96 protein-coding genes and 2 tRNA genes (1 of these 98 cut by a window edge) are annotated in these 115,343 nt (G+C 68.7%); 53 read left to right on the forward strand and 45 right to left on the reverse strand.

Annotated elements, in window-relative coordinates:
• The 3 genes in view from H6717_09650 to H6717_09660 are tightly spaced (each overlapping or abutting the next) and all read right to left on the reverse strand, a layout consistent with a single transcriptional unit that may run on beyond the window.
• A protein-coding gene (locus H6717_09650; protein ID MCB9577275.1) for a hypothetical protein crosses the window boundary here: on the reverse strand, positions 1 to 527 show its 5' portion. Its footprint begins 46 nt before the window's first position; only the first 527 of its 573 coding nucleotides appear in the window; the start codon lies at positions 525 to 527; the stop codon falls past the left edge of the window.
• On the reverse strand, positions 524 to 1,117 hold the full coding sequence (locus H6717_09655) for a hypothetical protein (protein ID MCB9577276.1): 594 nt from the start codon (positions 1,115 to 1,117) through the stop codon (positions 524 to 526). Before H6717_09655 ends, H6717_09650 begins: the two co-directional genes overlap by 4 nt.
• The gene (locus H6717_09660; protein MCB9577277.1) at positions 1,114 to 1,752 is read right to left on the reverse strand and encodes an RNA polymerase sigma factor; all 639 of its coding nucleotides are present in this window, start codon (positions 1,750 to 1,752) and stop codon (positions 1,114 to 1,116) included. The genes H6717_09655 and H6717_09660 overlap by 4 nt, the downstream gene beginning before the upstream one ends.
• Before the next feature lie 187 nt (positions 1,753 to 1,939).
• On the opposite strand from H6717_09660, the gene H6717_09665 reads away from it, so the two are divergent.
• Together H6717_09665 and H6717_09670 are read left to right on the forward strand one after the other, a co-directional pair.
• Complete coding sequence (locus H6717_09665) at positions 1,940 to 2,815, forward strand: rhomboid family intramembrane serine protease (protein MCB9577278.1); 876 nt, start codon at positions 1,940 to 1,942, stop codon at positions 2,813 to 2,815.
• A 42-nt stretch (positions 2,816 to 2,857) separates the two neighbouring features.
• A complete protein-coding gene (locus H6717_09670) occupies positions 2,858 to 4,051 on the forward strand; it encodes a gliding motility protein (GenBank protein MCB9577279.1) in 1,194 nt (397 codons plus the stop codon).
• Here H6717_09670 and H6717_09675 read toward each other — a convergent pair.
• The gene (locus tag H6717_09675) at positions 4,044 to 5,669 is read right to left on the reverse strand and encodes a hypothetical protein (protein ID MCB9577280.1); all 1,626 of its coding nucleotides are present in this window, start codon (positions 5,667 to 5,669) and stop codon (positions 4,044 to 4,046) included. The genes H6717_09670 and H6717_09675 overlap by 8 nt on opposite strands.
• 108 nt (positions 5,670 to 5,777) lie before the next feature.
• On the opposite strand from H6717_09675, the gene H6717_09680 reads away from it, so the two are divergent.
• The 6 genes from H6717_09680 to H6717_09705 all read left to right on the forward strand — a co-directional run bounded on the left by H6717_09680 (position 5,778) and on the right by H6717_09705 (position 10,799).
• Positions 5,778 to 7,205 (forward strand): sigma-54-dependent Fis family transcriptional regulator, encoded by a 1,428-nt coding sequence (locus H6717_09680; protein ID MCB9577281.1) that lies wholly within the window; start codon positions 5,778 to 5,780, stop codon positions 7,203 to 7,205.
• A gap of 65 nt (positions 7,206 to 7,270) precedes the next feature.
• Positions 7,271 to 7,831 carry a prepilin-type N-terminal cleavage/methylation domain-containing protein gene (locus H6717_09685; protein ID MCB9577282.1) on the forward strand — a complete coding sequence of 187 codons (561 nt, stop codon included), beginning with the start codon at positions 7,271 to 7,273 and terminating at the stop codon, positions 7,829 to 7,831.
• Positions 7,832 to 7,986: 155 nt separating this feature from the next.
• The gene (locus H6717_09690; GenBank protein MCB9577283.1) at positions 7,987 to 8,550 is read left to right on the forward strand and encodes a type II secretion system protein; all 564 of its coding nucleotides are present in this window, start codon (positions 7,987 to 7,989) and stop codon (positions 8,548 to 8,550) included.
• A gap of 136 nt (positions 8,551 to 8,686) precedes the next feature.
• Complete coding sequence (locus tag H6717_09695; protein ID MCB9577284.1) at positions 8,687 to 9,292, forward strand: prepilin-type N-terminal cleavage/methylation domain-containing protein; 606 nt, start codon at positions 8,687 to 8,689, stop codon at positions 9,290 to 9,292.
• Positions 9,293 to 9,400: 108 nt separating this feature from the next.
• Positions 9,401 to 9,886 (forward strand): hypothetical protein, encoded by a 486-nt coding sequence (locus tag H6717_09700; protein ID MCB9577285.1) that lies wholly within the window; start codon positions 9,401 to 9,403, stop codon positions 9,884 to 9,886.
• Positions 9,873 to 10,799: a hypothetical protein gene (locus H6717_09705; GenBank protein MCB9577286.1), complete on the forward strand. Its 927-nt coding sequence runs from the start codon at positions 9,873 to 9,875 to the stop codon at positions 10,797 to 10,799. The genes H6717_09700 and H6717_09705 overlap by 14 nt, the downstream gene beginning before the upstream one ends.
• A 226-nt stretch (positions 10,800 to 11,025) precedes the next feature.
• Here H6717_09705 and H6717_09710 read toward each other — a convergent pair whose 3' ends face one another.
• Together H6717_09710 and H6717_09715 are read right to left on the reverse strand one after the other, a co-directional pair.
• Positions 11,026 to 13,770, reverse strand: coding sequence for a protein kinase (locus tag H6717_09710; GenBank protein ID MCB9577287.1), 2,745 nt, complete (start codon positions 13,768 to 13,770; stop codon positions 11,026 to 11,028).
• Positions 13,771 to 13,841: 71 nt separating this feature from the next.
• A complete protein-coding gene (locus tag H6717_09715; protein ID MCB9577288.1) occupies positions 13,842 to 16,502 on the reverse strand; it encodes a hypothetical protein in 2,661 nt (886 codons plus the stop codon).
• A gap of 201 nt (positions 16,503 to 16,703) precedes the next feature.
• Here H6717_09715 and H6717_09720 point away from each other — a divergent pair, with 201 nt between their 5' ends.
• Complete coding sequence (locus tag H6717_09720) at positions 16,704 to 17,039, forward strand: hypothetical protein (protein ID MCB9577289.1); 336 nt, start codon at positions 16,704 to 16,706, stop codon at positions 17,037 to 17,039.
• Here H6717_09720 and rimO read toward each other — a convergent pair.
• The gene (gene rimO / locus H6717_09725) at positions 17,036 to 18,442 is read right to left on the reverse strand and encodes a 30S ribosomal protein S12 methylthiotransferase RimO (protein MCB9577290.1); all 1,407 of its coding nucleotides are present in this window, start codon (positions 18,440 to 18,442) and stop codon (positions 17,036 to 17,038) included. The genes H6717_09720 and rimO overlap by 4 nt on opposite strands.
• Positions 18,443 to 18,591: 149 nt before the next feature.
• Here rimO and H6717_09730 point away from each other — a divergent pair, with 149 nt between their 5' ends.
• Positions 18,592 to 18,816 (forward strand): hypothetical protein, encoded by a 225-nt coding sequence (locus H6717_09730; protein ID MCB9577291.1) that lies wholly within the window; start codon positions 18,592 to 18,594, stop codon positions 18,814 to 18,816.
• A gap of 192 nt (positions 18,817 to 19,008) precedes the next feature.
• Here H6717_09730 and H6717_09735 read toward each other — a convergent pair whose 3' ends face one another.
• The 3 genes from H6717_09735 to H6717_09745 all read right to left on the reverse strand — a co-directional run bounded on the left by H6717_09735 (position 19,009) and on the right by H6717_09745 (position 21,126).
• Complete coding sequence (locus H6717_09735; protein MCB9577292.1) at positions 19,009 to 19,515, reverse strand: hypothetical protein; 507 nt, start codon at positions 19,513 to 19,515, stop codon at positions 19,009 to 19,011.
• Positions 19,516 to 19,566: 51 nt separating this feature from the next.
• On the reverse strand, positions 19,567 to 20,019 hold the full coding sequence (locus H6717_09740; protein MCB9577293.1) for a hypothetical protein: 453 nt from the start codon (positions 20,017 to 20,019) through the stop codon (positions 19,567 to 19,569).
• 312 nt (positions 20,020 to 20,331) lie between these two features.
• Positions 20,332 to 21,126: a GNAT family N-acetyltransferase gene (locus H6717_09745; GenBank protein ID MCB9577294.1), complete on the reverse strand. Its 795-nt coding sequence runs from the start codon at positions 21,124 to 21,126 to the stop codon at positions 20,332 to 20,334.
• Positions 21,127 to 21,195: 69 nt separating this feature from the next.
• Here H6717_09745 and H6717_09750 point away from each other — a divergent pair, with 69 nt between their 5' ends.
• A complete protein-coding gene (locus H6717_09750) occupies positions 21,196 to 23,124 on the forward strand; it encodes a WG repeat-containing protein (GenBank protein MCB9577295.1) in 1,929 nt (642 codons plus the stop codon).
• 583 nt (positions 23,125 to 23,707) lie between these two features.
• Here H6717_09750 and carA read toward each other — a convergent pair.
• The 10 genes from carA to H6717_09800 all read right to left on the reverse strand — a co-directional run bounded on the left by carA (position 23,708) and on the right by H6717_09800 (position 35,424).
• Positions 23,708 to 24,826: a glutamine-hydrolyzing carbamoyl-phosphate synthase small subunit gene (gene carA, locus H6717_09755; GenBank protein MCB9577296.1), complete on the reverse strand. Its 1,119-nt coding sequence runs from the start codon at positions 24,824 to 24,826 to the stop codon at positions 23,708 to 23,710.
• The gene (locus H6717_09760; GenBank protein MCB9577297.1) at positions 24,823 to 26,127 is read right to left on the reverse strand and encodes a dihydroorotase; all 1,305 of its coding nucleotides are present in this window, start codon (positions 26,125 to 26,127) and stop codon (positions 24,823 to 24,825) included. The genes carA and H6717_09760 overlap by 4 nt, the downstream gene beginning before the upstream one ends.
• Before the next feature lie 102 nt (positions 26,128 to 26,229).
• Positions 26,230 to 28,746: an SCP2 sterol-binding domain-containing protein gene (locus tag H6717_09765; GenBank protein ID MCB9577298.1), complete on the reverse strand. Its 2,517-nt coding sequence runs from the start codon at positions 28,744 to 28,746 to the stop codon at positions 26,230 to 26,232.
• On the reverse strand, positions 28,743 to 29,774 hold the full coding sequence (locus H6717_09770; protein MCB9577299.1) for a radical SAM protein: 1,032 nt from the start codon (positions 29,772 to 29,774) through the stop codon (positions 28,743 to 28,745). Before H6717_09770 ends, H6717_09765 begins: the two co-directional genes overlap by 4 nt.
• Complete coding sequence (locus tag H6717_09775; GenBank protein ID MCB9577300.1) at positions 29,771 to 30,361, reverse strand: TetR/AcrR family transcriptional regulator; 591 nt, start codon at positions 30,359 to 30,361, stop codon at positions 29,771 to 29,773. Before H6717_09775 ends, H6717_09770 begins: the two co-directional genes overlap by 4 nt.
• 94 nt (positions 30,362 to 30,455) lie before the next feature.
• Positions 30,456 to 31,832: a hypothetical protein gene (locus H6717_09780; GenBank protein ID MCB9577301.1), complete on the reverse strand. Its 1,377-nt coding sequence runs from the start codon at positions 31,830 to 31,832 to the stop codon at positions 30,456 to 30,458.
• Between the two features lie 67 nt (positions 31,833 to 31,899).
• Complete coding sequence (locus H6717_09785) at positions 31,900 to 33,393, reverse strand: GMC family oxidoreductase (GenBank protein MCB9577302.1); 1,494 nt, start codon at positions 33,391 to 33,393, stop codon at positions 31,900 to 31,902.
• On the reverse strand, positions 33,390 to 33,827 hold the full coding sequence (locus H6717_09790; protein MCB9577303.1) for a hypothetical protein: 438 nt from the start codon (positions 33,825 to 33,827) through the stop codon (positions 33,390 to 33,392). Before H6717_09790 ends, H6717_09785 begins: the two co-directional genes overlap by 4 nt.
• A gap of 14 nt (positions 33,828 to 33,841) precedes the next feature.
• Positions 33,842 to 34,756, reverse strand: coding sequence for a glutathione S-transferase family protein (locus H6717_09795; protein ID MCB9577304.1), 915 nt, complete (start codon positions 34,754 to 34,756; stop codon positions 33,842 to 33,844).
• 41 nt (positions 34,757 to 34,797) lie between these two features.
• Positions 34,798 to 35,424, reverse strand: coding sequence for a TetR/AcrR family transcriptional regulator (locus tag H6717_09800; protein ID MCB9577305.1), 627 nt, complete (start codon positions 35,422 to 35,424; stop codon positions 34,798 to 34,800).
• A gap of 66 nt (positions 35,425 to 35,490) precedes the next feature.
• Here H6717_09800 and H6717_09805 point away from each other — a divergent pair, with 66 nt between their 5' ends.
• Positions 35,491 to 37,155, forward strand: a complete 1,665-nt coding sequence (locus tag H6717_09805) for an NAD(P)/FAD-dependent oxidoreductase (protein ID MCB9577306.1) — start codon at positions 35,491 to 35,493, stop codon at positions 37,153 to 37,155.
• Here the strand turns inward: H6717_09805 and H6717_09810 are convergent.
• Positions 37,127 to 38,404, reverse strand: a complete 1,278-nt coding sequence (locus tag H6717_09810; GenBank protein ID MCB9577307.1) for an imidazolonepropionase — start codon at positions 38,402 to 38,404, stop codon at positions 37,127 to 37,129. The two genes, H6717_09805 and H6717_09810, sit on opposite strands and share 29 nt — an antisense overlap.
• 55 nt (positions 38,405 to 38,459) lie before the next feature.
• On the opposite strand from H6717_09810, the gene H6717_09815 reads away from it, so the two are divergent.
• From H6717_09815 to H6717_09825, 3 genes are all read left to right on the forward strand, one after another.
• A complete protein-coding gene (locus tag H6717_09815) occupies positions 38,460 to 39,332 on the forward strand; it encodes a hypothetical protein (protein ID MCB9577308.1) in 873 nt (290 codons plus the stop codon).
• Positions 39,333 to 39,478: 146 nt separating this feature from the next.
• Entirely contained in the window at positions 39,479 to 40,108 is a 630-nt protein-coding gene (locus H6717_09820; GenBank protein MCB9577309.1) for a hypothetical protein, read from the forward strand.
• A 44-nt stretch (positions 40,109 to 40,152) separates the two neighbouring features.
• Positions 40,153 to 40,605: a hypothetical protein gene (locus tag H6717_09825; GenBank protein ID MCB9577310.1), complete on the forward strand. Its 453-nt coding sequence runs from the start codon at positions 40,153 to 40,155 to the stop codon at positions 40,603 to 40,605.
• 103 nt (positions 40,606 to 40,708) lie between these two features.
• Here the strand turns inward: H6717_09825 and hutU are convergent, their stop codons facing one another.
• Positions 40,709 to 42,385 carry a urocanate hydratase gene (hutU, locus tag H6717_09830; GenBank protein MCB9577311.1) on the reverse strand — a complete coding sequence of 559 codons (1,677 nt, stop codon included), beginning with the start codon at positions 42,383 to 42,385 and terminating at the stop codon, positions 40,709 to 40,711.
• 185 nt (positions 42,386 to 42,570) lie between these two features.
• Between hutU and H6717_09835 the strand changes: the two genes are divergently transcribed.
• Genes H6717_09835 through H6717_09850 form a run of 4 tightly spaced genes read left to right on the forward strand, consistent with a single transcriptional unit; the run spans position 42,571 to position 51,117 of the window.
• On the forward strand, positions 42,571 to 47,910 hold the full coding sequence (locus tag H6717_09835; GenBank protein ID MCB9577312.1) for a tetratricopeptide repeat protein: 5,340 nt from the start codon (positions 42,571 to 42,573) through the stop codon (positions 47,908 to 47,910).
• A 3-nt stretch (positions 47,911 to 47,913) separates the two neighbouring features.
• Positions 47,914 to 49,881, forward strand: a complete 1,968-nt coding sequence (locus tag H6717_09840) for a S9 family peptidase (GenBank protein MCB9577313.1) — start codon at positions 47,914 to 47,916, stop codon at positions 49,879 to 49,881.
• A 40-nt stretch (positions 49,882 to 49,921) separates the two neighbouring features.
• Complete coding sequence (locus H6717_09845) at positions 49,922 to 50,218, forward strand: hypothetical protein (GenBank protein MCB9577314.1); 297 nt, start codon at positions 49,922 to 49,924, stop codon at positions 50,216 to 50,218.
• Between the two features lie 29 nt (positions 50,219 to 50,247).
• Positions 50,248 to 51,117, forward strand: a complete 870-nt coding sequence (locus H6717_09850) for a DMT family transporter (protein MCB9577315.1) — start codon at positions 50,248 to 50,250, stop codon at positions 51,115 to 51,117.
• A gap of 22 nt (positions 51,118 to 51,139) precedes the next feature.
• Here H6717_09850 and H6717_09855 read toward each other — a convergent pair whose 3' ends face one another.
• The 3 genes from H6717_09855 to H6717_09865 form a co-directional block, all read right to left on the reverse strand.
• On the reverse strand, positions 51,140 to 52,015 hold the full coding sequence (locus H6717_09855) for a serine/threonine protein kinase (GenBank protein MCB9577316.1): 876 nt from the start codon (positions 52,013 to 52,015) through the stop codon (positions 51,140 to 51,142).
• 444 nt (positions 52,016 to 52,459) lie between these two features.
• Entirely contained in the window at positions 52,460 to 53,494 is a 1,035-nt protein-coding gene (gene arsS / locus H6717_09860; protein ID MCB9577317.1) for an arsenosugar biosynthesis radical SAM protein ArsS, read from the reverse strand.
• 23 nt (positions 53,495 to 53,517) lie between these two features.
• A complete protein-coding gene (locus H6717_09865) occupies positions 53,518 to 53,853 on the reverse strand; it encodes a carboxymuconolactone decarboxylase family protein (GenBank protein ID MCB9577318.1) in 336 nt (111 codons plus the stop codon).
• Between the two features lie 360 nt (positions 53,854 to 54,213).
• Here H6717_09865 and H6717_09870 point away from each other — a divergent pair, with 360 nt between their 5' ends.
• From H6717_09870 to H6717_09880, 3 genes are all read left to right on the forward strand, one after another.
• Positions 54,214 to 54,741, forward strand: a complete 528-nt coding sequence (locus H6717_09870; GenBank protein MCB9577319.1) for a TM2 domain-containing protein — start codon at positions 54,214 to 54,216, stop codon at positions 54,739 to 54,741.
• 473 nt (positions 54,742 to 55,214) lie between these two features.
• Positions 55,215 to 55,751 (forward strand): transposase, encoded by a 537-nt coding sequence (locus tag H6717_09875; GenBank protein ID MCB9577320.1) that lies wholly within the window; start codon positions 55,215 to 55,217, stop codon positions 55,749 to 55,751.
• A gap of 223 nt (positions 55,752 to 55,974) precedes the next feature.
• A tRNA-Leu gene (locus H6717_09880) sits at positions 55,975 to 56,058 on the forward strand.
• A gap of 567 nt (positions 56,059 to 56,625) precedes the next feature.
• Here the strand turns inward: H6717_09880 and H6717_09885 are convergent.
• Together H6717_09885 and H6717_09890 are read right to left on the reverse strand one after the other, a co-directional pair.
• Positions 56,626 to 56,787, reverse strand: a complete 162-nt coding sequence (locus tag H6717_09885; protein MCB9577321.1) for a hypothetical protein — start codon at positions 56,785 to 56,787, stop codon at positions 56,626 to 56,628.
• A 1,071-nt stretch (positions 56,788 to 57,858) separates the two neighbouring features.
• Positions 57,859 to 58,323: a hypothetical protein gene (locus H6717_09890; GenBank protein ID MCB9577322.1), complete on the reverse strand. Its 465-nt coding sequence runs from the start codon at positions 58,321 to 58,323 to the stop codon at positions 57,859 to 57,861.
• A 74-nt stretch (positions 58,324 to 58,397) separates the two neighbouring features.
• On the opposite strand from H6717_09890, the gene H6717_09895 reads away from it, so the two are divergent.
• Positions 58,398 to 58,721: a hypothetical protein gene (locus H6717_09895; protein MCB9577323.1), complete on the forward strand. Its 324-nt coding sequence runs from the start codon at positions 58,398 to 58,400 to the stop codon at positions 58,719 to 58,721.
• Position 58,722: 1 nt separating this feature from the next.
• Here H6717_09895 and H6717_09900 read toward each other — a convergent pair whose 3' ends face one another.
• Entirely contained in the window at positions 58,723 to 59,544 is an 822-nt protein-coding gene (locus tag H6717_09900) for an SUMF1/EgtB/PvdO family nonheme iron enzyme (GenBank protein ID MCB9577324.1), read from the reverse strand.
• A gap of 92 nt (positions 59,545 to 59,636) precedes the next feature.
• Here H6717_09900 and H6717_09905 point away from each other — a divergent pair, with 92 nt between their 5' ends.
• Both H6717_09905 and H6717_09910 read left to right on the forward strand, forming a co-directional pair.
• Positions 59,637 to 60,179, forward strand: a complete 543-nt coding sequence (locus tag H6717_09905) for a hypothetical protein (protein ID MCB9577325.1) — start codon at positions 59,637 to 59,639, stop codon at positions 60,177 to 60,179.
• A gap of 35 nt (positions 60,180 to 60,214) precedes the next feature.
• On the forward strand, positions 60,215 to 61,195 hold the full coding sequence (locus tag H6717_09910) for a hypothetical protein (GenBank protein MCB9577326.1): 981 nt from the start codon (positions 60,215 to 60,217) through the stop codon (positions 61,193 to 61,195).
• Here the strand turns inward: H6717_09910 and H6717_09915 are convergent.
• Complete coding sequence (locus H6717_09915; protein MCB9577327.1) at positions 61,189 to 61,764, reverse strand: hypothetical protein; 576 nt, start codon at positions 61,762 to 61,764, stop codon at positions 61,189 to 61,191. The two genes, H6717_09910 and H6717_09915, sit on opposite strands and share 7 nt — an antisense overlap.
• Positions 61,765 to 61,877: 113 nt before the next feature.
• Here H6717_09915 and H6717_09920 point away from each other — a divergent pair, with 113 nt between their 5' ends.
• Genes H6717_09920 through H6717_09935 form a run of 4 tightly spaced genes read left to right on the forward strand, consistent with a single transcriptional unit; the run spans position 61,878 to position 69,821 of the window.
• Positions 61,878 to 62,504, forward strand: coding sequence for a TetR/AcrR family transcriptional regulator (locus H6717_09920; protein ID MCB9577328.1), 627 nt, complete (start codon positions 61,878 to 61,880; stop codon positions 62,502 to 62,504).
• A 39-nt stretch (positions 62,505 to 62,543) separates the two neighbouring features.
• Positions 62,544 to 64,412, forward strand: a complete 1,869-nt coding sequence (locus H6717_09925; protein MCB9577329.1) for a CocE/NonD family hydrolase — start codon at positions 62,544 to 62,546, stop codon at positions 64,410 to 64,412.
• Between the two features lie 35 nt (positions 64,413 to 64,447).
• Positions 64,448 to 65,356: a hypothetical protein gene (locus H6717_09930; GenBank protein MCB9577330.1), complete on the forward strand. Its 909-nt coding sequence runs from the start codon at positions 64,448 to 64,450 to the stop codon at positions 65,354 to 65,356.
• A 55-nt stretch (positions 65,357 to 65,411) separates the two neighbouring features.
• A complete protein-coding gene (locus tag H6717_09935; GenBank protein ID MCB9577331.1) occupies positions 65,412 to 69,821 on the forward strand; it encodes a DEAD/DEAH box helicase in 4,410 nt (1,469 codons plus the stop codon).
• Positions 69,822 to 69,863: 42 nt separating this feature from the next.
• On the opposite strand, the gene H6717_09940 is transcribed toward H6717_09935, so the two are convergent.
• Complete coding sequence (locus H6717_09940; protein ID MCB9577332.1) at positions 69,864 to 70,040, reverse strand: hypothetical protein; 177 nt, start codon at positions 70,038 to 70,040, stop codon at positions 69,864 to 69,866.
• A 390-nt stretch (positions 70,041 to 70,430) separates the two neighbouring features.
• Here H6717_09940 and H6717_09945 point away from each other — a divergent pair, with 390 nt between their 5' ends.
• The 3 genes from H6717_09945 (at position 70,431) to H6717_09955 (ending at position 76,441) form a co-directional block, all read left to right on the forward strand.
• Positions 70,431 to 74,207, forward strand: a complete 3,777-nt coding sequence (locus H6717_09945) for a thrombospondin type 3 repeat-containing protein (protein ID MCB9577333.1) — start codon at positions 70,431 to 70,433, stop codon at positions 74,205 to 74,207.
• On the forward strand, positions 74,204 to 75,583 hold the full coding sequence (locus H6717_09950; protein ID MCB9577334.1) for a hypothetical protein: 1,380 nt from the start codon (positions 74,204 to 74,206) through the stop codon (positions 75,581 to 75,583). Before H6717_09945 ends, H6717_09950 begins: the two co-directional genes overlap by 4 nt.
• Before the next feature lie 75 nt (positions 75,584 to 75,658).
• The gene (locus tag H6717_09955) at positions 75,659 to 76,441 is read left to right on the forward strand and encodes an Fpg/Nei family DNA glycosylase (protein MCB9577335.1); all 783 of its coding nucleotides are present in this window, start codon (positions 75,659 to 75,661) and stop codon (positions 76,439 to 76,441) included.
• Positions 76,442 to 76,507: 66 nt separating this feature from the next.
• Here H6717_09955 and H6717_09960 read toward each other — a convergent pair whose 3' ends face one another.
• Positions 76,508 to 77,194 carry a hypothetical protein gene (locus H6717_09960; protein ID MCB9577336.1) on the reverse strand — a complete coding sequence of 229 codons (687 nt, stop codon included), beginning with the start codon at positions 77,192 to 77,194 and terminating at the stop codon, positions 76,508 to 76,510.
• A 67-nt stretch (positions 77,195 to 77,261) separates the two neighbouring features.
• On the opposite strand from H6717_09960, the gene H6717_09965 reads away from it, so the two are divergent.
• Positions 77,262 to 77,645: a hypothetical protein gene (locus H6717_09965; protein ID MCB9577337.1), complete on the forward strand. Its 384-nt coding sequence runs from the start codon at positions 77,262 to 77,264 to the stop codon at positions 77,643 to 77,645.
• 51 nt (positions 77,646 to 77,696) lie between these two features.
• Here H6717_09965 and H6717_09970 read toward each other — a convergent pair whose 3' ends face one another.
• Both H6717_09970 and H6717_09975 read right to left on the reverse strand, forming a co-directional pair.
• A complete protein-coding gene (locus H6717_09970; GenBank protein MCB9577338.1) occupies positions 77,697 to 79,661 on the reverse strand; it encodes a hypothetical protein in 1,965 nt (654 codons plus the stop codon).
• Positions 79,662 to 79,769: 108 nt separating this feature from the next.
• Positions 79,770 to 80,819: a hypothetical protein gene (locus tag H6717_09975; GenBank protein MCB9577339.1), complete on the reverse strand. Its 1,050-nt coding sequence runs from the start codon at positions 80,817 to 80,819 to the stop codon at positions 79,770 to 79,772.
• Positions 80,820 to 81,006: 187 nt separating this feature from the next.
• Here H6717_09975 and H6717_09980 point away from each other — a divergent pair, with 187 nt between their 5' ends.
• Positions 81,007 to 81,939 carry a sigma-70 family RNA polymerase sigma factor gene (locus H6717_09980; GenBank protein ID MCB9577340.1) on the forward strand — a complete coding sequence of 311 codons (933 nt, stop codon included), beginning with the start codon at positions 81,007 to 81,009 and terminating at the stop codon, positions 81,937 to 81,939.
• Here H6717_09980 and H6717_09985 read toward each other — a convergent pair whose 3' ends face one another.
• Complete coding sequence (locus tag H6717_09985; protein MCB9577341.1) at positions 81,940 to 83,040, reverse strand: hypothetical protein; 1,101 nt, start codon at positions 83,038 to 83,040, stop codon at positions 81,940 to 81,942. It abuts the gene before it with no gap.
• Positions 83,041 to 83,212: 172 nt separating this feature from the next.
• Between H6717_09985 and H6717_09990 the strand changes: the two genes are divergently transcribed.
• The 5 genes from H6717_09990 (at position 83,213) to H6717_10010 (ending at position 88,575) form a co-directional block, all read left to right on the forward strand.
• Positions 83,213 to 84,511 carry a CBS domain-containing protein gene (locus tag H6717_09990; protein MCB9577342.1) on the forward strand — a complete coding sequence of 433 codons (1,299 nt, stop codon included), beginning with the start codon at positions 83,213 to 83,215 and terminating at the stop codon, positions 84,509 to 84,511.
• 223 nt (positions 84,512 to 84,734) lie between these two features.
• A complete protein-coding gene (locus H6717_09995; GenBank protein MCB9577343.1) occupies positions 84,735 to 85,607 on the forward strand; it encodes a hypothetical protein in 873 nt (290 codons plus the stop codon).
• Positions 85,604 to 86,095 (forward strand): hypothetical protein, encoded by a 492-nt coding sequence (locus H6717_10000; GenBank protein MCB9577344.1) that lies wholly within the window; start codon positions 85,604 to 85,606, stop codon positions 86,093 to 86,095. Before H6717_09995 ends, H6717_10000 begins: the two co-directional genes overlap by 4 nt.
• A 12-nt stretch (positions 86,096 to 86,107) precedes the next feature.
• Positions 86,108 to 87,922 carry an OPT/YSL family transporter gene (locus tag H6717_10005; GenBank protein MCB9577345.1) on the forward strand — a complete coding sequence of 605 codons (1,815 nt, stop codon included), beginning with the start codon at positions 86,108 to 86,110 and terminating at the stop codon, positions 87,920 to 87,922.
• Positions 87,919 to 88,575 carry a hypothetical protein gene (locus H6717_10010; GenBank protein ID MCB9577346.1) on the forward strand — a complete coding sequence of 219 codons (657 nt, stop codon included), beginning with the start codon at positions 87,919 to 87,921 and terminating at the stop codon, positions 88,573 to 88,575. Before H6717_10005 ends, H6717_10010 begins: the two co-directional genes overlap by 4 nt.
• A 32-nt stretch (positions 88,576 to 88,607) precedes the next feature.
• On the opposite strand, the gene H6717_10015 is transcribed toward H6717_10010, so the two are convergent.
• Positions 88,608 to 90,497, reverse strand: coding sequence for a PE-PGRS family protein (locus H6717_10015; GenBank protein ID MCB9577347.1), 1,890 nt, complete (start codon positions 90,495 to 90,497; stop codon positions 88,608 to 88,610).
• A gap of 152 nt (positions 90,498 to 90,649) precedes the next feature.
• Between H6717_10015 and H6717_10020 the strand changes: the two genes are divergently transcribed.
• Positions 90,650 to 91,771, forward strand: a complete 1,122-nt coding sequence (locus tag H6717_10020) for a VWA domain-containing protein (protein ID MCB9577348.1) — start codon at positions 90,650 to 90,652, stop codon at positions 91,769 to 91,771.
• Here H6717_10020 and H6717_10025 read toward each other — a convergent pair.
• Complete coding sequence (locus H6717_10025; GenBank protein MCB9577349.1) at positions 91,768 to 92,247, reverse strand: transposase; 480 nt, start codon at positions 92,245 to 92,247, stop codon at positions 91,768 to 91,770. The genes H6717_10020 and H6717_10025 overlap by 4 nt on opposite strands.
• A gap of 113 nt (positions 92,248 to 92,360) precedes the next feature.
• Positions 92,361 to 93,620, reverse strand: a complete 1,260-nt coding sequence (locus tag H6717_10030) for a D-alanyl-D-alanine carboxypeptidase family protein (protein MCB9577350.1) — start codon at positions 93,618 to 93,620, stop codon at positions 92,361 to 92,363.
• A gap of 120 nt (positions 93,621 to 93,740) precedes the next feature.
• Between H6717_10030 and H6717_10035 the strand changes: the two genes are divergently transcribed.
• The 5 genes from H6717_10035 to H6717_10055 all read left to right on the forward strand — a co-directional run bounded on the left by H6717_10035 (position 93,741) and on the right by H6717_10055 (position 99,222).
• Positions 93,741 to 95,348, forward strand: coding sequence for a gamma-glutamyltransferase family protein (locus tag H6717_10035; protein ID MCB9577351.1), 1,608 nt, complete (start codon positions 93,741 to 93,743; stop codon positions 95,346 to 95,348).
• 2 nt (positions 95,349 to 95,350) lie between these two features.
• Positions 95,351 to 95,830 (forward strand): hypothetical protein, encoded by a 480-nt coding sequence (locus tag H6717_10040; protein MCB9577352.1) that lies wholly within the window; start codon positions 95,351 to 95,353, stop codon positions 95,828 to 95,830.
• On the forward strand, positions 95,827 to 97,071 hold the full coding sequence (gene dinB, locus H6717_10045) for a DNA polymerase IV (protein MCB9577353.1): 1,245 nt from the start codon (positions 95,827 to 95,829) through the stop codon (positions 97,069 to 97,071). The genes H6717_10040 and dinB overlap by 4 nt, the downstream gene beginning before the upstream one ends.
• A 123-nt stretch (positions 97,072 to 97,194) precedes the next feature.
• The gene (locus H6717_10050) at positions 97,195 to 98,706 is read left to right on the forward strand and encodes a mechanosensitive ion channel family protein (protein MCB9577354.1); all 1,512 of its coding nucleotides are present in this window, start codon (positions 97,195 to 97,197) and stop codon (positions 98,704 to 98,706) included.
• 219 nt (positions 98,707 to 98,925) lie between these two features.
• Positions 98,926 to 99,222 (forward strand): hypothetical protein, encoded by a 297-nt coding sequence (locus H6717_10055; GenBank protein MCB9577355.1) that lies wholly within the window; start codon positions 98,926 to 98,928, stop codon positions 99,220 to 99,222.
• Position 99,223: 1 nt separating this feature from the next.
• Here H6717_10055 and H6717_10060 read toward each other — a convergent pair whose 3' ends face one another.
• The 3 genes from H6717_10060 to H6717_10070 are packed head-to-tail and all read right to left on the reverse strand — an operon-like array spanning position 99,224 to position 101,260.
• Positions 99,224 to 100,027 carry a TatD family hydrolase gene (locus H6717_10060; protein ID MCB9577356.1) on the reverse strand — a complete coding sequence of 268 codons (804 nt, stop codon included), beginning with the start codon at positions 100,025 to 100,027 and terminating at the stop codon, positions 99,224 to 99,226.
• Positions 100,028 to 100,040: 13 nt separating this feature from the next.
• The gene (locus H6717_10065; GenBank protein ID MCB9577357.1) at positions 100,041 to 100,325 is read right to left on the reverse strand and encodes a hypothetical protein; all 285 of its coding nucleotides are present in this window, start codon (positions 100,323 to 100,325) and stop codon (positions 100,041 to 100,043) included.
• The gene (locus tag H6717_10070; protein ID MCB9577358.1) at positions 100,322 to 101,260 is read right to left on the reverse strand and encodes a radical SAM protein; all 939 of its coding nucleotides are present in this window, start codon (positions 101,258 to 101,260) and stop codon (positions 100,322 to 100,324) included. The genes H6717_10065 and H6717_10070 overlap by 4 nt, the downstream gene beginning before the upstream one ends.
• A gap of 73 nt (positions 101,261 to 101,333) precedes the next feature.
• Here H6717_10070 and H6717_10075 point away from each other — a divergent pair, with 73 nt between their 5' ends.
• Together H6717_10075 and H6717_10080 are read left to right on the forward strand one after the other, a co-directional pair.
• Positions 101,334 to 102,095, forward strand: a complete 762-nt coding sequence (locus tag H6717_10075) for a hypothetical protein (protein MCB9577359.1) — start codon at positions 101,334 to 101,336, stop codon at positions 102,093 to 102,095.
• A complete protein-coding gene (locus H6717_10080) occupies positions 102,095 to 102,754 on the forward strand; it encodes a histidine phosphatase family protein (protein MCB9577360.1) in 660 nt (219 codons plus the stop codon). Before H6717_10075 ends, H6717_10080 begins: the two co-directional genes overlap by 1 nt.
• A 4-nt stretch (positions 102,755 to 102,758) precedes the next feature.
• On the opposite strand, the gene H6717_10085 is transcribed toward H6717_10080, so the two are convergent.
• On the reverse strand, positions 102,759 to 103,547 hold the full coding sequence (locus tag H6717_10085) for a hypothetical protein (GenBank protein ID MCB9577361.1): 789 nt from the start codon (positions 103,545 to 103,547) through the stop codon (positions 102,759 to 102,761).
• Positions 103,548 to 103,627: 80 nt separating this feature from the next.
• Between H6717_10085 and H6717_10090 the strand changes: the two genes are divergently transcribed.
• Genes H6717_10090 through H6717_10105 form a run of 4 tightly spaced genes read left to right on the forward strand, consistent with a single transcriptional unit; the run spans position 103,628 to position 107,817 of the window.
• Positions 103,628 to 104,989 (forward strand): DEAD/DEAH box helicase, encoded by a 1,362-nt coding sequence (locus H6717_10090; protein MCB9577362.1) that lies wholly within the window; start codon positions 103,628 to 103,630, stop codon positions 104,987 to 104,989.
• 3 nt (positions 104,990 to 104,992) lie between these two features.
• Complete coding sequence (locus tag H6717_10095) at positions 104,993 to 106,177, forward strand: DUF790 family protein (protein MCB9577363.1); 1,185 nt, start codon at positions 104,993 to 104,995, stop codon at positions 106,175 to 106,177.
• Between the two features lie 18 nt (positions 106,178 to 106,195).
• Positions 106,196 to 106,597 carry an adenosylmethionine decarboxylase gene (gene speD, locus H6717_10100; GenBank protein ID MCB9577364.1) on the forward strand — a complete coding sequence of 134 codons (402 nt, stop codon included), beginning with the start codon at positions 106,196 to 106,198 and terminating at the stop codon, positions 106,595 to 106,597.
• Positions 106,594 to 107,817, forward strand: a complete 1,224-nt coding sequence (locus tag H6717_10105) for a hypothetical protein (protein MCB9577365.1) — start codon at positions 106,594 to 106,596, stop codon at positions 107,815 to 107,817. The genes speD and H6717_10105 overlap by 4 nt, the downstream gene beginning before the upstream one ends.
• Before the next feature lie 52 nt (positions 107,818 to 107,869).
• Here H6717_10105 and H6717_10110 read toward each other — a convergent pair whose 3' ends face one another.
• Entirely contained in the window at positions 107,870 to 110,407 is a 2,538-nt protein-coding gene (locus H6717_10110) for a CehA/McbA family metallohydrolase (GenBank protein ID MCB9577366.1), read from the reverse strand.
• Between the two features lie 80 nt (positions 110,408 to 110,487).
• Between H6717_10110 and H6717_10115 the strand changes: the two genes are divergently transcribed.
• Both H6717_10115 and H6717_10120 read left to right on the forward strand, forming a co-directional pair.
• Positions 110,488 to 111,528 carry a hypothetical protein gene (locus H6717_10115; GenBank protein ID MCB9577367.1) on the forward strand — a complete coding sequence of 347 codons (1,041 nt, stop codon included), beginning with the start codon at positions 110,488 to 110,490 and terminating at the stop codon, positions 111,526 to 111,528.
• 67 nt (positions 111,529 to 111,595) lie between these two features.
• Positions 111,596 to 112,009 (forward strand): hypothetical protein, encoded by a 414-nt coding sequence (locus H6717_10120; protein MCB9577368.1) that lies wholly within the window; start codon positions 111,596 to 111,598, stop codon positions 112,007 to 112,009.
• Between the two features lie 82 nt (positions 112,010 to 112,091).
• Here H6717_10120 and H6717_10125 read toward each other — a convergent pair.
• The 3 genes from H6717_10125 to H6717_10135 all read right to left on the reverse strand — a co-directional run bounded on the left by H6717_10125 (position 112,092) and on the right by H6717_10135 (position 115,235).
• Positions 112,092 to 112,164, reverse strand: a tRNA-Phe gene (locus H6717_10125).
• Between the two features lie 93 nt (positions 112,165 to 112,257).
• On the reverse strand, positions 112,258 to 114,414 hold the full coding sequence (locus H6717_10130; protein MCB9577369.1) for a molybdopterin-dependent oxidoreductase: 2,157 nt from the start codon (positions 114,412 to 114,414) through the stop codon (positions 112,258 to 112,260).
• Positions 114,411 to 115,235 carry a Uma2 family endonuclease gene (locus tag H6717_10135; protein MCB9577370.1) on the reverse strand — a complete coding sequence of 275 codons (825 nt, stop codon included), beginning with the start codon at positions 115,233 to 115,235 and terminating at the stop codon, positions 114,411 to 114,413. Before H6717_10135 ends, H6717_10130 begins: the two co-directional genes overlap by 4 nt.
• Positions 115,236 to 115,343: the final 108 nt, after the last annotated feature.

Raw genomic sequence — 115,343 nt, forward strand, 5'->3', positions numbered from 1 at the left:
TGGATCTTCATGGACTCCTCGAAGGCATCCAGCGCGCGCTTCTTCGCGGCCTGGGCCTCGGAGGTCTTCTCTTCTTTTTCCAGAGCCTTTGCGCGGCGTTCTTCGACCAGGCCTCGAACCTCGAACAGATGCCCTCGGAAGTAGGTGGTTTCCGTGGCCAGCTCCAGGCCGTCGTCCACGTCCCGAGCGGCCTTGTCGAAGTTGCCGCGACGGCTCTCCAGATCCGCAAGGCGGGCCCGCGTGTCGCTCAGGACCTCTCGCACTTCGGGTGGGTTGCCGCTGGGTAGCGGTCCGGCCACCAGACCGCGCAGCACCTCCACGGCACGCCCGAGATCGTCCTTCTCTTCCGCGCCGTCCGCGATGTGATGCGCGGAGCGCGCGCGGGACAGGAACGCCAAGAGGGCGGGATCCACGGGTCGGCCCGCGTCGTCGGTTCCCGTGGGCAGGTCCTCGTTGCGGCTGCAGCCAGCGAGCGCCAACGTCAACGCCACGGCGATCAGCAGACACAGGGCGCGCAAGCGCGTCATCGCACCCCCCACAAGGCGTAGCGGTTGGAGCGAAGGTCCCGGGCGCGGGCGAGGGCGATGCGATCGATGCGGGCCGTGGTGTCGGCAGCGTCGAACTTCTCGTGGAACAGCGGCGCCGTGGAGCGTGACTGGGCCAGGTCTCGCGCGGCCCGCGCCACGCTTTGCGGCGAGTGTCCCGCAGAGACGAACAGCAGGATCGACGCCGCCAGGGCCAGGGCGGCTGCGGCGCTGCCGAAGACCACGTAGACCAGGTTGCTCTTCTCGGCCTTCGCAGCCAGCGCCCGCTGGGCGATGGCGTCCGCCGTGGGGTGGGGCAGGGGCGCAGGCGCCGCCGCGAGCGCCAGGGCTCGGGCAAGGTCCGCGTTCGGATGGCTGCCTTGGCCCTCCAACGCCTGGCGCAGCCGCTCGCTCTCCACCAGCTCCTCTTCCGTGGGCTCTGCCAGCGGATCTTCGAGGGCTTGCGCGATCAACGCTTCGTTCAGGGCGGCGTCCAGCGGCGCGGGGGACCACGCCGATCGCAGGGCGGAGGCCAGCTCTTCCTCCACCTCGGGAGCAAGCAGCTCGAGCAGATCGTCGTCGCGGGTGGTCATGTCCCGAGACCTCCGTCTGCGGCCAACAGCTTGCGCAGGGCGCTCATCGCCCGATGGAGTACCACGTCGAAGGTGGACACGCTGACGTCCAGCTCTTTCGCCGCCTCCTCGCGGGATCGCTCTTCGAGAACCCGCAGGCGGATTGCCAAGGCGTAGCGCGGGTTGATGCGTCCGAGGGCGACCTCCACCCGCTGGCGGGCGACGGCGAGGTCGTGGCGCTCGACGGCGTCCGCATCACGCTGTTCGGCGCCCGCGGCGTCGATCTCGCGCTGCACGTCATCCGGCTCGAACAGCACTTCGCGCTTGCGCTGGCGCAGCTGGTCGAGCGCCACGCGTAGCGCCACCACTCGAAGCCAGGGATACACGCCCACGTTCTGCCAAGTGAACTGATGGAAGCGCTCGACCACCTTCATGTAGGTGGTGGACAATGCCTCCTCCGCCGCCGCCGTGCTCCCCAGGCGGGGCAGCAGAACGCTGCGGTACAGCCGGGGACCGTGCTGTCGCAGAATGGCACCCAGGGCGTCGCGATCACCCGTTTGGGCGCGCTCGCACAGTTGGCGCTCCTCCGCCAGCTCGTCCGAGTCCTCGGCGTGCTGCACGGCGGCGACTGTACACAAGTCCCCTCGCCAGGGCATGAGCCCTCTGAGCCAGCCGCTGGAGAGCGGCAGGCCCAGCCCTTGGGGCAGGGTGGCGACGGAAGCGTCCATGCTCGAACAACGCGGCACCGTGGCCCCGCCTTACGCCTATTTGTTCAGCATGATTTCGTTGCCGGGCGGGATCGGGCTTGCGCTCGGGGCCCAGGGCTCGATGATAGCCCGCCCCATGGCCCACTCCTCTCGCGTTTGCCCCAAGTGCGGCGGCCTCAACGGGGCGGAGGAGCGCGTGTGCTACCGCTGCGGGCAGCGGCTGCCGGGCCCCCTCGCCAGCGGTCTGCTGGACACCTTCTACAGCGCGCTGGGGCGAGAGGCTCCGCTCACGCGCTTGTTCCTGGGCATGTGCGCGATCGAATTCGTGCTGATGGCGGTGACGGGGAAGTCCGCGTCGCTCCTGGGAGGCGTTCGCATCAGCGAGGGTTTGCGTTGGGGCGCGATGCCCTCGGACGTCACCAGTGCGCTCCTTGGCTTGCCACCGGTGAGCCACGCCGAGCCTTGGCGCTACCTCTCGGCAACCTTCGTGCATTTCGGTCTGCTGCACATCGTCTTCAATGGCATGGCGCTCTGGGATCTCGGTCGCGTGGTGGAGCAACGGTTGGGCTCCGGTCGCTTCGCCGTGATCTTTCTCGGGACCAGTATCGCCGGCTTCGTCGTGAGCGACTTCTGGTACGCGTTCCGACAGGAGCCCGCGTTCACTGGCGGTGCCAGCGCGGGGCTCTTCGGCCTGGTCGGTGTCCTCGTGGGCTACCTCTACGCCGCGCGCGATCCAGCGTGGAAGCAGTTCCTCACCCGGGTGGTGATCTACGCGGTGATCTTCGCCATCGCGTGGCCGGTCAACAACGCCGCTCACATCGGCGGGGCACTCACCGGGCTGCCCCTCGGCTACCTGTTCTACAAGGAGAAGCGCCCGTGGAAGCGGGCGCTCTGGTTCAACGCGCTGGCGGGAATTCTCGTGCTCGCGAGCTTCGCGTCCGTTGCGCTCTCGCTGCGTTCACCCTATTGGCAGCGGGCCAAGCAGGCCGAGATCCAGGCCGGCATCGAATAGCTCGCCTCTCGGCGCGGGTCCGGGTGCTATCCTCGGCGCCCCATGCCGGTGGTCAACCCGCTCGCTCGCGAGTTGGTGTTCAAAATCGTCTATTACGGGCCGGGGCTCGGCGGAAAAACCACGAGCCTGCAGCACGTCCACGCCACCGCTCGGCCGGAGCATCGCGGTCGCTTGGTGAGCTTGGCCACACCGGTGGACCGCACGCTGTACTTCGACTTCCTGCCCGTGCGCCTACCCGCGCTTCGAGGCATGAGCGTGCGTCTGCAGCTGTTCACGGTGCCCGGCCAGGTCTACTACAACGCCACCCGCAAGCTGGTGTTGACCGGCGCCGATGGCATCGTGCTGGTGGTGGACTCCCAGCGTGAGCGGCTGGATGCCAACCTCGAGAGCCTGGAAAACCTGATCGACAATCTGCGCGAGCACGGCCGCGCTTTGGATCAGGTGCCGCACGTGCTGCAGTACAACAAGCGCGACCTCCCCGGCGTGCTCCCCGCGGACGAGCTGGGCCGACGACTGAACCTGCTGTCCGCTCCGGCCTTCGAGTCCGTCGCCGTGCACGGCGCGGGGATCTACGAAGCCCTGGACGCCATCGCGCGGGCGGTGCTGCGCGACTTCGAGCGCCGCGTTCCCATTTCCGGAGAACGCGCTCCCGAGCTCGTGCTGCCCGAGGGGGGCCTGGCGGAGGTGCTCCGAGCCGAGACGAACCCGCCCGCGAACCCGCCCGCCGAGGCGGCGCCGCCCGCAGCCGAGATGGAACCGACCCCCGTGCCTCCGTCGGTACAGGAAGGTCCCCGCCGCCCGTCCACCTGGCCCAGTCTGAGGGTACCGCCCGTGGGCAACGCGCGGCCGGAGCCCGAGGTCGCTGTAGAAGTGGTGGAGCCGGCGCCGGTCGCGGCGGGCGCGCCGAGCTTCGCGCTGCTGTTTTCACCCGCCGAGCGGCCGCTGGTGGGGGCCGTGGAGCAGGCCCTCGGCCGTCGCGACGCGAACGAAGCGATCTTGGCCGTCGATCGGCTGGTGTCCCGTGTGCTTGCTGGCCTCGGCGCCATCGCGGGCGGGGAGGCACCCCGCGACCCGGCGCTGGCGGTGATGCTCTTGGGAGTGCCGGGCCCGCGCTACCTCGAGCTCCGAGCGCGGGTGCGCGATGCTCGCTCCGGCGCCCCCCTCGGGGACCGGGATGCGCTTGCCGCCTACGTCTTCGCGCTCGAGCTGGCGCAGGCGCGGGCGCGCTTCACTTAGGCGGCGGCGGCTCGGAACCCGTCGCGCTGCCGCTCACGTTGTTCTTCTTGGCGCCGATGGCCACAGTGCCGACCCAGGTGCCGTAGAAGCTGGTGGGGCGAGCATACTGGTCGACGTCGGCCAAGCCGGTGGCGCTCAGCACCAGCGTGGCGGCGGGGCTGCCGCTGTCTGCCGTCGCTTGCTTCACGCGTTCCCACTGCGCCGAGAGGGCCGCGCGGCAGAGCGTCTTGGTGCACACGCCGTCACACCCCGCGTAGCTCTGCCCGGGCTTTTCGCCGGCGGCGACCAGCGCTGCCGCGACGTCGTCGCAAGCGAGAAGATCTCCGAGCGCGCCGGGCACCGAGATCGCGGTCGGTGCCGCGTCCTTTGCCGGACCCAAGGCCATCGCCGTGAACAGCATGGAAGGGATGGTGTAGAGCTTGGTGCCGAGCAGCACGGTGTCGCCGGGATCGCTCTGCCAGCTGGCGTTGTTGGTGGTCGAGAAGCCGGCCGTTTCCGCATCCATCCCAGCGATGGTGGCAAGCTCGAAGGTCGCTTGCCCGGACCCCTTGCCAGCCGAGACCAGGCTGCCCTCGAAGGCCGCCCCCGTGAGGTTTTTGGCGCCGGCTTGCATGAATGCGGCGATCTTGTCGCGAATGATCGTGGGCGCGACGTTTGCGCCTCCCAGCGCCGCCGTGAGTGCGCCGTGCCAGTCCGCCGCCGTGCTCTGCGCGTCGAACGCCGTCGCATCCTGCGTGGTGGGGGTCACCAGCTGCATGTCTTCGAGCAGCGCGCTCACGTCGTCGCTGGCCCCTCCCAGGGCTGCCATCCCGGCCTCGCTCAAGGTGTTGGCGAAGGTCTGGTTCCAAGGCTCGGAGGAGGAATCGAGCGTCAGGCTGACGAGCAGATCCGTCTCGTCGACCTTCACCGGCACGTCGCTCACGGGGACCACCGTGGTGTTGATTTCCCCGGGCGTGAGCTTCGAGATCTCCTTGCAGCCGTAGATGTAGTAGCCGGAGCGCAGCCCAACGGCGAGCACTGGACCTATCGGAACCCCTTCGACCTGCGGGATCTGTCCGGCGACGGCGCCACTCTTCAAGTCGCCGTCCGGCGGGGGATTGCCGACCAGCTCGGCGCAGGTGCTTCCGGCACGCACGCTGGCCACCCAACCGGTGATCTCCCGCTTGCCGGAGTAGCTCGGCTCCACCTGCAGGGACGCGAAACCGCTCGCGCTGACGGAGACGCCGGCCTGTGCCGTTACGGAATCTCCCACCGAGGCTCGCAACGAGAACGTCGTCGGGACCGTTGGTGCCACCAGTTGGATCGTCGCCCGGCCGTCCTCGCCCGTGGTCGCCTCACTACGGTCCAGGGATGCGTCCTCGAACTGCCCGAGCAGCACGAAGTGCACCGGATAGCTCCTTGCGGGGCTGGCCACCACGGTGACCTCCCGGGCTTCTCCCGGGATCATCGTGAGCGTGGCGGGCGTCTCGAAGGTGAGGGAGCTCGGCAGATCGAGCTGGCTGCCACCGCCGCTGCCACCAGCCCCGGCCGCGCCGATGTCGTCGGCGCCGCTGCCGCAGCCGACCACGCACAGCGCGAGGCCGACAGCCCAGCATTTCCAGCTTCGATTTTCCAACATGGTCAAGCGCTTAAGAGACTGACACAAGGGTGAGCCGGGTCCGTCGACGATGCAAGCCGGATGGCGATCAACGCCAGATCGGGGCGCAAATGGTAGATAGCGGCAGAGATGGACTCCTTCGTTCCGGCGCCGCGAAAGATCCTCGTCGTGGACGACGAGCCGGGACTTCGGCAAATGCTGGAGATCCTGTTCAAGCGGCGCGGGTACGTGGTGACCAGCGCGCCGGGGTATCGGGCCGCAGCGGAATCCATCGCACGGAGTCCGCAGCCCTTCCCGGTGGTGCTGACGGATCTCGCGATGCCGGACGGCTCCGGGCTCGACGTGCTGGCCGCCGCCAAGCAACGGGACCCGGCCACGGAAGTGATCCTGATCACGGCACACTCCACGCTCACCAACGCGGTGGAGGCGATGCGGTCCGGCGCTTACGACTTCGTCACCAAACCCTTCGAGCCCGCCGAGCTCACGGCGCTGGTGGACAAGGCCCTCGAGAAGCAGGAGTTGGTGAACGAGAATCAGCGCCTCAAGGCGCGGTTCTCCGGCGAGCAGGAGGACTTGGTCGGCAAGAGCCCCGCCATGGTGCGCCTCCTCGAGCTGGTGGAGCGCATCGCCCCCACGCGCACCACGGTGCTGATCACGGGGCAGAGCGGCACCGGCAAGGAACGGATAGCGCGAGCGATCCACGCCCGTTCGGATCGCAAGGGCAAGCCCTTCTTGGTGGTGAACTGCGGTGCCTTGCCGGAAGCGCTGATGGAGAGCGAGCTCTTCGGCCACGAAAAGGGCGCCTTCACCGGTGCCCAGACTCGCCACGCGGGTCTCTTCCGTGAGGCCGACCGCGGCACGCTCCTGCTGGACGAAGTCGGCGAGCTCCCCGCCAGCCTGCAGGTGAAGCTCCTGCGGGTACTGCAGGAAAAGGCCGTCCGTGCCGTGGGCGCCACCCAAGAGACGCCCGTGGACGTCCGCGTGCTGGCTGCCACCAACCGTGACATCGAAGCGGACGTACAGTCCGGGGCTTTCCGTCAGGATCTCTACTACCGCTTGAACGTGATCCGAGTGGAGATCCCACCACTCAGGGAGCGTCGGGACGACGTGCGCGTGCTCACGGAGCGCTTCGTGCGGCGCTTCGCCGCGGAAATGGGCAAGGACGTCGTGGCGCTGACGCCCGACGCCCTGCGTGCTCTCGAGCGCTACGAGTTCCCGGGCAACGTCCGAGAGCTCGAGAACATCATCGAACGCGCAGTAGCGCTGGCGGGCTCCAGGGCCATCGGGCTGGGCGACCTCCCGATGGAGGTGAGTGGCTCGGCAGGGGGGCCCACCTCCGGGTTCCTGGAGTTGCCGCCGGAGGGCTGCCACCTCGACGAGCTATTGAACGAGGTGGAGCGTCGCATGCTGGTGGAGGCCCTCGAGCGCACGGGTGGCGTGCGCAAGGCGGCGGCAAAGCTCTTGGGCATCACGTTTCGATCCCTGCGTTATCGCTTGGCCAAGCACTCGCTGGACGGAGACGGCCCCGAGTCTGGAGACGACGAGGACGACGGCTGATTCGCCCCCGTCGACCCGGCGCGGTATGCTGCGTTGGTACGAACTCTGCTTCCATCCAGGCCGACATGCCTACCCGAAGTGCGCCCACACCCTCGCGAGCCCGCGGCTTCACCCTGGTGGAGCTGATGGCGGTGGTGATCATCGTCGGCGTGCTCGGCGCCATCGGGATCTACATGTTTCGCAAGCAGGTGTTCTCCAGCCGCAGCGTCGAGGTGATGGCGATGCTCAGCAGCATCCGCAGCGCCGAGGAGCGCTACCGCGCGGAAAATAGCGCGTATCTCGACGTTTCCAGCACGATCGACACCTATTACCCGATGGCGAATCCGGACAAGACGCTATACGCCTGGGACCAGCCCACCCACGTGGACTACCCGAAGTGGAAGCTCTTGGCGCCCACCACCTCGGGGCCCGTGCAGTTTGGATACGCGGTGAAAGCGGGCCCTCCGTTCACCGCCATGACGCTGCCCACCACCACTGGGAAGCCGACTTGGCCTGCGCCCGGCAAGCAGGACGAGCCCTGGTACGTGATCCAGGCCGCAGGCGACATGGACGCCAACGGTGTGATGTCGATGTACGTGGCGTCGAGCGTGAACGGCGAGATCTATCGCGAAAACGACGGTGAGTGACCGCTCCGGGTAGGAGCGTGTGCGCTCGGGTACGAGTTTTCGCCGTGAATTGTCACCGGCCGAGCGGGCGGTGACACTTTTTGTCAGTCACCCCGCAGCAAATTGCGCAGGAAACGCTCCCTGCGCTGGCACGAATGCTGCTTTTCCTTGCCGCGATGGCGACTGCGCGTAGTTTCGGCTCCGCTCGACGTGGGTACACCCTCGTCGAGATGATGGTCGTCGTCATCATCGCGGGCGTGCTTGTCACCCTCGCGGTGATTGGGGTTCGCAAGTACATCTTCACCGCCAAGACCGCCGAAGCGATCCACATGATCGGGGCGATCAGCTCGGCGGAAGAGTCCTACCGCGAAGAGACCGGTTCCTATCTGACGGCCTCCAGCAACATCAACAACTACTACCCGCAGACGGACCTCACGCCCAACAAGACCAAGTGGGCTTGGGCAAATCCGGCGCATACGGACTACGCCAAGTGGCGCTTGCTGGCCGTGAGCGCCAACGAGCCGGTGCAGTTCGGTTACGTCGCCGTCGCTGGTCTGCAGACCGACGCCATTCCCGCGCCGGGCACCGCAGCGAATTTCAGCAGCGTCGCGCCCACCGGTCCTTGGGTCTTGATCAAGGCTGCGGGCGATCAGAACGACAACGGGATCTACTCCTACTTCGTGACCGTTCGCGGAGATGGAGTCAGCTCCGCCATCCACATCGAGAACGAATCGGAGTAGCAGCCGAAGCAACATTCAGCCGGCCGGCGCAGCACGGTCGGGAAAAGCAAAGAAAGTCGACCGCGCGCGGGAACGGGTGGCCCGCCGCCACGGGAAAGCTCTGTCCACCCATCCCAGCGCAATCAAGGAGAACAGCATGAAAAAGTCACTCAAGCGCGGCTTCACCCTCGTAGAGCTCATGATCGTCGTGGCCATCGTCGGCGTGCTCGCGGCCCTCGCCATCTACGGCGTCCGCAAGTACATCGCCAACTCGAAGACGGCTGAAGCGCGCAACGCCCTCGGTCAGATGTCGAAGGATGCCGCTACCGCGTACGCGCGTGAAGGCATGGACACCTCGATCATGACGGCGGGGGACAGCACTGGCGTGGTGAACCGGCTGTGTCTGAACGGCACAGCCGTCCCCGTGGCTGTCGCGTCCATCAAAGGTCAGAAGTACCAGTCCAAGCCGCAGGAGTGGACCACGGATCAGCCGGCGACCGGCCCAGGCGGCAGCCACGAGGGCTTCGCCTGTTTGAAGTTCTCGATGAACGACCCGCAGTACTATCAATACACCTACACTGGCCCCGCGGATGTGGCCTCAGCGGGTGTTGTGGGCGCCAGCTTCTCCGCCATTGCGAATGGCGACCTGAACGGTGACGACATCCTGTCCACCTTCCAGATCGATGGCCAGGTCAAGACGGAAGGCGGTGGTACCGAGGTGTTCATCGCCCCCAACATGCAGGAGATCAACCCCGAGGAGTGATCCTCGTAGTCCTGGTGTGAGCCTCGCGCCCCTGCCCGCGTATGCGGAGCGGGGGCGCGGCCTTTTGTACCTTTTGCGTGACCGGCCGCCCTTGGCTACGCTCCGCCCGTGCGCTCTCTGACTCCCGTCGAAGCGGCCGTGGCCGTGGCCGTGCTCGCGTCCGTCGTGGCCACCGCGCTCCCTACCTTCGTTCGCAACTTGCATGCGTCCCGCTTGGTGGAGCCCATCGACGGACTCAATCGCGTGGCCACTCGAGCGACGGCGTTGGCGGCGGGGCGTCCCACGGAGGCCGCCTATCCGCCGGCTGCCCCGCTCACACCGGCGCAGGTGCCGGAGGGTGAGCGCGTGACCGATCCACCGGGCACCTGGGACAACCCCACCTGGCGGGAGCTCGAGCTCTCGTTCACGGTCCCGCATTCCTTCAGCTTCGCCTTCGACAGCGCCAACACTCCGCAAGAGGCGCACTTCGTGGCCAAGGCCCATGGGGATCTCGACGGCGACGGCCTGCTCAGCACCTTCGAGATCGGCGGGCACACCCGGCCAGGGGCCGAGCCCGTCACGACGCCCCTGGAGATGACGCGTGAAATCGAGTGAGCGCGGACCTCTCGTCGCTCAGCTCGGCGCCGTCGTCGTTGCCGGGATCGCCGCGCTGGTCATCGCCGCAGCGCGACCGGGCCTCGCGGATCGCTACCACGGTCTGTCCACCCAGAGCGACGTCTACACCCTGCCGGCCCCCGAGCAGAGCGTGGTCGCCAGCTTGGGCTTTCGCTCGGCGATGGCGGATCTGATCTACGCCCACGTGCTCGTCTCCTACGGACTGCACTTCCAGGAGCGCCGCCGCTTCGAGTTCGTCGGCAACTACCTCGACACCATCAACACGTTGGACCCGCGCTTTCGTGCGCCCTACCGCTTCGCCGATACGCTGCTCACGTTGCAGCCGGAGCCCACGCGTTGGCAGGACGTGGTCAAGGCCCGCGAGATCCTGGAGCGGGGCATGAAGGAATTTCCGACGGACGGTGAGCTGTGGACCACCGCGGGGCAGTTCCTCGCGTACTTGGCGCCGGCTCACACCAAAGATCTCGCCGTGAAGAAGGCGTGGCGCCTCGAGGGCGCGCGGCGCCTGGCCCACGCCTGCGAGCTCCTCGGCGACAACGAGAACCTGCCGTATCACTGCATCACCGCCGCCGGCATCTTCACCAAGGCCGGTCAGCGCGAGGCGTCGCTTCATTTCCTGGAGCGGGTGCTCGCCGTGAGCGACGACGAGAGCATTCGCAAGCTCGCCCTCGGCTACTTGCAGCGCGAGCTCGGCGAGCAGGAGCGAGAGCGGATCGAGCGACGCTTCCAGCGCTTTCACGACGCGTGGGGCAAGGACTTGCCCTTCGCGCGCAAGGACACCCTGCTCGTGATAGGTCCGGCCTTCGACCCCAGCGCGTGCGCGGGCCTCGACGCTTCCGCGGATCCCAAGTGCGCCTCTACCTGGCGGGCCTGGGGCAAAGACCAACGCTGAAGGCGCCAGCTCCGGTGGAATGTTGGTCCGGCGCGAAGCCCGTCGCGGCGCGCCGCCCGCTCGCGACGGGCTTCGCGCCGCGCCAACAAAATCAACGACGGCGCGAGGCGGCGGCGAGGCGGTGCGATCCGTAGATCGCAGGCGGCGGCGCGATCCGTAGATGATAGCGACGGCGCGGGGAGGCGAGGCGGCGCGATCCGTAGATCGCGCGTCGCGCCTCACTGCGTCAGGGGAAGCGCACGGCGGCGGTGGCCGTCCCGCCGGCGGGGACGCTCACGCTGCGCACCTTGCGACCGTGCTCGGCGTGGATGAACACCACGGTGTGGTTGCCCGCGCTCACGCTGATGCCGACCTTCGGCGTGGTGCCCAAGGGGCGGCCGTCCAAGATCACGTTGGAGACGGGAATCGAGTTGATGTTGAGCGTGCCCTGACCCGAGGGTGCGGCCGGCTTGGGCGTTTCTGCGGTGGGCTTGGGACCGGGGCCCGGGCCGGGCGCGGGACCGCCGGTTGCCACCTTGCCCGCGGGCTCCGGCGGCTTGGGCTTGCCCTTCTCGGTCATGTCGATGACGAAGGTCTCTTCGGCCTTGCCGTCCTCGAACACGATGTCCTTCTTGAAGTCGTCGTAGCCGCTCTTGGTGGCGACGATGCTCCAGGGCTTGTCCGTGGTGATGTCCACCTTGATGGGCAGCTTGGGGATGGGGCGCCGCTCGCCGCCGCTCACCAGGAGCACACGGGCGCCTTCCGCATCGCTTCCGAGCTTGATGGTCGCCAGGCCCTTGACCACCTTGAGCTTGGGCTCCAGCGTCTGCATCTGGTCGGCTTCGACGTTGACGCGCTTTTCCAACGCCTCGTAACGCTCGCCGCTCACCTTGATGACATGCTCCCCCGGAGTCATGTCCTTGATCTCCTGGGGCAGCGGGCCGATCTCTTTGCCGTCCACGGACAGCTTCACGGCGCCGCTGGTCTCGGCGGTCACGCGAATGCCGGTGCCTTCACTGGCGAGGAGGAGCGCGACGTTGACGACGGCGTCCTCACCGCTGGCCACTTTCACGGCTTGATCCGCGGTGGGCTGATAGCCCGCGGCAGTGACCTTCACCATGTGGGTGCCGGCCTTCACGTCCGTCACGCGGCACGGCGAGGTGTCGCACTTCTTGTTGCCGTCGACGAATACCTGCACGGTGTCCACCGGCTTGCTGCCGGGACCGGCGACGGTGACGACGAGGGTGCCCTGACGCGGAATGAGGAACACCGCGAGGGCCCCGATGAGGCCGACGGTGAGCAACGCAGCGACTGCGAGAAGGATCGTCTTACCGCTGCCGCCGCTGGGTTGCGCCGCGGGGTAGGCCTGCGCCGGCGGCTGCTGCTGCATGGGGGGCAGGCTTTGCTGCTGGGGCGGCAAGCTCTGTTGCCCAGGCATGCTGGGCGGCATCCCCGGCATGGCCGGCATGCTGGGCGGCACGGGGCCGCTCGGTCGGGGCCCGGACCACGGTGGATTCTGGCCGCTGGGTGGCGCAGTGCCACCGGAGCCGCTGAGCAGCGCCGCGGTGCCTGCGCCGATGCGCTGCGCGGGGGCGGGTGCACCCGCGGCAGGAGACGGCGGGCCGCTCCGCAGCAGCGCGCTCGCGGCGTCGTCCGGGCCGGACTTGTCGAAGATGGCCGTCTTCTCGTCTTCGTCGTCCCAGTCCATGTCCACCGGCGCGGCGGTGGCCGGCGGGGGCTTGGGTGGCAACGGCCCGGGGCGCCCGGATGCGGCCCGTGGCATGCTGGGCGGCGGCGGCAGGGGGCGGCTGGGGATGGGGGCGGGGCCCGACTTGCGGCTGGGAGGCGGCGGGCCAGGTAGGCTCGGTGGCCGAGAGGGCACCGGACGACTCACGGGAGGGGGCGGAGCCTGCAACCCGAGAAGGGTCTTCTTCACGGGCGGCGGTGCGCGCCGGTCGGACGTGGGCGCGGCCGGCGCAGAACCCTTCTTCGCCAACCCGTTGAACACGTCCAAGTCAGAACCGCCCTTTTCACTCATCCGGTTGCTCTCCTGGCCGGCAGCACGGCTTCTGGCCGCCTCCTCTGGAAACATTTGGCTCATCAGCGCGGCGACCCGAGCCGCGGTTCCCGGCGCGGCCAGCCTCGCCGCGCACTTGCGCAAATCCTCTTCGAATTCTGACGCAGTAGCGTACCTCTCAATTGGGTCCTTGGCGAGGGCCTTGAGGACCGCCCGCTCCAGGTCCGGAGGGACCCTGGGGTTCCTGCGGGAGGGCGGGGGAACCGCTGCGGAGCGAATTTTCTCCATCACCGCCAGCTCGTTCGGGCCGTCGAAGAGGCGCTGTGCCGTGAGCGCTTCCCAAACGCAAATGCCCAAGGCGAACACGTCCGCCCGGCGGTCCACGTTCTGGCCTTGGATCTGCTCCGGCGACATGTAGCCCGCCTTGCCCTTGATCATTCCGGCCTGGGTGCGGGTGATCTTGCCGGCCGCCTTGGCGATGCCAAAATCGATGATCTTCACCTCGCCCGCGAAGGAAATCAGGATGTTCTGCGGGCTCACGTCGCGGTGAACGATGGACAGCGGTCGATTCTGCGCGTCCGTGCGGTCGTGGGCGTAGGAGAGGGCGCGGCACATCTCCATCGCGATGTGCACGCTGACGTCGATGGGCAGCGGCTGGCTGCTGGACGCCGAGCGATCGATGAGCGCACGCAGCGGCCGCCCGTCGATGTACTCCAGCGCGATGTAGTGGCTACCGTTGACCTCGCCGATGTCCACGATGCGGGCGATGTTCGGGTGGGTGAGGTGGCTCGCGATGCGCGCCTCGTCGTGGAACAAAGCAATGAACTCGTCGTCTTCTGCGACGTTCGGCAGGATCCGCTTCAAGGCGACGATCTGGCCGCTGTCCCGGTGCCGAGCACGGAACACCTCGGCCATGCCGCCCACGCTGATCCGCTCGTAGAGCTCGAAGGGTCCGAAAGGTCTAGCTGGCTGCACCGGGTTCGGCCGCAATATCGCACATTTATCCGGCAGATGCCCCGCCTCCCGCACGGTCGCGGGAAAAAAGCTCAGGGCGCCGGTGTGGGTTCCGTTCCCGCCCCTTCCGAGGGCTCGGCGGGCTTGGGCTTTCGGAAGTACCGCACCCGCTTGGCCTGCAGGGGATACCACTCCTTGGGGTCGACGATGGGGGTCTGGTCGAAGATCCGAACCGCACCGGGGGCTCGATGCCGCACGAGCCGGATGGCGCCCTTGGGCTCCGCCACGGGGTGGCCGGACAGGTCCCGGTCGCCGCCGAGCGCCAAGCCCAGGGGCTCGGGGAGGATCAGCACCTGCTTGCAACCGAGCCGACCGAGGAGCTGATGCAGCAGCTCACCGTCCCGCCCGGGCTCCGGGGCGGTGGACACCAGCGCGTACAGCAGCATGCCGCGACCATCCACGCCCAGGGCGGCCACGGCCGTGGGCGCCGCGGCGGCCCCTCGGGCGAGGGCGATGGCGGTGCTGCTCGGTGCCTTGGCGGCGATGCTGGCGCGGCCACCATCGAGCCACAGGGTCAGAGGAGCCTCTGCCGCCGGGGGTGCGAAGGTCGCTACCAGCGGGCCCTTGCCGCCGACCTGCACCGTGTGGGGATCGAGCTCCAAGAGCCGCACCTTGGTCTCGTGGCGCTTGGCGTCCGGACGCACCCAGGTGGTGGCCACGGCGTAGGGCCAGCCGTGCTGCGGCAGGTTCTTCACCTGCCACGTCCCTTCTTTCGGCTCCGCCGGCTTCACCGCCGTGGGCACGTTGTCTCCCGGCAGCACGTGGCGCAGCGTGAGATAGAAGAAGTCCCGCGCTTCACGGTTGATGTAGCGGGGGAAGTTCATCAGCCCCATGTAGCGCAGCATGCGCCGACCGATGAAGCTGTAGCCCGGCATGTTCGTAACCTTGCCGCTCGCCTCCCATTGCGGGTCCAGCTCGTGGCCGACGTCCGGCAAAGTGCCGTCGAGCCCCGTGCGGTAGAACTCGAGGCCGGTGTGCCCGGGGTTCATGTCCAGGTGGATGCCGTACACGCAGCGCGCGCGCTGCATGGCAAAGGCCAGGTGATCGGCGTCGATGCTGGAGCCGTAGAAGTAGGCGGCGAAGTGCTCCTTGGTCATGCACACACCGCTGCGCACCGTGCGCGCTTCGTCGGTCCACCCCGGCGGCACGCCGCCCCACCAGTTCCGTTTGTAGGGGTTGATGGTTCCGTCCATCACCAGCGGCGTCATGTTCTGACGGAACGAGACGATGTCTTCCGGCACTTTCTCGTCGTCGGGCCAAGTGCCGAAGCCGTTGTCGCCGTTGGCGAGCTCCGCCACGGTGGCGGCATAGGGCTTGGGCGGCAGGTACATCACGCCGTCGGCCATCATGCCAAACTCGCCGTGGGTGGCCTGAAAACCGCCGTTGAAGCCGGCGAGCAGCCGTCCGATGACCTCCGGCTTGCGCGGCACGAGCCCGGGCCCCGTCTCCCCCGTGGCGCTCTTCGGTTCCACGGTGCCGCTCATGGTGTGCAGCGCCACTTGCCGCGGGTCCCACATCGTCACGAAGATCTGCGAGTAGGCGCGCTTGTGATCCGTGCGAATGAAGGAAGTGACGAAGGGCGCGGGCGCGCCGGGATTGGTGAGGATGAAAGGGTCCTTGTCGAGCGGCCGCCACTTGCCTTCGCCCTCCAGCGGCGGTGAGAGCATCGGCTCCATGGGTGCCGGCGGCCAGCCCGTCTCGGGATCCGTGAACTCCGCCAGCGGCGCGTTGACCAGATCGCCGAGCTCGTCTGCCACGCGGCTCGAGCCGTCGTCCCCGGTCACGGTGCCCACCACACGCTGCACCCAGTCGAGACCGGCGAAGGCGACGGCCTTCACCAGCTGCATGCGATCGGAGCCGAACCACGGCAGCGCGCGCACGCGATCCACCGCCCAGGTGACGACGTTACCGGGACGCGCGGGGTGATACTCCTGCTCGCGCAAGAAGTGCTGCCCTTCGATGGGGCCGTTTCCCTCGGTGGGGATGCGGATCTTGCGGCCGTCGGCGTCGATCAACAGGGCGGCGTCCGTGAAGGCCAGCACCGCGTGGTTGGCCGCGGGATCCAGCTTGAAAGAGCGCTTCGCGATGCCTGCGCGCTGCCCCGTCTCCTGCAGGTTGGTGATCGACTGCTGGAAGCGCGCCATGCGCGTCCAGCCGGGCCCCTTGGGCGCTGCTTCGCCGCGGAGATCCGCGAGGTGAATGCTGTACGTCTTGCCGCCCCCGGCGATCGTCCACGCCGCGTGCTCGCCGTGCACCGCGAGCTCGCGCTCGTCCACCGCCGAGGTGTCGCTGATGTCGTACAAGCCCGTGAGCTCGAGCAGCCGTCCCTCCGGCGACATGCGCACCGTCGCGAGGTAGATGTCCGCAGGCTCTCCCGGGGCATGCGCGCGGAGCAGCGCGCGCGGTTCGCGAAAGCGCGATCCGAGCACCCCGGGGGGACGGTCCACCCAGGTGATCTCCCGAGGGTCGGCTTCTAGATGCCGCGCGCCGAGGGCGTGCGCCAGGGCGCGGGACGCGTCTGGTTCCGCGGCGACCTCGGCGTTCCCACCAGACTCGCGGCGGACCAACAAAGCCAGCAGCAAAAGCAGGGGCAGGGGCCGAAGCAGCGCGAGCGTGCGCGACAAGCGCCGGGACACGGGGCGCGCAGTCTGCGCACTGTCGATCCGCTCGGCTCCTTGCACCACCTGCTGCATCGTCGTTCCGGTAACGCCGGCGCGGACAACCCTGTTCTCGCCGTGGCCGCGGTTACCACCTTCCGTTCGGGGCAGCCATGGAGCCGTGGGGTTGGGCGGCAACATGGTTGCTGAGCAGCGCCAACCATGTTGCCAATCTACAAGAAAAATCCGTAGAAACTCGGACTTTCACGAGGCACGGTGCGTGCTAGCCTTGCCCCAGTGACTCTCCTGCCGCGTCGTCTGGCTCTGTTCGGCTTGGCCGCCGTGCTGGTGGGCTGCGCCTCGCCGACGCTGCCCCTGCCGCCTCCCAGTCGCCCGGACGTGGAAGGGCCCGACTCCCAGGGCATGGTCACGCTGCGGGGCAACGTGCAGCCCGGGGCCAACGTGTACGGCGCCAACCTGCGCACGGGCGAGGGCGTCATCCAGCTCGGCACCGGCAACGACGGCGCGTACACCTTGGTGCTCGCAGCCCAAGTCGATGACGAGCTCGCGGTCTGGTACTCCGTCGGCACCAATCAGAGTGCGACGACGGTGTTCCGCGTACCAAAGCCCTAAACGGTGCGCAGCACGCGCCGGCCGTCACTGGCGCGATGCAAGATGGCGGCGGCTTTCGGAGGTGCGACGTCCTCGCCTTCGTCCAGCACTTCCCCCAAGAGATCGTAGTCCGTGGCCTGCTCCACGCGAACGCGGCGCATCTGTCCGGGCAGCACCTCGGCGCCGGAGAGGAACACCTGGCCGTCGATCTCCGGGGCTTGCCCCGCGTGGCGGCCGACCATCACGAGCTCGCTCTCTTCGCTCGGCCCTTCCACCAGCACCTCGAGCTCTCGACCGATGAGGGCACGGTTCTTCTTCTTGCTGATCTTGCGTTGCACGCTCATCAGCTTGCGCGCGCGGGCAGCGGCGACCTTCTTCTCCACCTTGCCTTCGAGCGAGAAGCTCGCGGAAGTGGGCTCGTCGGAATAGCGGAACACGCCCACGCGATCGAACTGGGCCCACTCGATGAACTCGAGTAGCTCGGCGTACTCCTGCTCCGTTTCCCCCGGGTGGCCCACGATGAACGCGGTGCGGAAGACCAGCTCCGGAATGCGCTTGCGCATGCGCTCCACCAGCTCCCGGAGGCGCGCGCCGCCGTGGCCGCGCTTCATGCGGCGCAGCATGCCATCCGCAGCGTGCTGCAGCGGCATGTCCACGTACGGCACCACCTGCGGGTGATCCGCCAGTAGCTCGATGATGCCGTCGGTGAGCTTCTCCGGATACAGGTAGAAGAGCCGCACCCAGCGCACACCGGCAACGTCCGCCACGCGCTCCACCAGCTCGGGCAAGTTGGCGGCGCCCAAGTCCCGGCCGTAGCTCACGGTGTCCTGGCTCACCAGGTTGATCTCCACCACGCCGCGGGACACGAGCTCTTCCGTCTCGCGCACCACGTCGCCGACGCTGCGGGAGCGCTGCTTGCCGCGCAGATCCGGGATCACGCAAAACGCGCAGCTGCGGTTGCAGCCCTCGGCGATCTTCACGTAGGCGCTGGCGCCCCGCGTGCTCACCGTGCGCGGATCCCCCGCGCCCACCACCCAATCGGCGGGGTTGCCCACCAGCATGCGTTCCGCCTGACCGGCGAGCACGCGCTCGAGCTTGAGCATGTCGCTCGAGCCGAGCAGGTGATCCACCTCCGGCAGGCCGTCGGCGAGCTCGTCCGGATGGCGCTGCGAAAGGCAGCCCGCCACCACGAGCTTCTCGCACGAGCCGCTCTTCTTGTGCTCCGCCAGCTCCAAGATGGTGTCGATGGACTCCTTCTTGGCGGCGTCGATGAAGCCGCAGGTGTTCACCACGATCACCTCGGCGGCTTCTGCGTCCTCCACGTGGCGAAAGCCGGCGCGCTCCGCCACACCCAACATGACCTCGCTGTCCACGCGGTTCTTGGGGCAGCCGAGGCTGACGAAGTGAATGGTCTTGTCGCTCATGAGCAGGGGCGGACCCCTATAGCGCAGAATCGTCCCGTTCGCCTGGATCCGGGGAATGTCGCTGCGCCGCGGAACCACGCGCTCGCTATCCGCCCCCGCCGGCTTGGGCTACCGTTGCCGGGTCTGGCCGCAAGAAAGGACAACCCAAGATGCGACTCAGCAAGCTCCACATCGCCACTCTCGTGCTCGTGACGCTTGGTCTCTTCGGCTGTGAGAACAAGGACTACAAGAAGTGCCTCGCCGACGCGGACAAGTACCAGAAGGACAAGGTGGAGTGCCTCGCGAAGACGGATGCCACCGAGAAAGAGGCGTGTCTGAGCAAAGTCGAGGTGCACAAGATGACGAAGGAAGACTGCGACAGCTCCTACAAATGAGCGGATGAGACGCAACCTTCGAGGGGCTTCGGGGAGGTAACAACGCACGCGGAGGGTGTTCCCTCGAGGCGACACCCGCGTGGCGTCTGGTGCGGCGTTTCTTCGCCAGCGCGTCTCCCCCCGCGCTGAAGGCGTATCTCACGGAGCGAGGAGCGGGCACTGCAACTGGAGCGGCAAGAGGAAGTGAGCTGGCTAGCCGCCGCCGAAGGACGCTTCATACGCTTCACGCAGGCGTCGGGAGCGGATTTCGCCGCGCGGTTGGCACATGGGACAGCCGCAGGGCCGACGCCCGTGCGAGTCCGGGAAGTACCGCCAACCCACGACCTGGCTCACGTGGCGGATCTTGTGCAAGGCTCGAGGCGCTATCTTTCGCGGCACGACGATCTGGAAACCGCGTGCGTCCTCCTGATCCATGATCACACGCACCGCCCGCGCCGCTGACATGGGCCGCGGCGCGCTGTTGTAGTGTCCCACCACGACGGGCTCGCGGTCCGGCACGCGGAAGTAGACGCCCACCATGGTGCGCACGCCCCGGCGCTTCAGCTCCCGGAGCCACTGGTGCGAGATGTAGTAGTCGCGCAGCACCGGCATGCAGAAGACGCCCCAGAGCCCGCCCCTACGGGCTCGGTGGGGTACGAGCCCTGCCCGCCGGATGCGCGTGCTCGCGCGTTCGTCCGCAATGTGAACGAGCATTACCATCGCGAGCCCAGAGTCCGGCCAAAGGCCGACGGGCGCAAGAGCGGTGCGACGTCAATCGTGCCAACTGCCCGGGGCGAGGCGGGCGCGGATGGCGAAGGCGCGGTCGAGATCGCGGCCATCCACGAACACGCGATGGCGGGTGCCGTTCGGTCCCCGCGAGTAGGGGATGGCGTCGACCTCGGTTGCGATGCCCTCTTGGGCCAGCGCTTCGCGGAGCAGCTCCGCCCGGCTCGCGGCGGCCACGAACGCGATCATGTGGCGCCGAAACGTCGGCGAGCCGGAGAGTAGCGCCCAGTAGGCATCACACGCGTCGGACTCCGCCCGGAAGCGCTGCCCCGCGTCGCGCACACCGCGTTCCGTGTAGAACAGCTCCCAGTGGTCGCCGGCGTCGAGGAGACAGTGGCAGTCGTTCTTCGAGCGCCAACCGTCGTCGCTACCGACCCAGTAGATGTCGCTGTCGAAGCGCTCTTCGCGAAGGCGACGGCGGAGCTCTTGGAGGGTCATGAGTCGGTCTCGTCGGTGTCGGGTTCGCGGGCACGGCGGCGGGCAATGACAAGAGCTACCCCGATGCCGGCAACGACGAGGCCCGCGGGCGACGCGACGCGGGTCACGCGCTGAACCGTCATCTGGCGATCGACTGCGGCAGCGAGGTCTCGTGCTCGAGTATCGGGCGGGCGAGCGCCATCGGCAACCGCGGTGAAGGTCCGCGTGAGCAAGAAGCCTTCGACCCCGACGCTGCCGCAAGCGGTCACACAGCCTACCGCGATGAGGATTGCCGGAAGCTTGGGCACTGTGTGCGACATCGTACGGCGCGCCTCAGCCGAGCTCGCCGCGGTAGAGGAGGGAACGGTGGGTGACGCTGGCGCCGGCGCGCAGCAGAGCGGCCTCGACGTCGGCGTCGTCGTCCACGCCGACGCGCATGGAGTCCTTTTGGCACGCGGTGCGGAGCCCCGCGAGGAGCGGGATCGCGAGGTCCGGGCGCAACACGGACAGCGGGTGCGTCCAGGCGAGCTTCGGCGCGTGGAGCGCGACGCCGAGCGGGGCCGCGTCGGGTTGCATCAAGGCGAACACGCGGCAATCCGGATTTTCCCGAGCGCGGGTGAGGCGCCGCGGGGAGAAGTGAAACAGCCGCTCCACCTCGGCGTCGCGCTCGGCGGGGAGCGGCCCGACGGACAGGGCGCTGACGTCGCCCGACGCGCGTTCGAGGGCGTCGAAGCTGACGCTCAGCGTCGTGGAGCGCCCCGCGCGCTCGAGGCCGAGTAGCGCATACAGCGCTTGGGCCGCGGCGTTGTCCGCCAGCACGTGGAGCATCCAACGTCGGATGCCGTGGGCGCGGATCTCTCCGGCCGCGTGGCGCATCAGCTTCAGGCCCACGCCGCGGCGCCGCGCCTCCGGAGCGACGGAGAGGTGGTGCACGTAGGCAAAGTCGTCGAACAGCTCGTAACGCAGGTAGCCGACGACGCGGTCCCCCTCCACCGCCATACGCGCCTGCCGGCAGTGCAGCCCATCCCACGATCGTTGCTCGGCGGCCGGCTCGCCCAGGCTGATCTCGCGATACAACCGCACGAAGTCGTCATAGTCCTCGGGCCGCGCGGCGCGCACGTGGGTCACGCCGAGAGCGAACCACGTGGGCCAGGACCACGTCGACCGAATTGACGACCTCGCTGTACACTCGGCCTCATGAAGAACGGGGTCTTCTTTCGGCTGACGCTGTCCTTGCCCAAGAAGGAGGTGGCCGCCTGGAAGAAGGCGATCGTCCGGGCCGAGCTCGCGCGCATCCCCGGGGACCACTCCCAGCACGAGGGCGGCGCCATCCTCGGGGGCGAGCTGAGCGTGGAAGGAGTGAAGACGTTGAAGGCGGCCCTCGAGGAGCTCGAGTCCGTTGGTATCGAGCTCGAGAAGAAGGACGTGGCGCACTGGGAGAAGGCGAGCACTGATGGCAAGCCGCACGTGCGCATCGAGACCAAGGGCGCCCTGAAGCGCGACGCGACCGTTGCCCAGCTCCTGAAGACCCTGCAGAAGCAGACCGACAGCGGTGAAGAGCACGTCGTGGTGGACAGCGACGGCAAGCAGGGCCGGATCGATCTGTGGGGCTACCTGGGTGGCTACGACGCGTACTCGACGCACTTCCTTCCGCTGTTCGCCCTGGGTTCGGCCGCTGTCGAACGTCAGGGCACCGGCCAGCTCGTGTTCATCGGAGACGCGGAGCTCCTGGACGAGTCGGTGTTGGTGCTGGGCCGCTTCTCGGCGGACGGCGTGGAGATCGTGGAGCACGCAGAACCCCAAGACGTCACGGACGACCAATTCGCCGAGCTCGAAGCGGCGCTCGGGGAAGGGGGCAGCGAGCGGATCCGGGCGGCATACGAAGAGTGGCTCCCGAAGTTCATCGAGAAGAAACGCCTGCGGCTGTTCGCGGGCTGTGCCGGCTGGCTTCGGCCGGACGGCAGCTGGGCCATCGAGCCATGCTTCCGCTCCGCCGGCCTCTTCTCGGAGGGCCTGGCGGTGGTGTCCGAGCGAGGGCCCTTCGACTACGGCTACATCGACGAGGGCGGAAAGCTCGTCATCCCGTACGGCTTCTTCAGTGCGGGCGCTCACAAGCAGGGCCGGGCCCTGGTGCGACCGAACACGGAGCGCATGAAGCACGGATTCATCGATCGCACGGGGGCCTGGGTCGTCCCGGCCAAGTATGCCCACGCGGAGGACTTCGCCGAAGGCCGCGCCCTCGTGGGAGACGGCAAGCTGCTCGGGTTCGTCGACCTCGACGGCAACGAGATCGTGGCGCCCAAGTATCGCCACGCTCTGGGCTTTGCGGATGGCCTCGCGCTGGTCGCCGATCACGGAAAGCACGAAGCAGGCGGCTTTGGCTTCATCGACCTGCAGGGCCAGGTGGCCATCCCGCTTCGACTCGAAAACGCCGGGCCGTTCCACGCGGGCTTCGCCCTCGCCTCCCGCAACGGCAACTGGGGCTTCTTGGCGCCGGACGGCAAGTTCCTATTTCCACCGCGCTTCTCCCAGTGCGGGTATCTCGTCGACGATCGCGCTCCGGCCATGCTCGACGGTCAGTGGGGCGTGGTGGACGGCAAGGGCAACGTCGTCATTCCCTTCGCGCGGGTGAACATCTCCGCGGTGGGCGATTGGTTCGTCGCCACGGACGGCCAGAGCTCTACCTTCTACGACAAGAAGAGCGGGGAGGAGCTGTTCCAAATCCCATACTCGATCCTGCGCGAGCCCGGGGACGGCTTCATCGCCGTCGCGAGCTCGTACTACGGCCCCTTCGGCTACATGGACCTCTCGGGCAAGATCGCCATCGAGCCACGCTTCCAGTTCGCCGCGCCCTTTGCCCAGGGCGCTGCCATCGTGGAGGACGAGAACGGCCAGTGGGGCATCATCGACGAGTCCGGCGCCATGACCGTGGCCTTCGACTTTCCGATGATCAACAGCGCCAGCGCGGGGCGCTTCTCGAAGCGCGGCATCACTTACGTGGAGAGTCTGAACCGCTTCGGTCTGGTCGACCGCAAAGGAACGCTGATCTTCCCCACCGAGTTGGAGATGATCCAAGGCTTCGGCAACGAGCTGATCTGGGCGAAGTACCGGCAAGACGTGGACTAGCCCCAGTGCTCACCTGAGTCGGTCCTCCCGCGCAAAGCGGCGGCTCAACGACGATCTATTTCTCGGGTGGCTTGTCGATTCGGCGCGGAATCAGCCCGCCTATCGCGGAACGAGCAGCGCCAGGGCGCGCCGCGACACGAAGCAGCACTGAGCGCCGTCACGCGCGTACACCTCGCGCCGGGCTGCACGGCCGGGCTCGCCCGGCTTCGTACCGCGGGAGCGGCGCGGGCGTGCTCGAGCTTCGCTTTCAGGCTCTCTCTCCGGCCCAGCTCGAGCTCGCCGATCAGGGGGATCGGTCGCGCCCAAATCGGTTGCTATGTAAACTTATTTTCCTGCGCCAAAGACCCCCGTGCGTCCCCCTTCTGCCCTTCTCGAGCCTGCCGAACCCTGTCGAATGCAACGATCAGGGGCTTCGGACGCGCCTAGATCAGTTGCTATGTAAACCGATTTCCGTGCACCCCAGACCCCATCAATTCCGCGGATCCACCCCGGCCAAGCCCACCCCTTGGTCCAGCGCGATGACGTCACGACAAGCCGGGCGCCACCTGGCGTCTGTTGTGGTCAACCCAGGTGAATAGTGGGTCTAGCCGAGCATCCGCTCGCGGAAGCGCTCGAAGAGATACAGCGCGTCGTGCGGGCCGGCGGCGGCTTCCGGGTGGTACTGCACGCTGAAGGCGTTCACGTCCGGCGCTTCCAGGCCTTCGCTGGTGCCGTCGTTCAAGTGCAGGTGCGTGGTGCGCGCCGCGCCGCCGATGCTGTCCACATCTACGACGAAGCCGTGGTTCTGCGACGTGATCTCGACGCGGCCGGTGGTCAGATCCTGCACCGGCTGGTTCAGGCCGCGGTGGCCGAACTTGAGCTTGTAGGTGCGTGCGCCGAGGGCGCGGGCCAAGAGCTGGTGCCCGAGGCAAATGCCGAAGATGGGCTTTTTGCCGAGCAGCGCGCGGATCGTTTCCACGGCGTAGTCGAGGGCGGCCGGATCGCCCGGTCCATTCGACAGGAACACGCCGTCCGGGGAGAGCGCCAAGATCTCCGCGGCGGGCGTGCGCGCCGGTACCGCGGTGACTCGACAACCAGAATCCACCAGACAGCGGAGGATGTTCTTCTTGGCCCCGAAGTCCAGGGCGACGACGTGGAGCTTGTCGCCCTCGGCGGCCATTGGCGTGGTCCAGGTGCCGCGGCTCTCGCTGAACTCGTAGGCTGCCTTGGGGGTGACGCGGGCGACGAGATCGAGCCCTTCCATCTTGGGGGCGCTCCGGGCGCGCTCGATCAACGCCTCGGGAGGCTCGCTGCCGATGCAGCCGCTCTGGGCGCCGTCGTCGCGGATTTTCCGGGTGAGGGCGCGGGTGTCGACGCCGCCGATGGCGACCACGCCGTGGCGCTCGAGGTGCTCGTCCAGCGTTTCCTTCGAGCGCCAGTTGGAGGTGGTCTCGCTCGGATCGCGCATCACGAAGCCGGCGACCTGCGGTGCGCCGTCCACGCTCTCGGGATCTTCGGCGTTCACGCCGGTGTTGCCGATGTGGGGCGCCGTCATGGTGACGATCTGCCCGCAGTAGCTCGGATCCGTGAGCACCTCTTGGTAGCCCGTCATACCGGTCGTGAACACGACCTCACCCGCGTTCGGACCGACGGCGCCGAAGGCGTAGCCTTCGAACACCGTTCCGTCGGCCAGGGCCAGCCACGCTTTCTTGCGTCCGCTCACGAAATCCCTCCGTCGAAGGCCAGCCTGCCGTCTGCCAGCGTCATCAGTACGCGGCCGCGGAGCTCGCGATCCAGAAATGGTGTGTTCTTGCTCTTGGAGCGCAGGCCGATCTGACTCGGCACCCAGCTGGCTTCGGGATCCACCAACGTGAGCTCCGCAACGGCGCCTTCTTTGAGCGCCGGCGGGGTGATCTGCGCGATGCGCGCGGGCCGCGTGGAGAGCGCGTCAATCAGGCGCGCCAGCGTGAGCCCGCTCTTGCCGGTGAGACCCAGCAAGAGTCCGAAGCACAGCTCGAGACCGATGAGCCCTGGCGAGGCTTCCGCCATCTCGCAGTCCTTCTCGAGGGTCGAGTGCGGCGCGTGGTCCGTGGCGATGGCATCGATGGTGCCGTCCGCCAGCGCGGCGCGCAGCGCCTCTACGTCGTGCTCCTCGCGCAGCGGCGGGTTCACCTTGCAGGCGGTGTCGTAGCCGAGGAGCGCAGCGTCCGTGAGCAGCAGATGGTGCGGCGTGACCTCCGCCGTGACCGGCAGGCCGCGGCTCTTCGCCTCCCGCAAGATGCGCACGGAACCCTCGGTAGAAGCGTGGGCCAGGTGGTAGCGGGCGCCCACGTACTCCGCGAGCAGCACGTCCCGCGCCACGATGATGTCCTCCGCCACTCGGGGCCAGCCGCGCAGGCCGAGGTTGGAGCTGACGGCCCCTTCGTGCATCTGCGCGCCTTCCGTGAGGGCGTGGTCCTCGGCGTGCTGGATCACGACCAGGTCGAAGGCACGGGCGTACTCCAGGGCGCGGCGCATGACCGCGCTGGAGGTGACGCACAGGCCGTCGTCACTCACGCCGATGGCGCCGGCCTCGCGAAGCTCCGCCATCTCCGTGAGCTCTTTGCCCTGCTGCCCCTTGGTGATGGCGCCGATGGGATGCAGCTTAGTGCCGCCGTGCTCCGCCGCCCGCCGCAGCATCATCTCCGTGACGGCGCGCGTGTCGTTCACCGGCTTGGTGTTGGGCATCACGCAGACGTGGGCGTAGCCCCCCGCCGCCGCGCCATCGAGCCCGCTGGCGATGTCTTCCTTGTACTCGTAGCCGGGCTCCCGCAGGTGCGCGTGCAGATCCACGAAGGCCGGCAACAGCCACTTGCCGCCGCCACTGACCACCCGCGCGCGCTCCGCCGTGCGCGCGTCCTTGCCGGCGCCGGCGCCGATGCGCGTGATGCGCCCCGCCTCGATCACCACGTCCACTTCTCTGTCGAGCCCGTGCTGGGGGTCGATGGCTCGGACGTTTTCGATCACCAGGAGGTCGACGTGCATGTCGGCGGCCCTGATACCACATCAAGCCCGACGGAGGGCAGGGGCTCCGCGGAGTCCTCGGGGTTACAGGAAAATGTTGGTCCGGCGCGAAGCCCGTCGCGGTCAGCCGAGCCCGCGGATCGCGCGGACCACCCGTGATGCGTCGGGGACGCTCAGCGTCTCCAAGGGCTTCGCGTAGGCGATGGGCACGTCGTCGGCGCCGATGCGCAATGGCGCGCGAGATAGCACGCCGTGGGTGGCGCCGGCGATGCGCGCCACGATCTCCGCACCGAAGCCGCCGCGGAGCGGGCTCTCTTCCAGAGTGACGAGGTGCCGGGTCTTCTCCACCGAGGCGAGGATCGTGTCCGTGTCCAGCGGGGCGATGTAGCGCGGATCGATGACTTCCACGTCGATGCCCTGGCGGGACAGCTCCTCCGCCGCTTCCAACGCGATCTGCACCATGTAGGACAGGGCCACCAGCGTGACATCGCGCCCCGGACGCACCACCCGGGCCGTGCCAATGGGCGCCAGATCTTCTCCCACGGGCACTCGGCCCTCCGCCAGGTACAGGAGCTTGTGCTCGAAGAGCAGCACGGGGTTTTGCGATCGGATCGCGCTCTTCAGCACCGCGCGGCAGTCCCGCGGCGTGCCCGGCGCTGCCACGATCAGCCCCGGGAAATTCATGAAGCTCGCTTCCAGACTCTGGGAGTGCTGCGCCGCCATGCCCAGGCCGGCGCCGCCGGGGGTGCGCACCACCATGGGCACGGAGTATTGGCCGCCGGACATGTAGCGGAGCTTCGCCGCCTGATTCACGAGCGGATCGGCGCACACGGTGAGGAAGTCCGAGAACAGGATCTCCGCCACGGGCCTCAGGCCGTTCATGGCCGCGCCCACGGCGCCGCCCACGATGGCGTTCTCGCTGATGGGCGTGTCGCGCACGCGGCGCTTCCCGAAGCGATCGAGCAGGCCGTTGGTCACCGCGAAGTAGCCGCCGAGGGAAACGTCTTCGCCCAGCAGCAGCACGCGCTCGTCGCGCTCCATCTCCTCCGCCAGGGCGCGGTTGATGGCCTCGGACGCGGTAATGGTGTGCTGCTCGCCGCCCACGGCCTCGCGGAAGGTTTCTGTTTCGGGCGAGTACACATCCGAGAAACGCGCGCTGGGCTCGGGATCCGGCGCGCCCTTTGCGGCGCCGAGGGCCGCGTCGATCACGCCGCGGGCCCACGCTTCGGTCTCCGCTGCGGCGCCTTCATCCAGCACACCCTCGCCGGCGAGCCGCTCTTGGAGCAGCCGGCACGGGTCGCCGTTTCGCATCTCGGACAGCTCCGCTTCGGTGCGGTAGCTCTGGGCGTCGCCCTCCATGTGCCCGTGGTAACGCTGCGTCACGCACTCGAGCAGGGCCGGGCCCTGCCCGGAGCGCGCACGCTCCACCAGCTCGACCGCCGCGGCATGGACGGCGTCGGCGTCGTTGCCGTCCACGCGCCGCCCCGGCATCCCATAGGAAATGGCACGGGAAGCGAGCTCCTCCACGTTGGTGGAGCCGGCCTGGGGCGTGAACTCGCCGTAGCCGTTGTTCTCCACCACGAACAGCACCGGCAGCTTCCACACGGACGCCAGGTTGAGCGCCTCGTGGAACATGCCCTGGTTGGTGGCGCCGTCTCCCATGAACGCCACGGCGACGCGCTTCTGTCCGTTCTGCGCAAACGCCAGGGCGGCGCCGGTGGCCAGGATCGGCGAGCTGCCCACGATGCCGTTGGCTCCGATGGCGCCCACGCTGGCGTCGGTCACGTGCATGCTGCCGCCCTTGCCGCCGCACAGCCCCGTGGCCTTGCCGAAGATCTCCGCCATCATGCGATCCGCGGGGGCGCCCTTGGCCAGCATGTGGCCGTGGCCGCGGTGGGTGGTGGCGATCACGTCGCTTTGCCGTAGCGCGAAGCACACACCCACGGCGACGGCTTCTTGTCCCGAGCTCAGGTGGATCGCCGCGGTGGGCAGCGCGCCGTCTTTCCATACGCCGGCGAGCCGCTCTTCGAACTCGCGGATGAGCGTCATGCGTCGCAGCATCTCCACGCGCAGGGCCACGGGCTCGCTGGGCAGCGGGTTCCACTCGGACTCCCGGCTCGCCGGGCAGGTGACGGGTGGTTTGCTGTCGATCGGCAGCGCATCGCGATCCACCCGTTGCCGATGGGGGAGCCGCTCCAGAATGCGGCGTAGAGAGAGGCGCGGGCGTTCGGCCTGCTCCGGCGCATCCGAGAGGCCGCGCTCCGCGAGCACCTGCTCGTAGATGGGAAACGCCGGCTTGATGGCGGGCAGGAGCTTGAGCGCTCGGCTCACGTCCCCGCGGGCGCGCACGCGACCCGTGGCGATGGCGCGCACGGCGTTCAGGCGCCCGAGCCAGAACTCGTGGGCGGTGTCGGACGATTGGATCAGCTCCACGTCCGCGCTGCCGCTGTCTTCCGTGGAGAACACCGCGCGCTCGTCGTGGAAGTCGAAGGTGAGCACGGAGCCGAGGTCCGGGTAGCGAAAGCGGACCACCAGCTTGGTGTCGTTCAGTGGCTCCGCCACCTGGGGCGCCGCCATGATGCGCTCGAACAAGCGCTGCATCACGTCTTCGAACTGGGCTCTGCTCTCGAACTTGCTCATGGCACCCTCAGCTGGATCCAAGACCGAACCGGCTCCAGATTGCCGCTGCACACCTCGGAGATTTCCACGCGGTGGATGGAGACGCACTTGTGGCAGCCTTCTCCCGCGGGGCCGGCCAGCTCCCGGAGCCGCGGGCTCTTCAAGATCTCTTCGAAGGGCGTTTGCTTCAGGTTACCCACGGGACGCGTGCCCCAGTGCATGCAGTCCACCACGTCTCCGTTGGCCTCCACCGGCAGCATGAACTTGGGCCAATGGCAGCGATAGACCGGCGGCCCCGCCATCATCATGTCCAGGTGCGTGTGGGAATTCAGGATCGGGTAGCCCTGGCGCTTGAGCTCGGCCACCGTGCGAAACGCATCCGAGAGCTGGGCGTCCGACGGCGCATAGGCGTCCAAGTGCGTGTCCCCGTCGGTGGCGGCCTCTTCCCGAAGGCCGTTGAACAGCACCAGCACGCCCAGCTCCTTGGCCAGCTCCGCGAGCCCCCGCACGGATTGTCGATCCACGTTGGCCTTCTGCAGCGTGCAGATGAACACCACGGTCTTGTCCGGCGCGCGCCGCTTGAGCTCCCGGGTGGCGCTCACGATCTTGTCGAACAGCCCGCGGATGCGCCGCAGCTCGTCGTGCTTGTCGGAGGGGTGGTCCAGCGAGATGCACACGCGGTCCACGTGCTCCACCACCGGGTCCATCTTCTTCTCCAGCAAGAAGCCGTTGGTGATCATGTTCGAGATCAGGCCCTCGCGGGCGGCGTGCGCCACGATCTCGTCGAAGTCGTGGTGCAAGAGCGGCTCGCCACCCCAGATGGAAAGGCCGATGAAACCCGCCCTGCGCGCGTCCGTGTACAGCTGCTGGATGGCCTCCGTGGAGAGCTGCTCCCGCCCGTCGTAAAACTCGGGATTCCACGCGCAAAACCCGCAGCGCGCGTTGCAGCGCGCGGTGAGCGCGTGCACCAGGTACACCGGGTGCTGCCAGCGAAAGCGTGCACCCAAGAGCTGCTTGGTGACTTCCAGGGCCGAGCTTATCGCGTTCATGGTGCGTTCCTTTCGAGCAGTGAAGAAAGCTCCGCCACGTGCGCACGCCGTGCCGCCAGGCTCTGCTTCGAGAATGGATCCCGCCCGAGAAACGCTCCCAGCACGGGCTCGTACAAGAAGTAGCCGGCGATCGCGCCGAACACGCTCACGGCATACTGATCCGCCACGCGGCGATCGCCGAAGTGCTCTTCCAAGAGCTGCCGCAGCGGACCCACGATGCGCTTGGAACGCTTGCGCACGTCCGCGCCGTGATCCAGCATCTCGCGCGCCAAGAGGCGCTGCAGCTGCCGCTCGTCCGTGAGGAAGTCGAAGTAGGCGAGCGCCAAGCGCTTGGGCAGCCCCTCGCGACCGCCCTCCGCCGCCGCGCTGCCCAGGCGCACGAACAAGCCCTGCTGCGCTTCGTCGATGACCGTGTCGTACAGGCCCTGCTTGCCGCCGAAGTAGTAGTTGATCATCGCGGCGGTCACGCCGGCCTGCTCGCCGATGGTGCGCACCGACGCCGCACCGAACCCCCGCTCCGCGAACTCCGCCCGCGCCGCATCCAGGATCCGCTGCCGAACGTCGAGATTCTCTGCCGGGCTGGCCATCTGTTAAACGAGTGTTTAACTCCCGGTCGAACGCAGGTCAAGCGCCCCACAATCCCGGACTTGATGGTTGTCGGGTCGGCGCGGAAACAGCCCGCTAACGCCGGCGCCGGCTCAGGGCGACGCCCAGCGCGGCGGCGGTGAGGGCCAGCGCGCCGAGCCCGCCGCCGCGGCTGCCCGCGGCGCGACAGTTGCAGTCGCCCGGATCCTCTTCGTCCGGTGGCGTGACGCCGCTGCCGCCGCCGCTGCCGCTGCCGCCAGTTCCGGCGTCGGCACCGGCGTCGGCGTCCGTGGTGCACTTGCCGATGGTGGTGCACACCGGTTGCCATTCGTCCGCGCACACGGCGCCGGTGGTGCTGCCGTTGCAGGTGAGGGGGCCGTCCACCTCGCTCAGGTGCATCAGCGGCTCGAAGGGATTGGCCGTGGAGATGTCGAAGCTCGCATCCTTGGCGAAGCCGAGCTCGAAGCCCTGCACGAACTCGGAGCCGCAGGCGTAGAGGCCCGTGCTCGTCCAGCGCAGGCAGTTGATGGGACCTTCCGCGATGCGGGTGAAGGAGAACGACGACGTGGCCGATTTCCACAGGCCCAGGGTGGCCGGGTCCGTGGCGGCGCCGCCCTTCGGATCGCCGTAGCCGACGAGCACCGTCTGGCCGTCCGGGGAGAGCGCGAAGCCGAGCATCACACCGACGCCGGAGAAGATCTCCGTGAAGGTGTCGCCGCCGTCCGCCGAGTGGAGCAGTGTGTTCGTGTCCGTGCCGGCGGTGCGCACGTAGAGGGAGTCCGGGTCGTTCGGCGCGATGGCAGCGATGAAGGGCGAGGCTTCCACGCCGGCGTTGGGGATCGACAGTTGCTCCCAGGTCTTGCCGCGATCCGAGCTGCGCATCAGCACCGCGGCGCCGCCGTCGCCCACGCCCGAGACATAGATGCGATCCGGGTTCGAGGGCGCGGGATCCAACGTGAGGCCGAGCACGGTGTCCGGCAGCGCCGTGCCCAGGGCGTGCCAGCTGGCGCCGCTGTCCGTCGTTTCCCACAGCGCCGTGGCGAACTTGCCGCCGCCGATGCCGTTGGAGGTGAGCGCGACGGCGTGACTCGCGTCCGCGGCCTCCACCGTGAGATCTACGACGTACTTGCCGTCGAGCTCCGTGGACGGCGACTTCCAGTCGCAGCCGCTGTCCGTGGAGGTGCGCAGGCCGTCGAAGATGCCGGCCACCAGGGTGCCGTCTTGTGTGATGCCCAGGGACGGATCCTCCGTGCCGCTGTAGCCGACGGACTTTTCGCAGATCCAGCTCCAGGTCTTGCCGCGATCGTGCGTGGAGACGATGCCGAACGTGGTGCGCAGCACCAAGTGGTTCGCGTCACTTTCGTCCTCGACGAGCTGCTGCGCCAGGGGGAAGCGGCCATTGGCCGACGCGGGCGCCGCGGCGCACAGGGTGGAGACGAGACAGGCGAGGGCCAATGAGGAGCGACGTATCACGGGCTTCAGGGTGCCCCGCGCGCCGCGCCGTCGCAACCCGACGGGCATCGCGCCGCACCAACATTCCCTAATTCGCGAGGCGCTCGGCGGCCCACCAGGCGATGGCGCTGATGGAGTGCTGCGGGTTCACCCCCATGTTCGTGGGGAACACGCTGGAGTCGATCACGTACAGGCCGGGCAGGTCGTGGGTTTGGAGATCCAGGTCGACGACGGACGACCACGCGCTTTGGCCCATCACCGCGGTGCCGAACAGGTGCGCGGCGATGCAGTGGAACAGACGCGGATCGTCGGGCAGATCGAAGGCGCGATCGAAGGCGTCGACGCTGTCGATGCGCGCCGGGAGGCCGTGGATACCGGGCAGTACTTCCCGGGCGCCGGCGGCGAACATCATCTCCGTGAGGCGGCGCAGGCCGAGCTTGAGCACGCGGATGTCCGCGTCCGTCATGTCGTAGCGGATCACCTTGCCGCCGAAGATGCCGGGACGCACGCTGCCGTGAGCGCGGGCGCGCACCTGCACGCCCCACACGGCGAGGTGACCGTAGTCGGAGAGCTCGCGCATCAGCTCGGGGCCGATGCCGGGGAGCCGCGCGGCGGCGAGCTCCAGTGGCATGGCGACGGTCTCGAACTTCATGCGCTCGTCCCAGAAGTGCGTGCTCTCGTAGCCTTGGGTGGCGCCGAACCACATGCGCACCGGGTCGTCGAACACGCCCACCACGGCGGTGCCCGGATGCGCTTGTAGTCGGCGGCCGAGCACGCCCGAGCCGCGACCGATGCCGTTCTGCGCGAGGAACAAGGGCGTCTGGATGGCGCTGGCGGCGAGCAGCACGCCGCGTCGGGCGTGCACCGTGAGGCGCGTGCCATCGGCAAAACGCCCTTCCACGCCGGAGGCGCGACCGCCCTTGCCGAGGACCCGGTCGGCGCGACAGCCGGCGTACACGCGCGCGCCGGCGTCCACGGCGCGCGGCACGTAGGAGACGTTCATGCTCTGGCGCTGGTTCGTGGGGCAGCCTTGGTTGCAGTGAGCGCTGCCGCGACAGCCTTGGACGTTGCGCCGGATGTGATTGCCGTCGATGCCCAGGCGCTCCGTGGCGGTGCGCATCAACTGGTTGTTCCGGCCGAGCACGGATTCCGGCGCCCGCGCCACGTGCAGCTCGGCGTCCAACTGGTCCCAGATGCGAGACAGCTTCGCGTAGCGAAGGTCCGGGCTGACGCCGTGCTCCTTCTGCCACAGATCGAAGATGGCTTCGGGCATGCGGTGGATGATGGCGCCGTTGATGGCGGTGGTGCCGCCCACGCAGGAGCCCTGCAAGATGGGCGTGAAGGCGCGCCCCTCGGCGACCTGGAAGCCGGCGTCGCGCCACACGCGTTTGAAGCCGGAGTACACGTCGCTGCGCAGCTCTCGTGGCGGCACGAGCGGTCCCTCTTCCAAGAGCACCACGTCGAGCCCCGCTTCCGTGAGCACACGCGCCGCCGTGGCGCCGGCGGCGCCGCTGCCGATGATGACGAAATCCGCGGAGTCGGCGCTGTCGGCGTCGAGGGCCTCGAAGATGGCGCCGGTCATCGTGCCTCCAGCCAGTCGGGCGGGGTCGCGTCGCGCGGCTCGATGCCAAGGGGTTCTTGCACTTGTGCGAGGCCACACACCGCGAGGCTCGCCATGGTCTTGAACAAGAGCGGGATCTCGCGCACGAGGTACACGTTGCTGGCCTTCAGGCGGGTGAGCAGCGCGAGGCGCTCCGCGGAAGAGAGGCCGTACAGCGAAGCAAGCCGTCCGAGCACGAACGGCGGGCACACGATCAAGAACCACAGGCACGCGCGCAGTCCGAACATCACTCGCGCCGGCGCGTGGTCCGCGAGGTCGTCCAAGAAGCGGTCCAGGGGGAAGTCGCGCGCACCCAAGGGAAACAAGGGCGTCGCTCCGGACGGCACCAGGGCATCGAACACGAGCAAGATGCCTCGCCGTTCGAAGGCCGTGGGGCGAAGCCAGCGCGGGGTCATGCGGGGAAGGTAGACTACCCGCGGCCGTGGGGCTCTTCGAAGTTCAACAGTGGCCCGACCGGCACGATCCCGTGCGGGTTGATGGTCGGGTGGCTCCGGAAATAATGCTGCTTGATGTGGTCCAGGCTCACCGTCTCCGCCACGCCCGGCTCCTGATAGATGTCTCGCAGGTAGGGCCACAGGTGCTCGTAGTCGCGAATGCGCCGGACGTTGCACTTGAAGTGGTAGTGGTAGACGGCATCGAAGCGGACCAACGTGGTGAAGAAACACACGTCGGCTTCCGTGAGCTGATCGCCTACCAAGTAGCGTTGCTTCCCCAGGCGGGCGTCGTAGGCATCGAGCGCGGCGAAGAGCTCGTGCACGGCTTCTTCGTAGGCGCCCTGGGTGGTGGCGAAGCCGGAGCGATACACGCCGTTGTTCACCGGCTCGTACAAGGCGGTGATCTCCGCGTCGACCTGCTCTCGAAGGTGCTCCGGACACAGGTCACGCTCGCGCTTCGCGACCGCAGAGAAGTCGTGATCGAACATACGGATGATCTCGCGGGACTCGTTGTTCACGATGCGGCCCTCGCGCGTGTCCCACAGCACCGGCACCGTGACGCGGCCCGTGTAGCGCTCCTTGGTCTTGGCGTAGATCTCGCGAAGGTAGCTGGCTCCGTTCACGGGATCCGGCTCTGGGAAGCTCCAGCCCTCGTCTCCCATGTAGGGATCCACCACGGTGACGCTGATGGCATCTTCGAGCCCCTTGAGCTTGCGCAGGATCAGCGTGCGGTGCGCCCAGGGGCAGGCGAGGGAGACGTACAGGTGGTAGCGCCCGGCCTCGGCCTTTTCCACGCGATCGTGGAACGAGGTGGCTTCCCGCTGAAAGCGCCCTTTCTCGTCCGGCGAATACCACTGGGTCGTCCAGCGCCCATCGATCATGCGTCCCATGTCCGGGAGCATCGGGCGCGAGCGCCGAGATGTCGAGCCCGTCAGCGCGCTTCGACGATGGTGCCCACCAGCTCCGTGACCTGTCGGGCCAGCGCTTCCAGGGCATCGGGGGTTCGGGTGCCGCGCAGGCGCCCGTCGAGCCACAGCATGCTGAGCCCGTGGACCAAGGACCAGGCCGTAGTGGTGACGAGCTTGAGCCGCTCCTCGCTGCTCTCGCCGCGCGCGGAGAGGGTGGCCCGCGCTTCCCGTACCAGCACCTGGAACGCTGCTTCCGCCGCACTTCGGAGCTCGTCGCTGTCACCCGTGAGCAGCTCGCGTCCCACCATCAAGCGGAAAAGCTCCGGATTGTCCGCGGCGAAGCGCACGTAGGCGACGCCCGTGGCCCTGAGACGCGAGAGCGGATCGGGCTCGCTCTCGTTGGCGGCGCGCGTCATGGCTTGCTCGAGGTCGTGGAAGCCTTGGGCGGCGACGGCCGCGAGCAGCGCGCGCTTGTCCGGGAAGTGATGTCCGGGCGCCGCGTGGGACACGCCGAGGCGCCGCGCCACCGCGCGCAAGCTCAGCGCTCCCGCTCCACTCTCCACCACGATGGACCGACTCGCGCTCACCAGGGCCTCCCGCAGGGCTCCGTGGTGGTAGCGGTCCTTTGGCTTCGACTGAGCGGAGTTCATTTTTGTTGGTTCTACCGCGGAACCAATCTTGACACTGTCAAGATGTGGCGGCAAGCTCCAGGAACCATGAAGCAGCGGGCAGATCGGTTCCGGCGGCTCCCTCGGGAGTCCTTCGACGTAGTGGTGATCGGTGCCGGGATCGGCGGCCTCACCGCGGCAGCGCTCCTGGCCAAGCGGGGCAAGTCCGTGCTGGTCGTCGATCAGCACTACGTGCCGGGCGGTAACGCCACCATCTTCAAGCGCCCCGGCTACGAGTTCGACATCGGCATCCACTACGTGGGCCAGTGCGGGCCGGGGGAGGCGATGCCGAGCATCCTGCACGCGGCCGGCGCGCGCGGTGTGGAGTTCGCGGCGATGGATCCCGACGGCTTCGACACGTTGGTGTTTCCCGAGCTCAGCTTCCGCGTGCCGCGAGGTATCGACGCCTATCGCGATCGCTTGGTGGAACACTTCCCGTCGGAAGTGCGCGGTATCGAGCGCTACGTGGACATGCTGCGGCAGGTGCACAAGCTCCAGGGCATTGCGGCGAACCCGAAGGCGGCGTTGAGCATCCTGCCCAAGGCGCTCGGGGCGCTGTACTGGTCTCGGGCGACGTTGGGAGCGTTCTTCGACACCTGCACGCGGGATCCATTGCTGCGGGCAGTGCTGGCTGGGGAGAGCGGGGACTACGGCCAGCCGCCGAGCCGCGCATCGCTGCTGTTCCACTCCGCGCTGATGCTCCATTACCTGGAATCCGGCGGCTATTACCCCAAGGGCGGCGGGCAGGTGATGAGCGACGCCCTGGCGGACTCCATCGAAGAAAGCGGCGGCAAAGTGCTGCTCTCGACGCGAGCGCTTCGCATCGTCGTGGAGGGCGGGCGCGCCCGGGGCGTGGAGATCGAGAACAAGCACATCGGGCGCCGCACCGTGCACGCGGCCACCGTGATCAGCAACGCCGACATCAAGCGCACGCTGCTCGAGCTGTTGCCCGAAGAGGCCGTGTCTCGGCGCACACGGCGCAGGGCGACGCGCTGGGAAATGTCGCCGGCGCTCGGCATCGCGTACCTGGGCGTGAAGCGCAGCGCGATCGAGCTTTCCGCGCGGCGCACCAACTACTGGATCTATCCGCACACGGATCAGGAGCTCGAGTACCGCACCATTGCTCGCGGCAAGCTGTCGGACCAGCCGATGACGTACATCTCGAGCGCGTCGCTCAAGGATCCGGACTATCCGCGCTACGCGCCGCCCGGGGTGGTCAACTTGGAGCTGATGGGCCTCGCGCCGTCGAACCCCGAGGCTTGGGGTGTGAGCGCGGCGGCCTTCGACAGCGGCAGCTACTCCGACAGCTCGGCCTACGCCGAGGCCAAGGCGGCCTACGCCGAGCGGCTCAAGCGCGTCGCCTCTGGGGTAATCCCCGGGCTCGCGGACGCCGTCGTGTTCGAAGAGGTGGCCACGCCGTTGACGCACACGCGCTACACGTTGTCCACCGGGGGCACGTCCTACGGTCTCGCGCTGATCCCCGGGCAGTTCCTGCACCGTCGGCCCGGCGCCAAGACGGAGATCGAGGGCCTGCTCTTGTGCGGTGCCAGCACCCGCATGGGCCACGGCATCATGGGCGCCATGATGAGCGGCGTGGCAGCGGCCGCGGCGCTGGTCGGCGGCCGTGTGTATCGAGACGCACTCCGCGGCGCGCCGGTAGCGCCGACGCCGCCCGAGGCGGTGTTCAGCAGAGCAGCAGCTCCTCCCGCTTGAGCACGCGCTTGCCCTTGGCGATCACGGTGCGCACCGGGTTGTAGCCGAACGCGTAGCCGAGCCAACGATGGTCCGGCACGTCGCAAACCACCAGGTCCGCGCGCTTGCCGGGCTCCAAGCTGCCCGTGACGGCGCCGCGGCCGAGAGCGTGCGCGGCGTTCTGCGTGACCGCCATGACCGCTTCGCTGGGGGTGAGGCCGACGCTGCGGCAGGCGATGGCGATGGCCATCGGGATGGACGGCGTGCACGCCGACCCGGGGTTCATGTCGGTGGCGATGGCGAGCGGCACGCCGGCGTCCGCGAGGCGGCGGCCCGGGGCGTAGTCCGTCATGCCCAGGTGAAACGGCACCGCCGGCAGCAACACACCGATGGTGTCGCCCTTCGAAAGTGCGGCGACGGTGGCGTCGTCCACGTGCTCGAGGTGATCCACGCTGACGGCGCCCAGGCGGACGCCGAGCTGCGCCGCTCCGCTGGCGGTGAACTGCTCGGCGTGCAGCTTGATACCGAAGCCGAGCTCCTTGGCTTTGGTCGCGAGGCGCTCCGCTTCTTCCACGGTGAAGGCCTCGGCCTCGCTGAACACGTCGAAGTACTCCGCCAGGTTCTGGCGCCGCACTTCCGCGGCCGTTTCGAGCACCAGCTCCAGGTACTTCTCGCGGTTCGCCTTGTGCTCCTTGGGAACCACGTGAGCGCCGAGGAAGGTCGTGACCACTTCCAGGGGCAGCTCTTCGGCGAGGGCCCGGGCGGCGGCGAGCATCTTCAGCTCGCCGTCGTGGTCCAGGCAGTAGCCGCTCTTGATTTCCAGGGTCGTGGTGCCGAGCCCGAGAGCGAGCTTGGCCCAGCGCCGGGCGCCGGCGACCAGCGCTGCCTCGGAGGCGGCGCGAGTCTTCTTCACCGTGGACAGGATGCCCCCACCCGCCTTCAGGATCTCGAGGTAGGGCTTGCCCTGCATCCGCTCCGCCCACTCGTCCGCGCGATCACCGGCGAAGACCATGTGCGTGTGGCAATCGACGAAGCCGGGGAGCACCACGCCGCCGCCGCAGTCGACGATCTTGGACTCGTCCACGCGGTACTCCCGGCGCAAGCGATCCGACGCCCCGACGTCGAGGATGCGGCCGTCGCCGATGGCCACGGCGCCATCGCGCACGACGCCCACCGCCGAGAGATCCGCGCCGCGTGCCGGCGCTTGGCTGAACCCGGCGCAGGTGACGACCTCGGCCGCGTTGATCACGAGCAGGTCCACGCTGGTCATGGCCTCGCTCTATATCAGCTTTGCAGCGCGGAGCCGCCGTCCTACGCTGTGGCCCGTGAGCGATCCGCAGCTTCTACGTCTGCTCGGGCTGGTGCAGCGCGAGCTGTCCGCTGTGGACGCGCGCATCGAGATCGGCGGCCAGCCGCCGAGCGACGAACGGACGATGTACTGCGAGATCACCGGCGGAGCGCGTTTGGTGGTCGTGCTCGAGGCGCCCCCCGAGGACCGCGCCCGCGCCCAAGAGCGATTGGCGCAGCTGGCGCGGTCGTTTTCGGCCTCGGCGGAGCAGGCGATCAGCGACCTTTCCGCGTCGAGCGGTGAGCTCGTCACGCGGCGCTTGGACGACGAGCTGGCAGCGCTGGCGGACCGGGCCGGCGCCGTGCGCGCGGTGGTGATCGACGCGCAGTCGCCGGTGGTGTGGGGGACCAGCGAGATCCGCCGGGGAGACGAGAACGTGGAGTCGGCCCTGCGTGCGGCGGATGCCCTGGCGGCGGCGGAGAAGGCCGGGGTGGATCTGGCGGAGGTGCTGGAGCGGGACTCCGACGAAGCGCTGACCTGGCTCGACGCGCGCGGGGTGGAGCCGCCGGTGGCGAAGTTCCTGACGCGAGAAGCGGAGCTCATTCGCCAAGCCAGCCGCCGGGGTGGGGCGGCCTGGCGCCAGCACCTGGCGACGGCCCGCGCCATCGCGTGCGTGCGCCGCGATTCGGACCGCGCGGTGATGGTCCAGCACAAGGACTTCGGCTACCTGTCGCGGGCCTTCGCCAACATCTATCGGCTGATTCTGGTGTTCGACGCGCCTTATTCAGAGCTGCACGCGGAGGGCGCCGTGGTCCATGCGCTCCCGGTCATCGAGCGCTTGGTGCTGGGGCTACCGCCGGTGGAGCCTCCGCCGAAGGGCGGCCGCGTGATCCGCCTTCCTCCGCGCTGATACGCAAGCGCTTGCTGCGCAAGTTCTTGCGTGATGACGCGGGGGCTTGCCGCAAATGGGCGGTTTCCAGCTCGGGGAGCGCTGGCCCTGAGCTTGCTCATGCCTTGTCCCGTAGCTCGAAGACGAGCCCCAACGGAGAGGTCATGATGAAGCACAGCATACTTTTGAAAGTCGTTCCCGCGGCCGCGCTGATGGGCGCGGTGGTCTCACAGTCCGCGCCGGCCGAGGCGCAGTCTCGGTGCATCTCGGGTACGCGAGTGCTCTCGGATCTGGCCAGCAACTACGGCGACAAGCTGATCCAGTACCATTGCAACAAGCGCAAGGATCCCGCCAAGTGTCTGGAGGATGCGGGCAAGGTCCAGGCGGTCGTCAGCGACTCCGTCAAGTACTGGAACAAGATGGCCGGCAACGGCTGGGCGACGATCGGCCCGCGCGAGCTCACCTTCAACGGCAAGCTGGACGGCAAGGTGGTCCTCGGCTCCGAGCGCCTGTTCGTCACCAAGGCGCCGGTGTTCGATACGGACCGCATCGCGGTGACCATCCTCAAAGAGGGTGGCAAGGCCAACACGCGCGTGACCATCGCGAAGTTCGACGAGAACGGGCGCTGCCTGGACGCCGACGAGGTCACCTTCAGCGGCAAGGACAAGAAGGGCACCACGAAGTCGGTCCGCCTCAAGGGCGTGAAGGGCATGTTCGTCGCCGTCAAGATCAACGCTTCCGGTGGCAAGGCGTTCGACTACGAGCTCCGCGCCAACAACAACCCGAACCGATGGTAACCCGGCGAGCATTCGCGCAGTTGGTCTGTGGGGCAGCGTTGGTCGTGACGCTGCCCGCATCGGCCCAATCCACGCGCTACGACATCGACAAGAAAGACACTCCGAGGCCCGTGCTGAGCGTGCTGAACAAGTACGTGAAGACGCTCCGCAGCAGCAAGGACCTCGATGATTGCGCAAAGGCCTTCGTCTCCATCGCCGGCGGCTCGTTGGTGAACGAGGACGGCAAGAGCCTGCGCGGGACGGTGCAGCGTTTCGGCCTGAAGAAGGACTACGAGAACATCAAGTTCTACGCGGATCCGATTCAGATCACCCGGATCGCCAAGCTGCCCGCCACCACCAGCGGCTTCGGTCCCAGCGCCATTCGCGGTCCCCGCTACAAGATCTGGATCGCGAAGAAGGACGGTGCGGGGGGCATGCCTGCTCCCGTGACCATCCTGGTGCCGGAGGGCCACGCCACCATCAAGTCGCCGAAGGTCGTCAACGTCGGCAGCTACTGACGACCGTCGTCCGCTCCCGGCTGCGCGGTGCAGCCGGGAGCGGGAATTTCGAGTCCGGGATGAGAGGTTCCGCGGCGGACCAGAAAACCAAACGTGAAACAGGCTATAGGCCCGGGATCTTCACGTGCTTCTGTGCGGCGGTCTCGAGGGCCTCGTCGTAGCCAGCGAGCGCGTGGCGAGCGACGCCGATGCCCGGGTCGACGGTGAGGACGCGCTCGAGGCGTCGTGCTCGCTCGTCCGTGCCATCGGCGACGACCACCATGCCGGCGTGGAGCGAGTTGCCGATGCCCACGCCGCCGCCGTGGTGGAAGCTGACCCAGGAAGCACCGGCGGCGATGTTCAGAGCGAAGTTCAGCAGCGGCCAGTCCGCGATGGCGTCGGAGCCGTCCTTCATGGCTTCGGTCTCGCGATCCGGGGAGGCGACGGAGCCGCAGTCGAGATGATCGCGACCGATCACCACCGGCGCGCTCACGGTGCCCTTTCGGATCAGCCGATTCATGGCATCACCGAAGCGAGCGCGATCCCCGTAGCCCAGCCAGCAGATGCGGGTGGGGAGCCCCAAAAAGGGAACCTTTTCGCTGGCCATGCGGATCCATCGCGCCAGCCCTTCGTCCTCTGGGAACAGCGAGAGCGCCTCGCGATCGAGGGCGTGGATGTCCTCCGGGTTGCCGCTGAGCGCGGCCCAGCGGAACGGTCCCAGGCCGCGGGCGAACAGCGGCCGGATGTAGGCCGGGACGAACCCCGGGTACAGGTACTCGCCGCTCTCGTCGCGCACCGGCACTCCGGCGAGCTCGGCTTGGGCGCGAAGGTTGTTGCCGTAGTCGAAGGCCACGGCCCCGCGCTTCTGCATTTCGAGGATGGCGGTGACGTGCGCGGCGATGCTCGAGAGCGAGCGTTGGTGGTACTCGGCGAGGTTCTCGCGGCGCAGGGCGTCGAGCTCGTCCGGGTCGCCCGAGGGGACGTAGGCGCCGAGGTCGTGGGCGGGCGTCTGATCCGTCACCATGTCCGGCGTCACACCGCGGCGGACCAGCTCCGGGTACACGTCGGCGGCGTTGCCCACCAGGCCGATGCTGAGGGGAGCTCCGTTCTTCTTGGCTTCCTCCGCCCAGGCCAGGGCTTCGGAGAGCGAGCTCGTCATGCGGTCGCAATAGCCCTCGTCCACCTTGCGCTGCACGCGATCCGCGCGGACTTCGACGTCGATCACCACGCCTTCGTTCATGGTGACGGCCAGGGGTTGCGCGCCGCTCATGCCGCCCAGCCCCGCGGTGAGCACGATCTTCCCCTTGAGGCTGGGAACGCCGAAGTGCTTCTCCGCTGCCGCCAGACAAGTCTGATAGGTGCCCTGCAAGATCCCCTGAGTGCCGATGTAGATCCAAGAACCCGCAGTCATCTGCCCGTACATGGTGAGGCCCATGCGGTCGAGCTCGTCGAACTTCTGCTGGGTTGCCCAGCGGGGCACGAGGTTGGCGTTGGCGAGGAGCACGCGCGGAGCGTGCTCGTGTGTGCGCGCTACGTACACGCCGCGGCCGGACTGCACGCACAAGGTTTCGTCCGGGGCGAGCTCGTCCAGCACGCGGAGGATGTTCCGGTACTCGTGCCAGTTGCGCGCGGCGCGGCCGCTGCCGCCGTACACCACCAGGCTTTCCCAATCGACCGCGTTGGCGGGGTCGAGGTTGTTCATCAACATCCGCTTCGCGGCTTCCGTGTCCCAGGTGCGCGCCGTCTTGCTGGTACCGGTCGGCGCGTGGATCGGCTCGGCGGGCTTGGCCGAGAGATGCATCGGTCGGCCGAAGCGTCGGAGCTCGTCTTCCACGTTGCAGCTGCAGGAGTATTTGCCGCGTTCGGCCTGGGCGATGGTCGCGTCGTTCATGGTCGTTCCAATACTTTTCTCGGGATTTTGGGCCCGCGGGAGAAGACCCGCACGCGCTCGGGCCGGCATGGTAGTGTCGATCGGCGCTTGACGTCATGAGCGACGAGAAACGCTCCAAGAGCCCCAAGGACGACCCTTCACCGCGCCCGCCTCGACCGGCGGGCAGCGGCCGATCGGTTCCACCGCCACCGCGACGCGGGGGTCCCGTGAAGACCCCCATTGCGGGGTCTCCGGCGCCGCCTCGCGCGTCGGCACCCGCTGCGCCGCCGCCACCGCCGGCGCGCCGCCCGCCGAGCATGCCGCCGCCACCCAATCGCGCCGGCACCGCTTCGAAGGCGCCAAAGCCACCGCCGGTTCCCGGCGGTCCGCCGGCGCCGTTGCCGCCGCCGGCACCCCGCCGCTCGGATCCCAAGGCGTCGAAGGCGCCTCCGGTCCGGGAAGCGCCGGACGCCGAGCACCACAAGACCAAGGTCGGAGTTCCGCCACCACCGGATCCGCGGGTCGCGGCGGCGCGCACCACCCTCGAGGCACTACAGGCCGAGCTGGGCAAGAGCGACCGGGACTCGCTGCGTCAAGGACGCCTGAACTACGAGATCGCGCGGCTCCTCGAGAGTCCCGTCGGTGATCTCGACGGTGCGGCGAAGCACTACCAAGAGGCGTACCGCCTGTGCCCGGATCACGTACCCACGCTGCGGGGCACGCGACGGGTGCTGCTGGCGAAGAAGTCCTATCCCGCAGCGCTCTCGCTGTTCGACGCAGAAGCCCGCTACACCGGAGATCCCGCCGCCAAGGCCGTGCTCTTCTACGAAAAGGGGCGGGTGCTCGAAGATCAGATGGCTCAGCGGCGCGAGGCCCACGAGGCCTACGCGGCCGCCGTGGAGCTGGATCCCTCGAACCTCACCTATCTGAAGGCGCTCGAGCGCGTGGACTTGGTGGGGGAAGCCTGGGACGCCCTCGATCGCACCTTCGAGCGGGCGGCCAACGCCGCCGCCGCGGATCCGCGGCTGCGTGCCGCCCTCGTCGCCGAGCGGGCGCGCTTGGCGGAAGTGAAGCAGTCCGACAGCCAAGCCGCGACGGAGCTGTTCCAGAGTGCGCTCTCCTTCGACGAGCGTGCGCCCGGCGCCCTGTTCGCGCTCAAGCGGCTGCACACGAGCCACAAGCGCTGGCGCGATCTCGCCGACGTGCTGCGCCGCGAGGCGGACCAGACGGCAGATCCGATGGTGCGCGCCATGGCCTGCTACCGCATGGGGCGCGTGCTGGTGGATCGCCTGGGGAACTTGGACGAAGGCCTCGCCGCCCTGGAGCGGGCCGCCGAGAGCGCGCCCTCGGAGCAACTGGTCCTCGAAGAGCTGTGTCGCCTGTACGAGCAGGCCAAGCGCTGGGAAGCGCTGTGCCGGGTGCTGGAGCGGTTGAGCGAGCGCGTCACCACGCCCAGCGAGCGGGTCGGCATCCTGCATCGCATCGGCAGCATTTGTGAGGACAAGCTCTCCGACGAGAAGTCCGCCGTCGCCTGGTACCGCCGCACGCTGGAGGACGACCCGACGTACCTGCCGGCGCTGCAAGCGCTGGGCAAGCTCTACACTCGCAAGAAGGAGTGGAAGGAGCTCATCGCGATGCATCTCGCGGAAGCGACGTCGCTCACCGACGGACCGCGCCGCGCCGCTGCGCACGGCCGGATCGCGATCCTGTTCGAAGAACAGCTCGGCGATCGCGAACAAGCCGTCGCGCACCATGCTCGCGCGTTGGGACTGTCCCCGGGGTACGCGCCGTCGTTCAAAGCGCTCGAGCGGCTGTATCGCCAGGGGCAACGCTGGCGCGAGCTTGTGGAGCTGTACGAGCGCGCGGTCCACGCTGCGACCGACGCCGAGACGAAGATCACGTTCCTGTTCAAGATCGGTCGTCTGCACGAGGACGCTCTCGATGCACCGGGGCACGCGCTGACGGCCTACCGTCGCATCCTGGAAGTGGACGACGGGCACTTGGGCGCCATCCACGCCATGCAACGCGCGGCGGAGCGGGCAGGGAAGTGGCAGGAGCTGGTCGACGCGCTCGAGCTCGAAGCGGCCAAGGTGAAGGACGACAAGCTCGTCGTCTCGCTGCTCCATCGCGCGGGCGAGGTGCTGGAAGACCACCTGGATGACACCGATGCCGCCCTGTCTCGCTACCAACGCGTGGTGAAGAAGGATCCCACGTTCGCCCCCGCGCTGAAGAGCCTGGGGCTTTCGTACTACCGCGCCGGGCGTTGGGAGGACCTGCTCGAGGTCTACCGCAGCGAGCTTTCGCTGGCTCCGAAGGGACCGGAATCCGCGTCTCTGCTCTACAAGATGGGCGAGATCAGTGAAGAGCAGATCGGCAAGGACGACGACGCCATCCAGTTCTATCGACGCGCCATCGAGATGGACGCGTTCCACGCGCCGAGCATCTCGGCCCTCGAGCGCAAGCTGTCGGAGCGCGGTAACTGGACGGAGCTCGCGAAGCTCATCGAGCTGGAGCTCACCAGCATCAAGGATGACGCGGTGCGAGCACGTACGGCGGCTCGCCTCGGCGAGGTGTACGAGAATCGCCTGAACCAACCGGACAAGGCGCTCGCGGCCTACGAGCAAGCCTTGGCGGCGGACGGCACGTTCCGGCCGGCGCTGGACGGCCGAGCCCGGCTCCTGTCGCTGGAGAAGGACTACAAGCGCCTCGCGGAGGAGCTTTCGCGGGAGGCTGCGACGGCGAACGACCCGCTGCTTGCCGTGGCCGCGACGTACCGACAAGGAGAAATCCACCGAGACGAGCTCTCGGATCCCAAGAAGGCGATCGAGTGTTTCGAGGCCGTGCTGGAACGGGATCCGTCGCACGTGGGTGCGCTCTTGGCCCTCGAGCCGCTGTACGTGGCGGACAGCGCCTGGGAGCAGCTGGCACAGGTGTACGCCACGGAGAGCCGGGTATTTTCGGATACCGGAGCGCGGGTGGCGGCGCTCCGAGAGCTGGCGCGCTTGCAGGAGGTCCGCGGTATCGGCGCGGAGGACCAGCAGCGCGCGACGCACATCGCGATCCTGCAGATGTCGCCGTCGGATCCTTCGGCGCTGGCTGCGCTGGAGCGGCTGGCGCTCGGCATGGGGGACGCGCAGCTGCTCACGCATGTCGACGCGAAGCTGGGAGCGACCAGCGCGGTGCCTTCGCTGGCGGCAGCACACCAGACGCGCCTGGCGGAGACGCTGGAAGCGCTCGAAGATCCGTCGGCCCTCGACACCTACCGCGCGGCGTTGGGGCGAGATCCCGAAAATCTCGCGGCGGCCTATGGTCTGGTGCGCTTGGCCAAGAAGAGTCGCGACCCCGATTTGCTGGCGTCCACCGCGGAGACCGCCGCCAAGGTGCTCGACGATCGGGAACAGGCCGCGCGACTGCTCGTCATCGGCGCCGAGGTGAAGGCGGGCCTGGGCGATGCAGAAGGCGCGCTCCGCGCTCTGGAGCGCGCACTGGAGCTGAACCCCGATCACGAGCACGCGGCGAAGGAGCTCGAGCGGCTGCTGATCGCCATGGGGCAGATCGATCGCCTGTTCGACATCTTGTGTCAGGCCGCTCAGTGGGCGAGCCAGAGCGAGCGCATGGCTCAGCTGTGGATCGCGGTGTCGCGGCTCTTGGCCGACCAAAAGCACGACGTGCCGGCGGCCCTTGCCGCGCTGCACCGGGTGACGGACGAGCTGCCGGGCCACGTGGACACACTGCTAGCGCTGGCCGATCTCTACATGCGCGACCAGCAGTGGGCGGAAGCCGTCGACCGGCTCACCCGCGTGCTGGCGGAATCGCCGTCGCCGCCCATTCAGATCCGCGCTCACCTCGCACTGGCCGAGGTCCTGCATGAGCGGCTGGGGGACGAGGACCGCGCTCTCAGTAACCTCGAGAAGGTGTTGGCCCTCGACGACCGCAACAAGGCGGCGTTGGAGAGGCTGATCAAGATCCAGGTGCGCCGCGGTAAGATGGACGCGGCGGCTTCCACGGCGTCGCGGTTGGTCACCGTTGCCACGGACGACGGCGAGCGCGCGGAAGCGCTGACGCGTCTCGCGGAGCTCGAAAAGGATCGCAAGGAGTACGATGCCGCGGCCCACGCCTACGAGCAGGCCGTGGCCATGGCGGGGACGGAGGGCAGCGCGGCGGCGTCGTTCAAGGAGATGCTGGTCGAGCTGAAGCTGCTCGGGGAAGACCCGCCCTGGAGCAACTACGTCAACGCCCTCTCCGGCTATCTGGAGCGTGCCAGCGTGTCGCCGGACAAGCGCGCCGCCATCTATCTCGAGGTGGGCCGGGTGCTCGGCGACGAGATGGGCATGACGGAGCGCTCCCTGGCGGCGCTGCAGCGGGGCATCGCCGTGGACCCGAACCACGTGGAGATCCGCGTAGAGCTTGCCACCCGGTTGAAGGCGGCTGGGCACCATCCACAAGCGGCGGCGGAGCTGAAGAAGCTGCTCGAGGTGGACGTCACCCGCGTGCAAACTTGGCGCGACCTCGTGGCCAGCTTCCAGGGCATGCAGCGGCAGGAGGAGGCCGTGCTCGCCATGGCGCCGCTGGTCGCCCTGGGCGCGGCCAACGATCTGGAGCGCGCGACGGTCGCGGCGCGACCGTCCCGCTTCTCGAGCACCATGCCGGGGGCTTTCGACGACGTGGCGTTCCGTGGGATCGACGCCCGAGGCGCGCCGGACGCCGCGGGAGACTTGCTCGCGGCGGTCTCCGAGGGGCTCGCCAAGGTGCACCCGCCGGAGCTCGAACGCTACGGGCTCGCCAGTCGCGATCGCATCACCTCGCGTTCCGGCCATCCACTGCGCATGCTCGCGGATCGCGTCGCTCAGCTGTTCGGCGTCGAGGAGTACGACCTGTACATCCACCGCGCGCACGCCGGCAGTCTGGAGGTGGAGCTCAGCGATCCCCCCGCGGTGCTGGTTCCGGCCCACGTCACGGGCTTCGGCGAGACCGAGCAGGTCTTCTGCCTGGCTCGACCCCTCGCCAACATTGCCCGCGGGCTCCACGCCGTGAACAAGCTTTCTCCACGCGAGGTGGAGCTCTTGCTGGTAGCGGCCGCGCGCTTGGCGGATCCCACCTTCGGCATCGGCATCACGGACGAAGAATTCCTGCAGGGCCACGCCCGCCGGGTGCAGAAGGCCCTCTCGCGCCGGGGTCGCCGCGCCACGGAGGAATCCGCGGCCTTGTTCCTCGGCTCAGCCCCCGTGGACTACACGGACTGGTGCGAGAAGATCCGCCGTACGGCGGCTCGGGCGGCCGTCACCGTCGCCGACGATCTCCCAGCCTGCGTCACCCTGCTGCGCCGCACCGAAGGGGACCTGGCCGGGCTCAAAGGCGCGGCGCTGGCTCAGGGCATGGAGCTGGTCTCCGATCTGATGCGCTTTTGGGTGAGCGATGCGGCCTTTGCGCTGCGCCGCCGCCTGAGCATCCTCTGACGCATGCGACGCTACCTGCTGCTCGTGACCCTCGCGGCTTGCGGGGGCCCGCTGATCGACAACTCTCCAATGCCCGCGCCGGCGCGGGCGCCCCTCGCCGACATGGCGGAGCGTCCGCCGGAGCCTCCCGCGCCGTCGACCGGCAACGTGGTGCTGGAGGGCACGCCGGAGATCCCGCCACGGCTCGGCGAGCGATTGTCGCAGTACGTGAACGCACGCGCGGCGTCCTTCCAATGGCTTTCGGACGACGGCAAGCGAGCCCTCATCACCACTCGTTTCGCCGACACGGAGCAGCTGCATTGGGTCTCCATGCCGATGGGAGAGCGCAAGCAGCTCACTTTTCGGGACGAGCCCGTGAGCACCGCGTCCATTGCGCCGGGGGGCGACGCGGTGGTGTACATGAGCGACAGCGGCGGCAACGAGCGCTATCAGATCTTCCGCCTGGAGCTCGGGACCGGCGAGACCACGCTGCTGTCCGACGGAAAGAATCGCCACGGCGAGTATCTCTGGTCGCACTCGGGCAAGCTCATCGCGTACACCAGCAACGCGCGCAACGGGAAGGACATGGATCTCTTTCTGGGGGACGGAAAGAGCCCCGGCCGGTCGCTGCTCGAGCGCGAGGGACACTGGTATCCGATCGACTGGTCCAAGAACGACGACAAGCTGTTGGTCGGGCAGTACGTGTCGATCAACGAATCGCGGCTGTATCTCGTGGACGTGAAGACGAAGGCCGTAACGCAGGTCACGCCGGCGGAGCCCGTGGCCAGCTACCGCGCCGCCGTGCTGGCGCCGGACGGCCAGCGCGTGTGGCTCGCCACCGATCGCGACACGGATCACGTGGAGCTGTACGCGGCGCAGCTGGGCAAACCGGATCTCGAGCCGCTCTCCCGTTCGATCCCTTGGAACGTGGAGGAGCTGGCGCTGTCACCGGACGGCAAGACCCTGGCCTTCGTGACCAACGAGGACGGCTATGGTGTGCTCCGCCTGCTGGACACCGCCACGGGTCGACAGAGCGCAGCTCCGGGGATCCCCAAGGGCATCGTGAAGGGGCTTCGCTTCGCCAAGGCGGCGCCGGTGCTCGGCTTCACCCTGGTGGGGGCGACGACCAGCGGAGACGCCTACGGGTACGACCTGCGCGACAAGAAGCTCACTCGCTGGACGGAGAGCGAGGTCGGCGGTCTCGACCCGCGTCGCTTCGTGGAGCCGGAGCTCGTGCACTATCCGACCTTCGACGGCCGCACGATCCCGGCGTTCTACTATCGCTCACCAAAGAAGGGCCCGCGCCCCGTGGTGGTCTGGATCCACGGGGGGCCGGAGTCCCAAGCGCGGCCGAGCTTCTCGCCCTTGCTCCAGTACCTGGTGCTGGAGAGCGGCTTTTCCGTGCTGGTGCCGAACGTGCGGGGCTCTGATGGTTACGGCAAGGCGTATCTGTTGCTCGACAACGGCGCCAAGCGCGAAGACTCGGTGAAGGACATCGGCGCGCTGCTGGACTGGGTGAAGACGCAGCCGGAGCTCGACGCGAAGCGGACAGCGGTGCTGGGCGGCTCCTACGGTGGCTACATGGTGCTCGCGTCCCTGGTGCACTTCGGCAAGCGCCTGCGCGCGGGCGTCGACATCGTGGGGATCAGTAACTTCGTCACGTTCCTGGAGAACACGCAAGCCTATCGTCGAGACTTGCGCCGGGCGGAATACGGCGACGAGCGTAAGGCCGACATGCGAAAGCTGCTCACGCGAATTTCTCCTACCGAGAACGCCGACAAGATCGAGAGCGCGCTGTTCGTGGCGCACGGGGCCAACGACCCTCGAGTTCCGGTGGGGGAGACCGAGCAGATCGCCCGCGCCGTGCGCAAGAACGGCCACGATGTTTGGTACATGCTGGCGAAGAACGAGGGGCACGGCTTCCGCAAGCAGGAAAATCGCGACCTCTTCTACCGCCTCACCGTGCTGTTCCTCGAGAAACACCTACAGTGATCCGTCGCCGAGCCGTTCTTCCTTGGTCGGAGGGATCGCGATGGCGAACAAGAACTGCTGGGAAGTGAAGAACTGCGGGCGGCAGCCGGGTGGCGCCAAGGTTGCCGCCCTCGGGGTGTGCCCCGCGGCCACCGACACACGGCTGAATGGCGCCAATGGTGGAAAGAACGGCGGGCGAGCCTGCTGGGTGCTGGCCGGCACCCTGTGTGGCGGCGCGGTGCAAGGCTCCTTCGCGAGCAAGATCGCCAATTGCTCGAACTGCGAGCACTTCAAGGGAGTGCAGCGGGAAGAGAAGAACGTGCTCGGCACTCGCCAGCTTTTGGCAAAGCTCGCGTAGACGCGACGTGTTAGGAGCCATCCCTGCCGATGGCTCTGTTCGTTGCCTTCGCCTCGGCCCTGAGCTGGGCGGGGTTCGACGTCTATCGCAAGCTGTGCGTCCGTCACATCGACACCAGCGCGCTGGTCGTGCTGCTGTCGCTGGCCGAGGTTCCGCTGTTCGGGCTGTGGGTGGCGCTCGACCCCGGCGCGCGCCTGACACCGGAGTACGCGCTGCCCGCGTCGTCAGCTGCGGTGCTCAGCATCGTGGCGAACCTGCTCTACCTCGAGAGCGTGCGCCTCTCGCCCTTGAGCCGCACCATCCCGCTCCTTTCCCTCACCCCGGCGGCGAGCGCCCTGGCCGCCTGGCCGCTGCTGTCGGAGGTTCCCAGCCACACCCAGACCGGCGGCATCGTCATCGTGGTGGTCGGCGCGCTGCTCTTGAACGCCGGCCCGGACGAGCTGCGGCGACCGTGGCGGCTGCTTGGCGCCTTCGCCGCCGATCGGGGGGGCGTGTACATGGCCTGCGTGGCGCTGCTTTGGTCGCTGCTGCCGGCGGTGGACAAGCTGAGCATGACGCACGCTTCCGCCAGCGTGCACGGCCTCGTCATCAACGCCGCGGTTGCCAGCGGGATGTTCGTCATCATGCTGCTCCGAGGTCGCGCGGGTCGCGTCCGCGAAGTGGCGCGGGCTCCGCGGGTCTTCGCGGGGGCCGTGCTGTTCGCGACCTTGGCCCTCGGAACCCAGTTGCTGGCTCTCGGCTGGGTGCTCGTGAGCTTGTTCGAAGCCGTCAAGCGCGCCACCGGCATGACGGCGTCTCTCATCACGGGGCGCCTCGTGTTTCACGAGCAGGTCCGCATCCCCCAGGTCGCCGCCGTGCTGCTGATGGCCACGGGCGTGGTGCTCGTGGTTTCAGGATGATGTTGGTGCGGCGCGATACCCGTCAGTAGGGCGCCGTCGGAGGCGGCGCGAGCAATGTCTCCAGGGCGGCCCACATTGCGGCCACGCTCTGAAACCGATCCTGCGGATCTGCGGCCAACGCCTTGTCCACCCAGGAATCGATCGCCGCGGGCAGGCTCTTGCGCAGCGCCTTGAGGCTCGGTCGCTCGCCGTTTTGCGCCCACTGACACAGCTCCAGCAAGCTCGGCGTGGGGTGGGGGACCTGCCCGGAGAGGCAGCGAAATACGAGCACGGCCAAGGAGTACACGTCGATACGGTGATCGAGCGCGTGCGGGTCGCCGCGCCACGCTTCTGGTGCGATGTAGCTCGGGGTGCCGGCGACCATGCCTTCGGCCGTCAGGCTCACCTCGCCGAGCACTTTGGCGAGCCCGAAGTCCATCAGCCGCACGCCACCTCCCGCCGCGGCGTCCACGATGAAGATGTTGCTCGGCTTCAGGTCGCGGTGAAGGATGCCCTTTTCGTGCGCTTGGCTCAGGGTGCGAGCGATGGGCCGCAGGATTTCGAGCGTCTTGTCCTTCTTCAGCCGTCCGCCACGGCTCTCGGCTTCGTGCAGGAAGCTCTCCAGGTTCTGACCCTGGAGCATCTCCATCACGATGCTCACCTCGCCGTTCGGATCACGCACCAGCGCGTGGACGTAGACCGCGGCGGTGCCGCGCAGACGAGCCATGGCCAAGGCTTCTCGCTCGAAGCGCCGCGACAGCTCTTCGTCCCGGGCCGCCTCCTTGCGCAACACCTTGACCGCCACCTCGCCGCGGGTCTCGAGGTCGCGAGCCCGGTACACCACGCCATAGGCCCCGGAGCCGACTCGGGTCAGGAGCCGGTAGCGATTGCCGATGACGTCGCCGGGGGATCGAACCATGGGAACGGTCCGAAACCATACCGCGATACCTCAATGGGTTCGAAACGGATCCATGGGCCCAACGTGAGGATCCGGCTCCAGACCCATGATCTGGCGTTGGCAGCCGCAGCGCCGGCAGCCGTCCTTGCCGATCAAACACACCAGAACCGTCGCCTCGCTCTTCCGCCCGCAGCCGATTCGGCTTCCGCGCTCCGACCTTTGCTTGCTCGGATCCAGCGTCCGCCCAAGACGTGTCCGGGGGCGCGATCAGCAACCTCTTCTTGGTATCGGATTCGGGACACGAAGAAGAGGTTGCGCCGCGCGCGGGGCCGAGGTGGCGCTCTGAAGCGTGGATGGGAAGAGGTCAGTCCCGGCGTTTGAGGTACTTCGCGCGCGGCGCTTGTGAAACGTGTAGCTCGCCCTTGGCGCACGTGAAAGGTCAGAGCCAGGGCGCGCTGATACGCGTCAGGCGAGGCTACCGCCGCAGCTCGACCCGGCTCCCGCAGTACAGCCGAAACAGTGCCGATCCACGACGATGTCGCGCTCTCGGAGCCGCTCGGGATCGAAATTGCGAATGTGACGCGACGTTGCTTCTGCCACGGGGAGCTCGAGCATCTGGTTGAAGTCGCAGTCGAACAGCGTGCCGTCCCAGCCCACGCTCAGCGTGTTGCGGCACATCACGCCCGCCGCCGCCGCCGGATTGAAGGCAGCGGCCAATCGCGCCATGTACTCCTCGAGATTCCCAGAGTCTCGGAGCCACTCCAGAAATCGACTGATGGGCATGTTGGTGAGGCCGTACAGCGCGTCGAACTGCACGCCGTGCTGTCGCTCGAGCTCGCGCTTCCATTCCGCTTCGAGGGAAGCCTGGCACTGCGGCAAGAGTGCGCCCACGGGGTTCGTCACCAGCACCAGGCGAAGGCCGGACTTGCCGTCGCCGTAGCCGAGCGCGTTCAGGCGCCGAAGCGCGCTGATGGACTTGTCGTACACGCCGCTGCCGCGCTGCCGATCGGTTCCGAGCTTTCGGTAGTGCGGCAGACTGCACACCAGCTCCACGCGGTTGTCCGCCAAGAACTCCGGTAAGTCTCGATGGGCGCCGGTCTCCAAGACGGTCAGATTGCAGCGGTCGATCACGTGGCGATCGCGCGCTCGACACTGCTCCACCAGCCAGCGAAAGTTCGGATTCAGCTCCGGCGCGCCACCGGTAATGTCCACGGTGGGGATGTCGGCGCGCTCGAGCGCCGAGAGACAGAGCTCCATCGTCTCCCGGCTCATCACCTCGCGCCGGTCCGGTCCCGCATCCACATGGCAGTGGCGGCAGGTCTGGTTGCAGAGCTTGCCCACATTGAGCTGCAGGATCTCGAGGCGTGTGGGGCGCAGGGGCCAGAGCTTCGCCCCTTCGAGCTCGGTCTCGAACCCCGTGGCGAGGGGCAAGCGGTGCAGGGTGCCCAGCTGCTCTCGGGCAGACGCCAGGGGCTCCCCGCGAGAGGCGAGGGTGGGCAACGGGGTTGCGGTAGAGGTCTTCATCACATCCCGAGCTTGTCGGCCTGATTCTTCATCTGAAGCCCGTGCACCAGGGAAGCTCCACCGCGGATTGCGGCTGCGACATGCACCGCCTCCGTCATCTGGTCCATGTCCGAGCCCTTCTCCAACGCGTCCCGAGTATAGGCGTCGATGCAGTAGGGGCACTGCACCGCGTGCGCCACCGCGAGCGCGATCAGCGCTTTTTCCCGGGAGGTCAGGGCGCCTTCCGCGAACACCGCGCCGTACCAAGCGAAGAACTTCTTCGCCAGCTCCGGGGCGTTGTCGCCGATTTCGGCAAAGCGGGGCAGGTCGTGGGCGTCGTAGTAGTGCTGACTCATGATGCTCCCGCATACGTAGCGCACTCCATGTGCGTTTCGGCAGCCCTTCGGCGGCTTCGTCGCCTCACGATGCTCACGCATACGGAGCGCATCCTGGCGCGTTTCGGCGCCCTGCGGCGGCTTCGTCGCCTCACGATGCTCGCACATACGGAGCGCACGCCGTGCGCGTTTCGGCGCCCTGCGGCGGCTTCGTCGCCTCACGATGCTCGCACATACGGAGCGCACTCCCGGCGCGTCTCGGCAGCCCGTTGGCCGCTTCACCGACCAGACGCCCGTCATGGCGCGGGGGCGAAGGAGACGAAAGGCGACTCTCTGCTCCTGGTGCCGACAATCGCCTGGCCGAGGCCCAACACCGGGTCTATGATGCCGATGCTCGCGAGGCGTGCGATGGCAGGCGGATATCCCCCCGGTTCAGGCTTTCAACCTCCTGGCTACGCGCCCCCCGGCTCGCCACAAGGGTGGGGTGGAGGCGCGGGCGCTCCCGGCAGTCCGGGCGCTCCCGGCAGTCCGGGCAGTCCCGGCAGTCCGGGTGGCTTTGGCGCTCCCGGCGGTCCGCCGGCCTATCATCCACCCGCCTATGGTGCTCCGTTCGGTTCGCCTGCCTATGGCGTGGCCAATGGCCCCCAACCCGGCGCGCCCTACGGTATCGACCCCGTGACGGGCGTGCCGTTCTCGGACAAGCAGAAGATCATCGGCTTCGCGTTGCAGTTCTTCCTGGGCGCGTTCGGAGCCGGACGTTTCTACACCGGCCATGTCGGTATCGCCGTCGCGCAGATCATCGTCACCTGGGTGACGTGCGGGATCGGCGCCATCTGGCCCACCATCGACGGCGTCCTCATGCTCGTCGGCCGGGTCACGGACGCCGACGGCCGCCCCCTGCGCGACTGACCCCGGCGCAGAGCATCGCGTCACGGTCGCCCCTGGCCGGGTCACGGACGCCGACGGCCGCCCCCTCCGCGACTGACCCCGGCGCAGAGTATCGCGTCACGGTCGCCCCTGGCCGCGTCACGGACGCCAACGGCCGCGTCACGGACGCCAACGGCCGCGTCACGGACGCCAACGGCCGGCGTCTCTGGTCGCGTCACGGACGCCAACGGCCGCGTCACGGACGCCAACGGCCGGCGTCTCTGGCCGCGTCACGGACGCCAACGGCCGCGACGGCCCCCGACGCCCCTTGACGTTCGCCCCGCCCGCATACTATATCTGCCCTATTCAAGATGAAGAAGCGCTTCCGCTCTTGGGGCGGCAGAAGAAAGGGCGCAGGTCGCCCGCGGTCGGACAAGCCCCCAGTTCCGCATCGCACCCGTGCGCACACGAACCGGGGCCGGGTCGTCCACATCGCGATGCGGGTGCGCCCTCGGGTGATATCACTCCGTTCGCAACGTTCCTTCCGCGTGATCGAGAAGGCGTTTCGAGCGTGGCAGGAGCGGAAAGGGTTTCGGTTGCTGCACTTTTCCGTGATGGGGAATCATGTGCACTTGGTGGTGGAGGCCAAGAGCGCCTCCACCCTCGCTCGCGCCGCCCAGGGCATCAGCATTCGCATTGCAAAGGGCTTGAACGCGATCATGGGCAGCCGCGGTAGCGTGTTCGCCGGGCGATACTTCAATCGCGTCCTCACGACGACCCGGCAGGTCCGAACGTTGTTGGCGTACGTGCTCAACAACGCCCGCCACCACGAGCTCGTCGAGAACGTTGCTGACGACTGGGTCGACGAGTTCTCCAGCGCGCACGCCTTTGACGGGTGGACCAAGCCAGTCCGGACGAACGCGCAAGCTCCGCCGCCCGTGGTCGAAGGTGAGAGCTGGCTCATGAAGCGATGGCGGGACTCCGGTGGCTCCATCGCTCCGGACTTCGTCCCCGGCCGCGGAGACGTCGTCGATCACCCCGCCGCAGCATGAGCCGGTCGGCCGCCAGCCGCGCGCGCCGAGGGCGCCCCCTTCGTCCCAGCCGAACCAGACATCGCCATCGTCCACCGACTTCCAGCAGGGCATTTTTGTTGGTGCAGCGCGGAACCTCGCGGAAAGCCGGCCCGTCCGCCGTCGCCTTTCGCTTGCCGAGGGCCGCCAGGGTGAGCTAGATCCGCACGCCCTGGCCCGGGGCTCTGCTTCGGGTTGGCACCTTGCGAAGGTGGCGGAACTGGCAGACGCGCTGGATTCAGGTTCCAGTGGTAGCAATACCGTGGAGGTTCAAGTCCTCTCCTTCGCACTAGATCGCACGCCCCGTCGGTGTTCAACGCGCGGAGCTTCCTGGGAACGCCGGACTCAGGCCTCATGCGAGGCGCGGGGCGGCCTTCATATGTGCGGTGCGTTGTTTGGCGGCGCGCTCCCGCCGGCTCGAGTCCTCTCCTTCGCACCAGATCACGCTCGGCGGAGTTGTTCAACGCGCGGAGCTTCCTGGGAACGCCGGACTCAGGCCTCATGCGAGGCGCGGGGCGGCCTTCATATGGGCGGCCTCATGCGAGGCGCGGGGCGGCCTTCATATGGGCGGCTTCATGCGAGGCGCGGGGCGGCCTCATGCGAGGGGCGGCCTTCATATGGGCGGTGCGTTGTTTGGGCGTCGCGCTCCCGCCGGCTCGAGTCCTCTCCTTCGCACCAGATCACGCTCGGCGTCGGTGTCTTGGTCGGTGTTCTAGCCGCGGAGCGGACCTAGCTCCCATCAGCGGCGTCAGGCGACTCAGGCTTCGTCATCGGCGACGGGAGCCGTTGTGTGAGAGGCTTCTCCTTGACAGCGGATCACAAGGCGTTGCCGGATCCCTCCGCGATGCCTCGAACCTCAACGGTTCAGGTTCGACTGGCTGGTGAGCGCGCCGACCGCGGCGCCGCCGACGATCAACAGCAGTATCACGACGACGATGATGGCCAGGCGACGTTGACGGCTGGCGCCCGACGCGAAGGGAAGATCGCTGTCCGGGCCGAAGTCGAGATCGAGATCCACTCGCGGAGCGGATACCGCAGGCGTCTGTGGCAAGGCGGGCGGTGATGCGACGAGAGGCTTCGGGGCGGGCGCGGGCGCGACGGCGGGCGTGGGCGCGACGGCGGGCGTGGGCGCGACGGTGGGGGCGGGCGCGACGGCGGGCGTGGGCGCGACGGCGGGTGCGGGCGCGACGGCGGGGCGGGCGCGACGGCGGGGGGGGCGCGACGGCGGGGGTGGGCGCGACGGCGGGGTGGGCGCGACGGCGGGCGTGGGCGCGACGGCGGGGTGGGGCGCGACGGCGGGGTGGGCGCGACGGCGGGGCCGGCGCGGACTCCACGACGGCGAGACGCGCACTGATGCGGTCGAGCTGGATCTCGATCTTGCTGATGTGCTCGCGCACTTCGTCGGTTTCACGCTGCGTCGTTGCGGGCGCGACGGCGGGCGCGACGGCGGGGGCGGGCGCGACGGCGGGTGCCGGCGCGGACTCCACGACGGCGAGACGCGCACTGACGCGGTCGAGCTGGATCTCGATCTTGCCGAGCTGCTCGCGCACGCTCTCGATTTCACTCTGCGTCGCGGCGCGCGCGGCTTCGCGCGCCAACGCGCGCACCTCGTTCATCTCCAGCGCGCGCGGCTGCGGCGCGTCGGCCCCCGCGCCGCCCCGCGCGGTGGACGTCGAGCCGCCCCGCGCGGTGGACGTCGAGCCGCCCCGCGCGGTGGACGTCGAGCCGCTCCGCGCGGTGGACGTCGAGCCGCCCCGCGCGGTGGACGTCGAGCCGTGCGACAGCGACGCCTTCGGCAACGGTCGCGATTTGTCGTCGCTCGCCCCAGCAATACCCAGCGATGACTTCGGGGGAGGCGGGCGCTTGCCTGCCGTCGACGGCGAGCTTCCGAGGGACGACCGCGGCGGCGGTGGTCGTCGCTCGGCGCTGCCGGTTCCCGGCTTTCCCTTTGGCGACTCCTCTTTCTTGGGCGGCAGCGCCATCGCTCTAGTCTACCCGATGCGCCGGCCCGGCGAACCGGGGCTTCCTGCGACCATTTACGTTGCATGCCGGCCGGCCGAGCGGCGGGACGCCACCTCGTCGCTCGGTGTCAGCAGCCGTTCGCGCACACGTCTGGCGCGACGGGCTTGTCGAAATTCGACGTTGCGCAGGCGTAGCCCAATGCAGAGCTCCGCAGCTCGCGTTGGCAGACGCTCGGCCCGTTGGCACTCCCATTGGTGAGCACCAACGTCGTGCCGCCCTGGGTATTCTGGACCGCGAGGACCTGGGCATCGGTGCCTTTCAGCGAGCCCCGAGCGATCTTCACGAACGCGCCTTCGCGAAGCGATGCGCGCGCTTCGCGGATCTGAACGCAGCCGGAGGCGCAGTTGCACGGACGCCACAGCATGCAGGTGGGGCCCACGGACGCGGCCGTCTCGCTGGGCGAGCTCTCCACGCTGGGCGAGCTCTCCACGCTGGGCGAGCGCGGTGGCCTGGGCGAGCTCTTCGCGCTTGGCGCCGGAGCGGAGGAACAAGCGGAAAGACTCAGCGCCAGCGCAATCGTGGAGAGACGCATTCTCTCGCGTGATACGCCCGCGCCCGCGAGTCCTTCCACGGGAATGGCGGCGCGGGGGTATCGGTTGGGAGGTCATGCAAGCCGTGTTGGACGGAGCTTCGCCCCGGCTTCTCAAGTGGACGGCCGTCGTGATCGGTGCCGCCGGAGTCGTCGTCGCCACCGCCAGCGCGGTCGACTTCGCGCGTTGGCCCGTGATGGACATGGGCGGCATCGTCGCCCGCGCCTTCATTCTCGGGCTCCTGTCCGCCCAGTTGATCCCGATGCTCGGGCTGCCCGTCGCGCTGTTCCTCCGGAGGCCCGTCGCGACCCCCGGTCGCGTGCTGTTCTGGAGCTGGGTCCTGTTGTCGGTCGGCATCCTGGTGCTTGGTGCCGCGGGCGCGATGGCGTTCCATCGCTGACTCACTTGCAGCAGCGAAATCCCGTCGAGTAGTCGTGGTACTCCGGCGCGTGGGTGGCCGTGGCGTAGCGGCAGCCGTGGCCGTGCTCGGCGTGGGAGCTGAAGTAGCCGCCCATGAACACGCCCATGCCGCGTTTGCCGAACCACTGGTCGCCCTTCTCGAAGGGCACCTCTTTGATCAGCTTGGCGCTCACGTCGTCCGCCACCCACTCGTGCAGATTGCCGACCATGTCGAACACGCCGCTGTCCGTGACGCACTCGGAGTACTCGCCGGTCTTCGCCAGAAAGCCGGGCTCTTGATTGACGCGAGGGTTGTTGTAGTGCGCGAGCTTGGTGAAAAAGACGTGGCCGAACACCTTCGTGAGCAGGTGGGGCTTGCCCACGTTGCACTTTCCCTTCTCGAGCTTCGGGCCGTAGGGGTACGCGTCGCCGCCCGCGCCGGAGCAGGCGCGGTACCACTCGACGGCGCGACACAGCCGCTTGCCGGCGCCCGCGCAGGCGGCCTCGGCTTCTTCACGACTGACGTAGCCCTGCGGCACCACGCCGGCGCGGCTCACCGCGACGTAGCGTTCCCCCGCCTTCGGGCGCTCGTAGGGCGAATGCTCCGCGCCGTCGACGCGGGTCAAGTGCGCCTCGTAGCGATCGATGCAGAAGGACGCGACGTGGGCCATGTCCGCCGGACACGGCGGCGCCGGGGGCTTTGCCGAGACCACGGGCGCCGCGACGGGCTTCGCGCTCGCCACGGGACGTGGTGCGGCGGCGCTCTCTTCGCACCCCGCCGTGACGGCCGCCACGAGCAGTAGTCCCAGTCGCAGATCGCGCAAGTCCACGAGCATAGCGACGGGCATCGCGCCGCACCAACATCAAGATGGAAAGGGAGAGGTAGCTTCGTGCCTTGGCGGCGTAAAAGGCCGGCATGGGGCAGTACTTCCAAGGGGTGGCCGTCGATCTGAAGACCCTGGAGCAGCGCGTCGCGCAGCGGGACCCGGCCCTCGTCGAGCGAATGCAGGCACCAACGGTGAGCTACTCGGCGCGCCTCTTGGGGGCGGCACAGACACGGCAGGCGCTCGACGAGCTCCTCGCGGGGGCCATCAGCCGCGAGCTCGATGGCGACTACTACGCGCTCGCGGTGATCGCGCTGGCCTTTGAGCTGGGCACGCGTACGGGTGCGCCGGACGTGACCTTCGCGGACCTACAGCGGGTGAAGGGGTTCGACGTGCTGTACCCCTACGCCGACGCGAACCTCTGGCCCCTCGGGATCCCGCGCTCCAATTTCGTTCTGGGTGCAACGTACGATGCGGGTCGCTGCCAGGAGGTCCTTGGGCTTCTACAGCAAGCGTATCCGCGGGAGCCCAGCGCGGCGGAGGCGGAATCGAGCAATGTCGCGGTGTTCGCCGCGTTTCGCTGGCTACGTACCGCGGTGGCGGCTGACCAAACCCTGCTGCTCTGCCACATGTAGGGGAGAATGGCCGCGGGCTTCCGTAGGACGCCGACATGAGCAGGCGGATCGTCCTGGGTGTAGCTTTCGGTAGCATTCTTCTCGCGTGCTCCTCCTCTGGGGGAGGCGGCGGTGGTTATCCCGACGGCGGCGGGGGCGCCGGCAACTTCGGAGGTCAGGGCGCGGTCGGCGGCTTCGGCAATTCCGCCGGTCAGGGAGCGACAGGCGGCTTCGGCAACGTCGCCGGCCAGGGCGCAACCGGCGGCTTCGGCGCGACCGGCGGCACGGGCGCGACGGGCGGCTTCGGTGCGACGGGTGGCTTCGGCGCGACCGGCGGCACCGGCGCCACCGGTGGCTTTGGCGCGACCGGTGGAACCGGCGGTGGTCAGACCTGCGACGAGCCCCTCGACTGCGGCAGCCCGTCGGTGATGGTGTGCGATCCCGCGACGCTGCAGTGCAGCTCGCCGCAATGTTCCGACACGCTGGTTTGCCCGACGGGAAAGACCTGCGTGATCCAGGCGGACAACGTCACCGTGGGCGCTTGCTATCCGGAGTGCATCCCGGGCGGCGCGGCCTGCGCCGGCGGCGCGACCTGCAAGTCTACCTTCGACGCGACCAGCGGTTTCTGTTGGGCCAGCGGTAGCGCGCAGGAGGGGCAGAGCTGCACATCGAAGCCGGTCAACACGGGCTGCGCCACCGGGCTCATTTGCGCCACCGACCAAGGCGCCAGCATTTGTCGCAAGACGTGCAGCTTCTGGTCGTCGTTCCCGGGCTGTCCCAGCGGACAGAACTGCGCCATCAACAGCATATGCTTCGCGGAAGCTGGCGATCCGGCAGCGCTCGGCGCGCCCTGCTCCGTGACTGCGGCCGGCGGCGAGCCCTGCGGCAGCGACGGCCAGGCCTGGCGCGGGATCTGTCAGGACCTGGGCTCCGGACAAGAGTGCGCCAAGCCCTGCCGCTACAACGTGACCGCCGACTGCACCAGCGGCACCACCTGCAGCGCCGCGAATCCCGGCGAAATCGGCGTCTGCTACTGAGCGAGAGCAGCGCGGCGGCGGAGGTTCAACACCACCGCCGCCGGGGGTGCGATCGGCAGCAGCAGCGCCAGGGTCAAGAGCGCGAGCACGCCGCCCGCGCTCAGGCTCAGGGCGAAGAGCAGCACGTCCGATACGCGCGCCCGTGGAGGCTCCGCTGCTTGCGTCAGCTGTTGCGGCGTCATCGATAGCAGCGCCTCGAGGTCGCGACCGTACAGCGTTTCGCTGCGCCGCCCGCGCACGAACGCACGAAAGACTCGGCGTGGGATCAACGCCGCACCGGTGGCCATGCCGGACAGGTTCAGGTGCCACGCGATCCACACGTTCTTGCAGCCCGCGCCGATCTCCCACGCGGAGATCTCGAGCTCGCTCAGGAAGTCCGTGCCGTAGCCCGTGAGCAAGTGGTGCAGGTCGTGGTACGGCACCGCCTTGCGGCGCGCCGGCGAGTTGGGAAAGGGGAAGGGGATGGGGCCGAGCTTGAAGTCGACCCACGCGGCGGAGTAGCCGCCATCTTCCCCGAAGCCGTTGCTGCGAAAATACTCGTCCCGTAGCGCTCGCAAGGTGTGCTGCATGGTCGCCTCCAATTAATGACCATGGTCATATTTATGTTGGTCCGCCGCGGAAGCAAGGGGCCTAACAGCACAAACTTGACGCAGAAGTCCAAAAGACCAATGGTTCCGAATAGGTGAGTACAGTCAGAAAAGCCTCCCCGAGCCGCCGGGCCCAGAACAAGCTCGACAAGCGCGAACGCATTCGCAAAGCGGCCTTCGAGCTGTTCGTGAAGCACGGCTTCGACGCCACCACCACCAAGGCCGTCGCTAGGCGGGCCAAGATCGCGTCCGGCACGCTCTTCCTGTACGCGAAGGACAAGCGCGATCTGTTGTTCCTCGTGTTTGGCGAGCGGCTGCGCAGCACGGTGGATGCCCAGATGGCGACGCTGCCACGGCAAGCGGCGCTCTTGGATCAGCTGATGCACGTCTTCGGCGGCTTGTTTCGCATGTATGGCGAGCAGCCGGAGCTGTCGGCGGCGTTCGTCAAGCACCTGCCCGGAGCGCAAGGGCCCAACGCGGATTCGGTGAACGGCTTGACGCTCTCGTTCCTGCATCAGGTGTCGATGCTGGTGCAGAGCGCCCAGACGCGGGGCGAGGTGGACGCCGAGGTGCCTCCGATGGTCGCAGCGGGAAACATCTTCTCGCTCTACTTCGGCGCATTGATGACCTGGCTGTCGGGCTTCGCGACCCTGGAAGCGGCGCTCGAGCCGGGCCTTCGCGACGCGCTGTCGCTGCAGATCCGCGGACTGTCGCCGCGCTGACGCTTGGTCGCGGAGCGCCGCCGATGTAAGGAGCGCTGCGTGAAGCGCTCCCGCGACGCGGACCCCAGCCACGGCGACTACCTGCGCCGCCGCCCGCGCCGCGCCCGCGACTATCGGCGAACGAGCCGCTATCTCGTGATGCGAGACGGAACCAAGATCGCCGTCGACGTGTGCGTGCCGAACGGCCTCGGCAGCGAGCGGGTGCCGACCATACTGCGACAGACGCGCTACTTCCGCCGCTTCCAGGTGCACCCCGCGCTGCGCCGCGTGCTCCGCGCGGACACCCTCGATCCGATGAACGCGCCTATGCGCGCGCTGATGACCTCCCGCGGCTATGCCTGGGTGGACGTCGACGCGCGCGGCTCGGGCGCCTCCTTCGGCGAGCGGCCCTGCCCGTGGTGGCTCGACGGGGAGGTGGCGGACGGCGCGGAGATCGTCGAGTGGATCACCCGGCAGCCGTGGTCCAACGGCCGGGTCGGCTCCACGGGCGTGTCCTACGACGGCACTACGGCGGAGTTCTTGGCCATCACGGGGCACCCGGCGGTGCGCGCCATCGCGCCGCGGTTCTCGCTGTTCGACGTGTACACGGACGTCGCGTTTCCCGGCGGGCTACACAACGCGTACTTCACGGAAGCCTGGGAGAGCGCCAACGCCGCGCTGGATCGCAACGCGCCGGGGGAAATGGTGGCGCTCGTGTATCTGTTGCGACTCCACGGCGCGCTCGATCCCGCCCTCGCGCGGGCGTTGGATCGGCCGCTCACGGCGAACGCGCTGTCCGCGTTTTTCACGCGAGCCCTCGCGGGAGTCGCGCCGGTGGACGACGACGTGACCTCGACGCTGCTCCGCGCCGCCTTGGGCAGTCACGGGAAGAACTACAACGTCCACGACGGTGCAGTCGAAACGAGGTTCCGCGACGACTCGCCAAAGAATTCGCCCATCCCCGGTCAGACCTCGGATCTGTTCAGTCCCCACAGCTACGTGGATCGCATCGGCAGCGTGGCAGTGCTCGGCTACGGCGGCTGGTACGACGGCGCCTACGCCGGCGCCGCGGCGAAGCGACACCAGGCGCTCGTGGCGCGGGGCAAGGACAGCCGGCTCCTGATCGGACCTTGGGTGCACGGCGGGCAGCTGGACCAGGATCCGGATGCGCCGGTGCGGCCGGCGGCCTTCGATCACGCGGCGGAGCTCTTGCGCTTCTTCGATCAGTACCTGGAGGCGCCCGGCCGCGTGGCGGCGGAGCTGCCGCGGGTTCGCTACTACTCGATGGGCGAGGGACGCTGGCGCGCGGCGGAGACGTGGCCGCCACCGGGCATGCGCGAGACGAGCCTGCATCTTTCGCCGGGGCGTGAGCTCCGGCGACAAGGCGTGCGCGGCGGCTTCGACGTGAGCGAGATGCGCCTGGACGTGGGCGCCGGCAAGCGCAGCCGCTGGCGCACGCTCTTGTGTCCGTTCTTGAACGCCGACGGCGCGGGACGATCACCGGACGGCTACCTGGTGTACGACAGCGCGCCGCTCGAGCGCGCGCTCACCATTGCCGGCAGCCCGCTGCTGGCGCTGTCGCTGGCGTCGAGCCGGCCGGACACGGCGGTCGTCGTGTACCTGGAGGACGTGGACGGTCGTGGGCGCGGTCGCGGCATCAGCGAGGGGGAGCTCCGCACGCTGCATCGCACGAACGCCGATGGCAGCGCGACGTTCCTTTCGCGGGACGCCCTCGCGCTCGCTCCCATGCAGCGTGCGACGCATCACGTTCGCCTGCTACCCGTGGCGCATCGCTTCGCCCAGGGGCACCGCGTGCGCTTGGTGCTCGGCGCCGCGGACGTGGATCACTTCGCGACGCCAGCCGGAAGCGAGCCGGCGCGCTGGAGCATTGGGCTTTCGGAGTCGGTGCTGCGGTTGCCGGTGATGTAAGGGGATGTAACAGGGGCGCGTGGTAGCGCCTGAGCATGAGCAGGCGGTTGGCGACGGGTGCGGCGTTCGTGATGTTGGGGTGCTCGTTTGGCACCGGGGGCGGCGGTGGCTACGCGGATGCTGGAGGGGCCGCAGGGCAATCCGGAGCGCCAGGGTCGGGTGGTGCCGGCGCGATGGGGGGCGACTCTGGCGCGGCCGGCGCGACCGACAGCGGCGTTGGCGCCACGGGCGGGGTCGGCGCCACCGGCGGCGTCGGCGCCACCGGCGGCGTCGGAGGTTTCGGCGGAGCGGGCGGCACTGTGGGCTGCGTGAACCCGAGCGACTGCGGCGATCCGGCGTCCGTCGTGTGCGATCCCACGACCAAGCTGTGCACCGCGCCGCAGTGCACGGCGAGCTCACCCTGTTCGAGTGGAATGACCTGTGTGGCGCAAGCGAAGGACTCGACCGTCGGGGTCTGCTACCCGAAGTGCGTTCCCGGCGGCGCGTCCTGTGGAGCAGGTGCAACGTGCACGCCCTCCGTCAACGGTGTCCAGGGCTATTGCTGGCCCAGTGGCACGGGGCTGGAAGGGCAGAGCTGTGCGTACAAGGCCATCACTACCGACTGCGTGACAGGGCTGCTCTGCATTGCCGATCCGTCGGCTGCGGTGTGTCGCAAGACGTGCACCTTCTGGTCGGCCTACCCCGGATGCCCCGCAGGCCAGAGTTGCTCGTATCGCGGAGTCTGCCTCGCGGCCGCGGGGGATCCGGCGGCAATGGGTGGGACGTGCGCGGCGACGGCTCCAACGGGTCTCCCCTGCGCCAACGACGGGCTGGCGTGGCGTGGGATCTGTAGCGGCTCCGGCGGAGTCTGCGTGCAACCCTGTCGCGGAGGGGTGACGGGTGACTGCACGGCCGGAATGACCTGCAGCGCAACCACTCCAGGAAGCGTGGGAGGGTGCTACTGACAGGCTGCCACTCTCCTGACAGGGCGCCGTCGGCAGGCGGCCTTATACTGCGGCGATGGCCGACGCCCTGGCACGCTTCCACGAGCCCGTGCGCGCGTGGTTTTCCGAGTCCCTCGGAGCGCCGACGCGCGTGCAGCGCGAAGGCTGGCGGCCCATCGTGGAGGGCAAGAGCGCGCTCCTGCTCGCGCCCACGGGTTCCGGCAAGACGCTAGCGGCGTTCCTGGCGGCGCTCGATCGCCTGTCGTTCTCCGAGGAGCCAAAGAAGAAGGAGCGGCTCCGCGTCTTGTACGTCTCGCCGCTGAAGGCGCTGGTCACGGACGTCGAGCGCAACCTGAAGAGCCCCATCACCGGCATCGCGCGGGCGGCGGAGCGCCTCGGCATGCCGTTCCGCACGCCGACGGTGGCGATGCGCACGGGGGACACGCCCGCCAAGGAGCGCGCGGCGTTCCTTCGCGCGCCGGCGGACATCTTGGTGACCACGCCGGAGTCGTTCTACCTCTTGCTCACGTCGCAAGCGCGGGAGCGCTTGGCCACGGTGGACACCGTGATCGTGGACGAGATCCACTCGCTGGTCGCCACCAAGCGGGGCGCGCATCTGTTCCTGTCGCTGGAGCGGCTTCAGGCCCTGTGCCCGCGGCCGCTGCAGCGCATCGGGCTCTCGGCCACGCAACGCCCGCTCAATGAGGTCGCGCGGCTGCTCGGCGGTGGCGAGCTGTCCGGGAGCGATTGGCGGCAGCGTCCGGTGGAGATCGTGGACGCCGGCAGCAAGAAGCAGCTCACGCTCTCGGTCGAGGTGCCGGTGGAGGACATGAGCGCCGCCGCGGCGGAATCGCCGGAGCGCTCCCTTTGGCCGTCCATTCATCCGCGGCTGGTGGAGCTCATCCGCGCCCACCAGAGCACGATGATCTTCGTGAACAGCCGCCGTCTCGCCGAGCGGCTGGCGGGCGCCATCAACGAGCTCGCGGGGGACGAGCTGGCGCTGGCGCACCACGGCTCGCTGGCGCGAGAGCAACGCGTGGTGGTGGAAGACCGCCTCAAGCGCGGCACGCTGCCGGCCATCGTGGCGACGTCGTCCCTCGAGCTCGGCATCGACATGGGCGCGGTGGATCTGGTGATCCAGATAGAGTCGCCGCCCTCCGTCGCTTCGGGCATGCAGCGCATCGGTCGTGCGGGCCACTCCGTGGGCGCGCCTTCGGAAGGCGTGATCCTGCCCAAGCACAAGGGCGATCTGCTGGCCTGCGCCGCCGCAACCAAGCGCATGGTCGCGGGCGAGGTGGAGCCCATTCTGTATCCGAGAAATCCGCTGGACGTGTTGGCGCAGCAGATCGTCGCCATGACCGCGATGGACAGCGTGAGCGTGGATCACGTCTTCGACATCGTGCGCCGCGCGGCGCCTTTCGCGGAGCTGCCGCGGAGCTCCTTCGAAGGCGTGCTCGACATGCTCAGCGGGCGCTACCCCTCGGACGAGTTCGCGGAGCTCCGCCCGCGGGTCACCTGGGATCGCGTCGGGGGCGTGCTTTCGGCTCGCCGCGGCGCGCGCCGTTTGGCGGTGGTGAACGCTGGCACGATCCCGGATCGCGGCCTCTACGGCGTGTTCCTGGCGGATGGCGGCGCCGAGAAGAGCCGCCGCGTGGGCGAGCTCGACGAAGAGATGGTGTTCGAGTCGCGCCCCGGCGAGATCTTCCTGCTGGGCGCGTCCAGCTGGCGCATCGACGACATCACCCACGATCGCGTGCTGGTCACGCCGGCGCCGGGTGAGCCCGGGAAGCTGCCCTTCTGGCACGGGGATCGCCCCGGCCGCGCCCCGGAGCTGGGCCGCGCCATTGGGGAGCTCGCTCGAAAGCTCTCCAAAGAGGATGTCGGTGCGGCGCGGAAACGCCTGGAGAGCGAGCACGGCTTCGATGCCCGCGCTGCGACCAATCTGGTCGGCTATCTCGCGGAGCAACGCGAGGCGAGCGGCGTGGTGCCGAGCGATCGCGAGCTCGTGGTGGAGCGCTTCATCGACGAGATCGGAGACTGGCGCGTGTGCTTGCTGTCGCCCTACGGCGCCCGCGTGCACGCCCCCTGGGCCCTCGCCGTCGCGGCGCGCTACCGGCGGGAGACGGGCACCGAGGTCGAGAGCATCTGGAGCGACGACGGCATCGTGCTGCGCTTTCCCGAAGCGGACGACCCGCCGGACTCCTCGCTGTTCGCGCCGCCGCCGGAAGAGGTGAACGACGCCGTGGTGGAGGCGCTCGGCACCAGCGCGCTGTTCGCCGCGCGCTTTCGCGAGAACGCCGGTCGCGCGCTGCTCTTGCCCCGGCGCCACCCCGGAAAGCGGAGCCCGCTCTGGGCCCAGCGCAAGCGCGCTTCGGATCTGCTGCAGGTAGCGGCGCGCTACGGCTCCTTCCCGATCATGCTCGAGACGTACCGCGAGTGCCTGCGGGACGTGTTCGACGTACCCGCCTTGGTGGATCTCCTGCGTCGCGTGCAGAGCCGGCAGGTGCGGCTCACCACGGTGGACTCCAAGAAGCCCTCGCCGTTCTCGGCGACGCTCTTGTTCGGCTACGTCGCGAACTTCATGTACGAGGGCGACGCGCCGCTGGCGGAGCGCCGCGCGCAAGCGCTGACCATCGACCAGGCGCAGCTCCGGGAGCTGCTCGGCGAAGCGGAGCTCCGGGAGCTCCTCGATCCGGACGTCATCGCGGAGGTCGAGCGCGAGGTGCAGCGCCTCACGGGCTACCGCGTGCGCGACGCCGACGGCGTGCACGATCTACTCCTGAGCCTCGGGCCGCTGAGCGCAGACGAGATCGCCGAGCGCTCGGAAGGCTTTGCGCAGCAGTGGCTCACGGGGCTCCTTGCCTCGCGGCGGGTGCTTTCCGTGACCATCGGCGGACAAACGCAGCTCGCCGCCGCGGAAGACGCCGCGCGGCTGCGCGATGCGGTGGGCGTGATGCCGCCGCCGGGCTTGCCGGAGGCCTTCCTCGAAGCGGTGGCGGATCCGCTGGGCGATCTGGTGGCGCGCTACGCGCGGACCCACGGTCCGTTCCGGGTGGAGGACGCGGCGGCGCGCCTGGGAGTGCTCGTCGCGCTGGTGCGCACGGCGCTCGAGCGCCTGGCTGCGGAGGGCCGGGTGGTGGAAGGGGAGCTCTTGCCCGGGGGCCGCGGCCGCGAGTGGTGCGGTCGCGAGGTGCTGCGGCGCATCAAGCAGCGCTCGCTGGCGCGGCTCCGACGCGAGGTGGAGCCGGTGGAGCCCGCGGCCTACGCCCGCTTCTTGATGGAGTGGCAGGGCGTGACGAGCCCCGCCGCCGGGGCGGACGCGCTCCTCGCCGCCGTGGAGCAGCTGTCCGGCGCGCCGCTTCCGGCGTCGGTATTGGAGCAGGAGATCTTTCCCGCGCGGGTGCGCGGTTTCCGTCCGAGCGATCTGGATCTGCTGTGCGCCAGCGGCGAGATCGTGTGGCGCGGTCTCGAGCCGTTGGGTGTGTCCGACGGACGCATCGCGCTCTACCCCGCGGATCAGTACCGCTTGCTCGCGCCCCGCGCGGAGCCCGCGGCGGGCGAGCTTCCGGCGCGCCTGCGGGATGCCTTCGCGCGGCGCGGTGCGGTGTTCTTTCACGACCTCGTGGCCGAGGTCGGCGGCTTCGCCCAGGACGTGCTGGATGCCCTGTGGCAGCTGGTGTGGGCCGGGGAGGTGACGAACGACACGCTGGAGCCGCTGCGCTCGCTCTCGGTGCCAGACAAGCGCCGTCACCGCGGCCGCCCCGTGCGCACGCGCCGCGTGGGGCCGCCGGGGAGTGAAGGGCGCTGGTCGCTGCTGCCCGCGGTAGAAGGCCCGAGCGAGACGGAGCGCCGCACCGCGCTGGCGTCCGCGCTGCTCGAGCGCTGGGGCGTGCTGCCGCGGGAAGCCGTCCACGCCGAGGGCGTCAGCGGCGGGTTCTCCGCGGTGTACCCGGTGCTGAAGGCGATGGAGGAAGCCGGGCGCGTGCGTCGCGGCTACTTCGTCGCCGGCCTCGGCGCGACCCAGTTCGCCCGCCCCGGCGCCGACGATCGCCTGCGCGCCGTCAAGAATCAGCGCGACGCCCGAACGCAGCTCTTGGCCGCGACGGATCCGGCGAACCCCTACGGCAGCGTGCTCCCGTGGCCGGAGCACACGGGCCGCCCCGCGCGCATGGCCGGCGCGCGCGTGGTGCTGTGGGGCGGCGCCCTCGTCGGCTTCGTCTCCAAGGGCGAGCGCGCCGTGCTCAGCTTCCTGCCGCACGACGAGCCGGAGCGCGCCGAAGCCGCGAGCGCGCTGTGCCGCGCGCTGTCGGACATCGCGCGGGAGCGGGGCCGCCGCGCGCTGGTGCTGAGCGAGATCGACGGCGCGCCGCCCGCCCAGAGCCCCCTTGCGGAGCCGCTCCGCGCTGCCGGCTTCGTCCCCGGCGGTTCCGGCTTCATCAAGCGCACGACATATCGCGACGAGGAACCGCTGCGTGCCCGAGGGTAGCGTCACCACAGGCGCAGGCTTGCCGGGGCGGCGCGATGCCCGTCAGTACGCGCACATCTCCTTGGAGGGCTTTACCTCGCGCTGAGCGATGACTTTGCCGTCACAGGTCACGGTCATGGCGAAGTTCTCGCTTCCGAGATAGTCGCGAAGGGCAAAGGCTTCTTGCTGCGAGAACTCCAGCCAAATGGCGCAGGGACCTGCCGCGCAGTACGTTGGCACGGGACTCGCGCCGGCCGGGACACATTGCGGCGACGGACCGTGTGTGGAGCACGGCGAGTTGTAGGATTTCGGCACCGCTTCGAACGTGTAGTGGGCAACCACGGCGGTGGACGCAAGTTCCGCGACGCAGCTTGCGCCCGTCAGGGAGTCCGCATCGTACTCGAGAACCTCCGCGTACCCGAACGCGGGGTAGCACTGCGGACCCTCGGAGCACGAAGCACCACTCAACACGATCAGCAGCAACGCCGCGCCGGTTCGAGGCCTACATATACCCACCTCTGGCTTCCCCTTGCTGCGACTTAGGATGTCTTGCGCGTGCGACAAAGCGAACGGTAACATGAATCGACGCCCGCGGCACAGCCCGCGTGCGTTGAAACAAGGGGTCGGAACATGGAATCGGGGAAGTTCACGATGCGCCCGCTCGCGCTCGTAACGTTGGTTATCGCCACTAGTAGTTCTGCGTGTTCGGGGTCGCCAGAACAAGAGCGTTCCACCGGAGTTCATGTTCAGTCGGTCTACGAAAGCGGTCCGAATCCATACGGCGGCTACGTTGTCGACACCACTGCCTCCGCCACCCTCCCAGCCGCGGCGGTTGGAGCTCTCCAGCTTCCCGACGTTTCCGGTTGCACGGCGTGGGCGATTCAACGCGACGTGATAGTAACCGCCGCGCACTGCTTTTGTCCCCTCACGGATGGCGTCTCCCCGAGTGCGACAGGCTGGGAATTCTCGCTGCCAGCTGGCGCCGGATCCGCCGTGGATCCTCATGGAGTGAAAGTGAAGGGAAAAGGGAATGTCGCGTGGAAGATGGCCAACACCAAGAACTGCGACTCCGACATCTTCAGCGAGCTGTCCAGCTCGGCGGACGATGCAAGTGCGGACATGGCGGTGGTCTTCCTGGAACGCAACCTAAACACCGTCGAGCTTCCCAAGGTGATGCCCGTCTACACACTTGGTGATTTCCTTGATCGGCTTTGGAATGCGTTCCAAGGCGGTCCAACATTCCCGAGTCCGCCGTTTCAAGTCACCGGCTGGTCCGGCCAGCTCACGAACGCTGACAACTTCAAGCGACGTCACACAGGAACATTTGGCCCATCCAACGAGCCGCTCTCATTTGCGTACGGCTGCAATGTGTTTGGCGGCAATTGCTCGCCGTATCATGTTGAAGTCGACTCTGCTGGCAGCTTCGGCAGTATTCCTGGTCAGGGCTTCCAGCTTGCGCCGGGAGACTCCGGTAGCCCGTTGACGTTCAACGAGAACGGAGTGCCCACGGCGTTTGCAGTCTACAAGGGCCGGTACGCCAGTGTTGGGACCGCGTTCGGCACCATCTTCTATTTCTCCCCGACCTTCGACACGCCGCACGGTGGAAGGAACGGGGAATTCCTGCGTCAGTTCATCGAAGACGCCGACAACGACGACGTGAACGACAAGGTGGACAACTGCGCTCCGTCGCGCTGCAAGATGATGCTGCAATGCTACAACCCGAATCAGGAAGACGGTGACGGCGACGGCATCGGCGATAGCTGCGACAACTGTCCTGGCGTTGCCAATGCGGATCAAACGGATACGGACAAAGACTTCACTGGGGACGCGTGTGATCCCTGTCCCGAAGTTCCGGGCACCAAGGGTCCGGACGCGGATGGTGATGGAATTCCGGATTTCTGTGACAAGTGCCCGCACCTCAACAAGGACTACCCGACCTGCCATGTCGGCGCGTGTCCGTTTGCGTACGATGGCCACTGCATACCTCAAACGAACAAGTGCAGCGTTCAGGCGGATCTGGATCAGGACGGCGTTGGCGACGAGTGCGATGCCTGTCCAGGCTTCACGAGCTCGGACCTCGTGGCCAACTCCAACACCACGGCAGAGGAGCGCGAGCAGACCGACGCGCAAGGCGACCTGTGCGAGAACGTTCCGCAGTTCATCGCTCGCTCGGTGCGCGTCTCGGTGAAAGAAGTGCCAAGCGGGTATCCCGATCCCAGCGCAGTGCCGAATCCCCGCAACACCATTCTGCTGGACTCGACCGCGACCATTGGCCGGGTCTACGATCCCATCGGCTACAACAACGGAAAGGACCACACCCCCGTCACTGCCAGCGTGGGGTTCAGGTTCTGTGATTGCTGGGACAACCTGAAAGGCGCGTTCCAGAACAAGGAGCAGTGCCTGGTTGCGGGAGGGGCCTGTGACCCAGATCCGGATGCGTACGACGTCGCAGGTTCCAGCTGGAGACAGGTGACGGTAGGAAGCTCCTATCCCAGCTTTTCCAAGTACGCGGTTCCCAAGTCTCCCTCTGAGGCGCGCGGCGCTACCTTTCAGCGCTCTGGCGGCTACACCAGCTCGTTGTTCCTGAACACGGAGGTGGACTACGCCAACGCTGATGAGCAAGAGGACACGCGGATCGGTCGTCGGGAGATGCTGTCCTGGCGCTGGGCTGAGGATCTGGCCGTGAACGGGCTGGGAGGCAATGTGGCCGCCCACAACGTGCCGCCCGTGCCTCAACTGGAGGTCGGCGGGGTGTTCTGGACACACACGCTGTACACGCCCTTCATCAACGGGCCGCTCTTTCGCGACAACGTCACGCAGGGACGCCTCCGCGACGTCTACACCTACGCCAGCAGCACCTTCTTCACGCTGGAGTGGGCGAAGATCGTGTACGACGGCGGTATCGATTGCATTGGCGGCGGTGATTGCGGGCCGGTCTGGGACGATAACCTGTTGGTGAGCGTCGTGCAGCCCGTGGTGGACCCCTACCAGCGCGCAGGCCTGTCGAGCGTCGTGCCGCATCCGGCGCTTCTACTGCCTGCGAACGGCAAGGTCGCGGCTGTGGATTTCGCGGAGCCGAGTGTGGACGTCACGGCGTTCGTCTCGCCAACGGTCCAGCAGATGATCCTCTCCGGCGGCTATGACTGGCTGAGCCCCGTGGAGCGTTCGGATCGCTCGAACCAGCGGCTTCAAGCGACCGCGTTCGTAGCGATTCCGTCGGTGTGGACGCAGGACTCGAAGATCGTGGAGGTCGTCAGGACGGCCGAAGGCGCTCTCTCGGTCGCTCGCTCCGAGGGCTCCGTCGCCTGTCCGGCTGGCTCGGTGCTGTCGTCGTGCGCAGCAGGCGTGCGCTGCGTGGTGCCGTGCGATGGCGTGGTGGGGGACGACCCGGCGCGCGACATCGAGGCGGATCCAAGCTGCGTGCTCGTGGCCAATCCGTCGTTTACGGATGAGTCGGAGTTCACCTGCACCACGAATTCCTCCGGGGCCTGTGGCGCCGGAACGGTCGCTTGCTCCTCGGGTTGTTTCGTTCCCTGTGATGGCTCCGTTGGCTGCGTGCCAAACGGCAAGTTTGGTGACGAGTTGCCCGAGCTCTGCGGCTCGCCGGCGCAGACCAGCGCCACGGCGATGGCACAGCCGGCTTTCAGCGAAACGGCGTTTCAGGCTTCGCCAACATCCCCCTTCGTGCCAGGCGACAGGCTCGGTGCAAGCTCGCTGTTCGCGTCGACCGAACGGTCTGTGTTCCTGGTGGGTGGCGAGCGCGATGGCAATCCCACGGGTGAGGTTTGGCGCTACGATCTCGAGCAGCGTGCTTGGCATCACGAGTTGTTCGATAGCGTGTTGCCACCGCAGGATGTGCTGGCCACTGCCTATAGTCCAGTCCAGCGCCGGCTGTACGTCTTGGATGCGACGCGCAAGCCGGTCACCGGGTTCGGTGTCGATGACGTGTTCTCGTCCGGTATCAAGGGTGGGCCGCATGGGAAGGGGCCGAAGTTCGGGAAGCATGGCAAGCACGGCCACCCCCACGGTCACGGCCCATCGGGCGCTGAGGCTATCCGGGTTCGGCTGGTCGTGCACGACCTGAGTGAAGGAACGAGCACACTGCTCGGCAGTTGGAAGCGGACTGGGGCTTTCGATCGCTTCGCACTCGGGACTTACGATGACGGCACCGTCGTCCTTCTGCTGAGCGGCGACAAGAAGCACACCACGCTCGCCATGCGCGCCACTTCCGCCACGCCGTTCAAGTGGACTGGGATTCGAGTTCTTCCCGGTCGCCTCGCGGCCCGGCCGGTGTTGACCCTGCGCGGCCTCGTGGTGCCGCTTTCTGACAAGGGGAATGGGGGGCATCTCGAGGCGGTGGAAGAAACGGCATTTGCGCCGTCGAGTAGCGCGCCGCAGTCGCTATGACCAAGAAGTGGATCGGTCTTCCTCTGGCGCTTGCAGCGGTTGCCAGTCCGGCGTGCCAGTGCTCCAGCACGCCGGACGCGGTCAAGGAAACGGACGCCGGGCACGACTCGAGCACGTGGGACGCCCCGAAGTGGCCGCTCCCGGACTCGAGCTATGTTCCCCCCGAAACCGGCACCGGCGGCCAGGACAGCGGCTCGACCCTGCCGGATGGATCGGCGGAAGCGCCGTATGCTTGGATGTTCGATCCCGACGCTTGGACGCCGGTGGCGAGCATTCCGGAGTGCGACGTGCGCGAAGCCGACGTTTCCAAGTTGGAATGGCCAGGGTTCCAGTGGACAGCGTGCGGGAGCGGATGCCTCGAAGCGGATGTCGTGGGCGGCTCGAAGTTCCACGGAGCGCGGGAGAACGGGGCCAGCGCTCGGGTGGAGGGCGGGCGCCTGTTGGCATTCCTGACGGTGGGCGTGCGCTTTCCGCCCTCGAGCGAAGTGCTGGAGGTGGTGGACATAGAAGCCGGCAAGCTGATGTCGGCCGTCGTGGAACACGGTGACGATTGCTCCACCCAATTCCTGGGACGCTTCGCCACACGCGGATTGAAGATCGTGCCGGCGGGTGCTAGCCACTTCTACATCGGACTTGCCGGTACCCAGCTCGGCCAGGCCGCCGCGTGGCCGCTTCCTGCGCTCGTGGGAGACCAAGCGCCCTTCGATTTTGACGGTGGCTGGGGCGTGCTCTCCGGACTGGCGGCTGTCAAGCTCACGACGGACTTTGCCAGCTCCTCTGCGCTGACGACAGTGTACAGCTCGCCCGGCTATCAGACCGACGTGATTGGGTACGGACCGGCGGTCGCATGGGTGGACTGGCAGGTTCCGCATCGGGTTCTGCGCGGCTGGACGAAGCAAGGGGGGACGCGGGTCTTGGTGCAAGCGCCCTACCATGTGGTGGACGTTGCCCTCAGCGCGCAGCGCATCGTTTGGCTCGGCGCGACCGGAACCAGCCTGGTCGAGAACGGCTACGAGACATCGGCGCTCTACTGGTCTCCCAATGCGCTGGATCCGGACAACATCGTGCCTTCGACGGGCATCCCGCTGCCCATCCATTCGGATCCGGGTCTGTTCGCTACGGCCGGACCGTGGGCCGCCGTCAAGCACTGCGTGGCCCTGGGGGACTGCGAAACACTGATTGTGAACCTGGACACGAAAGCCGTATGGAAGCTCGCGCATCGCCCCGGCCGTGAGGCCACCGTGCTCGGAATGAGCGACAAGACGCTGCTGCTTGCCGAAGCGCCGTACCCCCCCGGGGAGATCGGCGACCTGCTGTTCGATCGGTTGCTTCGTTACGATCTAACAAAGCTCCAGAGCTTCGCCACACCGCAATGAACCGCACACCCCGAGCGTGGGGGGGCGCTGGGACGTTGCCCAGCGGTGTGTCCCAGCCCGACCAGGAACCCCTGCGTGCCCGAGGGTGACACGCTTCGTCGCCTCGCCGAGCGCCTGGACGGCGTGCTCCGCGGGCAGCGCATCACGGCGTTCGAGAGCAACCTTCCGCGTCTCGCGGGCGTGGAGCTCGCGGGCTGCACCGTGACCGGCGTGGACGCTCGCGGCAAGCACTTGCTCATTTCCTTCGACGACGGGCGCACCCTGCACAGCCACCTCGGGATGCGCGGCAAGTGGATGGTGCTGCGCGCCGGCACCGGTCGCCCCGCCGCGCCCTCGCACCGCGTGCGCGTGGTGCTCACCGCGGGCGCCACGCGCGTGCTGTGTCGCGACGCACCCACGGTGGAGCTGCTTCGCGATCGCGAGCTTTCGCACCATCGCGTGCTCTCGGCGCTCGGTCCCGATCTGTCCCGCGCCGACGTGGACGTTGCCGAAGCCGTGGCCCGGCTTCGCGCTCTGGGCAGCGTCACCATCGCCGAAGCGCTGCTCGAGCAGCGCGCCCTGGCCGGCATCGGCAACGTGTACAAATCCGAGGTGCTGTTCCTGTGCGGTGCGCGGCCCACGGCGCCGGTGTCCACGTTCGGCGACGCCGAGCTCTCCCGCATGGTCACCGTCGCCTCCAAGCTGCTGCGGAAGAACCGCCGCGGCCGGCGCACCACGCGCTTTTCCAGCGATGGCCCCCGCGTCTGGGTCTACGACCGCACCGGCGAGCGGTGCCTTCGCTGCGGCGACCGCATCGCGTCCCTCGGTCAGGGCGAGCTCGCGCGCAGGACGTACTTTTGCCCGACCTGCCAGGCCTGATCCCTCGCTTCAGTTTTGTTGGTGCGGCGCGAGCCCCGTCGCGGACGCCACGCGAGCCGCGGCGCTTCAGCACTCCGGGCAGATGCAGTTGACCGCCTGCGCGTTCGCCGAGGCGCAGCTGCCATAGGTGCACAGCGAACCCGCGCAGCCACAGCTCACCGGTTCGGGGCCGCAGGGATTCGGCGCGCAGTACGGCGTGTCGCCGAGGCCTCCGGGCGTGACGCACAGCATTTCGTCCGGACACGACGGATTACCGGCGTCGCATGGGATCTTGCTGGGGCAAGGGGTCACGGTGACGCTCCACGTCTTGCCGTTGCAGGTCGCGGAAACGCAGCCGTTGGCGTAGGCGCAGGGGCTCGGGAGCAGCGCCTCGCAGGGGTCGCAGGCATCGCCCTGCGCCGGCGCCGTCGGCGGACACTGCGGCGCCTCGCACGCCGGGCACGCGCTCGTGTGCCAGGTTCCGTCCTGGCACAGGTAGCTGCACGGGCAGCACTCGTCCGTGGGCGTGCAGGTCGCGCCCGCCGGAGCGCACGCGCCGCCCGGGACACAAGCGGGCGCTCCGCCAGCGCCGGACACGTTTCCACTGCCGCCGCTGGAAGCGTTGCCCGCGCCGCCACTGCCGCCGCTGGAGGCGTTGCCGCTGCCGCCGCTCGCGTTTCCGGCGTCCCCCTTTGCGTCCGATTCGGAGCGGCCGCCGCACGCCGCCGCAAGACCCGCGAGAAGCACCACCACCGGCCACGACCTTGCGTTCATGGCCCGAGTGTAGCGCGGGCTGTCCCAAAGGGCGGGCGGGTACCGACTCCCGATGTACACTTCGCTCATGAAACGCTGGGGTGCCGTTGCGTTACTCGTTTGCGTCGCCTGCGGAAGTGGGGAGGACGCGAGCGCGCCCGACGACGCGTCGACCGGTGGCACGCTGCCGGCGTGCACTTGGCCGTCATCCCTGAGCCCAGATGCGTCGCCCGGGCAGACGTGCACCGCGGACCGAACGATGCTCGAGTGCAAGGAGCCGAACGGATCCGGTGCCGGCTGCTTGAGTGACGGCGTCACCCCGTGCCCGCTCACGAGCGCCGAAGCCAGCTGCGAGCGTCTGTGCAACGACGACGAGTACGGTGTCTTCTGCAGCGCGACGCCGCCGGGGAACTGCCGCGCCTTGCCGCCGCCTCCCGGCGGCGACCTGCCGTATTGCTGTGCCTGCGAGTGACGTGGCGACGCGACGGGAATCGCGCCGCACCAACATCCAAATGTAGAGGGACTACTCCAAGCCGGAGCCAAAGCGCTGACGGTAGACTCCGTGCACCAGCTTTTCGTCGCGGCACTCGCTGGCGGGAGCGAGGCGATCTCCGGTGCGGCAGCGGAGCGCGGCGGCGGGGAGCGGCGCGACGGTGGGGGCGGCGCTTTCGGGAGCCGCGGAGAGCGGATCGCCGAGCACTTCCAGCGTGCCGTCTTCGTAGAAGACGAGCAGCTGACGCGGCGTGATGGGCTCGAAGGTGACGGTCTGCTTGCGGGAGTTTCTGAGGGTAAGCGGCGGAGCGGAGGCTTCGCCGGGATGGGCTGGCATCGGCTCGGAGGGCAGGGCGCGGCCGCTCGGAAGGTCCCAGAGCATGTGATCCGCGTCCGCTTGCAGGGCGAAGCGATCTTTCGTGCCGGCGCCGAGCCAGTGCACCGTGCGGCTCGGGTCGAGGGCGAAGCGACCGTCCGCTTGGAGGCTGACGAGCGGCCCGAGATCTCCGGCGCCGGTGAAGGTGGTGGCGCCGATCCAGTCGGCACCGAAGCTCCGCAGTAGCTCCACGCGGGGGCTGACGGCGACGGCGTCGGCGGCGCGGAAGATCTGCGCGTGGTGATCGAAGATCACCGTGAGGTAGCGCGCGTCGGGGGAGTAGAGGAGATCGATCACCGGGTACATCGCCTCGGTGCTACCGGCGATGGGTGCCTCGTGGCGTTTTCCGCCCTGCGTGCCGCGCAGGACGAGCATTGCATCGGTGAAGGGCTCCTCGACGGTGCGGGGTTTGACCTCGAGGAACGCGGCGGAGCTGGCGTCCGGCGCGAGCCGCTCGCCGCAGACGGAATAGAACACCGTATGGTCTCCGCTCGAGACGCGCTGGCGTCCGGGCGGCGAGGGCAGGGTGCTGGTCCACACCCGGGCTCCGGAGCTCAGGCACACGCGATCGGCATCCTTGTGGCGGTGCTTGCCGCTGAGATCGGCGATGGGTGTGAGCGCGCAGGATCCGTAGCGGCCCATCACCACGCTTCCGGCGCACACCAGGCCGTCGTCCGAGATCGCAAGCGTCTCGATCTGACCTGGCAGCGGCGTGGAGCTCACTCTGCGCGACGTCCCGCGGCCGAGGCTCGCCACGCGCAGCTCTCCGCCCGCCCCGATCACCACCAGGCCGAAGCGCGAGGAGAGCGTCGCTTTCGGTGTCACCTCTGCGTCGGCGGGAAGGGTGACGCGGGCCAAACGCTTGCCGGACTCGAGCCCGAGCGCCTGGATCTCCCACTCGAAACCGAGGGGCGCCTTGGGGCTTGGCCGACTGAAGCGCGCAACGAGCACGCCGCCCGCGAAGAGCTCCGTGTCGGCGGCGCCTTCTGCGGGGTGGGGAAGGGGCACGACGTGTGGACGCCCGCTGACGTCGAAGATGGTCGTGCCCACCACGAGGTACTTCCCGACGCGACGGAGGTCCGGGTTCGCGTCGCCAGAGAGAGGCGCTGCAAAGGTGTCGCTGGGTTGCTCCAGGTCGAGAAAGTGGAACGCACCGTCAGAGCCTGCCCAGCCCAGCCAGGATCCGAAGACGTGCACGCTGCGGGCACAGGTGGCGTCGGAAGCCGGCAGTGGGATGCGTTCCTTGGCGTAGAGCCTGAGCGGCGCGCCGCTGCGCTCCACCAACAACGCGCCGTTGCCCACTGCCACCACGTCGTCGGCGATGCCTTCGAAGGACGGCAGGCGCCAGAGGAGATCAGCACTGCCCGCGAGGCGCCAGATCCGATGCGGCGGCAAGGGCTCGCTGCCGCTGCCGCGCGCGCAGATTTTGTCGCGGCTCTGCACCCAGGCGTCCGTCACCGGAAGCAGAGCCGTGAGCCGAGCCGAGCTGGTGCTCTCTGGCTGCTTCGGCTTGGGCGCCGGTGGCTTCTCGACGCCGGGCTCTGCGGGCGGCGCCGCGGTGGGTCTCGCCCCTGCGCAGGCTCCGCACAAAACACACAACAAGAGGCAAGGCCGCGTCATCTCCAAGCTGTAGCGGAGATTGCATCTCGCCGCGACAGGGTCGCATGCCGTGCCCCAAGTGAATCAAGCTGGCGGCGCACGCCCTCTTGGGAACGCGCGCCGTCCGTGTCACCAGTCGCCATCGCGCACGCCGAAGGCTCCGAGGGCCTTGTACCAGAGCTTCTTCACCGTCGCGGGCTCCACGCTGCCGTCGTCCTGCAGCGGCACGTTGCTCTTGTCGGCGTCGATGTCCTTGATGGACTTCACGCCCTTCAACGTCTCCGTGCCGGCAAGGGTGCCCGCCGTCTCGTCGTACAGATCGAACCACGGGTAGCCGTGCTTCTCGTACTCGCGAGCGGTGACGGGGGTGTTCGGCGGCTGCTCGCCGGTGATCTCGCGCCACAGCTCGCTGTTGACGATGTGCACGTAGACGCGGCTGCGATCCTCCGTGTCCCAGCTGTCGATGCCATGCGGATCCGGGTAGATCTTCTGCTTCATGCGCCCACCGGCGCCGAGGCCCATGGCGCCCGACTTTCGCTTCCGTTCCTGGGCCGGCATCGGGGCACAAGCAGCCGGCATCGGGGCACAGGCAGGAGGAGGCGGTGCTCCCATCGCCATGCCGGCCGGGGCGCCCTGCTCCATGCAGCGCTTGGTGGTATCCACCGGCGGAAAGCGTCCCGCCTTGGGAGCGATGGCTTCCAGCTGGATGCCGCCGAAGCGCTCCTCGCCGGTGACCTGACCTTCCACGGTGTAGCCCATGCCCAGTGGCATCGCGACGAACTGACGGATGCGACCACCGCCCACGGAGATGCCGTCGAGCCAAGGTTGCGTGGGTACCACCAGGTAGTTCTGCGGCTTCTTCACCAGAGCGCGCGTCCAACGCTCGCCGGTCAGCGCGCAGACCTTGCCCACGCCGACCTTCAGGGCGTGCGGCACGCTGCACGAGAACGCGAGCCACATGGCCTCGCGCTGGTACATCGGAAGGAACACGCCGCCGTGCTCTTGCCAATCTTCCGGCACCTGGTCGAGGTAGTCGTCCACCCGCCGCACCGGAAACGTGCCGAGTCCGGGAGGCAGCGGATAGGTGCGGCCGTCGTCCGGAATGCGCAGCGTGCGCATGAAACGCACGGCCACGTCGCCCAGCATCAGGGTGTCGTTTCGAACTTGGATACGGCTCATGTCGGTCTCCTCAGGGGTTGGGCGCGAGCCTTTCGTCGCGCTTCGTGGAGACCGACGCGCCGGCGCGCCGGGGTGTCACCGCGGCGCAGCGACAGGAATCGTAAGCATTCGATAATATTGTGCTAATAAGAAAAGATCATAGGGGCGTGTGACAAAAACCGAGGTCGCGCGTCAGATCCCCGTTGGCATGACCGAGCCCCAGGATGTTGGTGCGGCGCGAGACCCGGAGCTGTCCGGCCTCTTGGCGCGGGGTGACCTTCGCAGCGCCGGGCAGTGGCTCGTGGAGCGTTACGCGCGGGACGTCGTGGGGCTGTGTCGCGCCATGGTGCGCGAGCGACACCTGGCGGAAGATCTCGCGCAGGACACCTTCAGCAACGCGTTCGTGGAGCTCGGCGGGTTTCGTCAGGACGCTTCGGCGCGGACGTGGCTCCTGACCATCGCGCGCAATCAGTGCATCGATCACATCCGGCGCACCAAGCGCGCGCCCTTGCAGGAGTGGGGCGACGACGGCTTCGAACCGGACGAGCACGCGGATCCGGCACCGCTCGCCGTCGAGCGGTTCCTCGATCAACGCGAGATCCAGCTTGCCCTCGACACGCTGGCCGAGAGCGAGCGCGCCCTCGTCGTGCTGCGCTTTCGTCACGGTCTCGACTATCCGGAGCTGGCGAACGTGTTCGGCGTGAAGCAGGGCACGGTGCGCATGCGGCTGAGTCGCGCTCTCGGTCGCATGCGCAACCAGCTGGAGGCGCTCCAAGCCCCGGAGGAAGCCGCGTTCGGCGCGCCGCCACCGCGGCAAGCGGAGGAAGCGCTCGCCGAGCGCGGTCGAGCGACCACCGGAGCGCGACCTCGGACCGCCGCGTTGCCGCCGGCTGCCGCAGCGCCGCCCCCCGCGCCTGGCGCAGCGCCTCCGCCGCCTCCACCGGCGGCGCCTGCCATGGCTGGCGCTCCGCTTCCGCGCGTGAGCGCACCGAAGCGCAAGAGCCGCTCCCTGTGGCAGTCGCTTTCGGATTGGCTGCGTGGACGGCGCGACGAGCCGGTCGAGGCGGCTCTTGACGAGGATGTGCCCAGCCTTGCGCTCCGCCAGCGCCTCGACGCGCTGGTCGCGAAGCTGCCGCGGTGATCAGCCGCTCTTCGACGAGCTCCAGCGCTGCTCGAGAGCACGCAGCACTTCGGGGTAGAGGTTCAATTGGGCGCAGTGGTCGACCTTGCCGCCACCGGAGTAGCCGCGCTCGTGGAGCTCGCCTTCACCGAAGGCCTCGATGAGATCCAGCGTGCCGGGCCCGCTCCCGGACACGCGAAGGGGCCGGCGATGCAGCATGTGCAGCAAGCGGTGGATCGCTTCCGTGGTCGAGGCGTACGAGGGAGGCACGATGGACGAGTGGGACAGGAACATGAAGCGATCCCCCGCCAAGGCCTTCTTGGCGAACTCCGCGTAGGGTTCGAGCTGTCTCCGGGCGGTCTTCGGCGTGCGCGCCGTGTGCGGGCCGTCGAACAAGGCGATGGCGTCCACGCGGTCTGGGGCATCGTCGCTCTGCTCCAAGATCACGGATAGAGCTTCGTAGCCGCCACTCCAGCTGGTGAGAGCGAGGTGGTCGATGCGTGGTTCGTTGCCGAGCTTCTGCTCCAAAGCGACCTTTGCTGCGGCGAGCAAGTGGTCGAGTGCGTGAGGGCCGCCCAGCTCCTTGCGGTAGACGGCGCCGTTATCGCGGGTGATGCCCAGGAGCACCACGGGCACGTGGGTGCGAACCAAGGCATCTCGGGCCAGCTCGTGGCCGTGGAAGTGGATGACGACGTTCACCGAGTCGCCCTGCAAGTGCTTGGGCATCAGGATGACGCCGACGGGCGGCGCGGGGCGCCAGTCGGTGAAGATGCCGTCTCCCGGGTCTTCGGGCTCGCAGGGATTGCGGCCGGGCACGTCGACGGCATGGGTGGGCTTGCGCTGCTCGGTCGTGGGTCGCGCGGTCACCCAACTGTCGTCGTTCGTCATGGGCGCTTCGAGGCCTTTGCTCGCGCGCTTGCCGAGAAGCTTCAGAGTGCGACTTGGCGCCAAGGGGTCGCGGATGGACTCTCGAGTCGGCGTGCAATCCCCGCAGGACAAGCCCGTCTTCAGCCGCTGCGGCGGGACGTCGGCGTGGGTGAACACCGCGCCGGCGAGCACCAGCGCGCCGGCGGCAACGGCGCCCAAACCCCAACGCCCGTAGTATCCGTGGCGACGATCCATGGCAGGAGGGATCGCAAGTGACGGGCCAAGTCACAACGAGGTGATTCGCGTCAACCTGGCGGGCCCAGGTGGGACAACCTGCCGCGTCGAGGCGAGGGGCCCCACGCGCGATCCCTCGCGTATCCAATACGCTCCGGGCGCTCGAGACCCGCTCCAAGGGTAGGATGGACGGGTGGAGTTGATCGTCACCCACGACATGGCGGACTTCGACGCACTGGCGTCCGCGGTGCTGGCGCAGAAGCTCCACCCCGACGCGCGCATCGTGCTGGGGCACACCGTGGGGCCGGAGGTGCGGCGCTACCTTGCGCTGCACAAGGATCGCTTTCGCACCGTTCGAGTCGGGGACGTGGACCTCGACGCTGGCGTGCGGCACGTGGTGCTGGTCGACGTGCGGCGTCGCAGCCGCTTGGGCGAGTACGCAGCGCTGCTCGATCACGCCGGCGTGAGGATCACGGTCTACGATCACCATCCGGCGGCGAGCGACGACGTCGACGCGGACGAAGAAGTGGTGGAGCGAGTGGGCTCGGCGAGCACGCTCTTGGTGGAGGAGCTCCGCCGCCGGGGCCTCGGCCTCGACCCCCTCGAGGCCACGCTGGCCTCTTTGGGAATTCATGCGGACACGGGCTCGCTCACCTACGCCGAGACCACGGCGCGGGATGCGCGCGCGCTCGCGCATCTGCTCGACCGCGGGGCGAGCTCGCGCATGATCGCACGCTACTTGCGCCCCGCCTTCAGCCTGGAGCAGAGACAGCTCCTGGGGCGCGTGCTCGCCGAGATCCGCGTGGAGAGCATCGGACACCTCGACGTGGGCTTCGTAGCGCTGGAGCTGCCTCGGGCCGTTGACGGCTTCGCGGAGGTGGTGAGCGAGGCCACCGCGCTCACCAGCCATGCGGCGGTGTTCGCAGCATTCGGGCTCGACGGACGCCGTACGCAGCTCGTGGCGCGCGCGCGAATCACGGCAGTAGACGTCGGCAAGGTGTTGGGCGAGCTTGGCGGCGGCGGCCACGCGAGCGCGGCGAGCGCCGTCGTGCACCGCGGCGAAGCGGCGCGGGTGCTCGCCGACGTCGAAGGTATCTTGCGTCGCGCCCCCCCGCGGCCCACGCGCGTCGCGGAGCTGATGTCGAGCCCCGTGCACACCGTAGTGGCCGATGCGCCGCTCTCCGAAGTCGCCGAGTCTCTCGAGAGCTGGCGGCACACCGGCGTCCCGGTCAAGAAGGACGGCAAGCTGGTCGGCATCATCTCGCGACGCGACGTGGAGAAGGCCGAACGGGGCGGGCGTCTCGCGCTGCCCGTGTCGAGCTGCATGTCGCAGCACGTGAAGACGGCCGACGTAGAGGAAAGCCTGAGCGAGGCGCTCGCGCGCATGCAGCAGCACGACGTGGGCCGGCTACCGGTGCTCCGTGGCGGCCGTCTGGTGGGCATTCTGACGCGCACCGACGTGCTGGAGGCCCTGTACGGCGGGCAGGACTGAGCGTCGCGCCGCTTCGGACACCAAAACCGCGCAGAGCTCTTCGACCTGGCCGTCGCCGCGCACGCCTTGGTGCTCGCCGCCGTCCTCGTCAGCGGGAACCCGAAGCACCTGGCGCGGATTGTGCGCCTGAAGGTGGAGCCGCGGGGGTTGACCGCGACGGGGATCGCGCCGCACCAACAAAAACCTGTATCCTCCGAAAGTGGACACCGGATCACCTCGTCGCTTGCCTCCGTCCCTTGCCAGCATGCAGGTGGACGTCACGACTCGACTGGGCGCCCCCACGCCGAAGACGCCGACGGGCCTGGCGATCCTGGACCGCATGCTCGGCGGAGGCATCAAGACGGGAACGCTGGTGGGCATCACGGGCGGAGCGGGGCTCGGTAAGACGGCACTGTCGCTCTTGCTCGCGTACATGGCGGCGCGCTCTCGTGCGGCGGTGATTTTCACCAGCGTGACGTTGGACGAGACCGAGATCATGGCGCGCCTCGCGGCGCGGGCGCTGCACCGGGAGTACGCCCAGACGGTGGTGACCTACGGCGACATCTGGTCCGGCGACGCTTGGCAGGAGCCGGTGACGCGGGGCCCGGTGAGCGAGTCGGTGGAGATCGTGAGCAAGAAGGTGGGCAGCATGCTTCACCTGCACAAGCTCGCGCCGCTGGAGAGCACCCGCTCGCTGCACAAGCTGGCATCGGAGCTGTGGTCACGGCACGAGCGCATGGTGCTGGTGGTCGATGGCGTGGAAGCCCTGAGCGCCAGTTGCGATGGTGACCCCGAGGCGGCACGGGCGGCGAACTCGAGCCTGGATGGGCGCATCGCGCAGGTGAGCTACGAGCTTCGGCGCATCGCCGAGGAAGGCTGCGCGGTGGTGGCGTCGTCGCAGCTCCGCAATGCGGACCTCCTGTTTCCCGCGGCCACCTTCGGGGCGGAGCTCCGGGCGGTGGAGAGCGCTTTGCCGGTGCCGATGACCGAGCAGGCGCTGGCCCTCGGGGCGCGGCCGCTGGATCTCGTGGTGCGCAAGAACACGCTGGGGCCCACGGGCATCGTGCCGCTTCGGTTCGTGGCCGGCGCGGCCACCTTCGAAGAGCGGGCGCCGTGAGAGTGCTCTACGTCCATGGCCTGGAAGGGAGCCCGCAGGGCCACAAGGCCATGGCGCTCCGCAAGAGCTTCGACGTGGTGGCACCGGCGATGGACACCTCCGACTTCGAAGGCTGCGTGAAGCAGATTGCCGGCGTGCTCCGGACGGAGCGCGTGGACGCCGTCGTCGGATCTTCGTTCGGCGGCGCCGTGGCCGTACGCTTGCTGGAGCGCGGCGCCTGGCGCGGCCCCACGCTCCTCTTGGCGCCCGCGGTGGAGCACTTCGCCGAGGGCGCCTCGCTTCCAGAGGGCGTGCAGGTGGTGATCGTGCACGGCCTGCATGACGCAATAGTGAGCATCGAGAGCAGTCGGCACCTGGCCAGCACCGGAAGCCCGAAGCGGGTGCGGCTGGTGGAAGTGGACGACGAGCACCGCCTTTCGCGGCTGCTCGAGGGCGATCTTCTCGCTTCTCTGGTGCGCGAGGTTGCCTCGGATATCGACTCCAAGTAACGCTCGCTGCCCATGAGCGAAGGGACCGTGGCCTATCGCGAGATCACCGTCGGGGCGGTGGTGCTCGGAGTGGTGCAAGGCATGCTGATGACGGCGGCCTTCGTGTACATCGGGCTGAAGCTGGGCTTCGGGCTGGCGGGGTCGAGCGTGGCGGCGATTTTGGGCTTCGCCCTGCTGCGCGGTGTCGGCCGCAACGTATTCAAGGTGCAGGGCTGCGGCTCCATCGTCGAGAACAACATCAATCAGACCATCGCCTCCGGCGTGAACACCGCCAGCGCCGGCATCGTGTTCACGTTTCCGGCGCTCTTGTTGCTCGGGCTCGACTACAGTTTCGTCACGGTATTGTTCGCGGCGATCGCCGGTTCCTTCATGGGTATCGTGGTGATCATCCCGCTCCGGAAGCAGCTGATCGAGATCGAGCGGCTCAAGTTCCCAAGCGGCGTGGCCGTGGCCACCATCCTGAAGACGCCTGGCGCGGGCATCCAGAAGGCGAAGTATCTGGGCATCGGTTTCGCCATCAGCGCGCTGCTCACGCTGGCGACGAACCATCGCTTTCATTTGATCCCGGAAGCCATTCCCGTGGGTCCGTGGCTGGCGAAGAGCTTCGGCGTGGGGGACGCCGGCCCCTTGGGCCTGGCGCTGATCGGCACCACCATCGCCATCAGCATGGCGAACATCGGCGCCGGCATGCTCGCCGGTCGCGGCGGGCTCGCCTTTGCCGTGGGCGGCATGATGGCGTGGTGGATCGTCGGGCCCTTCGTGGTGAGCCAGGGCTGGGCGCCGCCCAAGGCGGTGGGAGAAGATCTGGTCGGCGCGGTGTACGGCACCATGCTGCGGCCGACGGGCATCGGCATCTTGATCGGCGGCGCTCTGGCGGGCGTGGTGGCGGCGTTTCCGGCCATCAAGGGCGCCGTCGCCAGCCTCTCCGCTGCCGCCAAGCTGGCGCGCGAGGGCGGACAACAGGCGGAGGAGCTTTCGCCCAAGGTGCTGGTCGGCGGGCTCATCGCGTCCGTCCTGGCGCTGATGGCGGTGACCATCGTGGCGAGCATCGATGCCCACGGCGGCTTTCACATCGGTACGGCCGTCACCGCCGCGGTGGCGGGGGCGATCTGGATTGCGCTGGCGGGCCTCATCGTGGCTCAGGCTACGGGCGCCACGGACATCTCGCCGTTGTCGGGGCTCGCGCTCATCGCCGTCACGCTGATGCTCGCGATCACCGGCGGCAACGTGGTGGTGGCGGTCACCATCGGCATCGCCGTGTGCATCGCCACCAACCAGTGCGCCGACATGATGACGGACTTGAAGACTGGGCATCTCATCGGCGGTGTTCCGCGGCGCCAGCAGCTGGCGCAGTTCGCCGTTGCCTGGGTCGGCCCCGCGATCGCCATCGGCACCACCATCCTGCTCTGGAAGAGCGGCGCCGGCGGCACCAATGGTTTCGGTCCCGAGAGCACGGCCTGCGTGCAGAAGCTCCCGGGCTGCTTGCCCGCGCCACAGGCGAGCGTGCTGCAGGGCATGATTCAGGGCGTGCTGTCCGGCCAGGCACCGGTCGACAAGTACGTGGCCGGAGCCGTCATTGGCGCGGGCCTCTCGCTGTTCCCCATCGGTGGGCTGGGCGTGCTCATCGGCCTCGCCATGTATCTGCCCTTCGACATCACACTCGGTTACGGCATCGGCTGCTTGATCTCGATGGGGCTCGAGCGCTGGAAAGGCCATCGTTTCGTTTCCGACGCGGTGGTGCCCATCGCTGCCGGGTTCATCGTGGGTGAAGCGCTCACGGCGCTCGGGATGACCCTCATCGAGCTCATGAGCGGAGGTGGCGCATGATGAAGCTTCTCGGATTCCCGCTGTTCGCCCTCGGGGTGATCGTGAGCGCGTGCTTTGCCGCGCGGGCGGTGAGCCCTGCCGGCAGCGGTCCGGATGGCAAGGTCACGGGCCGCGATCGGGTCGTGGCCTGGGGCTCCGTGGCCGGGGCGCCCTTCGCCCTCGGGGTGGTGATGATGGTCGCCGGCGGTCTCATCGCGCGTCGCCAGCGTCGCTACGTGGGAGGGCAGGGCACCGAGCACGAGGGCGGCGCTCCCGCCGGCGCCGCAGATCTGGCGCTGGAAGGCGAGAGTGGGGGCATGGATCGCAACGTGGGGGCCGCGCGCCCTCGCACTCCCCGAGCCATCGCGGAGATCGTCGCCAACAAGCTCGAGGCGCTCTCCGTGGAGGAGATCTCCGGCGACACCAAGCCCCTTCGAGACGTGCTCGACGAAATTCTCGAGAGCGACGTCGCCGACTTCCTCACTCAGCGCGACGCCCTGGTGGCGGAGCTGGGGCTCAGCAAGTTCGCCGAGATGATCGGTCACTTCGCCGCGATGGAGCGCAACGTGGCGCGCGCCTGGAGCGCGCTCACCGACGGCGCCAACGCCGAGGTGCCGCCCTGCATCGAACGCGCCCGGACCGGCGTGCGCCTGGCCCGAGAGATACTGGGCTAGTCGATCCCTTTGTTGGTCCGCCGCGGAACCACTCAGTTCACCTGGATCTTCGGGCCTGCGACGCCAGTGCTGCCGGCATTGCCGTTGGTGCCACCGTTGCCACCGAAGCCGGGCGTTCCCGTGGTGCAGGAGTTCGCGGTGAAGGTCGTCTGCGTCGCCGCGCTGTGAGCGAGGCACGCGCTCGGACCGCCGCCACCACCGCCTCCGGGGCCGCCCGCGCCACCGTTGCCGCCGGGACCTCCACCACCGCCGGGACCGCTGTCGTCACTGTGGGGGCCGCCAGAGCCACCCGAGCCGCCGGATTGTCCAGCGCCGCCATTGCCGCCCTTGCCGCCCTTGCCACCGGACTTGGTGGTGATGGTGTTGTTGGTGACGATCACGGTGCCACCGACCGCAAAGACGCCAAAGCTGCCGCCGCCGCCGCCGCCGGACTGTCCAGCGCCACCGCCAATGCCGCCGCAGCCGCCGCTACCGCCTCCGCCGCCACTGTCCCACGCCTGAATGCACAGGCCGCTACCGCTGCCGCCACCGCCGCCGCCGCCACCACCGCCGCCTTTGCCGCCGGTCCCGGTGCTGCCCGCGCCGCCGCTCGCCGGCACGTACCCCGACGCGCTGGAGCTGCCAACGGAACCGCCACCCGCGCCCGATCCGCCTTGCGAGCCGTTCGAGCCACCACCACCCGGCGTACCGGGCGTACCCGGATCCGAAAGAAACGGCGTGCAGCCATTCGGTGGTCCGCCTGGGCCGCCGTTGCCGCCGCCGTTAGCGCCGGGCGAGCCTTGGAATCCGGACTGACCTTCGTTGCCACCGTTACCGCCCTTGCCGCCGGGGTTCGGGCAGTTCGGGGCAGCTCCGCCGTTGGCGCAACTCGGAACGCCGCTCTTCTCGCACCCCGTCTGGCCGTTGTTTCCGTTCGGCGCGAAGGCGCTCGACGGCGGCGGAGCATTGGAGCCGTCCGTGCCCGCGACGCCAGGCCCGACGTCGAGCTCGTTGTAACGCACGTAGAGCTTGCCTGCGCCGCCGCCGTGCAGCACGCCGTAGGTGCTGGACCCCGGCGTGGACGTGTCCGCGAGGGCGTTGATGGTGAGCCCCTCGATGTGCGTGTCGACGGCGATGGTCGGCACGTGGAATACGGTGCCCTGTGCCTGGACGATGGTGGTGGCGCTCGCCGACCGGCGGAACTTGAAGTTGGCATCGTTCTGGTCGAAGCCGCCGTAAACGCTGATCCCGCTCTCTACCGTGACGTTCTCGTTGTACTGCTCACCAGAGAGACACACGGCAGGGACGCCGAAGGACTTGGCGTGGGCGATGGCCGCGGCAATCGTGGCGAGCGGCTTGTTGCGAGTGCCATCGCCCGTCGCGTCGCTGCCCTGACTGGTGGAGACGTACACGCACTGCTCGACGAGGCCGTCGCCACCGTCGCAGTTGTCGTCCTCGTAGTTGGGATCGATGGGATCGGCGTTGCCCTTCTTCACGCAGGAGTACTCGCAGCCGCAGGTGCCGGTGAGGGGGTTGTTGTCGATGTCCCACATGTTCGCGGGGCAACCGGTGGAGCAAGCCCCGCCGTCCGTTCCGCCCGCGCCGGCCATTCCTGCTGCGCCGCCCACTCCCGCCATGCCAGCCATGCCGGCTCCGCCCGCCATTCCCGCTGCGCCGCCAAGGCTCGCGTCGCCCGCGCCGCCGTCCATGCCCGCGCCACCGCCCGTGCCGCCCGTGGCCCCGGTGCCACCCGAGCCGCCGGTGCCACTCGTGTTTCCACTGCCGCCGGTTCCGGAACCACCGTCGGTGCCGCCGGTGCCACTCGTGTTTCCACTGCCGCCGGTGCCCGTGGTGCTGGCGTCACCACCACCCGCGCAACCAACGAAGCTCACCGCGGCGAGCGAGACCGAGAATAGACAAGCAAGAACGACCCGTGCCCTCATGGCGTTGATTCTGCCTGCACAAAGACCTTCCCTCAAGCTCGGCTCACGCTCACGAGATGAAAGCAGCGGAACGCGATGCAGTGCGCTATTGTTCTCGTCGCGGCGCTCGGGGCGTCGCGACGCGTGTAGACATGACTCCTACATCAGCCCGCGTGCTGGCTTTGTTCGCGCTTTTGACGGGGCCCGGCGCCTTTGCCGCCTGCGGCTCGGATGCAACGTCTCCTCCGGGATCGGGAGTCGGTGGATCCGGCGCCGGCTCGGGCGGCGGCAGCTCCGGCAGCGGTGGCGGGGGAACGTCCGGCACCGGCGGCGGGATCATCGACAGCAGTGTTCCCGATGGTCCCAACCTCGACGCCAACTGTGGCTTGGTCACCGAGAACGCCAAGAGCACGCCGCTCCATCTCTACATCATGATGGACAAGTCCTCGAGCATGGTGAACAACAAGTGGGACGCCGCCGTCGCGGGTCTCACGGCCTTCGTTCAGGACTCGGCCAGCGATGGCGTGTATGTCGGTCTCAAGTTCTTTCCTCGGGATCCGAACGGCGTGCCGCTCTGCGATCAGCCCGAGTACGCCAAGCCCGACGTGCCCTTCGGCGTGCTGCCTCAAAACGCGGCCAGTCTCGTCACCGCCCTCGGCGGCGCGAGCCCCGACGGTCTCAGCACGCCCACGTATCCCGCCCTGGGTGGCGCCATCCTTGCGGGCATCCAGAACCTGCAGAACAACCCCGGCCACGCCGCCGCGGTGCTGCTGGTCACGGACGGCGTGCCGCAGGGGCCCGCCGCCACCTGCGGCAGCGTGAATCCCGAGGACGCCGCCGTGATCGCGGGCCTCGCCGCCACCGGTCTCGGCAAGGGCGTGGTCACCTACGTCATCGGCTTGCCCGGAGTGGATCAGAGCTTCGCAAACCAGGTCGCGCTCGCGGGCGGAAGCGATGCGGCCATCTTGGTGAGCAACACCAACGTGCAAAAAGAGTTCACGGACGCCCTCGCCAAAGTGCGCGGCCAAGCGTTGCCCTGCGAGTACGATCTGCCGGAACAGGTCGGAAAGCAGTTCGACAAGGATCACGTGAACGTACAGATCACGCCGGGTAGCGGTGTGCCCGCGACGATCAAACAAACAAAAGAAAGTGACTGCGGCTCGGCTCCGGGCTGGTACTACGACGCCAGCCCTCCCACGAAGATCATCCTGTGCCCCTCGGTGTGCGCGGGGCTCAAGCAGGACTTCGGCGCGCAGGTGCAGATCGTCCTCGGCTGCCCGACGCTGATCCGCTAAAGCGTGTTGACAGTTTTGGCCAACACCGCCCTTCTCGGGCGTTGGGCATAGGCCCTTCCTGCTTCGACGAGGGTAGTTTCACGGACCACCAAGAGCGGTGGTTCGCCAGAGCTTCCCTCTCCACAGGCGTTTTGCGTCTCCGCGTGCTTCGCGGCGACAGGAGGCGAGTCTCCTTGGCCGAGTACGCGAGGGTACTGAGCCAAGCACACGGCAGCGTTCTCGTCGCGGTCGGCCTCGTGACCACAACTGCTGCAGTGAAAGGTGCGCTCCCCGAGGTCGAGCCGCTCGCCGATGGTCCCGCACGCGCTGCAGCGGCGTGTGCTGGGGTAGAAGCGGTCGGCTATGGTGAGCGTTGCGCCGTACCACTTCGCTTTGTAGGCGAGCTGTGCTCCGAACAGCGCCCAGGCGCTGTCCGCGATGGCGCGGGCGAGTCGGGTTTTGATGAGCCCCGAGATACTCAGCTTCTCGATGACCAAGTGGCCGTGGGTCTGGGCCAGTCGGCTCGATTGGCGATGGGTGAAATCGTGTCGGGGACAGGCTGCGGCTCTTGCTAGGTCTTGTCGGCGCGGCGCGGAAACGCCGCGGACGATCAGCGCTTGCAGCTCGGTCCGCGGGGAAAGCCGTTGGCCGGCGAGGACTCGAGCTTGTCCTCCACGTCGGGCGTGTAGCGGCCGTTCACCGGGATGCGATCGTCCGGGTGATTCAGGTTCCACAGCTGTTGAAAAGCGCGGATGTCGAGGTGGGGCAGCGTGGCGGCGTCCGCACCTTTGTAGTCGAAGTGGACGCGGTCGATGCTGCCGAGCCAGCGGAAGCCTTCGGCTTCCAGAGCCTTCTTCCAGGTGCCGTGCTCGCGGATGTCGAGGGCGAGGCCCGTCTCGTGGTTGCTCTCTCCCGGCGGCGTGGCGAGCTGGATGCCGCACACCTTCTTCAGGGACCAGCGCCGCAGCAAGTACTGCTGAGCCACCGTGCGCAGGGCGCTGTTCACCGTCATGGTCTGCTTCTTGTTCGCGTCGAGCGCCTTGAGCAGGTGATCCCGAGCGGGGGCTTCCAGATACAGGAACACGTTGGAGGGCGCCTTCAGGTTCGAGCGGCGGGGCACCGGACTGAAGGCGCGGGCGTCGATGCAGCGTGCCTGGGCGATGATCTGACGGCTGAGGCCGTCCACGCTGCGCGTGGAGCAGCCGCGGGAGGCGGCGTCGAGCACGGTGCCCTTGCTGGGATAGGTGCGCTTCTTCTTGGGTGGAGCGGGCTCGGAAGGCGGTTGGGGTGAGGGTTCCTCGCCCTCGAACAGCTCGCCGCTCACGGACGTGCGTTTCACCGCGGCCGCGGTGGTCTTTCCGGTGGCGGTTGCCGTGGGCACGGCGGTGGGCGCGGCTGAGGGAACGGCGGGGTTCGCGCTGGCCACACTTGCCACGGGTCCGGCGCGCTCTCGCCGTGCCTTCGAGATGATGACGACGTTCACGACGATGACGGCCACCAGCGCGACGAAAGCCACGGACAGGCCGACGGTGCGTCGCGAAACCCGGGGGATGGTGCGCGTAGCGGGCGGCGCGGACTCCGTGGCGGGCGGGGCGTCGAGCGCTTCGGCGTTCGCGGTCGCGGCGTCGGGCGGCGTCGCGTCGGCCGAGTCCGTCGCGTCGGTCGTCGTGTCGGCGGGGCTCGTAACGTCGGCCGAGTCCGTCGCGTCCGTCGTCGTGTCGGCCGGGCTCGTAACGTCGGCCGAGTCCGTCGCGTCCGTCGTCGTGTCGGCGGGGCTCGTAACGTCGGCCGAGTCCGTCGCGTCGGCGAGGTCCGCCGCGGGCGCCGCGCCGCTCTCCGCGGGGTCCGGCTTCGTCGACTCGTCCGCCATGGGCCCCGCGCGTTACCGCGAACGTGGCGTCAGAGCAAGGTGCGAGCTCGGGCGGCTTTTTCGCGCGGCGCGTGACGGCGGCTCGCGGGCGACGCTGAAAAGCCTGTATCGTCTCCGGCGATGAGCGACCTTCGCACCTGGCGCACCGCGGCCATGGGCCGCCGCGGCGCCGTCGCCTCCAATCACCCGCTGGCCACGGACGCAGGGCTGACGGTGCTGAAGAACGGCGGGAATGCCTTCGACGCAGCGGTCGCCGTGGCCACCACCATCGCCGTGGTCGAGCCGCAATCGAACGGCGTGGGGGGCGACGCGTTCTTCCTCCTGTGGCAGGCGTCGGAGGAGCGCGCGACGGTGATCCACGCGGCAGCCCCCGCGGCGGCCGCCGCGACGCCGGAGCTGTACCGCGACGGCATTCCCCACACCGGCGCCCTCGCGGCCATGCCGCCGGGAGCGCCCGCGGGCTGGCTGCACCTGGCCAACCGCTACGGCACGCGGCCCGCGAAGGAGCTGTTCAAGGCCGCGGTGCACTACGCGCGAGAAGGCTTTCCGGCGTCGCGCCGCTTTTGCCAGGACGCCGCCTTGTTCCAGGCCGCGCTGGTTCGGGATCCGGGCTCGGCCGCGACCTATCTGCGGGATGGCCTGCCGCCCAAACCCGGGACTCCGATCAAGAACCCAGCGCTTGCGCGCACCCTGGAGGCGCTCGCCTTTGGCGGCGATCGCGCGCTGTTCGGCGGCGAGCTGGGCAAGGATCTGGTCGCCTTCGTCCGAGCTCAGGGCGGCGTGATCAGCGAGGAGGACCTCGCGGTGCACCAGGCCGAAGAGCACGAGCCGCTGAGCGTGAGCTACCGCGGCCTCACGGTGTTGAACGCGGCGCCACCGAGCATGGGGTTCGCCCTGCTGCTCGAGCTGAAGATCGCCGAGGCTTTCGAGCTGGACAAGCTCGATCCCTTCGGTGCGGATCTGGTGCACACCCTGGTGGAGGCGAAGAAGCTCGCCTTCGCCGAGCGCGAGGAGTTCGCGGGGGATCCGGCCCACGTGGAGGCGCCCTTCGGTGTGCTCCTCGGTGAGGATCACGGCCGGGAGCTCGCCCAGCGCATCGATCCCAAGCGCGCGCTCTCCATCCCCGGCCGTCCGACGCGCGAGGGGGACACCACGTACTTCTGTGTGGTCGACGGCTGGGGCAACGCCGTGAGCGGCATCCAGAGCATCGCGAATCCTTTCGGGGCGGCGTGCCTCGACCCCAAGACGGGCATCCTGCTCAACAGCCGCATGGTGTGGTTCCACACCGAGCCGGACCATCCGAACGTGGTCGCGCCGCGAAAGCACGTGCGCAACACCATCAACCCGCCGATGGCCATCAAAGACGGCTCGGTGCGCGCGGTGTGGGGCACGCCGGGGGGCGACGCCCAGGTGCAGGTCAACCTGCAGACGTTGATCTACGCCAAGGAGTTCGCCTTCGACCCGCAGCAAGCCCTGGAAGCGCCGCGCTGGACGCACTTCCAGCCCGGAACGGGATCGTACTACCCGCACGTGGACGTCGATCAGCTGGTGATCGAGTCGCGCTTAGCGCCGGAAGTGTTGGACGAGCTCAGCGCCCGGGGTCACAACCTCACCGTGGTCGGACCTCTGGAGGGCAGCTGCGCAGCGTCGATGATCCTGCGGGACGCGAGCGGGCTCTTGTCCGCGGGGGCGGATCCGCGCCGCGACGGGTGGTCCGCGGCTTTCTGATCATGGCCTACCGCGAGCGCACGGACCCGAAGAGCATCGCCACCGAGCGTTTCCTGGCGGCAACAGAGCGAGAAACGCGGGCTCTCGCGGCGCAGGCGCGCTGCCGAGCGAGCGTTTCGCGCGGGGAGGTGGACCTCGAGCGCGCGCGCAGCGAGGTGGGGCGTTGCGTGGCGGCGCTCCGTCACTTGGAGGCCGTGGCTACCACCCGGGCGCTCACGCCCGAGGCAGAGCTGGGCGAGCGCATGGCCGCGATCGAGGAGCACCTGCGACAAGCCCTACAGCTGTCCTTCAGCGACGATCTCGAGGCCGAGCAAGGGCGCCTTGCCGCGGCGCGAAATCAGGCGGAGGAGGGCATCCTGCGCGCGGAAGAAGCGCTCGCCATCGCCCGCGCGGGACTGGCGGACGCGCTGCGGGAGCTGAACCTTGCGCGGCGGGAGCGCGACGCCGCTCGCGCGGAGCTCGCGCGGCTGAGCACGCCGTGACCCGCGCCCGCTGGATCCTCCACGCTGACATGGACGCGTTCTACGCGTCCATCGAGCAGCGAGACAATCCGGAGCTTCGAGGCAAGCCGGTGATCGTAGGCGCCACCAGTGCGCGCGGCGTGGTGGCCGCGGCGTCCTACGAAGCGCGACAATTCGGCGTGCGCTCGGCGATGCCGGGCTTTCGCGCGCGAGAGCTCTGCCCGCACGGGGTGTTCGTGCACAGCAGCATGCACAAGTACTCCGCCGTCAGCGCCGAGGTCCACGCGGTGTTCGAAGAGTTCTCGCCGGACATCGAGCCGCTGGCGCTCGACGAAGCGTTCATCGACATCACGGGTTCGGTGGGGCTTTTCGGCGGTCCCTTGGCCCTCGGCCGGCGCTTGAAGGAGCGCGTGCTCGAGGCCACGCGGCTGAACGTGAGCGTGGGCATCGCGCCCAACAAGCACGTCGCCAAGATCGCCTGCACCCTGGGCAAGCCCGACGGCATCTTGCTGGTACCGCCACAGGCCGTGCGGTGGTTGCTCGATCCCTTGCCGGTGCGCCGCCTGTGGGGCGTGGGGCCGGTCCTCGGAGAAAAGCTCGCGTCCCGCGGCATTCGGACCATCGCGCAGCTGTCGCGGGCCGATCCTTCACTGCTCCGGGATCTGGCCGGCAGCCGCGCCGGGGAGCTCGTCGCGCTGGCCCGCGGAGAAGATCCCCGGGACGTAGTGAGCGACCGCGTTCCCAAGAGCTACGGCGAGGAGAACACCTTCGAGAGCGACGTGAGCGACCGCGAGGTCGTCACCGCCACGCTCACGGCCCACGCCGAGGCCGTCGCCCGCCGCGTGCGCAAGGACGGCTTCGTCGGCCGCACCGTCGCCTTGAAGATCAAGCTCGGTCAGCGCCGCGGGCAGCGCAGCGCGCGCATCGGGGGCGAGAGCGGCGAGCCCATCTATCCCGTGCTCTCGCGACAGAAGACCCTCGCCACGCCCACCGACGACGGCGCCGTGATCCGCGAGGCCGCCGTCGACCTGTGGGACACCGCCGCCGTCGCCGAGCCCGTGCGCTTGCTCGGTGTTTCTCTCAGCGGTCTCGAACGCCGCGATCGCGAGCAGCTCGAGCTGTTCGCCCCGCCCCGACCCAAGGACAAGCTCGGTCCCGCCCTCGACGCCATCCAAGCGCGCTTTGGCCAGGGCGCCATCCGCCGTGCCGTGGACGAGCCCGACAAGATCACGCCGAGCATGCAGAAGAAGCGCGGCGAGTAGCGTTTCCGCGGCGAGCCAACAAAACCAAGCTGCTGCCAGCCTGGCGTTTTCTTGTTGGTTCGCCGCGGAAACGTCGCACCCCTCGCCAGCGGCGCGGGCCTCGGATAGATCTCGCTCTTCTCCATGGGCGCCTGGGACCGGATCCTGCACGGCGGCGAGCTGGCCTCCTTCGGCGGCTTCGGCGTGATCACGGCCGCCGTGCTGATCCTCGCGACGTGGGCGCTGATGCCGCGCACCGATCGCAAGAAGCTGCGCCTGCCGATCGCGCTTCTGGCGCTGAACCTGGTCGCCGTCGCGCTCCGAACTGTGCTGAGTGAGGACTCGGCCGCGCAGAAGCCGCTGCACGTGATCGCGGTGTTCTTCCTCCTCAGCTGCATCGGCCGCACCGGCTTCCTGCTCACGGTGGATTGGCTGCTCGGGACGCGCCTCAAGCAGCCGCTGTCCAAGATCTTCCGCGACATCATCCAGGTGCTGGTGTTCGTGGCGGTGGCGCTGCTCACGCTGCGCTCGATGGGCCTCGAGCCGGGCTCGCTCTTGACGACCTCCGCGCTGCTCACCGCGGTCATCGGTCTTTCGCTGCAAGAGACGCTGGGTAACCTGTTCGCGGGGCTCGCGATCCAGGCGCAGCGACCGTTCTCCGTGGGGGATTGGATCCAGTTCGAGAACGACGCTTCGCTCGTGGGGCGGGTCACCGAGATCAACTGGCGTGCGACCAAGGTGCTCACCAACGACATGGTCGAGGTGGTGGTGCCCAACGGCATCTTGGCCAAGGCGCCCATCCGCAACTACACGCAGCCCACCCGCGTGAGCCGGCGCATCGTCACGGTGCAGGGTCCCTACGAAGCGCCGCCGCGGCAGGTGAGCAAGGCCATCCTCGAAGCCGCCCGCGGCGTGGACGGCGTGCTGTCCGTGCCGCCGCCGGAGGTGGAGGTGCTGAGCTTCGGCGACAGCGGCATCGACTACCGCCTTTTGTTCTTCATCGAACGCTTCGAGCGGCGTTTCAAGGTGGAGAGCGAGGTCCGCGCTCGCATCTGGTACGCGCTGAAGCGGGCGGACATCAGCATCCCGTTCCCCGTGCGCGACGTGCGGGTGACGGACATGAAGGACGTTGCCACGAGCGAAGGCCCGCCGGAAGAAGCGCTGGATGCCCTGAGTCGCGTCGACTTCTTGGCGGCGGTGCCGAAGGAGCTGATGCGGGAGCTCGCCTCCCGCGTGCGCGTGAACACCTACGTGCCCGGCGAGACGGTGATCTACCAGGGGGACGAGGGCAGCGAGCTGTTCATCGTGCTGTCCGGAGAGCTCGAGGTGCTGGTGGAACAGGCTCCGCGCGAGCCGGAGCCGGTGGCGCGGCTCTCCGCCGGTAGCCTGTTCGGCGAGATGTCGTTGATGACCGGCGAACGGCGGAGCGCCACCGTGCGCGCTGTGAGCGAGTGTGATCTGCTGGTGGTGGGGCACACGGCGTTCCGGCGCATCTTGTCGGCGTCGCCGGACCTGGCGGAGCAGATCAGCGAGGTGCTGCTCAAGCGCCAAGCGGAGCTCATCGATCGCGCGGCCGCCGCCGCCGCCGCGGAGGCGCCCACCAGCGCCCGGCGCCAGCAGCTCCTGAGCCGCATTCGCGACTTCTTCGCGCTATGAGCGAGGCCTCTGGCTTCGGCGAACCGAAGCAACGTCCGCGCTACTGCCGGTGCGGAGCAGTGACGTGGAGGGCACCAGCCGTCCATGGAGGGGGCGGGACGACCGGGACGACCAGCGGGCGCCGCGCACACGCCGCGAGGCGTGCTTCCGCGGCGTAGCGGCATGATCGCTGCAAGAAGTCGCCCTGGCACGCTGTCGTGCCAGGGAAGGACCTGTTTCATGAAGACTTCGATGACTTGCTTGATGGTGCTGTTGGCGATGGGCGGCTGTAGCTCCGGAGGCGACGACGGCGGCGGATCGAGCGCGACGGGCTGCGCGAAGCTGTGCACGCACACCAATACAGCCACCTCGAGCCAGGTGAACTGCGTGGCGACGCAGGCGGTGGCGAAGGGCTACGACTGGCCGGCGGATCCGGTGTGCGCGAACATCCAAACGGAGTCGCAGTGCAACACCTGCACCGTGAACCTCTCCATGAACGACGCGGACTGCTCGGCGATCGAGCAGAGTTGTTTCTGAATCAAGGCGCTGAGCCGAACAGGCGCTCGAAGTTCTCCGAGAGCGTGCGGGTCACGCTCTGGAGGGGCTCGCCCCAGAGCTCGGCAGCGAATTCCGCGGTGCCGCGCACGTTCTTGGGCTCGTTGTCCTGTTCGCGATCGGGGCCGAGGTACGGGCAGTCCGTCTCGAGCAGCACGCGCTCCCGGGGCAGCGTCTGGAGCATGCGCGTGAAGGCTTCGTTCTTGCGGGCGTTGGCCGGGATGGACAGGTAGTGCCCGTGCTCCGCGATGCGGCGTGCGAGCTTCACGCGACCCCCGAAGCAGTGCCAGTTCACACGCTGAGCGCCCATCTCCTGAAGGATCTCGAAGCAGCGCGCCTCACGCTTGCGGGTGTGGATGATGATGGGCTTCTCGGCGTCGAGGGCGATGGCTACCAGCTGGCGGAACACCTGCTCTTGGCGTTCCCACAGCTCGCCAGGCACCCAGTAGCCGTCGAGACCGATCTCGCCCACGGCGATGGCTTCGCCCACGTGGGCGCCCACCCACTCGATGGCTTCGTCTGCGGGCACCGGATCGTCGTCTCGGGGGTAGTCGATGCCGGCGGCCATCATCTCCGGCAGCACCGCGTCCACTGGGTACAGGCCGAAAGCCGGACGCACCAGCGCGGAGCGGGCTGCGAGCGCTCGCACCCGCTCGTTGTCCGTGGGGTTCAGCCCATTGCTGATGATGGTGGTGACGCCCGCGGCTCGAGCCTGCTCGAGCACGTCGTCCACTCGGGGGAAGAGACGCGGGTGCGTCAGGTGTGCGTGGACGTCGAACAGACCCATGAGCGCCAGGAGCTTAGCCGAAGAGCCACTGGAGCACCGCCACGAGCACGGCCAGCGCCAGGATTGGGCCAACGACCCAGCCCAGCACCGTCCACCAGCCGCTGGAAAGGGAGCGGCCGCCGCGGCGATCGCAGGCGAGGCAGATGGCCCACACCTTGGCGCCGCCTTCGGTGAGCACGCAGCAATCGCCGCACACCGGCTCGTGGCAGCGGGCGCAGGGGCCGACGGCGAGGGCGCCGCAGTGTTTGCAGTGCGCGGGCCCCGGCCCGTCGTCGTGGCCGATGAGCTCCGGCATCAGTCGATCACGTGGAGCCGGCTGGGGGAGCGCTGGTCCAGCCGCTCGAGGCCGGCCTCGAAGAACAGCTCCCGCGCGCGGCGCATCTCCGCGTCCGTCGGCCGGCGATGGATCTCGGGATACTGCTCGCTGTCGTACTCCGGGCGGTACTGTCCCATCACGTTGACGTAAGTTTGGGGCGAGATCTCGTCGTGCAAGAAGCGGAAGATGTCACGGCTCTCGTCGAGCAGGCCGGGCATCACCAGGTGGCGCACGAGCACGCCCCGGCGCGCGAGGCCGCGCTCGTCCAGGGTGAGGGGACCGACCTGCCGGTGCATCTCGGTGACCACACGCCGGGCGACCTCCGGGTAGTCCTTGGCCTTCAGGTAGCGGCGGGCGCTCTCCCGAGTCCACACCTTGAAGTCCGGCATGTAGATGTCGACGATGCCGTCCATCCAGCGCAGGGACTCCATCGAGTCATAGGCGCTGGTGTTGTACACGATGGGCAAGCGGAGGCCCCGCTCGATGGCGATGGGCAGCGCTTCCAAGATCTCCGGAACCACGTGCTCCGGGGTCACGAAGTTCACGTTGTGGCAGCCCTGCTCCTGCAAGTCGATCATGGCGGCGGCCAGCCTCTCGGGTGAGAGCTCTCGCCCTTGGCCGGCCTGGGAGGTGTCGTGGTTCTGACAGAACACGCACTTCAGGTTGCAGAAAGAGAAGAAGATGGTGCCCGAGCCCTTGGTCCCGCGCAGGCAGTCTTCTTCGCCGAAGTGGGCGAACCAGGTGCTGACCCGGGCCAAGCGACCCGTGGCGCACACTCGGGTCTCTCCCGCGAGCCGATCGATGCGGCAGTTCCGCGGGCAGATCTCGCAGCGTGCGAGCGCCGCCACGGCGTCGCGCGCACGAGCGCGAATGCCGTCAGCTCCCAGAGCCAGATACGCGGGCCAGGTCACGGGCACAGGGTGACGAAAGCGGCGAGAGACGGCAAGGGCGCTTGCGCGACGCCCCAGCCTCGACAATGCTCGCGGATCGATGCGCGGAGTATGGCTATCTCTGGCTTTGGTCACCCTGGCTTCTTGCTCGTCACTGGGCGCCGTGCGCTTCGACGGTCACGCCAAGGAGCCGCTCACGACCGCCGGCCAGGTGGAGGACGTGAGCGCGCTGCCCACCGGCTACGACGCCCTCGGCGAGATCGCGGCCCACTGCAACTACTACGAGGGCCAGCGCCCACCGGACGGCGCGCCGCTTTCGGACGTGGACTGCTCGGAAGCACGGCTCACCCGCGCGATTCGCGAAGGGGCGGCGGAGGCCGGGGGCGAGCTGCTCGTCGGCCGGCGCTGCCGCTCCACGGTGGTGCACGAGGACGAGGACTCGCTCCGGATGTCCGTCTCGTGCACGGCAACCGTCGCGCGCCCCGATGAAGACACGCTGGCGGAGCGCGGCCTGGTCGCCCCGCGCGGGACGCGGGACGAGCTCTCGGCGCGCGAAGCCTGGCGCATCCGAGTGCGCTTCACGGACAGCGGCAAGGTCCTGCGTTCTCCGCGCAAGGTGGACTACGTTCGCGAGGTGGGCGACATGCCAGTGAGCAACGTCCGCATCGGGGACGTGATCACGGAGTGCGACGACACCTGCAACCGCGCGGCGGTACGCCACGGACTGCTCGTGGCGGCGGGGCGCTTCGGTGCCACCGACGTGGTGGGGGTGCGCTGCGCCGAGCGCAACAGTGGCTACTTCTGCACCGGCACCGCCACCGCGTACGAAATCGATCCCACGCTGGATCCCGCCGCGCGCTGATGTTCCTGCTCTTTGTGCGCCACGGCGAGAGCGAGGGCAACTCTGCCGGCTTGATGCAGGGGCGCGGAGACTTTCCCCTCACCGAGCGCGGACGGAACCAAGCGCTGCGGGTGGGTGCTTGGCTCCGGGAGCACGACGTGGGCTGGGACGCGGCGTACGTGTCGCCCCTGACGCGGGCGCGTCAGACGGCGGACATCATCGTGGCCCAGGCCGGGGGGCCCGCACCCGTCGTGGAGCCGGATCTGGCGGAGGTGACGGTCGGCTCCCTGGAAGGCCTGAACCGTGAGCAGATCGCCGAGCGCCACCCGGATTTTCTGACGCGGGAGCTCGAGAAGCTCGGAGACTTCGCGGCCTACGGCGGAGAGAGCTACGACGACATCCAAGCGCGTGTGGGCCGCGTGGTCGACAAGCTCTCGGCCTCGCATCGCGAGGAGCGCGTGTTGCTCGTCGGCCACGGCGGTCTCGGCTTCCACCTGCTGAAGTCTTTGGTGTGCGAGCCGGTGCCGCTGGTGTGCATCCTGCGCCTCGGCAACTGCACGGCCAGCCTGGTGCGCATGAGGGAGCGCCGTGGCGTGTTTTTCGGCGAGCTCGTCTGGCACGTGCCGGTGGAGCTCATGGGCGGCGTGGACGAGCGGGACGTGGGCGCGCTGTTTCGCTGACGCGCTACTTCTTCTTCAGCGGCTCGAGGGCATCCCGCAGGTGCGGGGGCAGGCTCACCGCCTTGTAGCGGCGGACCTCGGGTTCCCCGCCGGAAACGGCCGGCCGCACCGGGGGCGGCGGACGCGACGGCGCGGGCGGACGCGAGGGTCGTGGCGGTCGCACTGGGGCTGGAGGCTGGGCGGCGCGCGTCGCGCGCAGCGGCAAGGGCGGGGGACGCTTGGGCGCCTTCGGGATGGAGGGCGGCGCGCTGCTGATGATCTCCGGCAGCTTGCGTCCGCCACCGCTCAGGAAGGGCAGCAAGCTGTCGCTGATGGCGGACAAGCTCGGCGGCAGGCTGTCCCGCCGCGACTGAGCCGTGGAGCGGAGCTCGACGCGGCGCTCTTCTACCTCGCCGTCGACCAACAAAGGGAGCACCAGATCCGGCTGCACCGCCAGGGCGCGGCGAAACTCGGCGAAGGGCACGTCGATGCGCAGCGGCCCGAGCATGCGTTGCACCGTGAGGCCGTCGTCCACCATGACCTCGAGGACGGCGAGCTCGTCGTCGCCGATGAGCCGCACCACGAGCTCGCCGTCGAGCCAATCCCGGCCGGCCATGTGCGCCAGCACGATCATGATCTTCGGCGCTCCGCGGTTCGGGCTCGCCACCTCCGCCATGCGCTCCAAGAGGGCCAGCGCCTTCTTGCGGGGGCTCGGGTCGTTCATGCTGCGGGCCGAGGACAGCGCCTCGGCGATGGTGTCGTCGCCCACGTCCAGACAGCTCTGGATGTTGCCGTAGTCCGGGGCCGCGACCATCGCCCCCGAGTGTAGCGTGCCGTGGTTCGGCCCGTCACCCGCTGGACGAGGCGGGGTGTCGGCGATATGCGCTCTGGCCGATGGTGGCGCTGGATTTCGTGGCCGGCACCCTGGAGCTCCGCGGCGCGGACGCCGGGGTCGAGCTCCCGCGGAGCTTCCGCTGGGACGCTCGCGCGGCGTGTCATCGCGCCCCGGCCCTGGACTACGCCGAGCTCGTGCTCGCCCTGCGGCGCCAGGAAGTCCCCCTCGAGGATCACGCGCGGCGCTATCTGGAGCTCGAGCTCGGCGCGCGGCTGCATCGCACGCCGCGGCCGTATCAGAAGGCGGCGCTGGCGGCGTGGCGCAAGGCGCAGGGGCGCGGCGTGGTGGTGCTGCCCACCGGCGCCGGCAAGAGCCACGTGGCGGTGATGGCCATCGACGACCGACGACGCAGCGCCCTGGTGGTGGTGCCCACGCTGGATCTCGTGCGCCAGTGGTACGATCTCCTGCGCACCAGCTTTGGTGTACCCGTGGGCATCGTGGGGGGCGGCGAGCACACGGTGGAGCCGCTCACGGTCACTACCTACGACTCGGCATACATCCACATGGAGCACCTGGGGGCGCGCTTCGGCCTGGTGGTGTTCGACGAGTGCCACCACTTGCCCGGCGCGACCTACCAGCTGGCCGCCGAGCTGTGTCTGGCGCCGTTTCGCTTGGGGCTGTCCGCCACGCCGGAGCGCGCCGACGGGCGCGAGGCCGCACTGGCTCGCTTGATCGGCCCCGTGGTGTTCGAGAAGCCGATCCTGGATCTCAGCGGCGAGTACCTCGCGGACTACGAGACCGAGCGCCTGAGCGTGGAGCTGTCCCCCGCGGAGCGCGAGGAATACGAGGCGGAACGAGGGATCTACACGGGGTTTCTGCGGGCCCAGGGCATCCACATGTCGGGCGCTTCGGGCTGGAGCGACTTCGTGATCCGATCGAGCCGCAGCGAGGAAGGCCGGCGCGCCATGCGCGCCTATCGCCGGCAGCGGGAGATCGCCTTTGCGGCGCCGGCCAAGCTCGACGTGGTGGAGCATCTGCTCTCCGTCCACCGCGCCGACAAGACCCTGATCTTCACCCAAGACAATGCCACGGCCTACGCGGTGTCCCGGCGCTTCCTGGTGCCTGCCATCACCCATCAGACGAAGGTCCGGGAGCGCAGCGACATCCTCGAGCGCTTCTCCGACGGGCGCTATCGCGTGGTGGTCACCTCCAAGGTGCTGAACGAAGGCGTGGACGTCCCGGATGCCAGCGTCGCCATCGTGATCAGCGGCAGCGGCTCGGTCCGCGAGCACGTGCAGCGTCTCGGCCGCATTCTCAGGCCGCGGGACGACAAGCGTGCGGTGCTGTACGAGCTCGTGAGCGAGCGCACCAGTGAGTCGTTCACCAGCGAGCGGCGGCGGGAGCACGATGCCTATCGGTGAGCGATGCTGACGCCGGAGCTGGTGCTCACGCGCAGGAAGGGCGGACGGCTACAGGTGGCCACGCTGTCGGCGAAGGAGCGCGCGCGGGCTCTGGAGGTCGCCGAGCTGGTGCTCTCGGCGGCGCAGGCGGCGGAGGGCGGGAGCCGCGGCGAGCTCAAGGCAGCCTGGGCCGAGATCGGGCTTTCTGGCCGGGAAAAGAAGCTGTTCGACGGCTTCTGCAAGCTGGTGGAAGACGCGGCGGAGCTCGACAGCGAGGCGCCGGTGGATCCGGTGGAGCTCCGGCGCGCGGTGTTCACGCAGGCGGCAGAGGCGCGGGCCGCGGACGCCTTCGACCGCGAGCGCGTGCTGGCCGAGGCGGCGCGGAGCTTCGGCATCGAAGCGCCGGAGTCGGTGATGTACGCAGATCTGAAGAGCGAGCACCGACTGGTGCGCGTACCGCAGCTGAGCCCCGAAGCGCTCCTCGAACGCTATCAGACGGGATCGCGGCAGGCGGTGCTGTTGCGCGCCGTGCGGGTGGTGGCGGAAGTGCGCGGCGCCGCGCCGGAGGCGTATCGCGCGCTGTTCTCCAAGCTCAAGTTCCGTCGCCTCCTGCATCGCATCGAGCCGCTGGCTGACGGCGGCTATCGCATCACCATCGACGGGCCGTTCAGCTTGTTCGACAACGTCACCAAGTACGGGCTCGCGCTCGCGCTGGTGCTGCCGGTGCTAGAAGAGTGCGGATCGCTGGCGCTGGAGGCGGAGCTCCGCTGGGGGCCGCGGCGCGAGCCGATCGTGTTCGAGCACCGCCACCGCGGTCCCGCCGAGCCCGATGCCGCGCCCCTGCCGGACGAGGTGGCCGATCTCCAAGCCGCCTTCGAGCGGCTGGGCGGGCCGTGGGCTGCGGAGCGCGCGACGGAAATCCTGAACCTGCCGGGCGTGGGGCTGTGCGTTCCGGACTTGACCTTCGTGCACGCCGAGAGCGGGCGTCGCGTGCACCTGGAGGTGCTCGGCTTCTGGAGCCGAGACGCCGTGTGGCGGCGCGTAGAGCTGGTGGAGCAGGGCCTGCTGGAGCGCGTGGTGTTCGCCGTCAGCAGCCGCCTCCGGGTCAGCGAAGAAGTGCTGGGCGATGCCGAACACGCCGCGCTCTACGTGTACAAGGGCGCCATGAGTGCCAAGGCCTTGCTGCGCCGGCTCGACGCACTGGCCTGAGGGATGTAAAAGAAGGACGTGATCAGCACCCGCGCCCGGCACTTGCTCGCCGAATATCACGGCTGCGACTGCACCACGTTGAACGACGTGGAAAAGGTACGAGCGCTGATGCGCAGGGCCGCGGAGGCCGCGGGCGCCACCGTCGTCGCCGAGGTGTTCCACGAGTACCGGCCCCAGGGCGTGACGGGCGTCGTGGTCATCGAGGAGTCGCACCTGTCGGTGCACACCTGGCCGGAGTGCGGCTACGCAGCCGTGGACTTCTACACCTGCGGCGAGTCCATTCCGGAGCGTGCCGACGCCGTCCTGCGAGAGGGCCTATCCGCGGAGCAGGCGGAGGTCATGATCGTGGATCGCGGCCTGGATACCCTGGCCGTGGCTCGACACGACCCACGTCGGGACCTGAAGCTCGCCGGCGAGTGATGCGCCCGACAATTCTGGCTCTTTCTCTGTTGCTCTTTGCCCACGGCGCCGCCGCCCAAACGCTGGGCGAAGCCGTGGGGGAGCATGTCGGCGAGAACCTGAAGACGAAGAAGAAGAAGAAGCCCAAGAAGAAAAAGAAGCCCGCGCCGCCGCCGCCGGCATGGCACCCGCCGCCGCGAAGCAGCGCGCCGCCGCCGCCTCCCAAGAAGGAGGAGCCCAAGGGACCGTCGCTTCCATATCGTGTCTTCGTTCCGAGCTTCCAGCTCGACCCCATGTGGAGCGTCGCCTACCGCGGTTGGCGGCCCCAGGACTTTCCGACCATGACGGTCGAGACGGAAGCAGCCGCGACACTTTCTGTCGGTGTGTCGGCGAAGATCTTTCGCGTCATCAACATCCACCGCGCCTACTACGAGTCCAACGCCATCGCGTCTCCTCGCCGGCAAGGCGCCACCATCGCGGTCAAGAGCGCCAGTAGCGCGCCGGCCGCGGCGTGGCTCTTGGGCGCCATCGGCATCGACGTGAACTGGGTCCTCGAGCCCATCATCCGCTACGAGACCCGCGCCTTCGAGAGCGAGCTCACACCCACCCAGCCGGTGCGCATCATCCCGCACTCCGCCGACAAGAACGCGGATCTTTCCACTTTTCCGCTGACCACCGAGAAGCTTCGCATGACCAGCGCCTTCGAGACGCTGATCTTCGCCCTGCGCTACCACCACGACAACGACCCCAGTGGCCTGATCCAGACGGACGGTGGCACGCTGCCGCCCATTTACTTCGGCGTGGGCCTCGTCAGCTACTCCAAGCCCTACATGGTGCGCGTGGGAAGCGCCGTGCTTTCCGACCTGGTCTTCGACGCGCGCTTGAAGGGCGCCGGGCTCGCGCTGGGCGCCGACTTCCCGATGAAGCCGGATCGCTTCTTTGCCAGCATCAGCACGCAGCTGGGCGTGGGACAGGTGGATCTCACTCACAATTTCACGCTGAACGAGACGCTGCCGGACGGCTGGCTCATCGGCTACGCCCAGGGCGAGCTCTCGGGCGGCTATCTGTACCCCTTGCTCCGCACGCGCCCCACGCTCCTCGCCGGCATCGAAGCCTCCGTGGGCGGCGCGACGTTCTTCTATTTCAAGGCTTTCTCCAGCGAGGACGAGGAACGTCAGAGCCCCCCGTTGAACTGGGATCTGCTGTGGGGAGCGCGCGTGTTCTTGACCTTGCCGCTTTGATGTCGCTGCAGCGCGGAACCTCGCGCCCGCGCGGTTCCGCGCTGCAGCGACATCATTTGGCAGCATCCGGGAGGGGCGTTTCAGGGCCCGCGTCGGAAGCGGCGTCCGCTGCCGCATCTGCGCCGGCGTCGCCGTAGCTGCCGTCGCCGTCGGCGTCGATCCACACGGGATTCGTGAAGGCGAGGGGAGCGGCGTGCACGCCGGGGAGCACGTCGTCGAGCTCGCGGCTGCCGCGCACGACGACGACGACCCAGGTGTCGCGCGCCACGGCGACGCGCGTCTGCCAGGTGAGTCGGAGCGGCGCCGTGGGGGCAGCCACGCGCTCGGTCTCGGCCACGCGCTCGCCGGCGATCCACACCTCGGCGCGGGTGATGTCGATGAACGCGGGCGCCTGCACCGACACTTGAACGCTCACTTCACCCTCGTCGGCGACGGCGAGCCCCCCCGGCTCCTGGCCGCCCACGCGCACGTCCAAGAACGGGCCGTTGCTCACGAAGGCGCGGCCTCCGCGGAGCGCCGAGACGATCTGCTCCGCGGTCACGTGCCCCGGTCGGTCGTCGGGCACCCGCAGATAGGTTCGCGGGTAGCCGGCCCACTCGCGGCTCAGCTGATGCGAGTCGGAGTTACCCATCGCCGTGTAACGATGCCCTGCTTCCAGAAGTCGAAACCACTCTCGCAGGTTCTCGTCGATCACCTTCGGCTGCCCCAGCTCGAAGCCGTTCACCACCTCCAGGGTATCGAAGTCGAAGCTGAAGCCTTCCGCTCCGGCCTCCATGCTGCCGGAGTCGAGCTCGGCGCGGTTGAAGTAGCCGATGTCCGCCATGCGCGGGTGGTTCACCTGCACCAGGACGCCCGGGGCAAGCTCGCGCACCCGTGCGAACAAGTCCCTGGGCAACAACTCGCCGGTCGCGGGCAGCCCGGCGTCGAGCGGGTACGGATACGCGTTGAAGTGCCCCCAGCGCGTGGTGGTGAGCTCCACGCCCGGCATGGTGGCCAATCGCGACTCGGCATCGAAGCCGCGGAGCGTGGGCGCGTAGTCCGTGACGTGGTTGTGATCCGTGGGCACCGCCACCTCGATGCCGGCAGCCACCAGTGCGGTCACGCGGTCCTCCAGGCTGACGCTGGAGTCGTGGCTGGGCGCGGCATGCAGGTGGAAGTCGCCGGCGATCCAGCCCGGCGAGTCCACTTTGCGCGGCAACACGGCGCGCACCGTGGCTCCGGCCTCTGCGGTCACGCTCACGGCCTGTTCCCACAGCGCGTACTCGGGACCGTGGGTGAACAGCATGCGGTAGCGCCCGGGCGGCAGCTCCACGCGGCCTTCACCCGTCAAGGTGTAGCCGGCGTGGCCCGCGCCCTCGGCGCGCTCCGCGGGGCCGAAGAACGGCGTCTTGGTCGGCGGGATGCCGCGCACCAACCAGCGCGCGGCCAGCGGTGCCTGCTCCGAATCCACCACGGTGAAGCGCAGCATGCCGGGTTCCGGTGGGATCAGGCGCACCTCCCGCGGATCACTGCCGGGCTCCAGCGTGACGCTCTCGCTGTCCTCGCCGCCCGGCGCGCGCAGCAGCAAGCGGTACTCGCCGGGGGGCAACGGCAGCTCGAAGCTGCCGTCCCGTTGGGCGCGGACGGTGAGCACGGGTTTGCCGTCCGGGTGCTCGGCTTCGACGGTGGCCCAGCTGGGAGCGGGATCGAGCTTGCCCCGCACCACGCGCACGTCCTTGCCCGACAGCTTCCACGCCACCCGCGCGACGCCGGCGAGCCCTCCCGGCGCGACGACGAGGTAGCGGGTCACTTCGCGGGACGCGCCCGCTGCGAGCTCCGCCGCGCGGGTCATGGCGCGCTGATCGCGCGGTCCGATGGGATCGAAGCGAAACTCCACGTCCGCTCCGTCGGGGTAGGCGAGGGCGCTCGAGAACAGCTGGCCCCGCCGCGCGATCCACGGCACGCGCTCTCGCGCCGCAGCCTCCACGAAGCCGAGCCGCGGCGCAAAGGTCGCCGCACCGGGCCAGCTCACCTCGTCTCCCACCGCCAGCGCCGCGAGAGGAGTCTTCTGGGTGTTGGTGATCCGCGTGACCAACGCGGCCCGCTCACTCCCCGGAGTGAGCTCGACGCGGGTCGCGAGCTCGAGCGCGCCATCGAAGCTCTCTTGCTCGACCAGCAAACGCGGCGTTGGGCCATCGAGCAACGGACGCACCCCCTTCATCTTCAGCGGCTGGTCCACGCCGGCGAGCTCCACCACCGTGCGCAGACCGAGCAGGTGATCGGTGTGGAAGTCTCCCACCGATACGTCCAACATCGCACCATGCCGCAGCTGACGCTCCACACCGGCCGCGTCGGCTCCCATGCTCAGGGATAGCCCTTTGGTGGCCAGTAGCCAGTCGCCGATCTGCGCCTGAACCGCAGGACCGGGTTCCAAACCCGGCGCCACGACATGAGACAAGGTGACGCCACCCTTCGTCACGGGCTGCGACAGAGCGACCGCTTCGTTGTCGGAACAGCCGTTGCGAATCAGCGTCACGATCGCGACCGTGGAGAAGGCGGCGAGCAGCGCTGCTAGAAGATGATGCCGCCGGTGCGACGCGGGCGTGGTCACGGTCTGCGTCCATGATGGTGGGCGTCGTCGCGATTGGCAACGCGGTGGCGCGCGGAGGGCGCCGCGGGTATCTTGTGCGCGTGTCGGGGCTTCGCTTTCGTACCCAGCTTGTCGCGCTGGCGCTCTTGATCGCGCCGGCTTGCGCCAAGAGCGAAGGCATCACGCCGGATCTGTCGACCGGAGGAACGGGCGCTGGCGGTGCGGACGCGAGCGTCGGCGGGCAAGCGGGACAGGCCGGTAGCGGCGGCGGCGCGGGCATCGGCGGCGGAAGTGGCGGCACCGCTGGGGATGGCGGCAGCGCCGGCACTATGGGCGGCGCCGCTGGCGTGGGGGCGAGCGGCGGAACCGGAGCGACGGGAGGCACGGGCGGAAGCGGCGGCGCGGCGGGCGGAAGCGGCGGCGCGACGGGGGGCACGGGCGGAAGCGGCGGCGCGACGGGCGGCACGGGCGGAACGGGCGGTAGCGGCGGCTTCGCCGGTTGCCCCATCACGAGCTACGACTTCGCGTCGTGCACCGGCTTCACCGCGGGGGGCACCAAGAGCGACTGGCAGTGCGGCGTGCCCTCCAGCGGCCCAGGCGCCGATCACACCGGCGGCGGCCAGTGCTGGGGCACGAACCTGTCCGGCAACAGCAACAACTGCGCGGACTCGACCCTCACTTCGCCGGTCATCGATCTCAGCGGCGCGAGCGGCTTGGCGCTCCGCCTGCAGCTCTACCAGTGGTACGACTTCCGAGCCTGCAACGCCGGCAACGCGCTGTGCAGCCTGGTGTGCGCCTTCGACAAGTCGACCTATTCCGGCGGCATCGTGGAAGTGTTCGATGGTTCGAGCTGGCAGAAGCTGAACCCCACCACCGGGTACGGCAGCACGCCGGTAGACTGCTACTCCGTCAGCGCCGAGGGTGGCGTCACCTGTCAGCCGTGCGCCCTGGACGGCGTCAACGGCTTCAGCGGTGCCACCGGCGGCTGGGTCCCGGTGGAGTTCGACATCTCGAGCTACGCCACGGCGAGCTTCCAGTTCCGATTCCACTTCGCCAGCTACGACAGCGAGTTCTTGTGCCATCCCGCCAAGGCCGGCTGGTACGTGGACGACATTCGCGTGGCCAAGCTCTCCTGCCCGTGACGGTATCGCGCCGCCCCGACATGCTTCGGATTGAGCTGCCGCAGGCCGTGGGCTAGCGTGGCGAATCGTGCCGGCATCTCAGCGCAAGCTCTGCGAGTTTCCCACCGTGGGCGACAGCGACGGTTGGGCCGTGACGCGTCAGGGCGACATCGTGCTCGTGAAATTCAAGGGTCGCATGACCGGCGCCGACGGTGCCCGCTCGGCGAAACGCGCCTTCGAGCTCGCCGGCGACGACACCGTGGACCTGGTGGGCGACCTGCTGGAGCTCGAGCACTACGAGCCGCAGGTGCGCAGTGACTGGCAACGCATCGCCTCGCCCCACAAGAAGCAAGTGAACGCGGTGTGCGTGGCCGCGCAGAAGTCGCTGGTGCGCATGGGCGTGCAGGCCTTCGGGCTGTTCGTCGGCATTCCCACAAAGGTGGTGGGCACGCGCGCGGAGATGGAACGCTGCGTGTTGGATCTGATGAGCCGGCGCCACTGACGGTTTCATGTCGGTCCGGCGCGATGCCCGGCGCGCTTCGTGCGTTTCCGCGGCGGCCCGACAAGGATCTCTGGAAGCAGGGTGTCCGGGGACGGAATTGAACCGCCGACACGTGGATTTTCAATCCACTGCTCTACCAACTGAGCTACCCGGACGAGAGGGCCGGAACCTTTAGCGCAATCCCCCGGCAGCGCGCAACAAGGTCGCGCAGGGGCGTGAGGGCCAGCGCGAAACCGGCGGGAAAGTCGCTACTCCGCGCCTTCTGCGCGGGACTCGGCGGTCCGGATGCGCGCGACGGCTTCGACCTCCACCGGCATGCCGACGAGCCAAGCCATGCCGCTCAGGGGGTCGACGGCCCTCGCGCCGCCGGCGGCCAGCTGATTGACGTTCTGTCCGCCCCGCGCCTTGGCCGTGCTCCAGCTGCTGCCGGCGACGTGACCGTAACCGTGGGGTACGGCCACGACCCCGGGGCCGAGCTCCGCGTTGACCCGGGCGGGCAGCTCGACGGAGTGCCCGTTGGCCGCGATGCGCACGCGGTCGCCGTCGCGAATGCCCAGGCGGCGCGCGTCCGCTTCGGACAGGTGCGCCGCGTGCTCGGGGGTGCTGAGGCGAGGGTTGTCGTGCATCCAGGAGTTGTGCCCGAGGCGCTCGCGCTTGCTGATCAGCCGCAGCTGCTGCGTCTCGGTGAGGGATGCCTCGAGCTCGTCCAGACGGCGCCACACTTCCGTGGGGTACAGCGCCACGCGCTTGTCCGGCGTGCCGATGCGGCGAGCCAGGAAGTCCCCCGGGCGCTCGCGATGCGACAGCTCGATGCCGTGAGGGTGGGCCGTGAGGGCCTTCTTGGGGCGGAGGCCCAGCGCGGGAGCAAGGAGCGGCAGTGCCAGCGCCTCGGTGCCGCCCGCGCGCAGCGCTGCGCGGGTCGCGAGATCTGCGGCGCGGTTTCCGAACAGCGGCAGGCCGGCGGCGCGGGCGATGTCCGCCAAGATGCGCCACTCCTGCCGGCGCTCGGCGCGCGGCGACACGACGGCGTCGCTCCACTGCACGTAGGGTGTGGGCTGGAGCTGCAGCTGCGCCAGAGGAAAGTCTTCCCGCTCGAGAAAGTCGGTCGACGGCAAGAGGTGCGTGGCGTGTGCGCCAGTGTCGTTGACGAACAGATCCACGCTGACGCACAGCTCGAGCTTCGCGAGGGCGCGCGAGAGGCGGTCTCCGTCCGGCGCGCTCAACACGGGGTTGCCCGCCACCACGATCAACGCGCGGATCTGCTCGGGACCGGGCGTCAGGATCTCGTCGGCGAGGATGGGCGTCGGCAAGGTGCCGAGCACCGGCGAGAAGCCGCCGATGCGGCTCTTCCAGTGGGGTTCGCGATCCAGGCCGATGAGCCGCGCGAGGCCGGCGGTGTCCGCGGCGCCGCGGATCATCAGCGCGCCGCCCGCCCGGTCGAGGTTGCCCGTCAGGAGCTCGAGGGCGATCTTGGCGGCGTAGGCGATGTTTCCGAAGCGACCCTGATTCACGCCGGTGGACACGTGACAGAAGGCGCCCTCGGCGGAGGCGAAGGCGCGCGCGAGCTCACGGATGCGTTCGGCCGAGACGCGGGTGGCGGCGCTCACGTGCTCTGGCGTGAAGCGCGCCGCCGCTCGGCGGAGCTCGGAGACGCCCGTCGCGTGGCGCTCCGCCATGGTGTGATCGAGGAGATCTTCGTCGAAGATCACGTTCAACAGCGCGAGCAAGAACGCCGCGTCGGTGTCCGGCGCGATGGCCACGTGCTCACCCACCAACTGCGCCGTCTCGCTCTTGCGCGGATCCACCACCACCACACGGCCGCCGCGCGCTTCGATGGCCTTCAGACGCGCGACCATCCGAGGCGCATTCACGAAGGAGCTCTGGCTCACGCTCGGGTTCGTGCCCAAAAGCAACGCGAAGCGCGCCCGATCCAGATCGGGCACCGGGTGAGTGCCGGCGCTGCCCAGCATGTGGCGCGCGACGACGAACTTGTTGTTGCAGTCGAGGGAGCCGGCGGAAAAGTAGTTGCGGGTGCCCAGGGCCTGCACGAAGGCCATGCCGTACACCGGCAGGGTGTAGCTGAAGGCCGCTGGATTTCCGACGTAGATGCCAATGGCGTGGGGCCCGTGCTGGTCGCGAATGCTGCGGAGCTTGTCTCCGATCTCGCGCGTGGCGTCCGTCCACGACACGCGTTCCAGACCCTCTGGGCCGCGGCGCTGGGGATGGTTCAGCCGACCTGGGCTCTCGTGGACTTCGCGGAAGCGGGTGCCCTTGGCGCAGGCGAAACCGCGGCTGACGACGTGCTCCTTGTCCGGGCGCAGGGCCACGACGCGATCCCCCTCCACGTCCGCAAGCATTCCGCAGGCCGCTTCGCAGATGCGGCAGTACGTCACCTTCGTGTTCACGATCCCCCGTCTCCTTCCAATCGACGTTCCAGCGCTTCGAGGCGAGCACGGAGCTCGCGTTCGGCCTCCAGGGCGCGTTCTTTCTCTGCGCGCTCGCGTTCTTTCTCTGCGCGCTCGCGTTCTTTCTCTGCGCGCTCGCGTTCTTTCTCTGCGCGCTCACGTTCGCCGTGGGCGCTCAGCTCCTCTTCGCGCGTCTGCCACGGCTCGTTGCCCGCGCGATCGTGACTGAAGACCAGCTCGCCGTCGTTCGCCGAGAGCCAACAGCCGAGCACCTCGGAGAAGATCGGCCCGTCCGTGGCGGCGACGCGGTCGAAGGCGCCGCAGGCGTCCCGGCGCCAGAGCTGCAGTAGGATTGGCCCACCCAGGGACGCCGGGCCCGCCAGACGGGGGTCGAACACCACGAGCTCTTGGGTCCTGAGCGCCGCGTAGCGCTCGTGGACGTCTCGGTAGTCCTTGTGGGGGTGATTGGCGCTGACGACCTCGAAGCAGATAGTGGGCGGTAGGTGGCCCGGCTTCCACAAGCACAGGCTGCCGAGTTGCTCGACCTTCGGCGGTGGCGGGTCGAGCACGCACACGTCAGGGTCGATGCCGATCTGCGGCGCGCGTTCGAGCCAACGAACGGCAAGGTTGCGAGCGATGCGCACGGGGCGCGGCAGGGCTTGGGCCCAGTTGTCGAGCACCGCCCGGATGCGCTGGGCGGTGTGATCGTGAGGAATGGACTCTGGCACGGTGCCCTCGGGGAGCACCCACTGCTCGGGCTCGGGGCGAACCCGATACCGCAGCGTCACGAAGCTCGCGGGATCGTCCACGAGGTCGAGCATAGCTCGGGAGGGGTGCATGCGGGAGGTCACAGCAGGCGACGTGCCGACCACGAATGTCCGCGGATTCGTTGGATCCGAGGGGTGGCGGCCAGTGGCGGCTGGCGGCGA

The sequence above is a fragment of the Polyangiaceae bacterium genome, from assembly GCA_020633235.1.
GTDB lineage: Bacteria > Myxococcota_A > Polyangia > Polyangiales > Polyangiaceae > JACKEA01.

Coding starts and splice junctions, on each gene's coding strand:
- H6717_09655 (MCB9577276.1), bottom strand. CDS start 1,117: ATGACCACCCGCGACGACGATCTGCTCGAGCTGCTTGCTCCCGAGGTG.
- H6717_09660 (MCB9577277.1), bottom strand. CDS start 1,752: ATGCCCTGGCGAGGGGACTTGTGTACAGTCGCCGCCGTGCAGCACGCC.
- H6717_09665 (MCB9577278.1), top strand. CDS start 1,940: ATGGCCCACTCCTCTCGCGTTTGCCCCAAGTGCGGCGGCCTCAACGGG.
- H6717_09670 (MCB9577279.1), top strand. CDS start 2,858: ATGCCGGTGGTCAACCCGCTCGCTCGCGAGTTGGTGTTCAAAATCGTC.
- H6717_09675 (MCB9577280.1), bottom strand. CDS start 5,669: ATGTTGGAAAATCGAAGCTGGAAATGCTGGGCTGTCGGCCTCGCGCTG.
- H6717_09680 (MCB9577281.1), top strand. CDS start 5,778: ATGGACTCCTTCGTTCCGGCGCCGCGAAAGATCCTCGTCGTGGACGAC.
- H6717_09685 (MCB9577282.1), top strand. CDS start 7,271: ATGCCTACCCGAAGTGCGCCCACACCCTCGCGAGCCCGCGGCTTCACC.
- H6717_09690 (MCB9577283.1), top strand. CDS start 7,987: ATGGCGACTGCGCGTAGTTTCGGCTCCGCTCGACGTGGGTACACCCTC.
- H6717_09695 (MCB9577284.1), top strand. CDS start 8,687: ATGAAAAAGTCACTCAAGCGCGGCTTCACCCTCGTAGAGCTCATGATC.
- H6717_09715 (MCB9577288.1), bottom strand. CDS start 16,502: ATGCAGCAGGTGGTGCAAGGAGCCGAGCGGATCGACAGTGCGCAGACT.
- rimO (MCB9577290.1), bottom strand. CDS start 18,442: ATGAGCGACAAGACCATTCACTTCGTCAGCCTCGGCTGCCCCAAGAAC.
- H6717_09730 (MCB9577291.1), top strand. CDS start 18,592: ATGCGACTCAGCAAGCTCCACATCGCCACTCTCGTGCTCGTGACGCTT.
- H6717_09735 (MCB9577292.1), bottom strand. CDS start 19,515: ATGGTAATGCTCGTTCACATTGCGGACGAACGCGCGAGCACGCGCATC.
- H6717_09740 (MCB9577293.1), bottom strand. CDS start 20,019: ATGACCCTCCAAGAGCTCCGCCGTCGCCTTCGCGAAGAGCGCTTCGAC.
- H6717_09750 (MCB9577295.1), top strand. CDS start 21,196: ATGAAGAACGGGGTCTTCTTTCGGCTGACGCTGTCCTTGCCCAAGAAG.
- H6717_09760 (MCB9577297.1), bottom strand. CDS start 26,127: ATGCACGTCGACCTCCTGGTGATCGAAAACGTCCGAGCCATCGACCCC.
- H6717_09765 (MCB9577298.1), bottom strand. CDS start 28,746: ATGAGCAAGTTCGAGAGCAGAGCCCAGTTCGAAGACGTGATGCAGCGC.
- H6717_09770 (MCB9577299.1), bottom strand. CDS start 29,774: ATGAACGCGATAAGCTCGGCCCTGGAAGTCACCAAGCAGCTCTTGGGT.
- H6717_09775 (MCB9577300.1), bottom strand. CDS start 30,361: ATGGCCAGCCCGGCAGAGAATCTCGACGTTCGGCAGCGGATCCTGGAT.
- H6717_09785 (MCB9577302.1), bottom strand. CDS start 33,393: ATGACCGGCGCCATCTTCGAGGCCCTCGACGCCGACAGCGCCGACTCC.
- H6717_09790 (MCB9577303.1), bottom strand. CDS start 33,827: ATGACCCCGCGCTGGCTTCGCCCCACGGCCTTCGAACGGCGAGGCATC.
- H6717_09795 (MCB9577304.1), bottom strand. CDS start 34,756: ATGGGACGCATGATCGATGGGCGCTGGACGACCCAGTGGTATTCGCCG.
- H6717_09800 (MCB9577305.1), bottom strand. CDS start 35,424: ATGAACTCCGCTCAGTCGAAGCCAAAGGACCGCTACCACCACGGAGCC.
- H6717_09805 (MCB9577306.1), top strand. CDS start 35,491: ATGAAGCAGCGGGCAGATCGGTTCCGGCGGCTCCCTCGGGAGTCCTTC.
- H6717_09810 (MCB9577307.1), bottom strand. CDS start 38,404: ATGACCAGCGTGGACCTGCTCGTGATCAACGCGGCCGAGGTCGTCACC.
- H6717_09820 (MCB9577309.1), top strand. CDS start 39,479: ATGAAGCACAGCATACTTTTGAAAGTCGTTCCCGCGGCCGCGCTGATG.
- hutU (MCB9577311.1), bottom strand. CDS start 42,385: ATGCATCTCTCGGCCAAGCCCGCCGAGCCGATCCACGCGCCGACCGGT.
- H6717_09835 (MCB9577312.1), top strand. CDS start 42,571: ATGAGCGACGAGAAACGCTCCAAGAGCCCCAAGGACGACCCTTCACCG.
- H6717_09840 (MCB9577313.1), top strand. CDS start 47,914: ATGCGACGCTACCTGCTGCTCGTGACCCTCGCGGCTTGCGGGGGCCCG.
- H6717_09845 (MCB9577314.1), top strand. CDS start 49,922: ATGGCGAACAAGAACTGCTGGGAAGTGAAGAACTGCGGGCGGCAGCCG.
- H6717_09850 (MCB9577315.1), top strand. CDS start 50,248: ATGGCTCTGTTCGTTGCCTTCGCCTCGGCCCTGAGCTGGGCGGGGTTC.
- H6717_09855 (MCB9577316.1), bottom strand. CDS start 52,015: ATGGTTCGATCCCCCGGCGACGTCATCGGCAATCGCTACCGGCTCCTG.
- H6717_09865 (MCB9577318.1), bottom strand. CDS start 53,853: ATGAGTCAGCACTACTACGACGCCCACGACCTGCCCCGCTTTGCCGAA.
- H6717_09870 (MCB9577319.1), top strand. CDS start 54,214: ATGATGCCGATGCTCGCGAGGCGTGCGATGGCAGGCGGATATCCCCCC.
- H6717_09890 (MCB9577322.1), bottom strand. CDS start 58,323: ATGCGTCTCTCCACGATTGCGCTGGCGCTGAGTCTTTCCGCTTGTTCC.
- H6717_09895 (MCB9577323.1), top strand. CDS start 58,398: ATGCAAGCCGTGTTGGACGGAGCTTCGCCCCGGCTTCTCAAGTGGACG.
- H6717_09905 (MCB9577325.1), top strand. CDS start 59,637: ATGGGGCAGTACTTCCAAGGGGTGGCCGTCGATCTGAAGACCCTGGAG.
- H6717_09910 (MCB9577326.1), top strand. CDS start 60,215: ATGAGCAGGCGGATCGTCCTGGGTGTAGCTTTCGGTAGCATTCTTCTC.
- H6717_09915 (MCB9577327.1), bottom strand. CDS start 61,764: ATGCAGCACACCTTGCGAGCGCTACGGGACGAGTATTTTCGCAGCAAC.
- H6717_09930 (MCB9577330.1), top strand. CDS start 64,448: ATGAGCAGGCGGTTGGCGACGGGTGCGGCGTTCGTGATGTTGGGGTGC.
- H6717_09935 (MCB9577331.1), top strand. CDS start 65,412: ATGGCCGACGCCCTGGCACGCTTCCACGAGCCCGTGCGCGCGTGGTTT.
- H6717_09945 (MCB9577333.1), top strand. CDS start 70,431: ATGGAATCGGGGAAGTTCACGATGCGCCCGCTCGCGCTCGTAACGTTG.
- H6717_09950 (MCB9577334.1), top strand. CDS start 74,204: ATGACCAAGAAGTGGATCGGTCTTCCTCTGGCGCTTGCAGCGGTTGCC.
- H6717_09960 (MCB9577336.1), bottom strand. CDS start 77,194: ATGAACGCAAGGTCGTGGCCGGTGGTGGTGCTTCTCGCGGGTCTTGCG.
- H6717_09965 (MCB9577337.1), top strand. CDS start 77,262: ATGAAACGCTGGGGTGCCGTTGCGTTACTCGTTTGCGTCGCCTGCGGA.
- H6717_09970 (MCB9577338.1), bottom strand. CDS start 79,661: ATGACGCGGCCTTGCCTCTTGTTGTGTGTTTTGTGCGGAGCCTGCGCA.
- H6717_09975 (MCB9577339.1), bottom strand. CDS start 80,819: ATGAGCCGTATCCAAGTTCGAAACGACACCCTGATGCTGGGCGACGTG.
- H6717_09980 (MCB9577340.1), top strand. CDS start 81,007: ATGACCGAGCCCCAGGATGTTGGTGCGGCGCGAGACCCGGAGCTGTCC.
- H6717_09985 (MCB9577341.1), bottom strand. CDS start 83,040: ATGGATCGTCGCCACGGATACTACGGGCGTTGGGGTTTGGGCGCCGTT.
- H6717_10005 (MCB9577345.1), top strand. CDS start 86,108: ATGAGCGAAGGGACCGTGGCCTATCGCGAGATCACCGTCGGGGCGGTG.
- H6717_10010 (MCB9577346.1), top strand. CDS start 87,919: ATGATGAAGCTTCTCGGATTCCCGCTGTTCGCCCTCGGGGTGATCGTG.
- H6717_10015 (MCB9577347.1), bottom strand. CDS start 90,497: ATGAGGGCACGGGTCGTTCTTGCTTGTCTATTCTCGGTCTCGCTCGCC.
- H6717_10030 (MCB9577350.1), bottom strand. CDS start 93,620: ATGGCGGACGAGTCGACGAAGCCGGACCCCGCGGAGAGCGGCGCGGCG.
- H6717_10035 (MCB9577351.1), top strand. CDS start 93,741: ATGAGCGACCTTCGCACCTGGCGCACCGCGGCCATGGGCCGCCGCGGC.
- H6717_10040 (MCB9577352.1), top strand. CDS start 95,351: ATGGCCTACCGCGAGCGCACGGACCCGAAGAGCATCGCCACCGAGCGT.
- H6717_10050 (MCB9577354.1), top strand. CDS start 97,195: ATGGGCGCCTGGGACCGGATCCTGCACGGCGGCGAGCTGGCCTCCTTC.
- H6717_10055 (MCB9577355.1), top strand. CDS start 98,926: ATGAAGACTTCGATGACTTGCTTGATGGTGCTGTTGGCGATGGGCGGC.
- H6717_10060 (MCB9577356.1), bottom strand. CDS start 100,027: ATGGGTCTGTTCGACGTCCACGCACACCTGACGCACCCGCGTCTCTTC.
- H6717_10075 (MCB9577359.1), top strand. CDS start 101,334: ATGCGCGGAGTATGGCTATCTCTGGCTTTGGTCACCCTGGCTTCTTGC.
- H6717_10080 (MCB9577360.1), top strand. CDS start 102,095: ATGTTCCTGCTCTTTGTGCGCCACGGCGAGAGCGAGGGCAACTCTGCC.
- H6717_10085 (MCB9577361.1), bottom strand. CDS start 103,547: ATGGTCGCGGCCCCGGACTACGGCAACATCCAGAGCTGTCTGGACGTG.
- H6717_10090 (MCB9577362.1), top strand. CDS start 103,628: ATGGTGGCGCTGGATTTCGTGGCCGGCACCCTGGAGCTCCGCGGCGCG.
- H6717_10095 (MCB9577363.1), top strand. CDS start 104,993: ATGCTGACGCCGGAGCTGGTGCTCACGCGCAGGAAGGGCGGACGGCTA.
- H6717_10135 (MCB9577370.1), bottom strand. CDS start 115,235: ATGCTCGACCTCGTGGACGATCCCGCGAGCTTCGTGACGCTGCGGTAT.